At 68.5% G+C, this 112,834-nt stretch carries 103 protein-coding genes and 3 tRNA genes (2 of these 106 cut by a window edge); 38 read left to right on the top strand and 68 right to left on the bottom strand.

Annotation, left to right across the window (positions count from 1 at the left end; genetic code table 11):
- The 6 genes from glnA to C1M51_RS17400 all read right to left on the bottom strand — a co-directional run.
- Window positions 1-904: the 5' portion of a type I glutamate--ammonia ligase gene (glnA, locus tag C1M51_RS17425; protein WP_011829669.1), read on the bottom strand. Its footprint begins 515 nt before the window's first position; only the first 904 of its 1,419 coding nucleotides appear in the window; the start codon lies at window positions 902-904; its stop codon lies off the left edge, out of view.
- A gap of 222 nt (window positions 905-1,126) precedes the next feature.
- Entirely contained in the window at window positions 1,127-1,936 is an 810-nt protein-coding gene (locus C1M51_RS17420; RefSeq protein WP_129451771.1) for a molybdopterin-binding protein, read from the bottom strand.
- Between the two features lie 23 nt (window positions 1,937-1,959).
- Window positions 1,960-2,841 carry an EI24 domain-containing protein gene (locus tag C1M51_RS17415; RefSeq protein WP_129451770.1) on the bottom strand — a complete coding sequence of 294 codons (882 nt, stop codon included), beginning with the start codon at window positions 2,839-2,841 and terminating at the stop codon, window positions 1,960-1,962.
- Between the two features lie 39 nt (window positions 2,842-2,880).
- Entirely contained in the window at window positions 2,881-3,855 is a 975-nt protein-coding gene (locus C1M51_RS17410; RefSeq protein WP_129451768.1) for a sterol desaturase family protein, read from the bottom strand.
- 7 nt (window positions 3,856-3,862) lie between these two features.
- On the bottom strand, window positions 3,863-4,657 hold the full coding sequence (locus C1M51_RS17405) for a polysaccharide deacetylase family protein (RefSeq protein WP_129451766.1): 795 nt from the start codon (window positions 4,655-4,657) through the stop codon (window positions 3,863-3,865).
- Window positions 4,641-5,615: a YncE family protein gene (locus C1M51_RS17400; RefSeq protein ID WP_129451765.1), complete on the bottom strand. Its 975-nt coding sequence runs from the start codon at window positions 5,613-5,615 to the stop codon at window positions 4,641-4,643. Before C1M51_RS17400 ends, C1M51_RS17405 begins: the two co-directional genes overlap by 17 nt.
- Window positions 5,616-5,864: 249 nt before the next feature.
- On the opposite strand from C1M51_RS17400, the gene C1M51_RS17395 reads away from it, so the two are divergent.
- The gene (locus C1M51_RS17395; RefSeq protein WP_207207773.1) at window positions 5,865-6,791 is read left to right on the top strand and encodes an ROK family protein; all 927 of its coding nucleotides are present in this window, start codon (window positions 5,865-5,867) and stop codon (window positions 6,789-6,791) included.
- Window positions 6,792-6,812: 21 nt separating this feature from the next.
- Here the strand turns inward: C1M51_RS17395 and C1M51_RS17390 are convergent, their stop codons facing one another.
- Together C1M51_RS17390 and ettA are read right to left on the bottom strand one after the other, a co-directional pair.
- A complete protein-coding gene (locus C1M51_RS17390; RefSeq protein WP_129451763.1) occupies window positions 6,813-9,470 on the bottom strand; it encodes a zinc-dependent metalloprotease in 2,658 nt (885 codons plus the stop codon).
- A gap of 55 nt (window positions 9,471-9,525) precedes the next feature.
- A complete protein-coding gene (ettA, locus tag C1M51_RS17385; RefSeq protein ID WP_011829677.1) occupies window positions 9,526-11,193 on the bottom strand; it encodes an energy-dependent translational throttle protein EttA in 1,668 nt (555 codons plus the stop codon).
- A 179-nt stretch (window positions 11,194-11,372) separates the two neighbouring features.
- Here ettA and C1M51_RS17380 point away from each other — a divergent pair, with 179 nt between their 5' ends.
- The 5 genes from C1M51_RS17380 (at window position 11,373) to C1M51_RS17360 (ending at window position 16,294) form a co-directional block, all read left to right on the top strand.
- Window positions 11,373-12,191 (top strand): quinoprotein dehydrogenase-associated SoxYZ-like carrier, encoded by an 819-nt coding sequence (locus tag C1M51_RS17380; protein ID WP_129451761.1) that lies wholly within the window; start codon window positions 11,373-11,375, stop codon window positions 12,189-12,191.
- Window positions 12,192-12,195: 4 nt separating this feature from the next.
- Window positions 12,196-13,491, top strand: coding sequence for a sulfite dehydrogenase (gene soxC / locus C1M51_RS17375; protein WP_207207772.1), 1,296 nt, complete (start codon window positions 12,196-12,198; stop codon window positions 13,489-13,491).
- Complete coding sequence (locus tag C1M51_RS17370; protein WP_129452252.1) at window positions 13,484-14,026, top strand: c-type cytochrome; 543 nt, start codon at window positions 13,484-13,486, stop codon at window positions 14,024-14,026. The genes soxC and C1M51_RS17370 overlap by 8 nt, the downstream gene beginning before the upstream one ends.
- A 204-nt stretch (window positions 14,027-14,230) precedes the next feature.
- Window positions 14,231-15,565 (top strand): DEAD/DEAH box helicase, encoded by a 1,335-nt coding sequence (locus tag C1M51_RS17365; protein ID WP_129451759.1) that lies wholly within the window; start codon window positions 14,231-14,233, stop codon window positions 15,563-15,565.
- Window positions 15,566-15,757: 192 nt separating this feature from the next.
- A complete protein-coding gene (locus tag C1M51_RS17360) occupies window positions 15,758-16,294 on the top strand; it encodes a hypothetical protein (RefSeq protein WP_129451757.1) in 537 nt (178 codons plus the stop codon).
- An 82-nt stretch (window positions 16,295-16,376) separates the two neighbouring features.
- On the opposite strand, the gene C1M51_RS17355 is transcribed toward C1M51_RS17360, so the two are convergent.
- The 3 genes from C1M51_RS17355 to yaaA form a co-directional block, all read right to left on the bottom strand.
- On the bottom strand, window positions 16,377-16,589 hold the full coding sequence (locus C1M51_RS17355; protein WP_129451755.1) for a hypothetical protein: 213 nt from the start codon (window positions 16,587-16,589) through the stop codon (window positions 16,377-16,379).
- A 121-nt stretch (window positions 16,590-16,710) separates the two neighbouring features.
- Window positions 16,711-17,580, bottom strand: coding sequence for a 2OG-Fe(II) oxygenase (locus tag C1M51_RS17350; RefSeq protein WP_129451753.1), 870 nt, complete (start codon window positions 17,578-17,580; stop codon window positions 16,711-16,713).
- 27 nt (window positions 17,581-17,607) lie between these two features.
- A complete protein-coding gene (gene yaaA, locus C1M51_RS17345) occupies window positions 17,608-18,381 on the bottom strand; it encodes a peroxide stress protein YaaA (RefSeq protein WP_129451751.1) in 774 nt (257 codons plus the stop codon).
- Window positions 18,382-18,454: 73 nt separating this feature from the next.
- Between yaaA and C1M51_RS17340 the strand changes: the two genes are divergently transcribed.
- A complete protein-coding gene (locus tag C1M51_RS17340) occupies window positions 18,455-18,871 on the top strand; it encodes a YchJ family protein (RefSeq protein WP_129451749.1) in 417 nt (138 codons plus the stop codon).
- 10 nt (window positions 18,872-18,881) lie between these two features.
- On the opposite strand, the gene ahpF is transcribed toward C1M51_RS17340, so the two are convergent.
- The 5 genes from ahpF to C1M51_RS17315 form a co-directional block, all read right to left on the bottom strand.
- Window positions 18,882-20,453: an alkyl hydroperoxide reductase subunit F gene (ahpF, locus tag C1M51_RS17335; protein WP_129451747.1), complete on the bottom strand. Its 1,572-nt coding sequence runs from the start codon at window positions 20,451-20,453 to the stop codon at window positions 18,882-18,884.
- Between the two features lie 152 nt (window positions 20,454-20,605).
- Complete coding sequence (gene ahpC, locus C1M51_RS17330) at window positions 20,606-21,169, bottom strand: alkyl hydroperoxide reductase subunit C (protein WP_129451745.1); 564 nt, start codon at window positions 21,167-21,169, stop codon at window positions 20,606-20,608.
- A 125-nt stretch (window positions 21,170-21,294) separates the two neighbouring features.
- The gene (locus tag C1M51_RS17325; protein WP_129451743.1) at window positions 21,295-21,876 is read right to left on the bottom strand and encodes a DUF3501 family protein; all 582 of its coding nucleotides are present in this window, start codon (window positions 21,874-21,876) and stop codon (window positions 21,295-21,297) included.
- A 25-nt stretch (window positions 21,877-21,901) separates the two neighbouring features.
- Window positions 21,902-23,251 carry a (Fe-S)-binding protein gene (locus tag C1M51_RS17320; RefSeq protein WP_129451741.1) on the bottom strand — a complete coding sequence of 450 codons (1,350 nt, stop codon included), beginning with the start codon at window positions 23,249-23,251 and terminating at the stop codon, window positions 21,902-21,904.
- Between the two features lie 147 nt (window positions 23,252-23,398).
- A complete protein-coding gene (locus tag C1M51_RS17315) occupies window positions 23,399-23,818 on the bottom strand; it encodes a rubrerythrin family protein (RefSeq protein ID WP_036231269.1) in 420 nt (139 codons plus the stop codon).
- Window positions 23,819-24,093: 275 nt separating this feature from the next.
- Here C1M51_RS17315 and C1M51_RS17310 point away from each other — a divergent pair, with 275 nt between their 5' ends.
- Window positions 24,094-24,819, top strand: coding sequence for an IclR family transcriptional regulator (locus C1M51_RS17310; RefSeq protein ID WP_375136155.1), 726 nt, complete (start codon window positions 24,094-24,096; stop codon window positions 24,817-24,819).
- A 34-nt stretch (window positions 24,820-24,853) separates the two neighbouring features.
- Here the strand turns inward: C1M51_RS17310 and pbpG are convergent, their stop codons facing one another.
- The 6 genes from pbpG to C1M51_RS17280 all read right to left on the bottom strand — a co-directional run bounded on the left by pbpG (window position 24,854) and on the right by C1M51_RS17280 (window position 32,239).
- Window positions 24,854-25,831 carry a D-alanyl-D-alanine endopeptidase gene (gene pbpG / locus C1M51_RS17305; RefSeq protein ID WP_129452250.1) on the bottom strand — a complete coding sequence of 326 codons (978 nt, stop codon included), beginning with the start codon at window positions 25,829-25,831 and terminating at the stop codon, window positions 24,854-24,856.
- A gap of 162 nt (window positions 25,832-25,993) precedes the next feature.
- A complete protein-coding gene (locus tag C1M51_RS17300; RefSeq protein ID WP_129451739.1) occupies window positions 25,994-27,535 on the bottom strand; it encodes a 2-isopropylmalate synthase in 1,542 nt (513 codons plus the stop codon).
- Between the two features lie 210 nt (window positions 27,536-27,745).
- Entirely contained in the window at window positions 27,746-28,591 is an 846-nt protein-coding gene (pssA, locus tag C1M51_RS17295) for a CDP-diacylglycerol--serine O-phosphatidyltransferase (protein WP_242500060.1), read from the bottom strand.
- Between the two features lie 157 nt (window positions 28,592-28,748).
- Window positions 28,749-29,765, bottom strand: coding sequence for a ketol-acid reductoisomerase (ilvC, locus tag C1M51_RS17290; protein ID WP_129451737.1), 1,017 nt, complete (start codon window positions 29,763-29,765; stop codon window positions 28,749-28,751).
- A 39-nt stretch (window positions 29,766-29,804) separates the two neighbouring features.
- A complete protein-coding gene (gene ilvN / locus C1M51_RS17285) occupies window positions 29,805-30,296 on the bottom strand; it encodes an acetolactate synthase small subunit (RefSeq protein ID WP_011829697.1) in 492 nt (163 codons plus the stop codon).
- Between the two features lie 167 nt (window positions 30,297-30,463).
- Entirely contained in the window at window positions 30,464-32,239 is a 1,776-nt protein-coding gene (locus C1M51_RS17280; RefSeq protein WP_129451735.1) for an acetolactate synthase 3 catalytic subunit, read from the bottom strand.
- Window positions 32,240-32,486: 247 nt separating this feature from the next.
- On the opposite strand from C1M51_RS17280, the gene C1M51_RS17275 reads away from it, so the two are divergent.
- The 6 genes from C1M51_RS17275 to C1M51_RS17250 are packed head-to-tail and all read left to right on the top strand — an operon-like array spanning window position 32,487 to window position 35,830.
- The gene (locus tag C1M51_RS17275; protein ID WP_129451733.1) at window positions 32,487-33,053 is read left to right on the top strand and encodes an RNA polymerase sigma factor; all 567 of its coding nucleotides are present in this window, start codon (window positions 32,487-32,489) and stop codon (window positions 33,051-33,053) included.
- Entirely contained in the window at window positions 33,050-33,502 is a 453-nt protein-coding gene (locus C1M51_RS17270; protein WP_129451731.1) for a DUF3619 family protein, read from the top strand. The genes C1M51_RS17275 and C1M51_RS17270 overlap by 4 nt, the downstream gene beginning before the upstream one ends.
- Before the next feature lie 14 nt (window positions 33,503-33,516).
- Window positions 33,517-34,254, top strand: coding sequence for a DUF3106 domain-containing protein (locus C1M51_RS17265; protein ID WP_165349716.1), 738 nt, complete (start codon window positions 33,517-33,519; stop codon window positions 34,252-34,254).
- 3 nt (window positions 34,255-34,257) lie between these two features.
- Complete coding sequence (locus tag C1M51_RS17260; protein WP_129451728.1) at window positions 34,258-34,806, top strand: RDD family protein; 549 nt, start codon at window positions 34,258-34,260, stop codon at window positions 34,804-34,806.
- 42 nt (window positions 34,807-34,848) lie between these two features.
- Window positions 34,849-35,229: a diacylglycerol kinase gene (locus C1M51_RS17255; RefSeq protein ID WP_129451726.1), complete on the top strand. Its 381-nt coding sequence runs from the start codon at window positions 34,849-34,851 to the stop codon at window positions 35,227-35,229.
- A 13-nt stretch (window positions 35,230-35,242) separates the two neighbouring features.
- Window positions 35,243-35,830: a TIGR00730 family Rossman fold protein gene (locus C1M51_RS17250; protein ID WP_129451724.1), complete on the top strand. Its 588-nt coding sequence runs from the start codon at window positions 35,243-35,245 to the stop codon at window positions 35,828-35,830.
- A 12-nt stretch (window positions 35,831-35,842) separates the two neighbouring features.
- On the opposite strand, the gene C1M51_RS17245 is transcribed toward C1M51_RS17250, so the two are convergent.
- Together C1M51_RS17245 and C1M51_RS17240 are read right to left on the bottom strand one after the other, a co-directional pair.
- Window positions 35,843-36,181: a P-II family nitrogen regulator gene (locus C1M51_RS17245; RefSeq protein WP_011829705.1), complete on the bottom strand. Its 339-nt coding sequence runs from the start codon at window positions 36,179-36,181 to the stop codon at window positions 35,843-35,845.
- A 33-nt stretch (window positions 36,182-36,214) separates the two neighbouring features.
- Window positions 36,215-37,894 carry an NAD+ synthase gene (locus C1M51_RS17240; protein WP_207207770.1) on the bottom strand — a complete coding sequence of 560 codons (1,680 nt, stop codon included), beginning with the start codon at window positions 37,892-37,894 and terminating at the stop codon, window positions 36,215-36,217.
- Between C1M51_RS17240 and C1M51_RS17235 the strand changes: the two genes are divergently transcribed.
- Complete coding sequence (locus C1M51_RS17235; RefSeq protein WP_129451722.1) at window positions 37,893-39,089, top strand: GNAT family N-acetyltransferase; 1,197 nt, start codon at window positions 37,893-37,895, stop codon at window positions 39,087-39,089. The two genes, C1M51_RS17240 and C1M51_RS17235, sit on opposite strands and share 2 nt — an antisense overlap.
- Window positions 39,090-39,120: 31 nt before the next feature.
- Here C1M51_RS17235 and rocD read toward each other — a convergent pair whose 3' ends face one another.
- On the bottom strand, window positions 39,121-40,356 hold the full coding sequence (rocD, locus tag C1M51_RS17230) for an ornithine--oxo-acid transaminase (RefSeq protein ID WP_129451720.1): 1,236 nt from the start codon (window positions 40,354-40,356) through the stop codon (window positions 39,121-39,123).
- 128 nt (window positions 40,357-40,484) lie between these two features.
- Between rocD and C1M51_RS17225 the strand changes: the two genes are divergently transcribed.
- Entirely contained in the window at window positions 40,485-40,955 is a 471-nt protein-coding gene (locus C1M51_RS17225) for an Lrp/AsnC family transcriptional regulator (protein WP_129451718.1), read from the top strand.
- A gap of 96 nt (window positions 40,956-41,051) precedes the next feature.
- Here C1M51_RS17225 and C1M51_RS17220 read toward each other — a convergent pair whose 3' ends face one another.
- Together C1M51_RS17220 and ppa are read right to left on the bottom strand one after the other, a co-directional pair.
- Complete coding sequence (locus tag C1M51_RS17220; protein ID WP_409072636.1) at window positions 41,052-43,775, bottom strand: M16 family metallopeptidase; 2,724 nt, start codon at window positions 43,773-43,775, stop codon at window positions 41,052-41,054.
- Between the two features lie 169 nt (window positions 43,776-43,944).
- On the bottom strand, window positions 43,945-44,484 hold the full coding sequence (gene ppa / locus C1M51_RS17215; protein ID WP_129451714.1) for an inorganic diphosphatase: 540 nt from the start codon (window positions 44,482-44,484) through the stop codon (window positions 43,945-43,947).
- A gap of 241 nt (window positions 44,485-44,725) precedes the next feature.
- Between ppa and C1M51_RS17210 the strand changes: the two genes are divergently transcribed.
- Window positions 44,726-47,197, top strand: a complete 2,472-nt coding sequence (locus C1M51_RS17210) for a sodium-translocating pyrophosphatase (protein ID WP_129451712.1) — start codon at window positions 44,726-44,728, stop codon at window positions 47,195-47,197.
- Window positions 47,198-47,310: 113 nt separating this feature from the next.
- Here the strand turns inward: C1M51_RS17210 and C1M51_RS17205 are convergent, their stop codons facing one another.
- Complete coding sequence (locus C1M51_RS17205; protein WP_129451710.1) at window positions 47,311-48,210, bottom strand: LysR family transcriptional regulator; 900 nt, start codon at window positions 48,208-48,210, stop codon at window positions 47,311-47,313.
- Window positions 48,211-48,352: 142 nt separating this feature from the next.
- Between C1M51_RS17205 and C1M51_RS17200 the strand changes: the two genes are divergently transcribed.
- The 3 genes from C1M51_RS17200 to C1M51_RS17190 all read left to right on the top strand — a co-directional run bounded on the left by C1M51_RS17200 (window position 48,353) and on the right by C1M51_RS17190 (window position 51,340).
- Window positions 48,353-49,165, top strand: coding sequence for a glutathione S-transferase family protein (locus tag C1M51_RS17200; RefSeq protein ID WP_129451708.1), 813 nt, complete (start codon window positions 48,353-48,355; stop codon window positions 49,163-49,165).
- On the top strand, window positions 49,162-50,541 hold the full coding sequence (gene gorA, locus C1M51_RS17195) for a glutathione-disulfide reductase (protein WP_129451706.1): 1,380 nt from the start codon (window positions 49,162-49,164) through the stop codon (window positions 50,539-50,541). Before C1M51_RS17200 ends, gorA begins: the two co-directional genes overlap by 4 nt.
- 97 nt (window positions 50,542-50,638) lie before the next feature.
- Window positions 50,639-51,340, top strand: a complete 702-nt coding sequence (locus C1M51_RS17190; protein WP_165349715.1) for a 2-keto-4-pentenoate hydratase — start codon at window positions 50,639-50,641, stop codon at window positions 51,338-51,340.
- Window positions 51,341-51,361: 21 nt separating this feature from the next.
- Here C1M51_RS17190 and lpdA read toward each other — a convergent pair whose 3' ends face one another.
- Genes lpdA through aceE form a run of 3 tightly spaced genes read right to left on the bottom strand, consistent with a single transcriptional unit; the run spans window position 51,362 to window position 57,533 of the window.
- Complete coding sequence (gene lpdA / locus C1M51_RS17185; RefSeq protein ID WP_129451702.1) at window positions 51,362-53,110, bottom strand: dihydrolipoyl dehydrogenase; 1,749 nt, start codon at window positions 53,108-53,110, stop codon at window positions 51,362-51,364.
- Window positions 53,111-53,120: 10 nt separating this feature from the next.
- Complete coding sequence (gene aceF / locus C1M51_RS17180) at window positions 53,121-54,749, bottom strand: dihydrolipoyllysine-residue acetyltransferase (protein WP_129451700.1); 1,629 nt, start codon at window positions 54,747-54,749, stop codon at window positions 53,121-53,123.
- 54 nt (window positions 54,750-54,803) lie between these two features.
- A complete protein-coding gene (aceE, locus tag C1M51_RS17175; protein WP_129451698.1) occupies window positions 54,804-57,533 on the bottom strand; it encodes a pyruvate dehydrogenase (acetyl-transferring), homodimeric type in 2,730 nt (909 codons plus the stop codon).
- A 197-nt stretch (window positions 57,534-57,730) separates the two neighbouring features.
- Here aceE and C1M51_RS17170 point away from each other — a divergent pair, with 197 nt between their 5' ends.
- The 5 genes from C1M51_RS17170 to C1M51_RS17150 all read left to right on the top strand — a co-directional run bounded on the left by C1M51_RS17170 (window position 57,731) and on the right by C1M51_RS17150 (window position 64,683).
- Window positions 57,731-60,319 (top strand): PAS domain-containing sensor histidine kinase, encoded by a 2,589-nt coding sequence (locus C1M51_RS17170; protein WP_129451696.1) that lies wholly within the window; start codon window positions 57,731-57,733, stop codon window positions 60,317-60,319.
- A gap of 9 nt (window positions 60,320-60,328) precedes the next feature.
- Complete coding sequence (locus C1M51_RS17165; RefSeq protein ID WP_011829723.1) at window positions 60,329-60,952, top strand: response regulator transcription factor; 624 nt, start codon at window positions 60,329-60,331, stop codon at window positions 60,950-60,952.
- Window positions 60,953-61,048: 96 nt separating this feature from the next.
- Window positions 61,049-61,900 carry a bifunctional methylenetetrahydrofolate dehydrogenase/methenyltetrahydrofolate cyclohydrolase FolD gene (gene folD, locus C1M51_RS17160; protein WP_011829724.1) on the top strand — a complete coding sequence of 284 codons (852 nt, stop codon included), beginning with the start codon at window positions 61,049-61,051 and terminating at the stop codon, window positions 61,898-61,900.
- Between the two features lie 98 nt (window positions 61,901-61,998).
- Complete coding sequence (locus C1M51_RS17155; RefSeq protein ID WP_129451694.1) at window positions 61,999-64,032, top strand: M3 family metallopeptidase; 2,034 nt, start codon at window positions 61,999-62,001, stop codon at window positions 64,030-64,032.
- A gap of 33 nt (window positions 64,033-64,065) precedes the next feature.
- The gene (locus C1M51_RS17150) at window positions 64,066-64,683 is read left to right on the top strand and encodes a glutaredoxin family protein (protein ID WP_129451692.1); all 618 of its coding nucleotides are present in this window, start codon (window positions 64,066-64,068) and stop codon (window positions 64,681-64,683) included.
- Between the two features lie 42 nt (window positions 64,684-64,725).
- On the opposite strand, the gene rpiA is transcribed toward C1M51_RS17150, so the two are convergent.
- Complete coding sequence (rpiA, locus tag C1M51_RS17145; protein WP_129451690.1) at window positions 64,726-65,385, bottom strand: ribose-5-phosphate isomerase RpiA; 660 nt, start codon at window positions 65,383-65,385, stop codon at window positions 64,726-64,728.
- A 267-nt stretch (window positions 65,386-65,652) separates the two neighbouring features.
- On the opposite strand from rpiA, the gene C1M51_RS17140 reads away from it, so the two are divergent.
- Genes C1M51_RS17140 through C1M51_RS17125 form a run of 4 tightly spaced genes read left to right on the top strand, consistent with a single transcriptional unit; the run spans window position 65,653 to window position 72,439 of the window.
- Window positions 65,653-67,104 carry an efflux transporter outer membrane subunit gene (locus C1M51_RS17140; RefSeq protein ID WP_129451688.1) on the top strand — a complete coding sequence of 484 codons (1,452 nt, stop codon included), beginning with the start codon at window positions 65,653-65,655 and terminating at the stop codon, window positions 67,102-67,104.
- 5 nt (window positions 67,105-67,109) lie between these two features.
- Window positions 67,110-68,285, top strand: coding sequence for an efflux RND transporter periplasmic adaptor subunit (locus tag C1M51_RS17135; protein ID WP_129451686.1), 1,176 nt, complete (start codon window positions 67,110-67,112; stop codon window positions 68,283-68,285).
- Between the two features lie 20 nt (window positions 68,286-68,305).
- Window positions 68,306-71,392, top strand: a complete 3,087-nt coding sequence (locus C1M51_RS17130; protein ID WP_129451684.1) for an efflux RND transporter permease subunit — start codon at window positions 68,306-68,308, stop codon at window positions 71,390-71,392.
- 12 nt (window positions 71,393-71,404) lie between these two features.
- A complete protein-coding gene (locus tag C1M51_RS17125; RefSeq protein WP_129451682.1) occupies window positions 71,405-72,439 on the top strand; it encodes a quinone-dependent dihydroorotate dehydrogenase in 1,035 nt (344 codons plus the stop codon).
- Window positions 72,440-72,455: 16 nt separating this feature from the next.
- Here C1M51_RS17125 and C1M51_RS17120 read toward each other — a convergent pair whose 3' ends face one another.
- From C1M51_RS17120 to C1M51_RS17110, 3 genes are all read right to left on the bottom strand, one after another.
- Window positions 72,456-72,800: a hypothetical protein gene (locus C1M51_RS17120; protein ID WP_129451680.1), complete on the bottom strand. Its 345-nt coding sequence runs from the start codon at window positions 72,798-72,800 to the stop codon at window positions 72,456-72,458.
- 74 nt (window positions 72,801-72,874) lie between these two features.
- Window positions 72,875-74,152, bottom strand: a complete 1,278-nt coding sequence (locus C1M51_RS17115; protein WP_129451678.1) for a 3-deoxy-D-manno-octulosonic acid transferase — start codon at window positions 74,150-74,152, stop codon at window positions 72,875-72,877.
- Window positions 74,153-74,177: 25 nt separating this feature from the next.
- On the bottom strand, window positions 74,178-75,569 hold the full coding sequence (locus C1M51_RS17110) for a phosphomannomutase/phosphoglucomutase (RefSeq protein ID WP_129451677.1): 1,392 nt from the start codon (window positions 75,567-75,569) through the stop codon (window positions 74,178-74,180).
- 187 nt (window positions 75,570-75,756) lie between these two features.
- Here C1M51_RS17110 and C1M51_RS17105 point away from each other — a divergent pair, with 187 nt between their 5' ends.
- Both C1M51_RS17105 and C1M51_RS17100 read left to right on the top strand, forming a co-directional pair.
- Entirely contained in the window at window positions 75,757-76,251 is a 495-nt protein-coding gene (locus tag C1M51_RS17105; RefSeq protein WP_129451675.1) for a methylated-DNA--[protein]-cysteine S-methyltransferase, read from the top strand.
- Complete coding sequence (locus C1M51_RS17100; RefSeq protein ID WP_129451673.1) at window positions 76,248-77,156, top strand: DMT family transporter; 909 nt, start codon at window positions 76,248-76,250, stop codon at window positions 77,154-77,156. Before C1M51_RS17105 ends, C1M51_RS17100 begins: the two co-directional genes overlap by 4 nt.
- A gap of 23 nt (window positions 77,157-77,179) precedes the next feature.
- Here the strand turns inward: C1M51_RS17100 and C1M51_RS17095 are convergent, their stop codons facing one another.
- Together C1M51_RS17095 and C1M51_RS17090 are read right to left on the bottom strand one after the other, a co-directional pair.
- Window positions 77,180-77,944 (bottom strand): metallophosphoesterase, encoded by a 765-nt coding sequence (locus C1M51_RS17095; protein ID WP_129451671.1) that lies wholly within the window; start codon window positions 77,942-77,944, stop codon window positions 77,180-77,182.
- The gene (locus tag C1M51_RS17090; protein ID WP_129451669.1) at window positions 77,941-78,966 is read right to left on the bottom strand and encodes an NADP-dependent oxidoreductase; all 1,026 of its coding nucleotides are present in this window, start codon (window positions 78,964-78,966) and stop codon (window positions 77,941-77,943) included. Before C1M51_RS17090 ends, C1M51_RS17095 begins: the two co-directional genes overlap by 4 nt.
- 283 nt (window positions 78,967-79,249) lie before the next feature.
- Between C1M51_RS17090 and C1M51_RS17085 the strand changes: the two genes are divergently transcribed.
- Complete coding sequence (locus tag C1M51_RS17085; RefSeq protein ID WP_129451667.1) at window positions 79,250-79,459, top strand: hypothetical protein; 210 nt, start codon at window positions 79,250-79,252, stop codon at window positions 79,457-79,459.
- A gap of 152 nt (window positions 79,460-79,611) precedes the next feature.
- Window positions 79,612-80,157 carry a GntR family transcriptional regulator gene (locus tag C1M51_RS19310; RefSeq protein WP_242499811.1) on the top strand — a complete coding sequence of 182 codons (546 nt, stop codon included), beginning with the start codon at window positions 79,612-79,614 and terminating at the stop codon, window positions 80,155-80,157.
- On the opposite strand, the gene C1M51_RS17075 is transcribed toward C1M51_RS19310, so the two are convergent.
- Entirely contained in the window at window positions 80,100-80,318 is a 219-nt protein-coding gene (locus C1M51_RS17075; protein ID WP_129451665.1) for a DUF3606 domain-containing protein, read from the bottom strand. The two genes, C1M51_RS19310 and C1M51_RS17075, sit on opposite strands and share 58 nt — an antisense overlap.
- A gap of 209 nt (window positions 80,319-80,527) precedes the next feature.
- On the opposite strand from C1M51_RS17075, the gene ssuE reads away from it, so the two are divergent.
- Window positions 80,528-81,157, top strand: coding sequence for an NADPH-dependent FMN reductase (gene ssuE / locus C1M51_RS17070; RefSeq protein WP_129451664.1), 630 nt, complete (start codon window positions 80,528-80,530; stop codon window positions 81,155-81,157).
- 58 nt (window positions 81,158-81,215) lie between these two features.
- Here the strand turns inward: ssuE and C1M51_RS17065 are convergent.
- The 26 genes from C1M51_RS17065 to C1M51_RS16940 all read right to left on the bottom strand — a co-directional run bounded on the left by C1M51_RS17065 (window position 81,216) and on the right by C1M51_RS16940 (window position 106,354).
- Window positions 81,216-81,292, bottom strand: a tRNA-Asp gene (locus C1M51_RS17065).
- A gap of 46 nt (window positions 81,293-81,338) precedes the next feature.
- Window positions 81,339-81,414, bottom strand: a tRNA-Glu gene (locus C1M51_RS17060).
- A gap of 58 nt (window positions 81,415-81,472) precedes the next feature.
- Window positions 81,473-81,548, bottom strand: a tRNA-Ala gene (locus C1M51_RS17055).
- A gap of 38 nt (window positions 81,549-81,586) precedes the next feature.
- On the bottom strand, window positions 81,587-82,993 hold the full coding sequence (gene gltX / locus C1M51_RS17050; RefSeq protein ID WP_129451662.1) for a glutamate--tRNA ligase: 1,407 nt from the start codon (window positions 82,991-82,993) through the stop codon (window positions 81,587-81,589).
- On the bottom strand, window positions 82,990-84,234 hold the full coding sequence (locus tag C1M51_RS17045; protein ID WP_207207769.1) for an O-succinylhomoserine sulfhydrylase: 1,245 nt from the start codon (window positions 84,232-84,234) through the stop codon (window positions 82,990-82,992). The genes gltX and C1M51_RS17045 overlap by 4 nt, the downstream gene beginning before the upstream one ends.
- Window positions 84,234-85,763, bottom strand: coding sequence for an amidophosphoribosyltransferase (purF, locus tag C1M51_RS17040; protein WP_129451660.1), 1,530 nt, complete (start codon window positions 85,761-85,763; stop codon window positions 84,234-84,236). The genes C1M51_RS17045 and purF overlap by 1 nt, the downstream gene beginning before the upstream one ends.
- 26 nt (window positions 85,764-85,789) lie before the next feature.
- Window positions 85,790-86,299, bottom strand: a complete 510-nt coding sequence (locus C1M51_RS17035) for a CvpA family protein (RefSeq protein WP_242499810.1) — start codon at window positions 86,297-86,299, stop codon at window positions 85,790-85,792.
- The gene (locus tag C1M51_RS17030; protein WP_242499809.1) at window positions 86,296-87,069 is read right to left on the bottom strand and encodes an SPOR domain-containing protein; all 774 of its coding nucleotides are present in this window, start codon (window positions 87,067-87,069) and stop codon (window positions 86,296-86,298) included. Before C1M51_RS17030 ends, C1M51_RS17035 begins: the two co-directional genes overlap by 4 nt.
- 102 nt (window positions 87,070-87,171) lie before the next feature.
- A complete protein-coding gene (folC, locus tag C1M51_RS17025) occupies window positions 87,172-88,494 on the bottom strand; it encodes a bifunctional tetrahydrofolate synthase/dihydrofolate synthase (protein WP_129451656.1) in 1,323 nt (440 codons plus the stop codon).
- A 134-nt stretch (window positions 88,495-88,628) separates the two neighbouring features.
- Entirely contained in the window at window positions 88,629-89,501 is an 873-nt protein-coding gene (accD, locus tag C1M51_RS17020; RefSeq protein ID WP_129451654.1) for an acetyl-CoA carboxylase, carboxyltransferase subunit beta, read from the bottom strand.
- Window positions 89,498-90,316, bottom strand: a complete 819-nt coding sequence (trpA, locus tag C1M51_RS17015) for a tryptophan synthase subunit alpha (protein WP_129451653.1) — start codon at window positions 90,314-90,316, stop codon at window positions 89,498-89,500. Before trpA ends, accD begins: the two co-directional genes overlap by 4 nt.
- Window positions 90,313-91,551, bottom strand: a complete 1,239-nt coding sequence (trpB, locus tag C1M51_RS17010) for a tryptophan synthase subunit beta (RefSeq protein WP_129451651.1) — start codon at window positions 91,549-91,551, stop codon at window positions 90,313-90,315. The genes trpA and trpB overlap by 4 nt, the downstream gene beginning before the upstream one ends.
- A 19-nt stretch (window positions 91,552-91,570) precedes the next feature.
- Window positions 91,571-92,212 carry a phosphoribosylanthranilate isomerase gene (locus C1M51_RS17005; RefSeq protein ID WP_129451649.1) on the bottom strand — a complete coding sequence of 214 codons (642 nt, stop codon included), beginning with the start codon at window positions 92,210-92,212 and terminating at the stop codon, window positions 91,571-91,573.
- A 6-nt stretch (window positions 92,213-92,218) separates the two neighbouring features.
- Window positions 92,219-93,001 carry a tRNA pseudouridine(38-40) synthase TruA gene (truA, locus tag C1M51_RS17000; RefSeq protein ID WP_129451647.1) on the bottom strand — a complete coding sequence of 261 codons (783 nt, stop codon included), beginning with the start codon at window positions 92,999-93,001 and terminating at the stop codon, window positions 92,219-92,221.
- A gap of 46 nt (window positions 93,002-93,047) precedes the next feature.
- Window positions 93,048-95,534, bottom strand: a complete 2,487-nt coding sequence (locus C1M51_RS16995) for a FimV/HubP family polar landmark protein (RefSeq protein ID WP_242499808.1) — start codon at window positions 95,532-95,534, stop codon at window positions 93,048-93,050.
- Window positions 95,535-95,862: 328 nt separating this feature from the next.
- On the bottom strand, window positions 95,863-96,990 hold the full coding sequence (asd, locus tag C1M51_RS16990; RefSeq protein WP_129451643.1) for an aspartate-semialdehyde dehydrogenase: 1,128 nt from the start codon (window positions 96,988-96,990) through the stop codon (window positions 95,863-95,865).
- Between the two features lie 93 nt (window positions 96,991-97,083).
- Window positions 97,084-98,175, bottom strand: a complete 1,092-nt coding sequence (leuB, locus tag C1M51_RS16985; RefSeq protein WP_129451641.1) for a 3-isopropylmalate dehydrogenase — start codon at window positions 98,173-98,175, stop codon at window positions 97,084-97,086.
- 21 nt (window positions 98,176-98,196) lie between these two features.
- Entirely contained in the window at window positions 98,197-98,847 is a 651-nt protein-coding gene (gene leuD / locus C1M51_RS16980; protein WP_129451639.1) for a 3-isopropylmalate dehydratase small subunit, read from the bottom strand.
- A 34-nt stretch (window positions 98,848-98,881) separates the two neighbouring features.
- Entirely contained in the window at window positions 98,882-100,294 is a 1,413-nt protein-coding gene (gene leuC / locus C1M51_RS16975; RefSeq protein WP_129451638.1) for a 3-isopropylmalate dehydratase large subunit, read from the bottom strand.
- A 75-nt stretch (window positions 100,295-100,369) separates the two neighbouring features.
- Window positions 100,370-101,683: a citrate synthase gene (locus tag C1M51_RS16970; RefSeq protein WP_036232183.1), complete on the bottom strand. Its 1,314-nt coding sequence runs from the start codon at window positions 101,681-101,683 to the stop codon at window positions 100,370-100,372.
- Window positions 101,684-101,775: 92 nt separating this feature from the next.
- Window positions 101,776-102,063 carry a succinate dehydrogenase assembly factor 2 gene (locus tag C1M51_RS16965; RefSeq protein ID WP_129451636.1) on the bottom strand — a complete coding sequence of 96 codons (288 nt, stop codon included), beginning with the start codon at window positions 102,061-102,063 and terminating at the stop codon, window positions 101,776-101,778.
- A 19-nt stretch (window positions 102,064-102,082) separates the two neighbouring features.
- Window positions 102,083-102,787, bottom strand: a complete 705-nt coding sequence (locus C1M51_RS16960) for a succinate dehydrogenase iron-sulfur subunit (protein WP_129451634.1) — start codon at window positions 102,785-102,787, stop codon at window positions 102,083-102,085.
- Between the two features lie 34 nt (window positions 102,788-102,821).
- A complete protein-coding gene (gene sdhA / locus C1M51_RS16955; protein WP_129451632.1) occupies window positions 102,822-104,612 on the bottom strand; it encodes a succinate dehydrogenase flavoprotein subunit in 1,791 nt (596 codons plus the stop codon).
- A gap of 4 nt (window positions 104,613-104,616) precedes the next feature.
- Window positions 104,617-104,979 (bottom strand): succinate dehydrogenase, hydrophobic membrane anchor protein, encoded by a 363-nt coding sequence (sdhD, locus tag C1M51_RS16950; RefSeq protein WP_036232185.1) that lies wholly within the window; start codon window positions 104,977-104,979, stop codon window positions 104,617-104,619.
- A 43-nt stretch (window positions 104,980-105,022) separates the two neighbouring features.
- A complete protein-coding gene (gene sdhC / locus C1M51_RS16945) occupies window positions 105,023-105,463 on the bottom strand; it encodes a succinate dehydrogenase, cytochrome b556 subunit (protein ID WP_129451630.1) in 441 nt (146 codons plus the stop codon).
- Between the two features lie 114 nt (window positions 105,464-105,577).
- Complete coding sequence (locus tag C1M51_RS16940; RefSeq protein WP_129451628.1) at window positions 105,578-106,354, bottom strand: GntR family transcriptional regulator; 777 nt, start codon at window positions 106,352-106,354, stop codon at window positions 105,578-105,580.
- A gap of 201 nt (window positions 106,355-106,555) precedes the next feature.
- Between C1M51_RS16940 and C1M51_RS16935 the strand changes: the two genes are divergently transcribed.
- Together C1M51_RS16935 and C1M51_RS16930 are read left to right on the top strand one after the other, a co-directional pair.
- Window positions 106,556-107,542 (top strand): malate dehydrogenase, encoded by a 987-nt coding sequence (locus C1M51_RS16935; RefSeq protein ID WP_129451627.1) that lies wholly within the window; start codon window positions 106,556-106,558, stop codon window positions 107,540-107,542.
- A 92-nt stretch (window positions 107,543-107,634) separates the two neighbouring features.
- Window positions 107,635-108,648, top strand: coding sequence for a CoA ester lyase (locus tag C1M51_RS16930; protein ID WP_207207768.1), 1,014 nt, complete (start codon window positions 107,635-107,637; stop codon window positions 108,646-108,648).
- Between the two features lie 31 nt (window positions 108,649-108,679).
- On the opposite strand, the gene C1M51_RS16925 is transcribed toward C1M51_RS16930, so the two are convergent.
- Window positions 108,680-108,886: a hypothetical protein gene (locus C1M51_RS16925; protein ID WP_036232189.1), complete on the bottom strand. Its 207-nt coding sequence runs from the start codon at window positions 108,884-108,886 to the stop codon at window positions 108,680-108,682.
- Window positions 108,887-109,102: 216 nt separating this feature from the next.
- On the bottom strand, window positions 109,103-109,597 hold the full coding sequence (locus C1M51_RS16920) for a BON domain-containing protein (protein WP_242499807.1): 495 nt from the start codon (window positions 109,595-109,597) through the stop codon (window positions 109,103-109,105).
- A 278-nt stretch (window positions 109,598-109,875) separates the two neighbouring features.
- Between C1M51_RS16920 and C1M51_RS16915 the strand changes: the two genes are divergently transcribed.
- Both C1M51_RS16915 and dbpA read left to right on the top strand, forming a co-directional pair.
- Entirely contained in the window at window positions 109,876-110,256 is a 381-nt protein-coding gene (locus C1M51_RS16915; RefSeq protein WP_129451625.1) for a hypothetical protein, read from the top strand.
- A gap of 62 nt (window positions 110,257-110,318) precedes the next feature.
- Entirely contained in the window at window positions 110,319-111,740 is a 1,422-nt protein-coding gene (gene dbpA, locus C1M51_RS16910; protein WP_129451623.1) for an ATP-dependent RNA helicase DbpA, read from the top strand.
- On the opposite strand, the gene C1M51_RS16905 is transcribed toward dbpA, so the two are convergent.
- Complete coding sequence (locus tag C1M51_RS16905) at window positions 111,731-112,285, bottom strand: pyridoxamine 5'-phosphate oxidase family protein (protein WP_242499806.1); 555 nt, start codon at window positions 112,283-112,285, stop codon at window positions 111,731-111,733. The genes dbpA and C1M51_RS16905 overlap by 10 nt on opposite strands.
- A 126-nt stretch (window positions 112,286-112,411) precedes the next feature.
- On the bottom strand, window positions 112,412-112,834 hold the 3' portion of the coding sequence (locus C1M51_RS16900; protein WP_129451619.1) for a DUF4397 domain-containing protein. The gene runs 339 nt beyond the window's last position; the window shows 423 of its 762 coding nt (coding positions 340-762); its start codon lies beyond the right edge, outside the window; its stop codon occupies window positions 112,412-112,414.

Genomic DNA, 112,834 nt, shown 5'->3' with positions numbered 1-112,834 from the left:
TGTAGAACAGCGCGAATTCGCTCAGGCCGGCATAGCCGTCACCGGCGAACAGGTTCTTGCCGTCCTTCCAGACCGACTGGTGCACGTGCATGCCCGAGCCGTTGTCGCCGACGATGGGCTTGGGCATGAAGGTCGCGGTCTTGCCGTAGGCGTGGGCCACGTTGTGGATCACGTACTTCTGCAGCTGCACCCAGTCGGCGCGCTGGATCAGCGTGCTGAACTTCGTGCCGATCTCCATCTGGCCGGCGTTCGCCACCTCGTGGTGGTGCACCTCGACCGGGATGCCCAGCGATTCGAGGATCAGGCACATCTCCGAGCGCAGGTCCTGGCCCGAATCGACCGGCGGCACCGGGAAGTAGCCGCCCTTGACGGCCGGGCGGAAGCCCGAGTTGCCGTGCTCGTATTCCTTGCCGGTGTTCCAGGCCGCTTCCTCGCTCTCGATCTTGGCGAAGCAGCCCGACATGTCGTTGCTCCAGCGCACGCTGTCGAACACGAAGAACTCGGGCTCAGGACCGAAGTAGGCGGCGTCGCCCAGGCCCGAGGCCTTCATGTAGGCCTCGGCACGCTTGGCGAGCGAACGCGGATCGCGCTCGTAGGCCTTGCCGTCGGCGGGATCGATGACGTCGCAGGTCAGGATCAGCGTGGGCTCTTCGAAGAACGGGTCGATGTTGGCCGTGTTCGGATCGGGCATCAGCTGCATGTCGGAGGCTTCGATGCCCTTCCAGCCGGCGATCGAAGAGCCATCGAAGGCGTGGCCCGACGTGAACTTGTCTTCGTCGAAATGCGAGACGGGCACGGAAACGTGCTGCTCTTTGCCGCGGGTGTCGGTGAAACGGAAATCAACGAACTTGATCTCGTTTTCCTTCACCATCTTCATCACGTCGGCGACGGTCTTGTTGGCCATCAGGTGCTCCTAGCGGGACGTTGGATCGGTGTGGGGGAATGGGGCTGAGAGGCCCCGGCAATGGCCGGAAAGGGCTCTCGGAAATTTAGCAGAAACCATGCCCAGGACAGGATCGTGAACGGTGCGCGCGTGCGCCTCGACGGCTCATCGACAGGCTGGATCGCACATCAGGCACTGATTCGAGGCAGATAACGCACCAAGAACGACCATTCCCGGGCGTCGTCAACGCACCATTTCAGGGCCAAGCTGGGCGCCGTAGCCGCTCAGTCCGGTCAGCAGCGCGGCATAGGCGCGGCCCAGCGTGTCGGCGTTGCCGCCCTTCACGCCGAGCTCGATGTGGCGACCATGCTCCGGGTGGTCGACGCTGGGCAGGCTGAAGACCTTGACGTCGGCGAACTCGGCCTCGATGGCCTCCATCAGCGGCGTGAGCGCGGCCTCCATCGCCCCGTAGACGATCACCGAACGCTCGGCCTGCCCGCCGCCGCGGAGATGCGCGTAATGGGTGTCGAGCACCCACGCCATCATCGGCCAGGCCATCACCGGAAAGCCGGGGACGAAATGCACGGCACCGCCCGCCGGGCCGTCGACCGTGAAGCCGGCGATCTTGTTGTAGGGGTTGGGGATGAGGCGCGCGCCTTCGGGAAACACGCCCATGTTGAGCCGATGGCGGTTGTCGTCGCGATCGGGTTCGTAGGGCACGCCCTGCTCCGCAGCCACGTCGCGCATGCGCTCGATGATGAGGTCGCGCGCCTGCGGATGCAGCGCCAGCGGCACGCCGAGCGCCGCTGCCGCGCACTGTCGCGTGTGATCGTCGGGTGTCGCGCCGATGCCGCCGCAGGAGAACACCGCCGCGCCGCTGGCGAAGGCGTCTCGCAGGTCGGCGGTGATGCGTGCACGGTCGTCGCCCGCATAGCGCGCCCACGCGAGCTGCAGGCCGCGTTCACCGAGCAGTTCGATGGTCTTGGCGAGGTGCTTGTCCTGGCGCTTGCCCGAGAGGATCTCGTCCCCGATGATCAGCAGCCCGAATTCCATTTCGTCCTTCCTTCGGCAGCGGTTCAGACCGGCGGCAGCGCGGGCGGCACGGCCGGCACCGTATCGATCACGATCGCATCGGGCGGCCCCGTCACCGCGCTCACCGGCTCGCTGCGTGCACGCAGCGCCTGCAGTTCGGCCAGGCAGTAGTGGCTGAACCACAGCGCCGAGAACGCGAACACCAGCGTGTACAGCCAGACCGACACCACGATCAGCACCGGCGCGAACACCAGCAGCGCCGCGCTCACCGCCCACACCAGCGCCGGCGCGGCACCGAGGTAGCCGGTGACGATGCCGATGCCCAGCAGCGGCAGGCGGTGCACGCGCATCAGCTCGCGCCGTTCGTCGCGCGTCGCGTGCTCGGCGAGCGCATCGAAGCTCATCACGCGGTAGCTGAGCCAGCCCCAGATCAGCGGCGGCAGCAACAGCACCAGCGGCGGCACGAGCCACAGCGGCATCGAGATCACCAGCGCACCCACCGCCAGCAGGGTGGCGCCCAGCGAGTACAGCACGCTGCGCCACACCGGCTCGCCATGCCGGCGTTCGAGCGCGGCGAAGCGCCGCTGCGCCACCAGGTCGACCAGCTTCGGCATCATCATCAGCGCCACCACCAGCAGCGACAGGATGACCAGCGCCGGCACCGCCAGCGCCAGCACGATGAGGGGGGCGACCAGGGTCCGCAGGCCACCCGCGCCCACCGATTCAAGCCAGCCGAGCGCACTGCCGGTCAGGGACCAGGCATCGAGCTGGGCGCGCACGGCGATCAGTGCGCTCTCCCAGAAGAAATAGCCCAGCACCGCGGCCAGCACGCCGGTCAGCAGCAGCGGCAGCACCGACAGCCAGATGACGCGCGGGTGCAGGCAGTAGGCGGCGGCACGCCAGAACGAATCGACCAGTTGCTTCATCCGACGAGCATACCCAAGGCCCGCCAGCCGCGCCGTCGCTCAGGCGCGCCCGAACAAGCGCTGCAGGCCCCGCCACTGCTGGGCCCAGAAGCCGCGGCCGTAGTCGCGCGCGCCCTCGCCGGGCAACTGGTCGCGCACGCCCGTCGGGTCGTAGCGGTTCTCGAAGTTGGCCGTGCCGAACAGCACGTCCCACAGTGGGAACAGCACCGCGAAGTTGTGGCCGCCGAGCGTGCCCTGCCCGTTCGACTCGTGGCCGAGCCCGATGCTGTGGTGCAGGCGATGGAAGCGCGGGCTGGCCAGCAGCCGCTCGCCGACGCGGCCGAAGCTCAGGCGCAGGTTCGCGTGCTGCAGGTTCTCCAGCAACTGCGTGACCGCGACGACCGCGATGAACTGGCCCGGCGGCACACCGATCGCCCGCGCCAGCAGCACCAGCAGCGCGTCGCGCAGCAGGTCGTCGAGCAGGTGGTTGCGGCTGTCGCTCCACATCGTCATCTGGCGCTGGCTGTGGTGCAGGGCGTGCAGCGCCCACCAGGCGTTCAGGCCGTGCTGGCCGCGGTGGATCCAGTAGTCGGCGAGGTCGAACACCAGCAGGTAGGCCACGAAGGCGAACACCGCCGTGTCGCTGACGCCCGGCCACGCGGGGGCCAGCCACTGGTCGAGCTGCCAGCCGCCGTAGCCCTGCAGGCTGAGCGCGCCGAACATCGCGTCCCACAGCGGATCGACGGCGAAGAACAGCGCCACGCGGAACAGCCCCAGGCGGTGCAGCAGCGTGTACAGCACGTCGATGCGCACGGCGCGCCGGTCCACCACCGGCTCCACCGGCCGCCAGCGTTCCAGCGGCGCGATGAGCACGAGCATCACCGCCAGCTGCAGCAGGCCGACCAGCAGCCAGCCGGTGGCGTCGAAACCGTCCTCGAGCAGGTTGCCGAAGCCCAGCGAGAAGAGCAAGGGCTGCACCACCGCCTCGAACAAGGCTTGCTGGGCCTGCGCGAACAGGTCGGTCAAGGCTTCCATCGCCAGCTCAGTGCATCGGATGGGCCGCGATCCAGGCGCGGTAGTCGGGATGATCGCGCAGGGTCGCGAAGCACAGGCCGCGGGCCTTCAGGCCCTCGATCAGCGGCTCCAGCACCACCGGCGCCCAGGCGTCCTGGCGCGACCAGATGCCCAGGTGGGCCAGCAGGATGTCGCCCACCCGGATGTCGCGCAGTGCCTTCGACAGCAGTTGCGCGTTCGGGTACTTGTCGCTCGGCAGCTCGTCGCCCAGGAAGCCGGCCGGCGACCACGGCACGTGCTTGAAGCCGCAGGTTCCGGCCGCCTTCAGCAAGGCCGGCGAGGTGCGTCCGGCCGGCGCGCGGAACAGCGGCAGCGCCGACTGACCACTGATCTGCTCGAAGCGCTGCAGCGGCCGCTTCAGCGCCGCACAGTAGTCGGCCGCGGTGACCGTCAGCGTCCGGCCGCTGTCGGGCCCGGCGGTGGGCCGGACACGGAAGCCTGCGCCACTGTCGGCGCGCCACACCCAGTGGTCCCAGGTGTGCGAACCGAAGGCATGGCCTTCAGCCGCCCTCGCCTTCCACCACGGCGCCCACTGGTCGTCGAGGCTGCTGCCGTCGGTCAGCGTGCGCTCGTTGGCAAGGAAGAACGTGACCCGGACCTGCTGACGCTGCAGCACCTCGGCCACCAGCGGGGCCACGCCCATGTGGCCGGTGTCGAAGCTCAGGTAGACCGGCTTGTCGCAGGCCGCGGCGAGCGCCGCGCCGCCGCACAGCGCAGTCGCGACGGCGGCTACTGCACGTCGCAGCTCAGCGGCGAGACGCATGGGCCAGGGTCCACACGCCGTGCGGCGAGCGGCCGACGGCGACCTGCCGCACCACTTGCCGCTTGACCGGGTCGATCACCGTGAGCTTGCGCGCCCAGCGCGAGGTGACCAGGATGGTCTTCGTGCCCTGCGCATCGACCATCACGTCGATGCAGTCCGGCCCGCCGGGCGCCGGATAGGTGTCGACCACGGTGAGCGTCTGCAGGTCGATGCGGCTGATGGTGTTGGCGACGCGGTTGCTCACGAGCACGTGGCGTCCGTCGCCCCAGGCGCGAAAGGCATGCGCGCCGGCGCCGGTCTTGATGCGCTTGACCAGCTTCGCCGGGACCGCCGTCACATCGTAGACCTCGACGAACTCGTCACCGGTCAGGCCGACGAGCAATTGCCTGTCGTCCGGCGTCAGGTAGACGTCGGCCGGCAGCTTGCCGGTCGGCACCGTCCAGCGCGGCGTCTGCGTGGCGAGCTCGATCGCCACCAGCTGGTCGCTGTCCTGCAGCGAGGCGTAGACGACGGAGCTCCGGCTGTCGATGAACAGGTGGCTCGGTGTCTTGGCGGCGGCCACCTTCTTCACCAGCTTGAAGTCGCCGCCGTCGGCGCCGGCGGTCCAGCGATAGATCGCCACATGGTCGAGCCGGTTCGCCGCGGTGACGAACCACTTCATGTCGGGCGAGAAGCGCAGCTGGTAGGGATCGTCGACACCGGCGATCGTGCGCTGCACCAGCCCGGTCTTCGGATCGACCAGCGTCAGGGTGTCCGACATGGCATTCGCGACAAGCAGCGAACGCTCGTCGGGCGACAGGTAGAGGTGGTGCGGCTCCTTGCCGGTGGGCAGACGGCGCAGTTCGGTGAAGCTCACGGGATCGATCACGCTGATCGTCGCGTCCAGCGAGTTGAGCACGAAGATCGGCTGCGGGCCCGTCGACTTCACCGCGCTCGCGGCAGACGCCGCCGGAGCCACTGAAACCGCCGGGGCCGAGGCGGGCTGCGATCGGGCCCCCAGACAGACTGCACAGAGCGTCGTCAGCACCACGGTCTGCAGTGCCCTGCCCACTTTCCCACGCCGGCACGGGCCGCGAGCCGCGCTCACTTCTTGATTCAATCGATCCCCCGACAGCAAACCCAAGATTCTACGGGCCGCCCCCTGACGGCCCGGGCTTCACTACAGTGCAGTCAACGCGATCACGGCCTTCGCCGCCGACCACCGACCATGAGCTCCAGCCCCCTGCCCGCCCTCGGCATCGACCTCGGCGGCACCAAGATCGAAGCCATGCTGCTCGACGACACCGGCGCCACGCGCTGGCGCGAGCGCATCCCGACGCCGCCCGACGATTACCGGGCCGCGCTGGCCGCCATCGGTGGCCTGGTCGAACGGGCGCGTGCGGCCGCCGGCGGCGCCATCAGCGTCGGCATCGGCACGCCGGGCACGCGGCGCGCCGACGGTGCCATGAAGAATGCCAACTCCACCTGCCTCAACGGCCAGCCGCTGCTGCGCGACCTGGAGGCGCTGCTGGGCCAGCCGATCGCGCTCGCCAACGACGCCAACTGCCTGGCGCTGTCGGAGGCCACCGACGGCGCCGGTGCCGGTGCCGCCGTGGTGTTCGCGGTGATCCTCGGTACCGGCTGCGGCGGCGGCGTGGCAGTGCACGGCCGGGTGCTGCAAGGCCCGAACGGCCTGGCCGGCGAATGGGGGCACAACCCCCTGCCCTGGGCGCGCGACGATGAACGGCCCGGGCCGGCCTGCTATTGCGGTACTGCCGGTTGCATCGAGGCCTGGCTCAGCGGTCCGGCGGTGGCCGCCGACCACCGCCGACACGGTGGCGCGGCCATCGACGCCGTCGCGATCGCCCAGGGAGCCCTGGCCGGCGATGCGGCCTGCCAGGCCAGCCTCGATCGGCACGCGCTGCGCGTTGCGCGCGCGCTGGCGTCGGTGGTCAACCTGCTCGACCCGGACGTCATCGTGTTCGGCGGCGGCGCCTCGCGCCTGCCTGGCCTGATCGACCGCCTGCCAAGCCTGTGGACACCCTGGGTGTTCGGCGCCCGTCACGACCCGCCGGTGCGGACCCGGCTCGCGCTCTCGCAGCATGGCGACGCCTCGGGCGTGCGCGGGGCGGCCTGGCTCGGCCGCGCCCTGTGAGCGCCGGCGTCGCCGCGCCGCTCAGGACGAAGCGCGCACCGGCCGCGCGCTGAGTGCCTGCGACAGGGTCTCGGCGCTGTCGGCCAGGTGGGCCCGCGCCTCGGCGCTGAGGCCCGGACGGCGGCGCGCCACCTCCATCTGCGCCAGCAGCGCGCGCGATTGCGCGCGCAGCAGGCTGCGGGCATCGGCCCGGCTGAGCGCGCCCGGCCGCAGCAGCAGTGCAGCGACGCGGTTCACATGCTCGCGTTGCAGTTCGCGGCGCGGCGGCGCGATGTCGCCACCGGCGCGCAACTCACTCCACACGTCGCGCGTCAGGCGCTGGTAAAGCTCGGCGAGCGGCAGGGCGTCGGCGGCGCTGCTGGCCTTGCCCTGGCTGTCGAGCAGGCGCGCGGCCACCGCGTCGCTCATCAGCTGGCTCAGCACGTTGCGCTGCAGTTCGAGCACCGCGCCGACCAGCGAGTAATCGGTGGCGATCTGCGTCTCGCCGCTGAAGACCGCGTCGGTGCGCTCGGCGAAATCGGGCGCCAGGCGGCGCTGCAGGGTCGGCGAAAGGCGGATGCTGTCGGCCGCCAGCAGGCCGCGCGACAGCGTGTCGAGCGCCAGGCGCTGCTGGGCGGCCGGCAGCGGCTGCAGCGGGTCTCGGCCGCTGCCCGGCGCGTCGCGCAGCGTGCGCACGCCGCCGATCTGGCGCGCGAGCACGGTCGCGGCACGGCCCAGATCGCGCAGCGCATAGCTGACCGAGCGTCGCAGCACCGGATAGTCGCTGCCCGGAGGCAGCGCGCGCCGCTCCTGGCGCGCCAGCAGGTCGCGCGCGATCGCGAAGCGCTTGCTGGCGAAGGCCACCGGGTCGTCGCCGAGGTCGAACTGCAGCGCCTCGGGGTCGATGCCCAGCGCGTTGTCCTCGTCGGTGCCGTAGGCCAGTTCGGGTTCGGCACTGCGGGCGGCGATGCGCGCCAGTTCGGCCGCCTCGTCGGCCGCGGCGAGCGGCTTGTAGCCGTACTCGATGGCCCAGTAGTCGTAGGGACCGAGCGTGGTCTGGAACGGCGTGCCGCCGGCCTGGCCGGGCGCCGGCAGGTTGACGGCAGCGTATTCCATCACCGAGCCGGTCAGTGCATGGTCGGCGGTGAAGGCCGGGTCGGACAGCTGCGCCTCGCCGTAGACCCGGGAGGCGCGGAAGTTGTGGCGCAGCCCCAGCGTGTGGCCGACCTCGTGCATCGTCACGTCCTTCAGGTAGGCCAGCACGTAGGCCTCGGTGTCGAGACTGCCGGGGTCGAGTTCGCCGCGCGCCTCCAGCACGTCGAGCGCGTAGCCGAGCTGCTCGGCGGCGCCATCGGCATGGGTGCATGCGGTGGCGTCATGCCCCGCATGCGCATCCGGGCCCTGAGCGATCGCGAGCACCTGGGTGCGCTCGGTGCGGCGGTTGCGCGAGGACAGGCTCTCGATGCCGATGTCGGCATCGACGATCTCGCCGCTGCGCGGATCGACGTGGCTCGGGCCGATGGCACCGAAGGACGGTGCCGCGTTGGTCATCCAGCGCACCGAGGCGCGGTTCACGTCCAGCGTGTCGAAGTCGGCATCCTCGGGCTGCACCTCGACGCGGATCGCGTCGCGGAAGCCGATGCGCGCGAACGCCTTGTTCCACTCCAGGATGCCGGCGCTGATGGCGCCGCGGTACTTGTCCGGGATGCTGCGGTCCAGCCAGTAGGTGATGGGCTTGACCGGCTCGGACAGCGCCGCCGCCGGGTCCTTCTTCTCCAGACGCCAACGGTTGACGAAGCGCTGGCGCGGCGAGCGCGCGAGGTCGTCGCTGAAGTCGCTGCGCACGCTCTGGAAGTAGCCGATGCGGGGATCGGAGGCACGCGGCGTCATCGGCTGCTCGGGCAACCGGGCCAGCGCGTAGTAGACGGTGACGAACAGGCTGCGGGCGTCGGGCACGGTGCTGGGCGTGCTCGGCACCACCGTCGCGCCCGGCTGGGCCTGGACGATGCGGGCGGTGGCGTAATGGCCCAGCACCTCGAAGCTCACCGCGTCGGGCAGCGCCCGCTCCTTGCCGATCGCGGAATTGCGCGCCTCGAAGGCATAGCCCTGGCGGAATGCACGATCCAGCGTCGAGGCGACGCCCAGCAGGTCGCCGAGAAACAGCGCGTTGAGTTCCACCAGCACCGACTTGCGTTGCGGGTGCGGCTGGCTGGCCACCGGCGCGCTGGTGACGAGACTGGGCGAGAACGCCGCCTGCACCGCGCGGCCGGTCGGGGTGCCCGTGGCCGCGGTGTAGGCAAGATTCGGCGCAATCAGCTGCACCTGGTTGTTGAGCCGGCGGAACTCGACGATCCGCGGGCTGCTGGCCATCAGGCCGCCGAACAGCCCTGCCTCCCCGATGCCGGTGGCCAGCTTGGGCGAAAAGAAGTAGGGCCGGTTCAGATCCTCGGGCTTCAGCTCGAGCCAGAGCTTGTCGTCCTTGCGCCACAGCGTGAACAGGCCTTCGCTGGCCTTGGCGTCCTTCACCACCGTCGCGAAGGCCGGCGGCGCACCGGGTGTCGGTGCAGGTGCCGAAGCGGCCCCCGCGGCGGCGGGCGCCGTCGCGGCCGCACCGGCCTGTGTCGCCGGCCGCAGCGATGCGCAGCCGGACAGCAGCAGTGCACCCGCCAGCAGCAGCACCGGAACGCGCAGGAACTTCATGCTCGACGGAATCGCGGAACCGCACCGCGCCCGTTGCGGGCGCGAGGCTTTGGGCTCAGACGCTCAGTGCCTTGAAACGGATGCGCTTGGGCTTGGCGCCCTCCTCACCCAGGCGCTTCTTCTTGTCGGCCTCGTACTCCTGGTAGTTGCCGTCAAAGAAGAACCACTTCGAATCGCCCTCGCAGGCCAGGATGTGGGTGGCGATGCGGTCGAGGAACCAGCGGTCGTGCGAGATCACCATCACGCAGCCGGCGAACTCGAGCAGCGCGTCTTCCAGCGCGCGCAGCGTCTCCACGTCGAGGTCGTTCGACGGTTCGTCGAGCATCAGCACGTTGCCGCCGGTCGCCAGCGTCTTGGCCAGGTGCAGGCGTCCGCGTTCACCGCCCGAGAGGTTGCCCACCAGCTTCTGCTGGTCGTTGCCCTTGAAGTTGAAGCGCCCGAGGTAGGCCCGCGACGGCACGACGAACTTGCCGATCACCAGGTTGTCGAGGCCGCCCGACATGTCCTGCCACACGGTCTTGTCGCCTTCCAGCGTCTCGCGGGTCTGCTCGACGAAGGCCATCTTGACGGTCGCGCCGACCTTCACGTTGCCCGAATCCGGCTTCTCCTTGCCGGCGATCATGCGGAACAGCGTGGACTTGCCCGCGCCGTTCGGGCCGATGATGCCGACGATCGCGCCGGCCGGGACCTTGAAGCTCAGGTTGTCGATCAGCACCCGGTCGCCGAAGCTCTTGGTGACGTTCTCGAACTCGATGACCTCGTTGCCCAGGCGGTCGGCCACCGGGATGAAGATCTCGTTGGTCTCGTTGCGCTTCTGGTACTCGACGTCGGAGAGCTCCTCGAAGCGCTGCAGGCGCGCCTTGCTCTTGGCCTGGCGCCCCTTGGCGTTCTTGCGGACCCACTCGAGCTCCTGCTTCATCGCCTTGGTGTGCGCATCCTCGGCCTTCTGCTCCTGCTCCAGGCGGGCTTCCTTCTGCTCCAGCCAGTCGCTGTAGTTGCCCTTCCACGGGATGCCGCGGCCGCGGTCCAGTTCCAGGATCCACTCGGCCGCGTTGTCGAGGAAGTAGCGATCGTGGGTGATGCCGACCACGGTGCCCGGGAAGCGCTTGAGGAACTGCTCCAGCCAGTCGACCGATTCGGCGTCCAGGTGGTTGGTGGGTTCGTCGAGCAGCAGCATGTCGGGCTGGCTCAGCAGCAGCCGGCACAGCGCGACGCGGCGCTTCTCGCCGCCCGAGAGCTTGCCGATCACGGCGTCCCAGGGCGGCAGACGCAGCGCGTCGGCGGCGATCTCGAGCTGCAGGTCGGTGTTCTCGCTGCCGGCGGCGGCGATCACGGCCTCCAGTTCGGCCTGCTCGGCAGCCAGCTTGTCGAAGTCGGCGTCCGGTTCGGCGTACTCGGCATACACCTCGTCCAGGCGCTTCTTGGCGGCCAGCACGCCGCCGATGCCCTCCTCGACCGCCTGGCGCACGGTCTGCTCCGGGTTGAGCTGCGGTTCCTGCGGCAGGTAGCCGATCTTGATGCCGGGCATGGGCACGGCCTCGCCCTCGATCTCGTTGTCGAGGCCGGCCATGATCTTCAGCAAGGTCGACTTGCCCGAGCCGTTCAAGCCCAGCACGCCGATCTTGGCGCCGGGGAAGAAACTCAGGGAAATGTCCTTGAGGATCTGTCGTTTCGGGGGAACCGTCTTGCTGACGCGGTTCATCGTGTACACGTACTGGGCCATGTTCGGAGCGCTCTTTTCAGTCAAATTCTGTAAGGCGCAGCGTTTGCCGCGCGACGACGGTATTGTCGCCGACGGCCCCTGCGGCAGCGGGGATCAGGGATCAAACCACTGACAAGCGCCGCTCCTGGGCGCATGATCCGACGATCGAACAGCCCTCGATGGCGCTCCTGGAGACACGCATGACGACCCTCACCCGAAGGACGCTCCTCGGCTTGGCAGCCCTGGGCCTTTACGCCGGCCCGGCCTCGTCGGCCAACGACAACGCCGACAACGAGCGCTGGCAGGCGGTGCGCAAGTCGCTGTTCGCGGACCGCCCGATCTCCGAGGACGCGCGCGGCATCGTCGAACTCGACACCCCGGTCCGGGCGGCCGACGCGGCGGTGGTGCCGATCGCCATCCGGACCCAGCTGGTGCAGAGCCCGGCGCGCTACATCCGCAAGCTCTGGCTGGTGATCGACGGCAACCCGTCGCCGGTCGGCGCGGTGTTCAGCTTCACACCCGACAGCGGCCGGGCCGACCTGGAAACCCGGGTGCGCATCGAGGAGTACACCCACGTCCGGGCCATCGCCGAGCTGAACGACGGCCAGCTGGTGATGGACAAGCGCTTCGTCAAGGCATCCGGCGGCTGCTCGGCACCGGCCGGCAAGGACCTCGCCGAGGCGATGGCCTCGATCGGCCGGATGAAGCTGCGCGTCGAGGGCGAACCGGTCACCGGCCAGCCGGCGCTGGCGCAGCTGATGGTGAGCCACCCCAATGTGTCCGGCCTGGCGATCGACCAGCTCACGCGCCTGGCGCCGCGGCCACACTATGTGCGCAGCATCAGCGTCACCTATGCCGGCCGGCCGGTGATGAGCGCCGACGTCGATTTCACGATCAGCGAGAACCCCTCGCTGCGCTTCTACTTCGTGCCACGCGGCGACGGCGAACTGAAGGCCCAGGTCGTCGACAGCAGCGAGCGCACGTTCGAAAGCGTGCTCCCCGTCCACTCGAAGTCCTGAGGCCGTGGCGGACACGCCCGGCCCGCCCGGCGATGCGCTGCAACCGGTGGCCGGCGGCGGCCTGCTGGGCCGGCGCGCACTGCTGACGCGCGGGCTGGTGCTGGCCACGGCCGGCAGCGCGGCCGCACCGCTGCAGGCGGCCGCTCCGGCGGGCAGCGCCGGCGATCCTTCCCCCCCATGGATGCACACGCCGGGCCGCCCGTTCACGGTCTACGGCCAGCCCTCGAAGCACGAGCAGCAGGTGATCCGCCGCATCAGCGGCAACCGCCTGCTGCCGGGCAACGGCGTGTCGCTCACGCCGCTGGAGGAGCTCGAAGGCATCATCACGCCGACCGGCCTGCATTTCGAGCGCCACCACAACGGCGTGCCCGACATCGATCCGGCACGGCACCGCCTGCTGATCCACGGCCGTGTGAAGCGTGCGCTGAGCTTCGGTGTCGACGACCTGCTGCGCTACCCGATGCGCTCGCAGCTGCTTGTGCTGGAGTGCGGCGGCAACAGCAACGCGGGCTGGCATCCCGAGCCGATCCAGCGCCCGGTCGGCTCCTTCCACGGCCTGGTCTCGTGCAGCGAGTGGACCGGCGTGCCGCTCTCGCTGCTGCTCGACGAGGCCGGGATCGAGCTGCGCACCGCCTGGGCCGTGGCCGAGGGTGCCGATGCCTTCGCGATGAACGTGAGCCTGCCGGTCGCCAAGCTGATGGACGACGCGATCGTCGCGCTCTACCAGAACGGCGAGCGCCTGCGGCCCGAGCACGGCTACCCGCTGCGGCTCATCGTCCCCGGCTGGGAAGGCGTGCTGAACGTCAAGTGGCTCAGGCGGCTGCAGTTGAGCGAGCAACCGCTGATGGCGCGCAACGAGACCGCGAAGTACACCGAGCTGCTGCCCGACGGCAAGGCGCGCATGTTCACCTTCGTGATGGAGGCCAAGTCGCTGATCACCTCGCCCTCGCACGGCCAGCACCTGCGCGGGCCCGACGTCTACGCGATCAGCGGACTGGCCTGGAGCGGGCGCGGCCGCATCCGGCGCGTGGAGGTGTCGGCCGACGGCGGCCGCAGCTGGGCCGACGCGGCCCTGCAGGATCCGGTGCTGCCGCGCTGCATGACGCGCTTTCGGGCCGCCTGGCAGTGGGACGGCCGACCGACCGTGCTGAAGAGCCGCGCAACCGACGAGACCGGCTATGTGCAGCCCGAGCGCAGCGCCCTGGTGGCGCAGCGCGGCACCAACGGCTACTTCCACTACAACGCCATCGTGTCCTGGGCTGTCGACGAGGAAGGCAGCGTGCGCCATGTCTATGCGTGAGCCGCGTGCGCTGGCCGTCGGGCTGCTGCTGGCGTGGGGCGGCGGCGCTGTGGCGGCCGAGGCTCTGCAGGTACCGCGGCTGGGCCGGCCGGTCGACGCGCAGGAAGTCGCCCGCTGGGACCTCAGCGTCTTTCCCGACGGCCGCGGGCTGCCGGCCGGCCGCGGCAATGCCGTCGAGGGCGCCGTCCTGTTCCGCCAGCACTGCGCCGCCTGCCATGGCGCCAGTGGCCGCGGCGCGAGCGCCGAGGAACTGGCCGGCGGCACCGAGCCGCTGACCAGCGCCACGCCCGACAAGACCATCGGCCTCTACTGGCCCTACGCGACGACGGTCTTCGACTTCGTGCGCCGCGCCAAGCCGATGACGGCGCCCGGCAGCCTGAGCGCCGACGAGGTCTACGCGCTCACTGCCTACCTGCTGTACGCCAACGGCCTGCTCGGCGAGACGGACGAGATGGACGCAAGGTCCCTGCCGAAGCTGCGCATGCCCAACCGCGACGGCTTCATCGGCATCGACGCGGCGCTGCCGCCGCGCTGACGGCCGCCGTCGGCGCGGGCCGTGCCCAACCTCGCGGAACCCAGGGCTTCCACGCTGTCCCCTACAATGGTGGCCGCAGCGCGCAGTTCCAGTCCTTGCGCTGCAGTCGATTCCGACCTCTTCCCCCTTCAGGCCTCCGACTGGCGCACGTGCTTCGCACGCCGCGGCAGGCCGACTCGATGCCCGCATCCGGGCACCTCATTCATGTCCTTCAAAGAACTGGGGCTCGCCGAGCCCCTGCTGCAAGCCATCGTCGACGCCGGCTACGAGACGCCCACGCCGATCCAGAAGCAGGCCATTCCGGCCGTCATGCTGGGTGGCGACCTGCTCGCCGGCGCCCAGACCGGCACCGGCAAGACCGCCGGCTTCGTGCTGCCGATGCTGCACCGCCTGATGGCCAGGCCGGCCGTCAAGGACGCCCGCGGCAAGATCCCGGTGCGGGCGCTGATCCTCACACCGACCCGCGAACTGGCGGCGCAGGTGGAGGAAAGCGTGCGCATCTACGGCAAGCACGCCAAGCTCAGCTCGATGGTGATGTTCGGCGGCGTCGGCATGCAGCCGCAGATCGACCGCCTCAAGCGCGGCGTCGACATCCTCGTGGCCACGCCCGGCCGCCTGCTCGACCACCACCAGCAGCGCACGCTGGACCTGAGCCACGTCGAGATCTTCGTGCTCGATGAGGCCGACCGCATGCTCGACATGGGCTTCATCCACGACATCAAGAAGGTGCTGGCGATCGTGCCGAAGCAGAAGCAGAGCCTGCTGTTCAGCGCGACCTTCAGCGACGAGATCAAGACCCTGGCCGACCGCCTGCTGAACAGCCCGCAAGTGATCGAGGTGGCGCGCCGCAACAGCACCGTCGAGACCATCGCTCAGAAGATCCATCCGGTCGACCGCGACAAGAAGAAGGAACTGCTGGCCCACCTGATCAAGAGCCAGGACTGGCACCAGGTGCTGGTGTTCTGCCGCATGAAGCACGGCGCCAACCGCCTCACCGAATACCTGAACGACCAGCGCATTACCGCGATGGCGATCCACGGCAACAAGAGCCAGACCGCGCGCACCAAGGCGCTGGCCGACTTCAAGAGCGGCGCGCTCCAGGTGCTGGTGGCGACCGACATCGCCGCGCGCGGCATCGACATCGACCAGTTGCCCCACGTCGTCAATTTCGAGTTGCCCAACGTGTCCGAGGACTACGTGCACCGCATCGGCCGCACCGGCCGCGCCGGCGCCCTGGGCGAGGCCGTGTCGCTGGTCTGCGTCGACGAGGACGGGTTCCTGCGCGACATCGAGAAGCTGATCAAGCGCAGCATCCCGCGCGAGGTCGTGCCCGGCTTCGAGCCCGATCCGCGCGCCGTGGCCCAGCCGATCCAGATCGGACGGCAGACGCTCAACGGCGGCCTGCGCTCTGGTGGCGGCGGCCGGAGCGGCGCGGGTCGTCCGGCGGGCGGCGGCGGCCGAGGCGGTCCGCGCAGCGGCGGCGGTGGCGGCGGCGCTCCGCGTGGTGGCCACGGCGGAGGCGGCGGCCGCAGTCGCTGATTTGCGACAGGGCGCGATGGCGCCCACGGCCGGCTCCGGAGCGGGTGCTTCGGTCTCGGCCCAGCGAAACCGGGGCCGGGAGAACGGCGGCCCGAGAAACAACGCCGACGCGTCCATCGATTGCACACAGCGATTGCATTTGGACGCGCCTCGTCACAGCGTGCCGGCGCGCGCGGACCTAGAGTCCGCGCGATGAAAACCAACTTCGACCTCTCGCCGCGCTGGAGCACCGCGTGGTCCGGCACCGACATCGTGGTGCGGCGCAACGCCAGTGAGGTCGATCGGCTGCACGCGCCTGACATCCGGCGCATCGTCTTCGTGCAGGCCGCCGGTGCACAGGGCTCGGCCGATCCCGCTTTTGCGCTGGTCGAACTGGAAGCCGAGTTCGTGGTCTTCCCGACCGAGACCGGCTTCGCCGGGCGCGTCCATTTCGAGCGTCAGGCCTTCTGGGCCGCCAAGGCGTGCACGTACTGGACCAACACCGTCACCGCACGGCTGCCGACGCATTGCCTGCGCCGCCGCGGCTTCATGCTCGCGCGGCGCAGCCCGCGCTATGGCCGCGTTCCACGCGCCGAACTCGATGCACTGGTGGACCAGTGGCTCATCGAGGGGCCGTGCAGCTGGGACGAGCGCCGCTGGCAGCGCTTCGAGCGCTCGATGCCGTTCGCCCACATCGACACACGGCGCGACACGATGCCCTCGCGCCTGCAGGAACCGCAGCAGGGCTGAGGGAGGGCCGCGGTCGGCCGCGACCGGTACGCCTCAAGAGAAGAGGCCCGCAAGCGCGGGCCTTCATTCTTTGTGCCGACGTTCAGGCCGTGGGCTTGGTGGCCGCCGCCTTCTTGTGCTTCTTCTTTGCCGCGGTCTTCTTCGCGACCGCCTTCTTTTCCGTCTTCGCCGGCGCGGCCGTCACCGCAGCGGATGGCGTCGCGGCAGGCGCTGCGGGTGCAGCGGGCGCCGCGGTCTGGGCCTGGGCGCCCAGGACGATCAGTGAAGCAGCGAGACCAGCAATCAGCTTGTTCATTTGGGGCAACTCCTCGAAGGGTGAATGAGCGACAGGCTCCTTCACTCAACGGCCCGCCCGGCGGCAACGGCGACGCCCGGCGGCGGCGTTCAGGCCGGCGTCAACCGCCGCAAGCCCGGCGTCAATCGAAGCGTCCGACGCGCAGCCACTTGGTCGCCACCCACTTGTCGCCTTCCAGCACCGGCGCGCCACCGTGCAGGCTGCGGGTCGAGGGGTGCGGCCGGTCATAGCTGAAGAACACGGCATGCCCCTTGAGCGGCGTGATCTCGAGCCCGATGTCCGGGAAGGTGGTGCCACCGCCCCGCGTTGGGGTATTGAGGTAGGTCACCAGCGTCGCCACCCGCTGGCCGCCGCGCTGCAAAACAGCCGGGGTGCCGGGCTGGTCGGGGTCGAAGTAGTCGTAGTGCGGCTTGTACTCGGCGCCCGGCCGGTAGTGCAGCACCTGCAGGCCCTCGCCGTTCTCGACCGGCCAGTTCAGCAGCGCCGCGATGCGGGCCTCGAAGCGCGCGCACACCGGGTGTTCGCCGCGCGTGAAGAACATGCCATCGCTGGTGCGGGCGGCGTTGACCTCGCTGGCGCCGGTGGCGGTGTCGACCGTGTGCGACCGCGCCAGCCGTGCGCCTGCGAGTGCCACGATCTCGTCGCATTCCGCGTCCGACAGCAGGCCGGAGAAGACGATCACGCGCGGATCGCGCATCGCCATCACCACGCGCACCTCGCGATCGTGTGCCCACAGGGTGGCCGGCGCACCGTCGAGGAAAGGCTCGGGCACCCGCGCGGGCGGTGGCAGAACGTGCTGCCGGCTACCCGCCTCGACGATATCGCGCAGCACGATCTCGAGCACGTCCAGCGCGGCATCCTCCTCCCAGCCGCTGGCCTTCATGGACGCCAGCAAGGCTTCGGGCGTGTGCCCGGCGCGTGCCTGGTCGGTGACCCAGTCACGCATCTCGCGGGTGATGTGGGGCGCGCTACGGGTGGGAGTTGCACTCATCGGGCCGTCGATAGCGTTGCGGGGACGTCAGGGCAGGCGGCGACGGAACACCATCCGGTCGGGTTCGCTTGCCGAAGCATCGAAAGCATAGCCCTCGAGATCGAATCCGGCCAGCGCCCGCGGCGATCGCGCGCGGTGCTGGGCCGCGTAGCGCACCATGAGTCCGCGCGCCCGCTTGGCGTGGAAGCTGATGATCTTGTAGGCGCCGCCCTTCCAGTCCTGGAACACGCAGTGCACCACGCGCGCGCGCAGCGCGGTGCGATCGACCGCCTTGAAGTACTCCTCCGACGCGAGGTTCACGACCACCGGCGCGCGCTGCCCGGCGAGGCGCTCGTTCAGGTGCTCGGCGATGCGCGCGCGCCAGAAGGCATAGAGATCCTTGCCCAGCGGGTTGGCAAGCCGCGTCCCCATCTCGAGCCGGTAGGGCTGCAGGCGGTCCAGCGGTCGCAGTACGCCGTACAGGCCGCTCAGGATGGCCACGTGCTCCTGCACCCAGCGGACCTGGGGCCGGCTCAGTTCGTGTGCGCCCAACCCACCGTAGACGTCACCGTCGAAGGCGAACAGCGCGGGCTTGCTGTTGGCCGAGGTGGGACGCGGACTGAAAGCGGCATAGCGGGCGACGTTGAGCGCGGCCAGCGGCTCGCTCAGGTCCATCAGCTCGGCGATGCCGCGCTCGTCATGCTGGCGCAGCAGCCCGATGAGTTCGCCGGCCGCGGCCGAGAAATGCGGCACACCGGCATCGGGCACCGGCGCGGGGCGTTCATAGTCGAGCGACTTGGCGGGAGACAGGAGGAACAGCATGGTGGATGCGGTGCGGCGAAGCGCGAAGGGTAGCAGCGCCGGTGAAGCGGCCGGCCGCGTTAGGCTCGGCACCATGACCGCCGACGCGAAGCAAGCCGACGCCGCCTCACGCTGCCCCTGCGGCGGCGGCGCCTACGACCGCTGCTGCGGGCGCTATGTCGAAACGGCGCTCCCCGCGCCCGACGCCGAGGCCTTGATGCGCTCGCGCTACAGCGCCTTCGTGCTCGACCGCCGCGAGCACCTGCTGGCGACCTGGCACGCTTCCACCCAGCCGACGGCGATCGAGCCGCCCGAACCAGGACTGCGCTGGCTGGGGCTCGAAGTGCGCCGGCACCGGCTCACCGGACCCGACGCCGCCGAGGTGGAGTTCGTCGCCCGCAGCAAGCTGGCGGGCCGCGCCCACCGGCTGCACGAGCGCAGCCGCTTCGTCCGCGAAAACGGCCGGTGGTTCTACGTGGACGGCGAACTCGATCCGCCGTCCCCGGGCTGAAGCCGGCGCGTCAGGCGAGCGCCGGCGCTGTCGAGCGGATCAGGTGGTCGAAGGCGCTCAGCGCCGCTTTCGAGCCCTCGCCGAGCGCGATCACGATCTGCTTGTAGGGCACGGTCGTCACGTCACCCGCCGCGAACACACCAGGCACCGAGGTCTGGCCGCGGGCATCGACGATCACCTCGCCGTGCTTGGACAGTTCCACCGTGCCCTTGAGCCAGTCGGTGTTGGGCAGCAGGCCGATCTGCACGAACACGCCCTCGAGCGCCAGCTGGTGCACCTCGCCGGAGGCGCGATCGGTGTACGTCAGGCCATTGACCTTGTGCCCATCACCGGTGACCTCGGTCGTCTGCGCCTGGGTGATGACTTTCACGTTGGGCAGGCTGTGCAGCTTGCGCTGCAGCACCGCATCGGCGCGCAATTCCGCGGCAAACTCGAGCAGCGTGACATGCGCCACCACGCCGGCCAGGTCGATCGCGGCCTCGACGCCGGAATTGCCACCGCCGATCACCGCCACGCGCTTGCCCTTGAACAGCGGCCCGTCGCAGTGCGGACAGTAGGTCACGCCCTTGGTGCGGTACTGCTGCTCGCCGGGCACGTTCATGTCGCGCCAGCGCGCGCCGGTGGCGATGATCACCGTGCTCGCCTTCAGCACCGCACCTCCCGCGAAATGCACTTCGCTCGGTTCGCCCGGCTGACCGGGAACCAGCGCCTCGGCACGCTGCAGGTTCATGATGTCCACGTCGTAGGCCTTGACGTGCTCCTCCAGCGCGACCGCGAACTTCGGGCCGTCGGTCTCCTTGACCGAGATGAAGTTCTCGATCGCCAGCGTGTCCAGCACCTGGCCCCCGAAGCGCTCGGCCGCGAGTCCGGTGCGGATGCCCTTGCGTGCCGCGTAGATGGCCGCGGCCGCGCCGGCCGGGCCGCCGCCGACGATCAGGACGTCGTACGGCGCCTTGGCGCTGAGCTTCGCGGCCTCGCGCTTCACGGCGCCGGTGTCGAGCTTCGCGACGATCTCTTCCAGGCCCATGCGGCCCTGGCCGAAGCTCTGCCCGTTGAGGAAGATCGTCGGCACGGCCATCACCTGGCGCTGTTCGACCTCGGCCTGGAACAGCGCGCCGTCGATCGCCACGTGGCGGATGTTCGGGTTCAGCACCGCCATCAGGTTGAGCGCCTGCACGACGTCAGGGCAGTTCTGGCAGCTCAGGGAGAAGAAGGTCTCGAACAGGTAGTCGCCTTCGAGTCCCTTGACCTGCTCGATCACCTCCGCCGCCGCCTTCGAAGGGTGGCCGCCGACCTGCAGCAGGGCCAGCACCAGCGACGTGAATTCATGGCCCATCGGCAGGCCGGCGAAACGCAGGCCGATCTGCGCGCCCGGACGGTTCAGGGAGAACGAAGGCTTGCGCTCGGCGTCGTCGCGGCGCACCGAGAGCGTGATGCGGGCCGAGAGTTCGGCGATGTCGTTCAGCAAGGCCAGCAGTTCCTGCGACTTCTCGCCTTCGTCGACCGAGGCCACGATGTCGATCGGGTGTTCGACCTTGTCGAGATAGCTCTTCAGTTGGGTCTTGAGGGCAGTGTCCAGCATGGTGGCTCGTCCTTGCAAAATTCTTGGGAAAGGCCGTCCCGACGCCCGGGCCTCGTGCGCCCGGGCGTGCGGTCCGGCGCTCGGCCGGGGTCAGGGGTTCCGGCTCCGCGGACCGGCTTCGATCGGAAGCGGACCGCGGCGAACGCGGTCGCTCAGATCTTGCCGACGAGATCCAGCGAGGGCTTCAGCGTCTCGGCGCCTTCGGTCCACTTGGCCGGGCAGACTTCACCCGGGTGCGCGGCGACGTACTGCGCGGCCTTGACCTTGCGCAGCAGTTCCGCGGCATCGCGGCCGATGCCGTTGTCGTGCACTTCGATGATCTTGATCTTGCCTTCGGGGTTGATCACGAATGTGCCGCGATAGGCCAGGCCTTCCTCTTCGATCAGCACCTCGAAGTTGCGCGCCAGCGCGGCGGTCGGGTCACCGACCAGCGGGTACTGCACCTTGGAGATGGTGTCCGAGGTGTCGTGCCAGGCCTTGTGCGCGAAATGCGTGTCGGTGGAGATGCCGTAGATCTCGACGCCGAGCTTCTTGAACTCCGCGTAGTGGTCGGCCAGGTCGCCCAGTTCGGTCGGGCAGACGAAGGTGAAGTCGGCCGGGTAGAACACGAACACGGACCACTTGCCCAGCAGGTTCTCGTTGCTGACCGGCACGAACTTGCCGTTGTGGTATGCGGTGGCCTTGAAGGGCTTGACTTCGGTGTTGATCAGGGACATCGGGAGCTTCCTTATCGGGACAGGGTTGAGAGATACCGCGCCCAAATAGTAATGCGACCCCGTTATCCACTTTATTCATAGACTAAATCAAGCCCATCTGAAATTGCTATCAAACCGACCGCAGCTCAGCGCAGGTCGCCCGCCAGGCTGGCCAGGGTTTCCGGCGGGATGCCGGTGTGCGCAGGGTAATTTCGGTGGTCGCACCCCAGCTTCACAGCGGCGCCGGCCCGGATGGCCTCGATCGCGACCCGGGTGAACTCGAAGCGCAGGAAGTGCACCGAGGAGGTTTTCTCCTCGGTCTCCCGGTCCAGGTCCTCGTCGGCGATCGCATAGACGCGTTGCAGCCCTTCCGGCTCGACGAACATCCGATCCTCGATGCCGATCAGGCGCGCCAGTTCTCGCTTGCGCTCGTGCGCGTCAGGGTATTCGATCAGCATCGTCGCCTTCCAGTTGCCACCGTCCGGCACGAGCGGCGCATAGGCGTCGATCTCGGCCTGGATGCCCGCCTCGTCGAAGATCTTCTCGATGTGCAGCATCTCCTGGATTTGACGGCGGACGGTGCGCTCGTCCTCGAACTGCACGCTGAGGTGCTCGCCGAGGCGCACCGTGCGCAATCGACGGTGCGCGATCGAGCCAAGCTTGCCGGTCTGGCGGACCTTGGCATAGGCCTCGAGCGACATCAGGCTGTCTCTGGGAATGGTCGTCATGGCGATCTGTCCTCGCTGCGCGGGGTCACAGCCCGTAGGCGGTTCGCACCAGGCTGAGCGGATGCAGGAGCCTGGCCGCAGGGAACCCGCCCGCCGCCATACCCTGCGCGATGTGGTGTCCGGCCAGCTGGCAGTCGGAGCTGATGTAGTCCGGCTCGTCCTTGGCCATGCTCTTGAAGACCGGCCGCCCGATCTTCATCGCGATCGGGTGGTAGGGGGTCTTCACGCCATACGTGCCCGCGTGGCCCGAGCAGCGCTCGACCGTGTTGAGCTGCACGGCCACCGTCTGGCCGATGAGCTTGAACATCTCCTCGGTCTTCTTGCCGATGTTCTGCACGCGGCCGTGGCAAGGAATGTGATAACTGACCTTGCCGAGCGCCTGCTTGAAGTCGGTCTTCAGCAGGCCGTCGCGGTGCCGGGCGATCAGGTACTCGAAGGGATCGAACATCGCCTCCTTGACGAGTTGCGTGTCCGCGCACGCGGGGAACATCAGCGGCAGTTCCTGCTTGAACATCAGGGTGCAGCTGGGAATGGCGCTGAGGATCGCGTAGCCCTCCTTCGCATACCTCGCGAGAACCGGCATGTTCGCGGCCTTGTGCGCCGCCACGGCATCGAGGTCGCCGAGTTCCAGCTTGGGCATGCCGCAGCACTTCTCCTTCTCGACCAGCACATAGGGAATGTCGTTGTGCTCGAGCAGCTTGACCAGGTCGTGACCGATGCCGGGTTCGTTGTAGTTCACGTAGCAAGTAGAGAAGATCGCCACCTTGCCCGGCGTGCGTTCCCCGTTCGTGACCACGGTGGCACGGCCCTGCCGGCTCGCCGACCAGCGGAAGCGGCTGCTCGCGAGCTCCGGCAGCCAGGCGTCGGGATGCACCTGCAGCGCCGAATCGAGCAGCTTGCGCATCGGCTTCGTCTTGTTCAGCGCGTTGGCCACCTGGACCACCACCGGGATGCCGGCGAACTGGCCGTGCACGTCGGTCGAGGCGAGCAGCTTCTCGCCCGCGCCGACACCGCCCTTCTTGAACTTGATCGCCTTCGCCCGCAACATGGTGTGCGGGAAGTCCAGGCCCCACGGATGCGGCGGCACGTAGGGACATTTGGTCATGTAGCAGAGGTCGCACAGGTAGCACTGATCGACGACCTTCGCGTAGTCCTGCTTCGCGATGCCGTGCACCTCGCCATCGTCGGTGGCATCGACCAGATCGAACAGGCTCGGAAAGGCCTGACACAGGCTCACACAGCGGCGGCAGCCGTGGCAGATGTCGAAGACGCGCTCGAGCTCCTTCTCGCAGGCCGCCTCGTCGTAGTACTCGGGGTTCGTCCAGTCGATCGCGTGCCGGGTGGGGGCCTCGAGATTGCCCTCGCGTGTGCTCATCCGGGGTTCTCCTGTGGACCAAGGGCTTCCCGCGAGGGAAGGAACGTCGAATCGCGAGCGCAAGGCACGCACACGAGCGCCGAGCGGGGCGCGGCGCTCCGCTCGACGCTCGCTGCGGCGGCGACGCTACGCGCCACCGCCGGCTGCTCAATCGACCAGTGCGTCCAGCGCCTTCTGGTAGCGGTTCGCGTGTGAGCGCTCGGCCTTCGCCAGGGTCTCGAACCAGTCGGCGACCTCGTCGAATCCCTCGTCGCGCGCCTGCTTGGCCATGCCCGGATACATGTCGGTGTACTCGTGCGTCTCGCCGGCGACGGCGGCCATCAGGTTCTGGCGGCTCGAACCGATCGGCAGCCCGGTAGCGGGGTCGCCCACGGCCTCGAGGAACTCGAGGTGGCCATGCGCGTGGCCGGTCTCGCCTTCGGCGGTGGAGCGGAACAGCGCCGCCACGTCGTTCTGGCCCTCGATGTCGGCCTTGTTCGCGAAGTAAAGGTAGCGACGGTTCGCCTGCGATTCCCCGGCGAACGCGTCCTTCAGGTTCTGCTCGGTCTTGGAGCCCTTCAGTTGCATGTCGATCTCCTTGTCGTGCGTGTGCGATGGTGACCACGGAGCCTGGGGGCCCAGTGCGCGTCGACGGTAGAGGAGACCGGAGGCAACGTCCAATAGCGCGCGTCAATGCAGAGAATTGTGCGGGTTTACCTGAGGTCCCATGCCCCGTTGACATCGGAGTCGGCGCGTCGCTCCGCAGCGACGGCCCCCGAAACAGGAATCCGCCACGCTGAGCGACAATCCACGCTATGAAACGCACCGAAGCCCAGGCGCCGACCATCCAGGTGATGGAGCGCATGTTCTCGCTGCTCAACGTACTGGCGGCGCATCCGGATCCGGTCTCGCTGAAACACATCAGCGAACAGACCGGTTTGCACCCCTCCACGGCCCATCGCATCCTCAACGATCTCGCGATCGGTCGCTTCGTCGACCGGCCCGAGGCGGGCAGCTACCGGCTGGGCATGCGCCTGCTCGAGCTCGGCAACCTGGTCAAGGCGCGGCTGGACGTCCGGGAGGCTGCGATCGCGCCGATGCGCGAGCTTCACAAGCTCACGCACCAACCCGTGAATCTCTCGATGCGTCAGGGCGACGAGATCGTCTACATCGAGCGAACCTACAGCGAGCGCTCCGGCATGCAGGTCGTTCGCGCCGTCGGTGGCCGCGCCCCGCTGCACCTGACTTCCGTGGGCAAGCTGTTCCTCGCGCACGACGACGCCCAGCGGGTCCGGGCTTATGCCGCCCGCACCGGGCTCGCCGGCCACACGCGCAACAGCATCACCGAGTTACCGGCTCTGGAGCGCGAACTGGCGAAGGTGCTGCAGTACGGCAGTGCCCGTGACAACGAGGAACTGGAACTGGGCGTGCGCTGCATGGCCGCCGGCATCTTCGACGACCAGGACAAGCTGATCGCCGGGCTGTCGATCTCGGCCCCCGCCGATCGCCTGGAAGACAGCTGGATGGAACGGCTGAAAGCCACGGCGGCGCAGATCTCGGCGGCCCTCGGCCACCACGCCAAACCCTGAAAGGCTGATCGCCGGTGCGCCCCGCTGCAGCGCGTCAGGAGGTCGTCTTCGGCCCTTCGGCCCGCGGCACTTCCGGCGTCACGGCAGGCGGCGGGCTTGCCTCGATCCAATGGCGCACGCGCTCGGCATCGCCCTGCCGCGAGTACTTGCCGGCCGAATCGAGGAAGACCATGATCAGCTTGCGTCCCGCCAACTGCGCCTGCATGACCAGGCAGCGACCGGCCTCGGAGATGTAGCCGGTCTTCTGCAACCCGATGTCCCAGGCCGGATTGCGCACCAGGCCGTTGGTGTTGCGGTACTGGAGCGTGCGGCGCCCGACCGCCACGCTGTATTCCTGCGAAGTCGACAACTCGCGGATCAGAGGATGCTGGTAGGCCGCCGACACCAACGCCGCCAGGTCGCGCGCGCTCGATTGATTGCGGCTCGACAGTCCCGTGGGCTCGACATAGCGTGTGTCGGTCATGCCGAGCAGGCTGGCGCGCGCGTTCATTGCCGAGACGAAAGCCACCAAGCCGCCCGGGTAGTGCCGGCCCAGCGCATGGGCCGCACGGTTTTCCGACGACATCAGGGCCAGATGCAGCATCTCGCCGCGCGTCAGCTGGGTACCGACGGCGAGCCGCGACCCGCTGCCCTTCTCGGTGTCCACATCATCCTGGCTGATCGTGAGCATCTCGTCGAGCGACTGTCCGGCTTCGACGACGACCACCGAGGTCATCAGCTTCGTCAACGACGCGATCGGCAACACAGCCTGGGCGTTCTTGTCGATCAGCACCTCGTGGGTGTCCTGATCCATCACGAGCGCCACACTCGAGCGCAGATCGAGCGGGTCATCGGTGGCGCGCAGACCGCTGAGCTCACCGAACGAGGGGCGTGCCACCACCGTACGGACCGACTTGCGCGTCGCGGCACGAACGCTCTTTACCTTGGCCTTCGACTTGGCGCTCGCCTTGCTGGCGCTGCTCTGACGTTTGGTGGCGGCATCGGCGCCCGTGCTCAGGCCGAGGGACAGCATGGCAAACAGGGTCAACAGGGCCACACGCCAACGAAACACAGGCAACGAAATCAACACGGGCACTCCCTCCGACACGCGCACGAGTCTAGGATAAAGAAAAAAAGCGCGCAAGATCAAAAGCTTACGCGCCCTTCCTCCATTCCACGTGAAGAATGCCTCCCGTTACCCCTGGGCGGCGACGCGCTCGTTCTTGCTGTGCAGCTTGTTCAGGGCCGACAGGTAGGCCTTGGCCGAGGCCACCACGATGTCCGGGTCCGCCCCCACGCCATTCACCACCCGCCCGCCGTGCTGCAGCCGCACAGTCACCTCGCCCTGGGATTCTGTGCTGCCCGAGGTGATGGCATTGACTGAATAGAGCAGCATTTCAGCGCCGCTTTTCAGCTTCGACTCGATGGCCTTGAGACTCGCGTCGACCGGCCCGTTGCCCTCGCTCTCGGCGTGGAACTCGGTCTCTCCGACCGCGAAAGCCACCTTCGCATGCGGACGCTCCCCGGTCGCCGATTGCTGCTCCAGGGAGAGCAGCCGGTACGTCTCCTGCTCGTGGGTCACGCTCTCATCGCCGACCAGCGCGATGATGTCTTCGTCGAAGATGTCGCTCTTGCGATCGGCCAGATCCTTGAAGCGCGCAAAGGCCGCGTTGACGTCGGTCTCGGATTCGAGCTCGATGCCGAGCTCCTGCAGGCGCTGCTTGAAAGCGTTGCGGCCGCTGAGCTTGCCGAGCACGATCTTGTTGGCACTCCAGCCCACGTCCTCGGCGCGCATGATCTCGTAGGTGTCGCGCGCCTTCAGGATGCCGTCCTGGTGGATGCCCGAGGCGTGCGCGAAGGCATTTGCGCCGACGACCGCCTTGTTTGGCTGCACGATGAAGCCGGTCGTCTGCGACACCAGCCGCGAAGCCGGCACGATCTGCGTGGTGTCGACGCCCACGTCGAGCCCGAAGTGGTCGCGCCGCGTGCGAACCGCCATCACGACTTCCTCGAGCGAGCAGTTGCCTGCGCGCTCGCCGAGCCCATTGATCGTGCATTCGATCTGGCGGGCACCGCCGATCTTCACGCCAGCCAGCGAGTTCGCCACCGCCATACCGAGGTCGTTGTGGCAGTGAACCGACCAGACCGCCTTGTCCGAGTTCGGCACCCGCTCCCGCAAGGTCCTGATGAAATTGCCGTACAGCTCGGGGATGCCGTATCCGACCGTGTCGGGCACGTTGATGGTAGTCGCGCCTTCGTTGATCACGGCCTCGATCACACGGCACAGGAAGTCCGGGTCGGACCGGTAGCCATCCTCCGGCGAAAACTCGATGTCCTCGCACAGGTTGCGGGCGAAACGGATCGACAGCCTGGCTTGCTCCAGCACCTGCTCGCGCGTCATCCGCAACTTCTTCTCCATGTGCAGTTCACTGGTCGCGATGAAGGTATGGATGCGAGAACGCGCAGCGCTCTTCAGCGCCTCGGCCGCCCGCGCGATGTCACGGTCATTGGCGCGCGCCAGCGAGCACACGGTCGATTCCTTGATCACGTCGGCGATTGCCCGGACGGCCTCGAAGTCGCCGTTGCTCGACGCTGCGAAACCCGCCTCGATCACGTCGACCCGCAACCGCTCCAGCTGGCGCGCGATGCGCAGCTTCTCGTCCTTGGTCATGGAGGCGCCGGGCGACTGTTCGCCGTCGCGCAAGGTGGTGTCGAAGATGATGAGCTTGTCGGCCATGGAAGTCTCCAGCGGAAGATGCGAATGACGAGAACCAAACAAAACGGCCCGCGAGCAGGAAGCGCGCGGGCCGTGGATGCAGAAACGAAGGGACGTGTGCAATCAGCGCGCGCAGGGCACTCCTAGCAGTAGCAGCAGCGAAAAGCGGGCGCGAAACGTCATGAGCACAATATAGCACGCGCCTGCTCACAGCACGCACCGCAGTGGCTATCAGCGGTGCAGCCCCTCTTCATCGGGCTCGTGAGTGGACGTGGCGATGACGCTGACAGGTTTGCCCTTGGTCTTGCGCCACACGTAGACCGCGTAACCTGAGAAGCCGTAGCAGACGAACAGGCTGAACAGCACCAGCGGCGGGTGAAGGTTGATCACTGCGATGAAGAGCGCGATCGCGACGATCACGATGAACGGCACCGTGCGCTTGAAGCTCACGTCCTTGAAACTGTAGAACGGCACGTTCGTGACCATCGTCAGCCCTGCGTAGAGCGTGAATGCGAACGCCATCCAGGACAGCCAGTCGATGCTTCCGGCCCCCTTGAACCCCGCGTCGTCCATCAGCCAGATGAACCCGACCACCAGCGCTGCGGCTGCCGGACTCGGCAGCCCCTGGAAGAAGCGCTTGTCGACGACGCCGATGTTGGTATTGAAGCGGGCCAGCCGCAGCGCGGCCCCGGCGCAGTAGACGAACGCCGCCACCCAGCCGAGCTTGCCCAGCCCCCGCAGCGCCCACTCATAGACGATCAACGCCGGCGCAGCGCCGAAGGACACCATGTCCGACAGGCTGTCCATTTGTTCGCCGAAGGCGCTCTGGGTGTTGGTCATGCGCGCGACGCGACCGTCGAGGCTGTCGAGCACCATCGCGCAGAACACGCCGATCGCCGCCTGCTCGAAGCGGTCATTCATGGCCATCACGATCGCGTAGAACCCGCCGAACAGTGCCGCGAGCGTGAAGAGATTGGGCAGGATGTAGATGCCTTTGCGGCGAGGCCGGCGCGGCGCCTCGTCGTCGACGTCTTCGAACGCGTCTGGCGTCTTCGGATCCTGCGTACCGTCGTGCATGCTCATGCTCGGCCGGTCCGTGGCAACGAATCCGGCCCCCTCGGCGCACCATGAAGATCGATCATGGGCGGGAGGATACCGCAGCGCCCGTCGCAAGAAGGGCCGCGCACCCTTCGGTGTCGCGGCCCTAGACGGAGCATGGAGCGACAAGTCGCGATCAGTTGCGGCTCTTGTCCACCAGCTTGTTTGCCTTGATCCACGGCATCATCGCGCGCAGCTTCTCGCCCACCACCTCGATGTCGTGCTCTGCGGTCAGGCGGCGACGCGACAGCAGCGTCGGCGCACCGGCACGGTTCTCGAGGATGAAGCTCTTGGCGTACTCGCCGGTCTGGATGTCCTTGAGGCACTGGCGCATCGCCGCCTTGGTGTCCTCGGTCACGACCTTCGGCCCGGTCACGTACTCGCCGTACTCGGCGTTGTTCGAGATCGAGTAGTTCATGTTGGCGATGCCGCCTTCATAGATCAGGTCGACGATCAGCTTGAGCTCGTGAAGGCATTCGAAGTAGGCCATCTCGGGCGCGTAGCCGGCTTCCACCAGCGTCTCGAAGCCGGCCTTGATCAGCTCCACGGTGCCGCCGCACAGCACGGCCTGCTCGCCGAACAGGTCGGTCTCGGTCTCCTCGCGGAAATTGGTCTCGATGATGCCGGCCTTGCCGCCGCCGTTGGCTGCCGCATAGCTCAGAGCCAGGTCGCGCGCCTTGCCGGTCTTGTCAGCGTGGACGGCGATCAGGTGCGGCACGCCGCCGCCCTGGGTGTAGGTGTTGCGCACCGTGTGGCCGGGGGCCTTCGGGGCAACCATCCACACGTCGAGGTCTTCGCGCGGCACGACTTGGCCGTAGTGCACGTTGAAGCCGTGCGCGAAGGCCAGCGAGGCGCCCTGCTTGATGTTCGGGGCCACTTCGGCGTTGTAGACGGCGGCAATCTGCTCGTCGGGCAGCAGGATCATCACGACGTCGGCGCTCTTGACCGCCTCGGCGACCTCGGCCACCTTGAGCCCGGCCTTCTCGACCTTGTTCCACGACGCGCCGCCGCGGCGCAGGCCGACAGTGACCTTCACGCCGCTGTCGTTCAGGTTCTGGGCGTGCGCATGGCCTTGCGAGCCGTAGCCGATGATCGCCACGCTCTTGCCCTTGATGAGGCTGAGGTCGGCGTCCTTGTCGTAATAGACCTTCATGGGGTTCTCTCCTGTCGAAATTCAGTAATGGAACGGGGTTCAGACGCGCAGGATGCGCTCGCCGCGACCGATCCCGCTGGTGCCGGTGCGCACGGTTTCCAGAATCGCGGTGCGGTCCACCGCCTCGATGAACGCGTCGAGCTTGGGTGCATCGCCGGTGAGCTCGATCGTGTAGGTCTTCTCGGTGACGTCGACGATGCGACCCCGGAAGATGTCGGCCATGCGCTTCATCTCGTCGCGCTCCTTGCCGACGGCGCGCACCTTGATGAGCATCAGCTCGCGCTCGGTGTACTGCCCCTCGGTCAGGTCGACCACCTTCACCACCTCGATGAGCCGGTTGAGGTGCTTGGTGATCTGCTCGATCACGTCCTCGCTACCGGTGGTGGTGATGGTCATGCGCGACAGCGACGGGTCCTCGGTGGCCGCAACGGTCAGGCTCTCGATGTTGTAGCCGCGCGCCGAAAACAGCGCCACGACGCGCGACAGGGCGCCCGGCTCGTTCTCGAGCAACAGGGCAATGATGTGTTTCATGGGTAGATCGTCCTTCGCGCTCTTCAGGACTGCGGCGGTAACCGCAGCCCCTTGGCCACGCGCTTCGATGAAGTGAATAGTGGTTCCGACCTCGGCCGCTGCACTCGCTGCGCTCCTGGCGACGGACCGGCAAGCCCGCCGCCCTCGCGCCGCGCGTGCTGCAGGCCTTACAGGTCTTCCGAACCCAGCAGCATCTCCGAGATGCCTTTTCCGGCCTGGACCATTGGCCAGACGTTCTCGGTTGGGTCGGTACGGATGTCGAGAAAGACCGTGCGGTCCTTCAGCCGGATCGCTTCGCGCAGCGCGGGTTCCACCTCGCTGGGCTTCTCGATCTTCAGTCCGATGTGACCGTAGGCTTCGGCCAGCTTCACGAAGTCGGGCAAGGCCTCCATGTAGCTGTGCGAATAGCGGCCGCCGTAATCGAGCTCCTGCCACTGCCGCACCATGCCCAGATAGCGGTTGTTCAACGAGATCACCTTGACCGGCGTCTTGTACTGCAGGCAGGTCGACAACTCCTGGATGCACATCTGGATCGAGCCTTCGCCGGTAATGCAGAAGACATCGGAGTCGGGCTTCGCGAGCTTGATGCCCATGGCGTACGGCAGGCCCACCCCCATCGTGCCCAGACCGCCCGAGTTGATCCAGCGCCGCGGCTCGTCGAAGCGGTAGTACTGCGCCGCCCACATCTGGTGCTGGCCGACGTCGGAGGTGATGTAGGCGTCGCGCTCGCGGGTCAACTCCCAGAGCTTCTCGACCACGAACTGCGGCTTGATGACCTCGTCGGAGTTCTTGTACTTCAGGCACTCGCGACCGCGCCATTCGGCGATCTGCTTCCACCAGGCCGACAGGGCCTGCGAATCCGGCTTGGCCTGCGCTTCCTTGATCTGCGAGATCAGTTCCTGCAGCACTTCCTTCACGTCGCCGACGATCGGAATGTCGACCTTCACGCGCTTGGAGATGCTCGACGGATCGATGTCGACGTGCACGATCTTGCGCTCCACCGAAGCGAAATGCTTCGGGTTGCCGATCACGCGGTCGTCGAAGCGCGCCCCCACGGCCAGCAGGACATCGCAGTTCTGCATCGTCATGTTGGCTTCGTAGGTGCCGTGCATACCCAGCATGCCCAGGAAGCGTGGGTCGGTTGACGGGAAGGCGCCCAGGCCCATCAGCGTATTGGTGCACGGGTAGCCGAGCAGGTCGACCAGTTGGCGCAGTTGCGCCGAGGCATTGCCGAGGATCACGCCGCCGCCGGTGTAGATGTAAGGCCGCTTGGCCTGCAGCAGCAGCTGCACGGCCTTGCGGATCTGGCCGCTGTGGCCCTTCTTCGCCGGGCTGTACGAGCGCATCTCGACCGTGGCAGGGTACTGAAAGGGCGCGGTCTTCAGCGACACGTCCTTCGGCACGTCGACCACCACCGGGCCAGGACGGCCGGTGCGGGCGATGTGGAAGGCCTTCTTCATCGTCAGCGCCAGCTCGCGCACGTCCTTCACCAGGAAGTTGTGCTTGACGATCGGCCGGGTAATGCCAACGGTGTCGCACTCCTGGAAGGCATCAAGGCCGATCGCCGGCGTCGGGACCTGTCCGGTGATGATCACCATCGGAATCGAGTCCATGTAGGCGGTGGCAATGCCGGTAATGGCATTCGTCACGCCCGGACCCGAGGTCACCAGCGCAACGCCCACGTCGCCGGTCGCGCGAGCATAGCCATCGGCCGCATGGATGGCTGCCTGTTCATGGCGCACCAGCACATGTTCGATGGTCTCCTGCTTGTACAACGCGTCGTAGATGTACAGCACGGCGCCGCCCGGGTAGCCCCAAAGGTACTTGACACCTTCGGCCTGCAGGCAGCGAACGAGGATTTCCGAACCGTTGGGCTCGGCAGTTTGGGTGGGATGCGGTTGGGCCGTGGCGGCCCGCTTGATTTCCGCGGCAGACATGTCCATTTCGAACCTTTGTGAATTTCTCTGACGAAAAACCATCGGTGCCCCTCTTCGCACCCTGGTGGGGTGGATGTGGGACCTGCGCGGTCTGGCAAAGCCACCCGGGTCGGATGGTGTTGAAGACCAATGAGCGTTTTGCGAACGCACATTATGGCACCCACCCGGCACCAGCCCGGCGCAGGCTGCCGCATCGAGGTGCGGTGACATAATTCGCGGCCTCCCCAAAGCCACGGCCAACCGGCCGCGCCTCTTGGCTTCCGACAAAGAACTCAGCGATTTCCTCAAGAGCGTCGAAAAGCGCGCCTTCAAGCGCGCCGTCTATGCCGTTCGCGACGACGACGCTGCACTCGACATCGTGCAGGACTCGATGATCCGGCTGGCCGAGAAGTACGCCGACCGGCCGCCGGCCGAGTTGCCGCTGCTGTTCCAGCGCATCCTGTCGAACGCCATGATGGACTGGTTCCGCCGGCAGAAGGTGCGCAATGCAGTCGTGCGCAATTTCTCGGATTTCGAGCCAGCGGACGCCGATGGCGACTTCGACCTGCTCGAGACTCTGGCGGCCGCCGGGGGGGCTACCACGGTCGAAACGGCAGCCGACAGCGTATCGCGGGCCCAGATCCTGCTCGCGATCGAGACCGAAGTTGCACGGTTGCCGGGGCGTCAACGGGAGGCCTTCCTGCTGCGTTACTGGGAGGAACTCGATGTCGCCGAGACCGCTCAATCGATGGGCTGCTCGGAGGGCAGCGTCAAGACCCATTGCTCCCGGGCAGTGCACAGCTTGGCGCAGGCCTTGAAGGCCAGAGGGGTGCTGCCATGAATCATTCCAACGTCGTCACGGGACCAACCCGGCTGGATCACCAGTCGCTCGAAGACCGCTTTGCGCTGCGTGTGGCGGCGGCTCTCAGCACGCACGTCGACAGCCTGCCTGGCGACGTGACGGAGCGCCTTCGTTTCGCGCGCGAGCAAGCGCTGGCGCGAGCCAGACAGGCTGCGACACGCACCGCCCCGAGCACCGCTCGGCTCGGCGGAGGTGTGCTGGCCTGGGGTGGAGAGCCCGGCTGGGGCTGGCGCCTCGCGACGCTGGCGCCGTTGTTCGCGCTGGTGGCCGGCCTGGTGCTGATCCAGATCCAGCACGACGACGACCAGATCAGCGCCGCAGCCGAGGTCGACGCCGCCCTGCTGGCCGACGACCTGCCGCCGGCGGCTTACACCGATGCCGGTTTCGCCGAGTTCCTGCGCCTGCCCGGATCGGCGGGCAGCAACTGAGGATGACGGGCTCCGTGTCCCTGCGGCGAGCCGCTGCGCGGCATCCGGCGTTTGCCCGGGTCGCGGCCGGTGCGTTGCTGAGCATGTTGCTGGCGCTGGCCGCGCCACTCGCCGGTGCCGCGGGCGCCGACGCCGGTGGCCCCGGCTGGAACAGCCTCGGCCCGGCGCAACGCCAGGCGCTGGCACCGCTCCAGAGCGAATGGTCCTCGATCGATCCCCAGCGCAAGCAGAAATGGCTGGAGCTGGCATCGCGCTTCGATCGCATGTCGCCCGACGAGCGCAGCCGCGTTCAGCGACGCATGTCCGACTGGGTCAATCTCAGCGCCAAGCAACGCACCGAGGCGCGCATGAACTACCAGGGTGCGAAGGACCTGAGCCCGCAGGAACGCCAGCGCCGCTGGGAGGCCTACCAGTCCCTGCCGGAAAGCCAGCGGCGCGACCTCGCCGCCCGCGCCAAGACCGGCGCCGGCAAGGTCAATGCGCGGCCCATCCCGCCAGCCGCCGAGGCCAAGGTCAACACCGTCCCCAACCCGCTGCTGGAGGCCCGCAAGCCACGCGCAGTGACGCCGGGGCTGACGCAGGCCAAGCCTGGGGCCACGACCAACCTGATGTCGACGCGCCCCGCGCCCCCTCTGCACCAGCAGACCGGCCTGCCGAAGGTCGCGGCGACCCCCGAGTTCGTCGACTCGACGACGCTGCTGCCGCGCCGCGGCCCTCAGGGCGCAGCGACCGAGCCACGCCGCAAGCCCTGACAAGTGCCGACCCCGAACGTGCAAGCCGGCCTCGCGCCGCCGCCCGGGACACTGGCACCGCCGTTGCGTCGCCGGCTGGCGTGTTTCCTCTATGAGGGCGTGCTGCTGTTCGGCGTGGTGTTCTTCTGTGCGCTGATCTATTCCGTGCTCACCGACCAGCGCCATGCGATGGTCGGACGCCTGGGCCTGTTGCTGACCGCCTTCGTGCTGGCGCCCGGTGTTTACTTCACGTGGTACTGGTCAGGGAGCGGACAGACGCTGCCGATGCAGACCTGGCGCATCCACCTGCAGACGGCCGACGGCCGGCGGCTCACGCGCGCACGCGCGCTGGGGCGCTATCTCGCCGCCTGGATATGGTTCCTGCCGGCCCTGGCCCTGGCCTGGCTGGCCGGCTGGCATGACAGCGGCACGCACTTGGCCGCGATGCTCGCAGCCGGGGTCGCGCTCTATGCCCTGGCATCGAGGCTGCATCCGGAGCGCCAGTTCTGGCACGACGCGCTGTGCGGCACCCGGCTCGTCGACACGCGTGACGCTCCGCCCGCCCGCGGCTGAATTTCGCGGCGGCGCCATACGCCGCAGTTACCATCGCGCGCCATGAGCAACCCCTACAAAGGCCGCACCGGCCTCGACCGCGTGATCCGCGCGGCCGGCTACTCGATGGATGGGCTGCAGATCGCCTACCGCGGCGAGAGCGCGTTCCGGCAGGAAGTCTGGGCGGCCGTGCTGCTGGTGCCCGCAGCCTTCTGGCTGGGCGGCAGTTGGATCGAGGTCTCGCTGCTGGTCGGCTCGGTGCTGTTGGTGTTGATCGTCGAACTGCTCAATTCCGGCATCGAAGCGGCGATCGATCGCGTCAGCTACGAGCTCCACGACCTGTCCAAGCGCGCGAAGGACCTCGCCAGTGCCGCCGTGCTGCTGTCGCTGCTGCTGTGCATGGGCATCTGGGTGGCTGCGCTCTGGCATCGTTTCGGCACCTGACGCGGCGCGAGCCATGACGAGGCGCTTCACGCTGTGTGTCTACTGCGGCTCGCGCCCTGGCGACGATCCAGCCCATGCCCACGCAGCCCGGGCCGTTGGCCGGGAGATCGCGCAACGCGGCTGGCAGCTGGTCTACGGCGGCGGCAACGTCGGACTGATGGGCATCGTCGCCGACGCCGCGCTGGCGGGTGGCGCCCCGGTGATCGGCGTGATCCCGCGGTCGCTGATGGAGCGCGAGGTCGGACATCCCGGCCTCAGCGAACTGCACGTGGTCGAGACCATGCACCAGCGCAAGCAAGGCATGGCCGAGCGGGCAGACGCTTTCCTGGCGCTGCCCGGCGGCATCGGCACCTTCGAGGAACTGTTCGAGGTGTGGACCTGGCGGCAGCTCGGATACCACGACCAGCCGATCGGGCTGCTCAATGTCGGCGGCTACTACGACGCCCTGGTCGCGTTCATGCAGCAGACGGTAGACGCCGGCTTCGTCTCGGATGGCACACGCGCGATGCTGGAGATCGGTGACGAGCCGTCAGCCCTGCTCGATCGGCTCGCAGCCCAAGCTGCGCTGAGCGGCGGCCGCGACGATTACAGCCGAACCTGAACTTCCGTTCGATCAGACCGCCGCTTCGTCCGTTTCGCCGGTGCGGATGCGAACCACCTGCTCGACCGAGCTGACGAAGATCTTGCCGTCGCCGATCTTGCCGGTCTTGGCCGCCTTGACGATGGCTTCCAGGCAACGATCGACGTCGACGTCCTTCACCACCACCTCGAGCTTCACCTTCGGCAGGAAGTCGACCACGTACTCGGCACCGCGATACAGCTCGGTGTGCCCCTTCTGACGCCCGAAGCCCTTGACCTCGGTCACGGTCAGGCCCGACACACCCACCTCGGCAAGCGCCTCGCGCACTTCCTCGAGCTTGAAGGGCTTGATGACGGCAGTGATCTGTTTCATGGCGCGCTCCGGTGATAGGTGACTGGCTGGAATTTAAGCACGGAATTTCGAGGTGATGGGATAGCGCCAGTCCTTGCCGAACGAGCGGTGCGTGATGCGAATCCCCACCGGCGCCTGTCGCCGCTTGTACTCGTTGATCTTGATCAGCCGCGTCACGCGCTCCACATCGGTGCGTGGGTAGCCCGCAGCGACAATCTCCTCGACGCCCTGGTCGTCTTCCATGTAGCGCGCCAGGATCGCGTCGAGCACGTCGTAGGGCGGCAGGCTGTCCTGGTCGGTCTGGTCCGGTCGCAGTTCCGCAGAAGGTGGCCGCGTGATGATGCGTTCGGGGATCACCGGTGCGGCGCCCTGCGCATTGCGCCAGGCCGCAAGGCGGTAGACCAGGGTCTTGGCCACGTCCTTGATCACCGCGAAGCCGCCCGCCATGTCGCCGTAGAGCGTGCAGTAGCCGGTCGCCATCTCGCTCTTGTTGCCGGTGGTCAGCACGATGCGACCCGACTTGTTCGACAGGGCCATCAGCAACGTGCCGCGGATGCGCGCCTGGATGTTCTCCTCGGTCGCATCCTCGGCGAGGCCGGCGAACTCCAGCGCCAGCGCCGCCTTGAAGGACTCGAACATCGGCACGATGGAGATCTCGTCGTACTGCACCCCGAGGCGCCGCGCCATGTCGCGGGCGTCGATCCACGAGATGTCGGCGGTGAAGGGCGAAGGCATCATCACCGCCCTCACCCGGTCGGCGCCCAGCGCATCGACCGCGATCGCCAGCACCAGCGCCGAATCGATGCCGCCGCTCAGGCCGATGATGGCGCCGGGGAAGCCGTTCTTGCCGAGGTAGTCGCGCACGCCCGTCACGAGCGCCGCCCAGGCCTGCGATTCGAGCGACGGTGCCGGCGACAGCGGGCCGCTCACATCGCCGTCGGCACTCACCTCGACCGGCAGCACCTCCTCCGCAAAGCTGGCGGCCCGCGCCCGCACGATGCCCTGCGCGTCGACGGCAAACGAGGCCCCGTCGAACACCACCTCATCCTGTCCGCCGACCAGGTGCGAGTACAGCAGCGGCAGGCCGCTCTCCACCGCGCGCCGTGCCATGCGTTCCTCGCGCTCCTCGGCCTTGCCGAGGTGAAAGGGCGAGGCATTGATCACCGCCAGCACCTGCGCGCCCGCCGCCTTCGCCGCCGCCGCCGGCTCGTCGAACCAGGCGTCCTCGCAGATCAGCAGCCCGACGCGCAACCCGCCCGCTTCCACCACCACCGGGCCGAAGCCGGCGTCGCGGCCCGACACGAAGTACCGGCGCTCGTCGAACACCTGGTAGTTGGGCAGTTCCCGCTTCGCATAGGTGGCCGTGACACGCCCCCCAGCCAGCACCGATGCCGCATTCACCCGCCGCTGCACCGCCAGCGAGCGCGTGCGAAGATCGCCGAGCGAGTCGATGGCCTGCGGGTGGCCGACCACCACCTGCAGGTCTGGCAGATCGGCCAGCGACGCCGCGCAAGCGGCCAGCGCTTCGTCGCAGGCGCGCATGAAGGCCGGCCGCAGCAACAGGTCTTCCGGCGGATATCCGGTCAGCGACAGTTCCGGCGTGATCACCAGCCGCGCGCCCTGCGCGTAGGCCTGGCGGGACCACTGGGCGATGCGCTGAGCGTTGCCTGCGAGGTCGCCGACGGTGGCGTTGAACTGGACGAGGGCGATCGAGGCGGACACAGTGGCAGGCATGGATCAGGAAGAAGACGCGTTGTCGATCGATGGTACCCGCGACCCCGAGGCGTGGGCGGTCCAGGTGCACGCCGATCCGGCCCTCATCGACGCCCGCGCCTGGGATGCGCTGGTCGACGCCAGCCCGGCGCCGACGCCCTTCATGCGGCACGCCTACCTGTGCGCGCTGCATGCGTCGGCCAGCGCCGCTGCAGGCACCGGCTGGGCACCGCAGTTCCTGGCGATCGAGCGCGACGGGACGCTGGTCGCGGCCTGCCCGCTCTACTTCAAGAGCCACTCGTACGGCGAGTACGTGTTCGACTGGGCCTGGGCCCAGGCGTACGAAGAGGCCGGCCTGCGCTACTACCCCAAGCTGCTGTCGGCGGTGCCGTTCACGCCGGTGCCGGGCTCGCGACTGCTGGCGCGCGACCCGGCCGCGCGCAGCGTGCTGCTGCGGGCGATGGAAAGCTTCGCGCGGCAACACGGCCTGTCGTCGGCGCACGTGCTCTTTCTCGACGAGGCCGATCGCAGCGCCGCAGAGGAGGCCGGCTGGATGCTGCGCAGCACGGTGCAGTTCCACTGGACCAACCGGGCTCCCGCGGGCTATGCCGACTTCGCCGACTTCCTCGCCAGCCTGCAGCGCGACAAGCGCAAGAAGATCCAGCAAGAGCGCCGCTACGTGCGTGAGGCCGGCGTCGAGTTCGAAGCCCGCGTCGGCACGCAGATCCGGGCCGCAGACTGGGACTTCTTCTACCGCTGCTATCGCAACACCTACCGCGAGCACCGCTCGACGCCTTACCTGACGCGCGACTTCTTCACCCGCATGGCCGAGTCCCTGCCGCTGCACTGGCTGCTGTTCACCGCCCGGCGCGAGGGGGAGCCGATCGCCGCCTCGCTGATCGCCCTCGACCCCGAACACGGCCACGCCTATGGCCGCTACTGGGGCGCGCTCACTTCGGTGAGTTGCCTGCACTTCGAGGCCTGCTATTACCAGCCGCTGCAGTGGTGCATCGAGAACGGCTACCGTCGCTTCGAAGGTGGCGCGCAGGGCGAGCACAAGATGGCTCGCGGGCTGATGCCGGTGCGCACGCATTCCGCGCACTGGCTCAGCGATGCGCGCTTTGCCGATGCCGTGGCGCGCTATCTGGTGCGCGAAGGCGCCGGCATCGAGGCCTACGTCGACGAGCTCGACGAGCGCAACCCGTTCAAGCGATAGGGCCTCTTGCGCGACCGAAGGGCGCCGGGCCTCACAGCGCCTTGCCCAGACGCTCGAGCGCCCGCCCCAGCGCCGCCACGGCGTCACCGATCTCGCGTGCACCGATCACCAACGGCGGCGCGAAGCGCACCACCGTGCCATGGGTGTCCTTGCTCAGCACGCCTTCCTGCAACAGTCCCTCGCACACGGTGCGCGCCGAGGCGAAACCCGGATCGATCTCCACGCCGACCAGCAGCCCCTTGCCGCGGACGTCGCGGATCGCGGGATGCCGCAACGCGTGCAGACGCTCGAGCAGCACAGCGCCCTGCTCGGCCGCCCGCTCCGACAGCTTCTCATCCACCAGTACCTGCAGCGCCGTGTCGCCGACGGCCGCCGCCAGCGGATTGCCGCCGAAGGTGGAGCCGTGGTCGCCGGGCGTGAACACCGCCATCACCTCCTCGCGCGCCAGGAAGGCGCTGACCGGCAGGAGCCCGCCGCCCAGCGCCTTGCCCAGCGTGAGGCCGTCGGGACGCACGCCTTCGTGGTCGCAGGCGAGCACCCGCCCGGTGCGGCCCAGGCCGGTCTGCACCTCGTCGCAGATCATCAGGATGCCGCGGCGCGAGCAGATCTCGCGCACCGCCTTCAGGTAGCCGGCCGGCGGCACGACGATGCCGGCCTCGCCTTGCACCGGCTCGACCAGGAAGGCGCAGGTGTCGTCGGTGATGGCGGCTTCCAAGGCCGCCGCATCGCCGTAGGGCACGGTCACGAAGCCGGGCGCGAACGGCCCGAAGCCGCTGCGGTATTGAGCCTCGCTCGAGAAGCCCACGATGGTCGTCGTGCGTCCGGCGAAGTTGTGGGCCGCGACGATGATTTGCGCGTGGCCTTCCGCGATGCCCTTGACCGTGTAGCCCCACTTGCGGGCTGCCTTCAGCGCCGTCTCCACGGCTTCGGCGCCGGTGTTCATCGGCAGCGCCCGGTCCATGCCGGTCAGGCGGCACAGGCGTTCGAGGAAGGGGCCGAGGCGGTCGGTGTGGAAGGCGCGCGAGGTCACGGCCAGTTGCCGGGCCTGCGCGACCAACGCCTCCACCAGCCGCGGGTGACCGTGGCCGAAGCTGACGGCCGAGTAGGCCGACATCATGTCGAGATAGCGCCGACCGTCCTGGCCCCACAGGTAGACACCCTCGCCGCGCGTCAGCACGACCGGCAAGGGGGCGTAGTTTGCGGCACCGTAGCGCTCTTCCAGCGCGATGGGGCTGGCCGACAAGGGGAAGCCGGGGTGAATGGTCATGGCGATCTCCTGAGCACCGGGGTCGGTTCCCCCGGCTCCTCACTGTAGAGACGGCCGAACGCAATGTGCGTTCCATTCATTGTGAATATTCATCTTTTGGCGCATGCTTCGTGCATAAAATGCCGAATATGAGCACACTGGATACGCTGGATCGCCGTTTGCTAGTCGAACTTCAGGCCCGCGGCCGCGCCTCGAATGTCGAGTTGTCCGCGGCGGTGCACCTGTCGGCGCCTCAGTGCTTCCGGCGCGTCAGGTCGCTCGAGGAGCGTGGCGTGATCCGCGGCTATGCGGCGCACGTCGATCGCGAGGCGCTGGGGCTGGGCGTGATGGCCTACGTCAGCGTGGACATCGCCGCCGAGCAGTTCGGGCATGTGCGCGAGTTCGAGCAGACGATTCGCGACTTCCCGCAGATCCTGGAATGCCACACCGTCTCGGGTGACTCGGACTACCTGCTCAAGGTCGTGGCGCGCGACCTGAAGTCGCTCAGCCAGTTCCTGACCGACCGACTGATGCAGATCTCCGGCGTCGCCAACGTGCGCTCGATGATCTGCATGGAAGAGATCAAGCCGCCCTCGCCCCTGCCAACGACGACCGAATGAAGCAGGCGTCCCACGCGCGGTAGAGCGCCGGCCCGCCCCAAGCCGACCGCACACCCGCTCGGCGGGTGGCGCCGGTAACCCGGCGCCGCGTGCCCACTACTCCTTGAAGTCGCCGCCGAAGCCGTAGACGAAGGCCTCGGGCCGGATGTACTTGCGCAGCGCCGCGTTCACCTGCTCCAGGGTCGCCGCGGCGATCGCGTCGTCGACCTGCTGCGAGATCGCGAAGGTTCGGTCCAGCCGCAGGTTGCCGGCCAGCCCGGCCGCCAGCCGCGCGTCCTGCGCACGCGACAGCCGGCGCGCACTGATCAGGCCCCGCTGCGCCTCCTGCAGTTCGGTGGCAGTGAAGCCGTCCTGCAGGGCACGCGCCACCTCCTCCCTGAACGCCGCCTCGACCTTGGCGCGGTTCTGCGGCGCGAAGATGGCCTGCGCCTGCCACGGCGAATTGCGCTCGTCCTGGTTCCACGCCAGGTAGCTGTAGACGCCATAGGACAGGCCCTCCTTCTCGCGGATGCGCACCCACAGCCTCGAGCTGCCGCCGCCGCCCAGCAGGTGGTTGGCGAGCGTGAGCGGTGCGTAGTCCGGATCGCTGTCCATCAACGGCACCGGCAGGAACACTGCCATGTGGGCGTTCTGCTTGTCGGGCGTCGGCAGCATCAGGCGAGCCGGTGCCACGGGCGCCAGCGGATCGGACACCCGCGCGTAGGGTTCACTGCTCTTCCAGTCGCCGAAGGCCGCCTCGAGCGCCTGCCTCACCGCCGGCACATCGAGGTCGCCGCTGGCGCCGAACTCGGCATGCGACGCGCCGTAGAAGCGACGATGGAAGACACGCAACTGATCCGGCGTGGCCGCACGGATGTCAGCCACCAGTTCGTCGAAGCTCTTCGCATGGCGGACGTCGCCGCGTGGGTACCGGTTCACATGGCGGTCGATCGCGTTGGCCACCACCGCCTCGGGTTCCTTGCGCTGCTGCTCCACGCCCGTCAGCGCCTGGCTGCGCTGCTCCTCCAGCACCGCAGGCGGGAAGGAAGGCTCGCGGAGCAGTTCGCCGACCAGCGCGATCACGGCCGGCAGGTTCTCGCGCTTGGTGGCGATCGTCGCGCTCACGCTGCCGGTGCCGCTGGAAAAAGCCACCTCGGCCTGCAGTGCGTCGAGCCGGTCGCGGATCTGCTGGCGCGAGAGCTTCGCCGTGCCCTCGTCGAGCATCGCGGCCGTCAATGCAGGCACCTCGCCCTGATCGGCCAGGCTTTTCTCGTCGCCGAAGTGCAGCGAGAGCACCGCATTCACCGCGCCGCCGCGGGTCGGTTTGGGCAGCAGCGCGACCTTCATGCCACTCGCCAGTGCAAAGCGCTGCGTCTGCGCGTCGATGTGGGCCGGGGTCGTGTCGAATGCGGCCACGGCACTGGCCCCCGCCTGCGGCTTGAAGTCCCTGAATTGCGCCGCCACGTCCACCGCCTTCGGCGCCGGTGCGCGCTGCGGCTTGTCAGTGGGTACGTAGGTCGCGAGCGTGCGGTTCGACGGCAGCAGCCGCTCGACGGCGGCCTGCTGCACGTCCGCCAGCGTGGTTGTCCGGATGCGATCGCGGATCAGGAAGAACAATCGCCAGTCCCCCTGCGCCACCGATTCCGACAAGGACACGCCTACCGTCTCCGGGTTGGTGAAGGCCAGCTCCCAGCCCTTGAGCCACTTGGCACGCGCCCGCTCGAGCTCCTCGGCCGTGATCGGTTCCGCCGCGACCGACTCCAGCACCGCGATCAGCTCGGCCCGGGCCCGGTCGATGTCCTGCCCGGGCGCCAGCTGCGCGACGAACAGCGCCGCACCCGGATCGTGAAGGCCGAACGGTTCCGCCCCCACGCTCGCGGCCAGTTGCTTCTCGACCAGCCGCCGGTGCAGCCGGCCTGACGGTGCATCCCCGAGCACCAGCGCCAGCAGCTCGATGGCGGCGAACCCGGGATCGGCCGCCGCTGGCACGTGATAGCCCGCGTAGAGCAGCGGCGCACCGCCGACGCGGCGCAGCGTCAGCGCGCGCTCGCCGTCCTGGGCCGCATCGAGGGTGTACAGCGTGGGCAGCACGCGCCGGGGTTTCGGGATCTTGCCGAAATACTGCTGCACCCAGGCCAGCACCCGGGCCGTGTCGAACTGGCCGCTGACGACCAGCGTGGCGTTGTCGGGCTGGTAGTACAGGCGGTAGAAAGCCTGCAACCGTGCGATGTCGACGTTCTCGACGTCACTGCGCGCACCGATCGTGTCCTTGCCGTAGTTGTGCCAGTCGTACATCGCGGCCAGCGTCTTCTGGTACAGGATGCGGCCCGGATTGTTCTCCCCCATCTCCATCTCGTTGCGCACGACCGTCATCTCGGAATCGAGATCCTTGCGCGCGATGAAGCTGTGGACCATGGCGTCCGCATGCCAGGACAGGAACCACTTCAGGTTGTCATCGTTGGCCGCGAAGCTGGCGAAGTAGTTGGTACGGTCGAACCAGGTGCTGCCGTTGGCCCGCAAGCCGCGCTTGGTGAACTCGCCCCACACGTTGGGCGTGGTCGGCGTGCCCTTGAACATCAGGTGTTCGAGCAGGTGCGCCATGCCCGTCTCGCCGTAGTTCTCGTGGCGAGAACCGACGTGGTACGTCAGGTTGACCGTCGTCGTGGGTTTGGAGGCATCGGGCACCAGCAGCACCTGCAGCCCGTTGGCCAGCCGGTACTCGGCGATCCCCTCGACCTGAGTGACCGCGGTCACGCCGCGCGGCGGGGCCGCGGAAGCGGCGGGAGCGGGAACCGAGGTGGGGGACGACTTGCCGGCCGCCGCCTGCGGCGACAACTGCATCAAGGCCAGCGTCAGCGCGCCGGCCACCCAGTACTTCGAGAACATGCTGCGGGCCTCGCAACCACCGAGGCGGTGCCATGGAGGCCCGCAGTGTAGCCAGCCGGTTTCGCACCCTGCCGTGCCGGGGGCATACCCGAGCGACGCGCTGGCGACGCCAGCCCCTCGTCAGTCAGGCCGACTGGGCCTTGAGGTAGTTCTCCATGCCGGAACGCACTTCGGCCTGCGCCGCCTCCGGGCCTTCCCAGCCCTGCACCTTGACCCACTTCCCGGTCTCGAGGTCCTTGTAGTGCTCGAAGAAGTGCTGGATCGCCTTCAGGCGCATCTGGTTGATGTCCTCCGGCTTCTTCCAGTGGTCATAGATCGGCAGGATCTTGGTGGTGGGCACGGCCAGCACCTTGGCGTCTCCGCCCGCCTCGTCTTCCATCTTCAGCACGCCGATGGCGCGGCAGGTCACCACCACGCCCGGGGTCAGCGCGAACGGCGTGATCACCAGCACATCGACCGGGTCGCCGTCGTCGGACAGCGTCTGCGGCACGTAGCCGTAGTTGCAGGGGTAGTGCATCGCGGTCGTCATGAAGCGATCGACAAACAGGGCACCGCTTTCCTTGTCGACCTCGTACTTGATCGGGTCGGCGTTCATCGGAATCTCGATGATCACGTTGAACTGTTCGGGCGCCTTGGCGCCGGGGGTCACTTTGTCCAGACTCATGGGTCCTGTCTCCGGAATCGCGGGGAAACCCGAATTCTAAGCAGCGGCCTGTCGTGGGCCTGACCAAGGCCCGGTACCACCGTGGCGGACCGCACGGGCCAATTCCATTGCGGCTTCGAGGGGCTTCCCTTAGCATGCGCCGGCAACCCGACCGGGATGCCACGCGCGTGGTGTCGACAGTGAAGAGTCGCGGTGCAAGCCCTTTCACCGAGGACCTCTAACGAGGAAGGAGACTCTTTCCATGTCCAGTTCCCTGGCGCTCACCTTTGCGCTGCTTTGCGGTTTCGCGGCCGTCGTCTACGGTTTTGTCCAGCGAAGCTGGATCCTCAAACAGGACGCGGGCAACGCCCGCATGCAGGAGATCGCGGCGGCCATCCAGCAGGGTGCGGCCGCCTACCTCGCGCGGCAGTACCGCACCATCGCCCTGGTCGGCGTCATCCTCACCGTGCTGATCGGCATCTTCATCGGGCTGCCCACGGCGGTGGCCTTCGTGATCGGCGCGGTGTTGTCGGGAGCCTGCGGCTTCATCGGCATGAACGTGTCGGTCAAGGCGAACGTGCGCACCGCACAGGCGGCCACGCGTGGCATGAAGGAGGCGCTCGACGTGGCCTTCAAGGGCGGCGCCATCACCGGCATGCTGGTGGTCGGCCTCGGGCTGCTGGGCGTGGGCATCGTGTTCTGGTTCCTGACCAGCAACGGCCAGATCACACCGACCAGCGGCCTGGCACCGGCGCTGAAGCCGCTGCTTGGCTTCGCGTTCGGCTCCAGCCTGATCTCGATCTTCGCGAGACTGGGCGGCGGCATCTTCACCAAGGGCGCCGATGTCGGCGCCGACCTGGTGGGCAAGGTCGAGGCCGGCATCCCGGAAGACGACCCGCGCAACCCGGCGGTGATCGCCGACAACGTGGGCGACAACGTCGGTGACTGCGCGGGCATGGCCGCCGACCTGTTCGAGACCTACGCGGTCACGCTGATCGCGACCATGGTGCTGGGCGCGCTGATGGTCACCGCGGCACCGATGCAGGCGGCGCTCTACCCGCTGGCGCTGGGCGGCTTCTCGATCATCGCGTCCATCATCGGATGCAGCGCGGTGAAGGCCACGCCGGGCATGAAGAACGTGATGCCGGCGCTCTACAAGGGTCTGATCGTCGCCGGCGTGATCTCGCTGGTGGGCTTCTTCTTCATCACCAAGTGGGTGATGCCGGACAACGCGATCTACGAGAGCGGCACGCAGTGGCGCCTGTTCGGCGCGGCAGTCATCGGCCTCGTGCTGACGGCCCTGCTGGTGTGGATCACCGAGTACTACACCGGCACCGACTACGCGCCGGTGAAGCACGTGGCGCAAGCCTCGACCACCGGCCATGGCACCAACGTGATCGCCGGCCTGGGCGTGTCGATGCGCTCGACGGCCTGGCCGGTCGTGTTCGTGTGCGGCGCCATCCTGGCGTCCTACCAGCTCGGTGGCCTGTACGGCATCGCGGTGGCGGCCACCTCGATGCTCAGCCTGGCCGGCATCGTGGTCGCGCTCGACGCCTACGGTCCGATCACCGACAACGCTGGCGGCATCGCCGAGATGGCCGAGCTGCCGTCGAGCGTGCGCGACATCACCGACCCGCTGGACGCCGTCGGCAACACGACCAAGGCGGTGACCAAGGGCTACGCCATCGGCTCGGCCGGCCTGGCCGCGCTGGTGCTGTTCGCCGACTACACCCACACGCTCGAGGCCGCCGGCAAGCTGGTGAGCTTCGATCTCAGCAACCCGTCGGTGATCGTCGGCCTCTTCATCGGCGGCCTGATCCCCTACCTGTTCGGTGCGATGGCGATGGAGGCCGTGGGGCGTGCCGCCGGTTCCGTGGTGGTCGAGGTGCGTCGCCAGTTCCAGGATGGCCAGATCATGGCCGGCAAGCGCAAGCCCGACTACAGCGCAGCGGTCGACATGCTGACCTCGGCGGCGATCAAGGAAATGATCATCCCCAGCCTGCTGCCGGTGGTGGTGCCCATCGTCGTCGGGCTGCTGCTCGGCCCGGCGGCGCTCGGCGGTCTGCTGATGGGCACCATCGTCACGGGCCTGTTCGTCGCGATCTCGATGTGCACCGGCGGCGGCGCCTGGGACAACGCCAAGAAGTACATCGAGGAAGGTCACTTCGGCGGCAAGGGCAGCGACGCCCACAAGGCGGCCGTCACCGGCGACACCGTGGGCGATCCCTACAAAGACACCGCCGGCCCCGCGGTCAACCCGCTGATCAAGATCATCAACATCGTGGCGCTGCTGATCGTGCCGCTGCTGCCGGCTGCCAGCGGTGGTGCGGGAGCGCATGCGCCGGCCGCCCCCGCGGCGCCGGTCGAGAGCGCCGCGCCAGTTGCCGCCACGCCGGCACCCACCGCCGACGGCGCCAGCATCAAGGTCGAGAACGGCGTGGTGAAGTTCTACTTCGCCAGCGCCTCATCGGCCCTGGCGGGTGGCGCGGCCGAGGCATTGGCCGACGTGGTGAAGGGCGTCGCGGCGGGCAAGAAGGCCGTGATCAGCGGTTACCACGACGCCACCGGGGACCCGGACAAGAACGTCGAGCTCGCCAAGCAGCGTGCCCTCGCGGTGCGCGATGCCCTGAAGGCGGCGGGCGTGGCCGAGGACAAGATCGAGCTGAAGAAGCCCGAACAGCTCAATGCCGGCGACGCAGCCGAGGCCCGGCGCGTCGAGGTGAAGCTCGAGTAATCCGCCCGCGAGATCGACAAGGAACAAGGGCCCGCCTCGGCGGGCCCTTTCTTCTTGGGACAACGCGGGATGGTCCGGACGGGCAACGACGCGTGTGGGAGAGACCGCCGCTCTCAACTCCAAGGCGGTTTCGGCGAAAACTTCTCGGTCAGGTACTCCAGCAGCACCCTCACCTTCGCCGGCAAGTGCCTTCGGTGAGGATAGACCGCGTAGATCAACTGCCTTTCGATGTGGTAATCCGTCAGCAGCGGCTCCAGGCGTCCCGCCGCAATGTCCTTGGCCACCATGAACGCAGACAGACGGACGATACCTCCGCCCAGCCGTGCGTATTCATGCAGCACATCGACGTTGTCGGTCACGAAATGCCCCTGGACATTGACCAGCTCCGGTCCCGTCGCGCTGCTGAAATGCCATTGATTGAAAAGATCGCTGGTGGACAGGCGAAGGCAATCGTGATCCAACAGGTCCGATGGCCGGGTCGGTCGTCCTCTGGCTTTCAGATACTGGGGGCTGGCACAAACCAGGCGCCGGCTCTCACCCAGCTTGCGGCCGACAAGGCTGGTATCCCTCAATTCGCCCAGTCGGATCGCCAGATCCACGCCCTCGTCGATCAGGTCCACCGCCTGCCCCGTGATCTGGAGTTCCAGCGTCAAACGCGGATAGCGCTCCTGAAATTCAGCCATGACCTCCAGCAGCTGGTGCTTGGCGAAGCCCTGAGTGCTGTTGATGCGCAGGGTCCCCGTCGGCTCACGCACGAAGCTGGTCAGCGAATCTTCGGCGCTCTCGATGTCGGTCAGGATCTCCAGGCATCGCTTGAAATAGCGCTCACCTCCCTCGGTCAGGCTGAGGCTGCGCGTGGTGCGATTGATCAGACGCACGCCCAGCCTGGATTCCAAACGCGATAGGAGCTTGCTGATCGCCGATGGCGACAGATTCAGCTGGCGTCCCGCCGCGGAAAAACTGCCGCGCTTGACCGACTCCGCGAATACCTGCATCTCGGTCCACTTGTCCAAGCGACCTCCTAATTTGTGAATTTCATTCACAGAACATGTTCCGCTTGTGATGATTATCACCAGACAACCGGGACGATAGGCTTGCGAATCGTCGAATTCAGCGCCCGGTCACCTGACCTCCACAACCGTCACGGGAGTTTCCATGCTCGAGCTGTACACGCACCCGATGTCGCCCTGTGCCCAGAAGGTTCGTATCGTCCTGGCCGAAAAGAAACTGGCGTGGATCAAGCACCATGTCGATCTTTCGCGGAAGGAGAACCTGCGACCGGAATACCTGAAACTCAATCCATTGGGCGTCGTGCCCACCCTGGTCCACGACGGTCGCCCGGTGATTGAATCGAGCGTCATCTGCGAGTATCTGGACGACGCGTATCCCGTTATCCGCCTCAAACCCACCTCGGCATACGCGTTGGCGGACATGCGCCTGTGGATGAAGCATGTGGACAACAAGCTGCACCCGTCCTGCGGCGCCTTGCAGTGGCCGCTGGTGATGCGTCCGGCATTGATGGAGAAAAGCGAGGCGGAGCGTGAGGCACTGCTCGCGCGGATTCCCGAAAAGCCACGCCGCGAGCGACAGAGACGCCTGGTCAAGTTCGGACTCGAGGCTCCGGATGTCGTCGACGCCGTCCATGTCTACCGCCGGACGATCCTCGATATGGAAGCGGCGCTCGCCCAGCACCGCTGGATGGTTGGTGACGTCTTCAGCCTCGCCGACGTGTGCCTGGCGCCCTACTTCCAGACCGTCCTGCAGTTCGGCTGGACCTCGATGTACGAGGATTGCCCGCGCGTGGCCGATTGGTTTTCGCGCTGCCGCGAGCGCGAATCCTACGAAGATTCTGTGACACGCGATTTCCCACCCGAAATCCGGGTCGACCTGCTGGCCAAGGGGGAATCGGCCCGGCGGACGATCCGTACGCACCTGGCCTCGTTCGACGACTCGAGAGCGACTGCGTGAAGCCCTACGAGTTCGACCTGTTCGTCATCGGAGCCGGCTCCGGCGGCGTGCGGACGGCGCGCATGGCGAGTGAACGGGGGCTTCGCGTCGCCGTTGCCGAGGTGTCGCGCCTGGGCGGGACCTGCGTGAACGTCGGCTGCATCCCGAAGAAGCTCTTCGCCTATGCCGCCCAGTTCACCGAGGCGTTCCAGCAGGCACGCGGCTACGGGTGGCGCGTGCCCGAAGCCGCGTTCAATTGGTCGACCTTGCGCGACAACAAGGATGCCGAGATCGAACGCCTGAACGGCGTCTACCGCGCGCTGCTGGTCGATTCCGGTTGCCAGTTGATCGAGGGGCACGCGACGATCAAGGGGGCACACACGGTCGACGTGGGTGGACGCAGTTGGAGCACCGAACGCATGGTGATTGCCACCGGAGGCTGGCCGTTCGTGCCGAACGTGCCAGGGCGCGAGCACGCGATCACCTCCAATGACTTCTTTTCCCTCGAGCATTTCCCGAAGCGGGCGGTCATCGTCGGTGGAGGCTACATTGCCCTTGAACTCGCCAGTATCGCCGCCGGTCTCGGCACGCAGACTCGACTCGTGTATCGCGGCGCGTTGTTCCTGCGCGGCTTTGACGAGGACATACGCCGCGTCGCAGCCGAGGAGATGATGAGGCGGGGCGTCTTCCTGAACTTCGACTGCGAAATCAGCGCCATCGAAAAACAGGCGGACGGTAGCTTGCTCGTAACGTTCAGCGATGGCCGTCGCGAATCGACGGATTGCGTCCTCTATGCAACAGGGCGACGCCCCAATGTTGCTGGGCTCGGTCTGGAAAATACGCGCATCCGGCAGCAGACGCATGGCGCCATTGTCGTCAACGAACACCTGCAGACTGACGAGCCCTCGATCTATGCGATCGGTGACGTGGTCGGACGCACCCCATTGACGCCAGTTGCCCTGGCCGAAGGAATGCAACTGGTCCAACATCTCCTCGGCGACGAAGGTCCGCAGCTGGACTACGAAATGATCCCGAGCGCCGTCTTCAGCCAGCCGGCCATCGGGACCGTCGGGCTGACCGAAGCGCAGGCGCGGCTCCGTTATGACGACGTGGTGGTCTACAAGTCCAGCTTTCGCGCCCTCAAGCAGACGCTCGCCGGAGGTAACGCGCAGACTTTCGTGAAGCTTCTGGTGGACCATGCCAGCGACCGTGTCGTGGGCGTCCACATGGTGGGAGCCGACGCTGCCGAAATCATTCAGGGCATGGCCATCGCCTTGAGAGCCGGGGCGACCAAGCGAGTGTTCGATACCACCCTCGGCGTTCATCCTACCTCGGCGGAAGAGTTCGTCACCTTGCGCAAACCGAGCCATGAACCCTTCATCACGACAGGCCCCTAAGGCGATGAATCCTTCTGTACCGACCTCAGATCAGATCCTTGAAGAGTGTTCCGCACGCCTGTGGGCGGCCGAGGTCGCCTGTACGCCGACGGCACTGTTGAGCTCGTCCCACCCCGAACTCGACGTGAGCGACGCCTACGCGATCCAGGCCGCGACGTTGCGCCGCCGCGGCATGCCGGCCGTCGGCTTCAAGCTCGGCTACACCAGTGCGGCGATGCGCGCCCAGATGAACATCGACCAGCCGAACTTCGGTGTGCTGACCGAGGCGCACCGTCTCGGCGCCGACGGTCGCCCGATCGACCGCGGGCGCCTGATCCATCCGCGCGTCGAGCCGGAGATCGCCCTGAGGCTGGGGCGTGACCTCGCCGGCGCGGGGCACGACCGGGCGAGCGTCTCGCGGCACCTCGATGCGGTGATGCCGGCGCTGGAGGTGGTGGACACGCGCTACCCGGACTACCGCTTCACGCTCGTCGACAACATCGCCGACAACAGCTCCAGCGCCGGCTTCGTGACGGGCCCGGCCCTCCCCTGGCAGGACCGCTTCGACCTCGGCGCCGTCGAGGTCGAACTGCAGATCGATGGGCAGGCGGTGGACCGCGGCCGCGGCGCCGACGCGATGGGCGACCCGCTGCTCGCGCTGGCCTGGCTGGCCGGCTTCCTGGCCGAGCGCGGGCTGGTCGTGCCGGCCGGCGCGGTGGTGCTGACCGGCGGGCTCACGCGCGCCCAGCCGGCCGAGCGCGGGCAGTTCGTCGAGGCCGGCTTCGGCTGGCTGGGTCGCGTACAGGCGCGCTTCGGCTGACGCGCCGGCCGCGGCGAGGCCTCAGCGCTTCGCCGGCGGCAGATCGGTGCAGGAGCCGTGTGCCACTTCCGCGGCCATGCCGATGCTCTCGCCCAGCGTCGGGTGCGGATGGATGGTCTTGCCGATGTCCACCGCGTCGGCGCCCATCTCGATCGCCAGCGCGATCTCGCCGATCATGTCGCCCGCGTGCGTGCCGATGATGCCGCCGCCGACGATGCGGTGCGTGGCCTCGTCGAACAGCAGCTTGGTGAAGCCCTCGTCGCGGCCGTTGGCGATCGCGCGGCCCGAGGCCGTCCACGGGAACAGGCCCTTGGTGACCTTGACGCCGCGCGCCTTGGCCTCGTCCTCGGTCAGGCCGACCCAGGCGACCTCGGGGTCGGTGTAGGCCACGCTCGGGATCACGCGGGCGTCGAAGGCCGCCTTCTGGCCGGCCGCGACCTCGGCCGCCACGTGGGCCTCATGCACCGCCTTGTGCGCCAGCATCGGCTGGCCGACGATGTCGCCGATCGCGAAGATGTGCGGCACGTTCGTGCGCATCTGGATGTCGACCGGGATGAAGCCGCGCTCGCCGACCACCACGCCGGCCTTCTCGGCGCCGATCTTCTTGCCGTTGGGCGTGCGGCCCACCGCCTGCAGCACGAGGTCGTAGACGCCCTCGCTCTTGGTACCGTCGAGCCCTTCGAACATGACGCGCACGCCGTCCTTCGTCGCCTCCGCCCCGACCGTCTTGGTCTTCAGCATCAGCTTGTCGAAGCGCTTGGCATTCATCTTCTGCCAGACCTTGACGAGGTCGCGGTCGGCGCCCTGCATCAGGCCGTCGAGCATCTCGACGACGTCGAGCTTCGCGCCCAGCGTCGAGTAGACCGTGCCCATCTCCAGGCCGATGATGCCGCCGCCGATCACCAGCATCTTCTTCGGCTGCTGACGCAGCTCGAGCGCGCCGGTGGACGTGACGATGCGCGGATCGTCCTTCGGCAGGAAGGGCAGCTTCACCGCCTCGGAGCCGGCCGCGATGATCGCGTTCTTGAACCGGATCGTCTGCGCCTTGCCGTCGGCCGCGGTGACCTTCAGGTGATGCGGATCGGCGAATTCGCCGACGCCCTGTACCACCGTCACCTTGCGCATCTTGGCCATCGCAGCCAGGCCGCCGGTCAGCTTGCCGACCACCTTGTTCTTGTGCGCGAGCAGCTTGCCGAGATCGACCTGCGGCTTGCCGAAGGACACGCCGAGCGCATCGAAGTGCGAGACCTCGTCCATCACCGCCGCGACGTGCAGCAGCGCCTTCGACGGGATGCAGCCGACGTTCAGGCACACGCCGCCGAGCGTCGGGAAGCGCTCGACCAGCACCGTCTTCAGGCCGAGGTCGGCGGCGCGGAAGGCGGCCGAATAACCGCCCGGGCCCGCGCCCAGCACGAGCATGTCGCATTCGAGGTCGGCACCGCCGGCATGGCTGGCCGCCACCGGCGCGGGCGCCATCGGCGCCGCGGCGGGTGCCGCTGCAGGCGCGGTAGCCGGAGCCGCAGCCGCCGCGCCGTCGGCCTCGAGCGACAGGATCACCGAGCCTTCGTTGACGGTGTCGCCGACCTTGAGCTTGAGCGCCTTCACGACGCCGGCATGCGAGGACGGGATCTCCATCGAGGCCTTGTCGCTCTCGACGGTGATCAGGCTCTGGTCGGCCGCGACGCTGTCGCCCGGCTTCACCAGCAGTTCGATCACCGCCACGTCCTTGAAGTCGCCGATGTCCGGGACCTTGATATCGATGAGGGCCATGTTCAGCTCCTCACAGCAGCACGCGGCGGAAGTCCGCCAGCACGGCGCCGAGGTAGGCGTTGAAGCGTGCCGCCGCCGCGCCGTCGATCACGCGGTGGTCCCAGCTCAGGCTCAGCGGCAGGATCAGGCGCGGCTGGAAGGCCTTGCCGTCCCAGCGCGGCTCGGTGCTGCTCTTGCAGACGCCGAGGATGGAGACCTCGGGCGCATTGATGATCGGCGTGAAGTAGCGCCCGCCGATGCCGCCGAGCGAGCTGATGCTGAAGCAGCCGCCGCTCATATCGGCCGGCCCCAGCTTGCCGTCGCGCGCCTTCTTGGCCAGCTCGCTCATCTCCTGGCTGATCTGCAGCACGCCCTTCTTGTCGGCGTCCTTGATCACCGGCACGACCAGCCCGTTGGGCGTGTCGGCGGCGAAGCCGATGTGGAAGTACTGCTTCAGCACGATCTGCTCGCCGTCCAGGCTGGCGTTGAACTCCGGGAACTTCTTCAGCGCCGCCACGCAGGCCTTGATCAGGAAGGCCAGCATCGTGACCTTGATGCCGGACTTCTCGTTCTCCTTGTTGAGCTGGACGCGGAAGGCCTCGAGCTCGGTGATGTCGGCATCGTCGTGGTTGGTAACGTGCGGGATCACGACCCAGTTGCGGTGCAGGTTGGCGCCGCTGATCTTCTTGATGCGCGACAGGTCCTTGCGCTCCACCGCGCCGAATTTCGCGAAGTCGACCTTGGGCCACGGCAGCAGGTCGAGCCCGGCGCCGCCGCCCGCGGCGGGCGCCTTGGCGGCCTGCGCCGTGCGCGTCTCGCCGGACATCACGCCCTTGACGAAGCCCTGCACGTCCTCCAGCGTGATGCGGCCCTTCAGGCCGCTGCCCTTCACCTCGGCCAGCGGCACGCCCAGCTCACGGGCGAAGCGGCGCACCGACGGCGAGGCGTGCGGCAGATGCGCCTGCGGCGCGGTCGGCTCATGGGCCGGCAGCGCGGCCGTCGGCGCGGTGCGCTCGACTGGCTGGCTGGCCAGCGGCGAGGCCGCAGCGGCCGGGGCGGCGTCGGCTGCCTTGGCCGCGGCCGGCGCGGGCGCCGCGCCGGCACCCTGCAGCAGCACCACCGGCGTGCCCTTGGACACCTTGTCGCCCAGCTTCACCAGCAGCCGCTCCACGGTGCCGGCGTGCGAGGACGGGATCTCCATCGAGGCCTTGTCGCTCTCGACCGTGATCAGGCTCTGCTCGGCCTTCACCGCATCGCCGGGCTTGACCAGCAGCTCGATCACCTCGACGGCATCGAAGTCGCCGATGTCGGGCACCACCACCTCCACCGGACCGCTGGCCGCCGGAGCCGCCGTGGGCGCCGCAGGCGGCGCGGCCGCCACGGCCGGTGCCGGCGCCGGAGCGGGCGCCGGGGCCGCGGCATCGGCCGACTCGATCACCAGCACCACGGTGCCCTCGCTCACCTTGTCGCCCAGCTTGACCTTCAGCTCCTTCACCACGCCGGCGTGCGACGAGGGGATTTCCATCGAGGCCTTGTCGCTCTCCACCGTGACCAGGCTTTGCTCGGCCTTGATCGCGTCACCGGGCTTGACCAGCACCTCGATGACCTCGACCGCCTCGAAATCCCCGATGTCAGGGACCTTCACTTCCATCAGCGCCATGTTGTCTCCGTTCTAAGGCAGCTCGGCGGGAGGCCCCGCCGCCGCGTTCTTCGCTCACGCGTACAAGGGGTTGATCTTGTCAGCGTTGATGCCGTATTTCTTGATCGCCTCGGCCACCTTCGCAGCCGGCACCGTGCCCTCGTCGGCCAGGGCCTTGAGCGCGGCGACCACGACGTAGTGGCGGTTCACCTCGAAGTGCTCGCGCAGCTTGGTACGGAAGTCGCTGCGGCCGAAACCGTCGGTCCCCAGCACCTTGTAGCTGCGGCCCTTCGGGATGAAGGCACGGATCTGCTCCGCATAGGCCTTCATGTAGTCAGTCGACGCCACCACCGGGCCGGCGTGCGGCTCGAGTTGCTGCGTCACGAAGGGCACGCGCGGCTTCTTGTCGGCCGGGTGCAGCAGGTTCCAGCGGTCGGCATCCTGGCCGTCGCGCGCCAGTTCGTTGAAGCTCGGGCAGCTCCACACATTGGCGGCCACGCCCCAGTCCTTCTCGAGCAACTCCTTCGCGGCGATCGACTCGCGCAGGATGGTGCCGCTGCCCAGCAGGTTGACCTGCGGCGCATCCTTCTTCTTGGCCGCGCCCTCGAGCAGCAGGTACATGCCCTTGACGATCTGCGCCTCGGTGCCCGGCTTCAGGCCCGGCTGCGCGTAGTTCTCGTTGAGCAGCGTGAGATAGAAGTAGACGTTGTCCTGCTGCTCGACCATGCGCTTCAGGCCATGGTGGATGATCACCGCCACCTCGTGGGCGAAGGTGGGGTCGTAGCTGATGCAGTTGGGGATCGTGCTCGCGAGGATGTGGCTGTGGCCGTCCTCGTGCTGCAGGCCCTCGCCGTTGAGCGTGGTGCGGCCCGACGTGCCGCCGAGCAGGAAGCCGCGCGCCTGCATGTCGCCCGCCGCCCAGCACAGGTCGCCCACGCGCTGCAGCCCGAACATCGAGTAGTAGATGTAGAAAGGGATCATGATGCGGTTGTTCGTCGAGTACGACGTCGCCGCAGCGATCCACGAACTCATGCCGCCCGCCTCGTTGATGCCTTCCTGCAGGATCTGGCCGGCCTTGTCTTCCTTGTAGTACATGACCTGGTCCTTGTCGACCGGCGTGTACTGCTGCCCCGCAGGGTTGTAGATGCCGATCTGGCGGAACAGGCCCTCCATGCCGAAGGTGCGCGCCTCGTCCACGAGGATCGGCACGGTGCGCGGGCCCAGGGCCTTGTCGCGCAGCAGCGCGTTCAGGCAGCGCACATAGGCCTGCGTGGTGCTGATCTCGCGGCCTTCGGCGGTCGGCTCCATCACCGCCTGGAACACCGACAGATCGGGCACCGGCAACTGCTCGTCGGCCTTAGGACGGCGCTTGGGCAGGTAGCCGCCGAGGGCCTTGCGGCGCTCATGCAGGTACTGCATCTCCGGCGTGTCGTCGGCCGGCTTGTAGAACGGGATGTCGTGCAGCTTGTCGTCGGGGATGGGGATGTTGAAGCGGTCGCGGAAAGCCTTCACGTCCTCGTCGACCAGCTTCTTGGTCTGGTGGGCGGTGTTCTTGCCCTCGCCGATCTTGCCCATGCCATAGCCCTTGACCGTCTTGATCAGCAGCACGGTGGGCTGGCCCTTGTGGTTCACGGCCTCGTGGTAGGCGGCATGCACCTTGTGCGGGTCGTGACCGCCGCGGTTCAGGCGCCAGATGTCGTCGTCGCTCAGCTTGGACACCATCTCCAGCAGCTTGGGGTGCTGGCCGAAGAAGTGCTTGCGCACGAAAGCGCCGTCGTTGGCCTTCATCGCCTGGTAGTCGCCGTCGACCGTCTCCATCATCACCTTGCGCAGCAGGCCCTCCTTGTCGCGCGCCAGCAGCGGGTCCCAGTAGCTGCCCCAGATCAGCTTGATGACATTCCAGCCCGAGCCGCGGAACTCGCCCTCGAGCTCCTGGATGATCTTGCCGTTGCCGCGCACCGGGCCGTCCAGGCGCTGCAGGTTGCAGTTGATGACGAAGATCAGGTTGTCGAGCTTCTCGCGCGCCGCCAGGCCGATGGCGCCCAGCGACTCGGGCTCGTCCATCTCGCCATCTCCGCAGAACACCCAGACCTTGCGCTTCGATGTGTCGGCAATGCCGCGCGCATGCAGGTATTTCAGGAAGCGCGCCTGGTAGATCGCCATCAGTGGGCCCAGGCCCATCGAGACAGTGGGGAACTGCCAGAACTCCGGCATCAGCTTCGGGTGCGGGTAGCTGGAGAGGCCCTTGCCGTCGACCTCCTGGCGGAAGTTGAGCAGTTGCTCCTCGGTGATGCGGCCTTCCATGAAGGCGCGGGCATAGATGCCAGGCGAAGAATGGCCCTGGATGTAGAGCAGGTCGCCGCCATGCTGGCCGCCCTGGTCGGTGTCGTCGGCGTGCCAGAAGTGGTTGAAGCCGGCGCCGAACATCGTGGCCAGCGAGGCGAAGCTGGAGATGTGGCCGCCGAGGTCACCGCCGTCGGCCGGGTCGAGCCGGTTGGCCTTGACCACCATCGCCATCGCGTTCCAGCGCATGTAGGCGCGCAGCCGCTCCTCGATGTCGATCTGCCCCGGACTGTGCAGTTCCTGCCCGGCCGGGATGGTGTTGACGTAGGGCGTGGTGGCCGAGAACGGCATGTCGATGCCGGCCTGGCGCGCCTCGTCGATGAGGCGCTCGAGGAGGAAGTGCGCGCGCTGCGGCCCCTCGCTGTCGATCACGGCGGCCAGCGCCTCCAGCCACTCGCGCGTTTCCTGCGCGTCGCTGTCGTTGGCGGCCGAACGGCCAAAGGATTCCGGCAATGCAGACATGTCTTGTCTCCTTGGATCGGGTGCTGTGGCGCGCCCTGGGCTGATGCTCGATTTCAGTATTGCATAGTCGTCTTATTTTTTCAAATGGTGCCAGTTGATTTCTTATTGTGGAATTTACTTAGCCATTCGCCAACCAACATCTACCGGATGGGAGCTTCCTGCGACGCCGAATTCACTCTGGCACCGATAATCCGTCGATGACGCCCCATCCACCCGACTCGTCCCTCGATCCGCCGCCCAAGGCGCATCCGCGGCGACTGTTCTGGGCCTGGTGGAAACGGCAGTCACCGGCCCACCAGGATCGCTTCGCCACGTTCGCGCCCCTGTTGTCGGTACTGCTGTTCCTCGCGGCGATCATCACGGCCTTCTGGTACCTGCGCAACGAGGAATTCGAGCGGGAGCAGGAGTCGGTCAAGCGCGACACCGAGATCGCCCAGCAGCAGATCCGCCTGCGGCTGATCGAGAACCAGGAACAGCTGGTGCGCATGGCCCGCGAGGTCGCCACCCGCGCCATCGACCTCGATGAATTCCTGGGCCAGGCGGTGAGCTTCGCGCGCGAGCGCCCCGAGGTCGTGAGCCTGAGCTGGATCGATGCCGACCAGAGCGTCAAGGCGCGCCACCTGTCCCCCAACCATCCGGCGGACCTGATGCGCTGGACGGAGCCTTCCGCGGCGGCGGCCTCCGCAGCCGAGCCGCAGCCGCCGGCCGGTACCGCTGCTGCGGCCACCCTTCGCGGCGAGCCGGCCTGGGCCTTCGCCGCGGCGCGCGACCTGCGTCAGCCGGTCTATTCGCGCCCCTACGAAGGCACCGGCTCGCTCTCGGTGTTCCAGGTGCATGTGCCGCTGCTCGACCGCAGCGCCTTCTCCGGCACGCTGGTGGCGGAGTATTCGGTCGAGTCGCTGCTGCGCTATTTCGTGCCTGCCGAGGTCACGCGGCGCCACGCCATCAGCCTGCTCGACAGCAACGACCGCGTGCTGGCCAGCAGCGTCTCGCGAGAGCCGGCCAACAGCGTGCGCAGCAGCAGCGGCATCGTGCAGGACGTGGCGCTCGCGCCGTCGGGCAACGGCCTGGTCGTGCGCGGCCAGGGCTGGCGCACCTCGATCGGCCTGATCGGCAACACGCTGTTCTGGATGGTGGTCGCGCTGTCCGCGCTGACGGTGTGGATGCTGCTGGGCACCTGGCGCCACATGCGCCGGCGTTCGCAGATGCAGAGCACGCTGATCACCGAGACGAACTTCCGGCGCGCGATGGAGAACTCCATGCTGACCGGCATGCGCGCGATGGATCTCGAGGGGCGCATCAGCTATGTCAACCCGGCGTTCTGCGCGATGACCGGTTTCGCCGAGGACGAGCTGATCGGCCGCCTGCCGCCCTTCCCGCACTGGCCGCCCGACCGCATGGAAGAGAACACGCGGCTGCTGCAGCAGGAGCTGCAGGGCCGCAGCCCGGCCGGCGGCATCGAAGTGAAGATCATGCGCAAGGACGGCACGCTGTTCGACTCGCGGATGTACGTGTCGCCGCTGATCGATGCCAAGGGTCACCAGACCGGCTGGATGACCTCGATGACCAACATCACCGAGGCCAAGCGCATCCGCGACCAGTTGTCGGCTTCGCACGAGCGTTTCACCACGGTGCTCGAAGGCCTGGAGGCCGCGGTGTCGGTGCTGTCGGTGGCGCAGGGCGAACTGCTGTTCGCCAACCGTTCCTACCGGCTGTGGTTCGGTGCCGATTCCCAGGGCCATGCGCGCCTGGCCGGCGCAGACGAGCTGCAGGCCGGCCGGCGCGACGCCGATGAATCGGTCGACAGCTTCGGCGGCCTGCCTGCACAGGAGCTCACCGAAGCCAGCGGCGACGTGCACGAGGTGTTCGTCGAGTCGCTGCAGAAGTGGTTCGACGTGCGCGCGCGCTACGTGCAGTGGACCGACGGCCGGCTGGCGCAGATGCTGATCGCGACCGACATCACCGCCCGGCGCCGCGCCGAGGAGCAGGCCTCGCACCAGGCGGAGAAGGCCCAGGTCACCAGCCGCCTCGTGACGATGGGAGAGATGGCCTCCAGCGTCGCCCACGAGCTGAACCAGCCGCTCACCGCGATCACCAACTACTGCAACGGCATGGTCTCGCGGGTCAAGTCCGACGCCATCGAGAAGGACGACCTGATCGCCGCGCTGGAGAAGACCGCGCGCCAGGCTCACCGGGCCGGACAGATCATCCACCGCATCCGTGCCTTCGTGAAGCGCAGCGAGCCACAGCGCCAGACCGCCAAGGCGCGCGACATCGTGGAGGATGCGGTCGAACTCGCCGGCATCGAGCTGAAGCGCCGCAACGTGCACATCCGCACCTATGTGGCGCAGCGCCTGCCCGACCTGCAGGTGGACCCGATCCTGATCGAGCAGGTGCTGCTGAACCTGCTGAAGAACTCGGCCGAGGCGATCGACAACGCGAAGCTGCCGTCCTCGCGTCGCCACATTGAACTGCGCGTGGTGCCCAAGCACACGCCGGAGGAAGGCGGCGTGATCGAGTTCAGCGTGCGCGACAACGGCCCGGGCGTGAAGGAAGAGATGATGGCTCGGCTCTACGAGGCGTTCTTCTCCACCAAGCCCGACGGGCTGGGCATCGGCCTGTCGTTGTGCCGATCCATCGTCGAGTCTCACCGCGGCCGTATCCGTGCGGAGAACCTCTACAATGGAAGCGTGATCAGCGGTTGCAGCTTTGCCTTCACCCTGCCAGTGGAGCTCCCGGTCCCGGCGACCGAGCCTCCCGGCGTCACCTTGACCGAAACCTCGTAAAGAGCGCGCATGAGCCTCATCCCCAAGAAAGGCACGGTCTATGTCGTCGACGACGACGAAGCCGTGCGCGACTCTCTTCAGTGGCTGCTCGAGGGCAAGGACTACCGGGTCAAGTGCTTCGACTCGGCCGAGTCCTTCCTGTCGCGCTTCGACTCCCGCGAGGTCGCCTGCCTGATCGCCGACATCCGCATGGACGGCATGAGCGGGCTGGAACTGCAGGATCGTCTGGTCGAGCGCAAGAGCCCGCTGCCCGTGGTCTTCATCACCGGCCACGGCGACGTGCCGATGGCGGTCACCACGATGAAGAAGGGCGCGATGGATTTCATCGAGAAGCCCTTCAAGGAAGAGGAACTGCTGAGCCTGGTCGAGCGCATGCTCGACAGCGCCCGTGCCGCCTTCAGCCAGCACCAGGAAGCCGCCAGCCGCGATGCGCTGCTGTCGCGGTTGACCACCCGCGAGGCCCAGGTGCTTGAGCGCATCGTTGCCGGCCGGCTGAACAAGCAGATCGCCGACGACCTGGGCATCAGCATCAAGACGGTGGAGGCCCACCGCGCCAACATCATGGAGAAGCTCAACGCCAACACCGTGGCCGATCTGCTGAAGATCGCGCTCGGCGCTCAGGCCAAGGCCTGACGCACCCCCTCGTCGCCAGGGCCGCCTTCGTGCGGCCCTTGTCGTTTCTACTTCCGGCGCCGCTGACGCGGTGCCCACCGCTGAAGGAGCCTCCGCATGAGCGCCCGTGCCATCGACGGCAATGCCCTGTCCCGCCACCTCCGCCACGAAGTCGCGCAGCGCGCCGCCACGCTGCGCGAGCACGGCATCACGCCGGGACTCGCCGTCATCCTGGTGGGCGAGAACCCGGCCTCTCAGGTCTACGTGCGCAACAAGGTCAAGGCCTGCCACGACAGCGGCCTGCACTCGGTGCTGGAGCACTACCCGGCAGCGATGACCGAGGCTGAACTGCTGGCCCGCGTGCAGGCGCTCAACGCCGATCCGGCGATCCACGGCATCCTGGTGCAGTTGCCGCTGCCGCCGCACATCGACGCGCACCGCGTCATCGAGACCATCGCGCCACACAAGGACGTGGACGGCTTCCACGTCGCCAGCGCCGGCGCGCTGATGGTCGGCCAGCCCGGTTTCAAGCCCTGCACGCCCTACGGCTGCATGAAGATGCTCGAGTCGATCGGCTACGACCCCAAGGGCAAGCACGCCGTGGTGATCGGCCGCAGCAACATCGTCGGCAAGCCGATGGCGATGCTGCTGCTGCAGGCCAACGCCACCGTCACGGTCTGCCACAGCGCGACCCCTGACCTCGCACTGCACACCCGCCAGGCCGACATCGTGGTCGCCGCGGTCGGCAAGCGCAAGGTGCTGACCGCCGACATGGTGAAGCCCGGCGCCGTGGTGATCGACGTGGGCATGAACCGCGACGACCATGGCAAGCTGTGCGGCGATGTCGACTACGCCGGGGTCGCCAAGGTCGCCGGATGGATCACGCCGGTGCCTGGCGGCGTGGGGCCGATGACGATCACGATGCTGCTGATGAACACCCTGGAATCGGCCGAGCGGCTGGTGGGCTGAGCCCACGGGCTCGCTATCCTGCCGATGAACAGGATTGAAACCGCACCACCCGACACCAGCTGACACTGACATCGAGCCCCGAACCGACACGCCGACCCATGAGCAATCCTCTACTCGATACCGCCGCCCTGCCGCGCTTCGGCGAGATCCGCCCCGAGCATGTGGCGCCGGCGGTCGAGGCCCTGCTGGCCGAAGCGAACGCGGCGCTGGAACGCGCCACCGGCGCGGACGTGCCGGCCGACTACGACGCCCTCTCCGCGGTGCTCGACGTCGCGACCGAGCGGCTCGGGCGCGCCTGGGGTGCAGTCAGCCACCTCAACGCCGTCGCCGACACCCCCGAGCTGCGCGCCGCCTACACCGAGGCCCTGCCCCGCGTGACCGAGTTCTACACGAACCTGGGCGCCGACGAGCGGCTCTACGCGAAGTACAAGGCCGTGGCCGGCAGCCCTGCGGCGGCCGCACTCAACGCGGCACGGCGCAAGGCGCTGTCGAACGCGATGCGCGATTTCGTGCTGTCCGGCGCGGAGCTGCAAGGTGCCGCCAAGGAGCGCTTCGCGGCCATCCAGGCCCGCCAGGCCGAGCTCGGCCAGGCCTTCTCCGAGCACGTGCTCGACGCGACCGACGGCTGGAGCTTCATCGCGAACGAGTCCGAGCTTGCCGGCGTGCCCGAGGACGTCAAGGCCGCCACGCGTGCTGCCGCCCAGGCCGACGGCCAGGACGGCCACAAGCTCGGCCTGCACATGCCGGTCTATCTGCCGGTGCTGCAGTACGCGCAGGACCGCTCGCTGCGCGAACGCGTCTACCGCGCCCATGTCACGCGCGCCTCGGAGGCCGGTCCGGCCGAGCGCGACAACAGCGCCGTGATGGGCGAGATCCTCACGCTGCGGCAGGAAGAGGCCGCGCTGCTGGGCTATCGCAATTTCGCCGAGGTCTCGCTGGTCGCCAAGATGGCCGACTCGCCGGCGCAGGTGCAGGGCTTCCTGCGCGACCTGGCCCGGCGCGCACGGCCCCACGCCGAGCGCGACCTGGCCGAGCTGCGCGAGTTCGCCCGCACCGAGCTCGGCCTGGCCGATCTGCATGCCTGGGACATGGCCTACGCGGCCGAGCGCCTGAAGGAAGCCCGCTACGCCTTCAGCGACACCGAGGTGAAGCAGTACTTCACCGAACCCAAGGTGCTGGCCGGCCTGTTCCGCATCATCGAGACGCTGTTCGAGGTGGCGATCCGCCCGGACACGGCGCCGGTCTGGAACGAGCACGTGCGCTTCTTCCGCATCGAGCGCGGCACCCAGCTGGTCGGCCAGTTCTACCTCGACCCCTACGCACGCCCCGGCAAGCGCCCGGGCGCCTGGATGGACGACGTGCGGGGTCGCTGGGCCCGCCCCGAGGGCAGGGTGCAGACGCCGGTGGCCCATCTGGTGTGCAACTTCGCCGCGCCCGTCGGCGACCGGCCCGCGCTGCTGTCGCACGATGACGTGACCACGCTGTTCCACGAGTTCGGCCACGGCCTGCACCACATGCTCACACAGGTCGACGAGATCGGCGTGGCCGGCATCTCCGGCGTCGAGTGGGACGCGGTCGAACTGCCCAGCCAGTTCATGGAGAACTTCTGCTGGGAATGGGAGGTGGTGAAGCACATGACGGCGCACGTCGACAGCGGCGAGCCGCTGCCGCGGGCGCTGTTCGACAAGATGCTCGCCGCAAAGAACTTCCAGAGTGGCTTGCAGACGCTGCGCCAAGTGGAGTTCTCGCTGTTCGACATGCTGATCCACGACGGCGCGTCGGCCGCGCCCTACGGCGCCGACGCCATTCAGCGGGTGCTCGACGGCGTGCGCCGCGAGATCGCGGTCACCGTGCCGCCGGCCTTCAACCGCTTCCAGCACAGCTTCTCGCACATCTTCGCCGGCGGTTACGCGGCCGGCTACTACAGCTACAAGTGGGCCGAGGTCCTGAGCGCCGACGCCTACGCCGCCTTCGAGGAGGAAGGGGTGTTCAACCCCGCCGTCGGCCGCCGTTACCGCGAGGCCATCCTCGAAGCCGGTGGCAGCCGTCCAGCGATGGAGAGCTTCAAGGCCTTCCGCGGCCGCGAGCCGCGCATCGACGCCCTGCTGCGCCACCAGGGCATGGCGGACTAAGATCGAAGCCCCGCCGAACCCGAGAACCTTGTCATGAGCCGTTCCGCTGCCGTCCTGCTGTTCAGCCTCGTCGCACTGGGCTCCGGTCCGGCCCTGGCGCAGTACAAGATCGTCGAGCCCGACGGGCGCATCACCTACACCGACCGCCCCGCGCCCTCGGCCGCGGCCAAGGTACAACCGATCCGCGGCGGGGCAGCGGTCTCCGGCACCACCAGCGGTCTGCCGTACGAGCTGGCACAGATCGCCGAACGCTACCCGGTGACGCTGTACAGCGGCAGCGACTGCTCGGGCTGCGTGGCCGGCCGCGACATGCTGCGCCAGCGCGGCATCCCCTACACCGAGAAGACCATCACCGGCGAAGCCGACATCGCTGCCTTCCGGCAGATCGAATCGAGCGCCGAACTGCCGGTACTGCGCATCGGCGGCCAGCAGTTGCGCGGCTATTCGGAGGCCGAATGGCGCGGCTACCTCGACGCCGCCGGCTACCCCAAGCAGTCGCGCCTGCCGCCCACCTACCGCGGCTGGGAGCCGACCCCGCTGGTGGGTCAGACCACGGCACCGAAAGCCGCGCCCGCACCGCGCGCTGCACCGGAAGCTCCGGCCGCGCTGCCGCCGGCGCTGGAAGCGGCGCCCAACGGCATCCGGTTCTGAGGCGTCGCGCGGGCGCCCGCGCGACACCGTTTCAGCGCAGCGTCAGAACCTCAGCGTCTTCACGCCTTCGGGCGTGCCCAGCAGGCAGACGCTGGCCTTGTGCCGCGCGAACACGCCCACGGTCACCACGCCGGGCCACTGGTTGACCTCGGTCTCGAAGGCCAGCGGGTCGCTGATGCGCAGGCCCTGCACATCGAGGATCAGCTGGCCGTTGTCGGTGATCACACCCTCGCGCACGGTCGCGGTCGCGCCGAGCTTCGCGAAGCGCCGCTGGATCTGGCTCACCGCCATCGGCAGCACCTCGACCGGCAGCGGAAAGCGCCCCAGCACGTCCACCCGCTTGGAGGCATCCGCGATGCAGACGAAGCGCTCGGCCAGATCGGCCACGATCTTCTCTCGCGTGAGCGCCGCGCCACCGCCCTTGATCATGCAGCCCTGGGGGTCGATCTCGTCAGCGCCGTCGATGTAGACCGGCAGCGATTCGACCGCGGCGGCCTCGAACACACGGATGCCATGCTCGCGCAGCCGCTCGGTGCTCTTGACCGAGCTCGACACGGCCCCGGCGATACGCTCCTTGATACCCGCCAGCGCGTCGATGAAGCAGTTGACGGTCGAGCCGGTGCCGACGCCGACGATGCTGCCCTCGGGCACGTACTCGAGTGCAGCGCGGCCGACGAGGGTCTTCAGTTCATCCTGGTTCATGGTGGGTGGCCGGGGCGGAACCGGCAGGAAGGTCGTGGAAAGTCAGTGCGAACGCAGCGATCGCGGCCGCGATTATCCAAGCCTTGAAGCAAGATGCGTGTCATGCGCCCGCCACGGCGACGGCGGCCACCGCGGTATGCTCGCCCCGCAGCAGGGCCGACCCGCCCTGACCTGCCCTGACAGGCCTCCGGCTGCAGCCCGACTCGCGAGTCCTCGCCGAGCGGCCGGTCCCGAAGGCGAGGCTTCCGGCCCGCCGACTCCCGACGCATGACCGAGACCCTTTCCCCTCGTTCCTCCCGACCGCCCGCGTCCCGCGGATTGCCCGAACGGTTGATCGCCGCGGCCCTGTGCCTCCTGCTGGGTGCCTGCGCCGCGCCGCCGGCCACCACCCCACCGGCCGGCGCGCTGGCCACGGCCTGGTCGGCGCCACTGCCGCACGGCGGCCAGCGCGCGGCCTTGCGCGACTGGTGGGCAGGCTTCGACGATCCGCAGGTGGCAGCGCTGATCGACGCGGCCCAGCGTGCCAACCCGACGCTGGCGCAGGCCGCGGCGCGTGTCGCCGAGTCGCGCGCGCTGGCGCAGGCAGCCGGCTCGTCCCGCTGGCCCACGCTCGACGCGAATGTGAGCACCGTGCGCAGCCGCAGCGTGCTGCCGCCCGCGGGAGCCATCCAGACGACGAGCGGTGCCACGCTCGACACGCTGTGGGAGATCGACCTGTTCGGCGCCGTGCGCCAGGGCGTCGCGGCGGCCGAGGCTCGGGCCGACGCGAGCCGCGCGCAATGGCACGACGCCCGCGTCAGCCTGGCGGCCGAGGTGGCCGCCACCTACGTCGGCCTGCGCAGTTGCGAGGCCGTGCTGGCGATCTACGAGGAGGACGCGGCATCGCTGCAGCAGACCGCCGACCTCGTGGGACAGAAGGTCCGCGCCGGCTTCGACGCGCCGGCAAACGGCGCGCTCGCACGGGCCAGTGCGGCGGAGGCGGTCAACCGCGTGGCAGCCCAGCAGACCGAGTGCGAGCTCGCCGTCAGGCAGCTGGTGCAGTTGACCGCGACGACCGAACCAGCGCTGCGCGAACAGTTGCTGCCGCAGCGCGCCCGGCTGCCGCAGCCGTCCAGCTTCGAGGTCGCCGCGGTACCCGCGGCCGTGCTGTCGCAGCGTCCCGATCTCGCTGCGGCCGAACGCAACATCGTCGCGGCGGCGGCCGAGGTCGGTGCGGCCCAGGCGGATCGCTATCCGCGCCTGAGCCTGTCGGGCTCGATCGGCCGCGCATCCATCCGCAGCAGCGGCCAGACGTTCGACGGCACGACCTGGTCCTTCGGTCCCGGCCTGCTGATGCCTCTGTTCGATGGCGGCCGGCGACGCGCCAACGTCGATGCCGCGCAGGCGCGATACGACGGCGCGGTGGCCGCCTACCGCGAGCGCGCTCTGGCCGCCGTGCGTGAGGTGGAGGAAGCCCTGCTGCGGCTGGACGCGGCTGGCCGCCGCGAAGCCGACGCCGAGCGGGCGGCTCAGGGCTATGGCGAGTTCCTGGCCGCCGCGCAGACCCAGTGGCAGGTCGGCGTGGGCAGTCTGCTCGACCTGGAACAGGCGCGGCGTGCCGCGCTGGCGGCCGACGCCGGGCTGATCCAGGTGCGGCGGGAGCGTGTGAGTGCCTGGGTCCAGCTCTACAAGACGGTCGGTGGCGCCTGGCAGGCCGACGACGACACGACGACGAGGTAAGGGGCATGCAGGAGAACAAGAGATCGCGCAAGCGGATCGCCATAGCCCTTGCCGTGGCCGGCGTGGTTGCCGCCGCGGTGTGGCTGGCCATCGGACGCGGCGCGCCCGATGGCGTGTCAGCTGCCGCCCCCACCGCGCCGGCAGCGGCCTCGGCCGCCAAGCCGGCCCTCACCGTGACCACCACCCGCGCCGAGACGCTCGACTGGCCGCGTACGCTGGAAGCCCACGGCAGCGTGGCGGCCTGGCAGGAAGCGTCGATCGGCGCCGAGATCGGCGGCTTCCGCCTCACCGAGGTGCGGGTCAACGTGGGCGATCGTGTCCGGCGCGGCCAGGTGCTGGCACTGATGTCGCCCGACACGGTGCAGGCCGACCTGGCACAGACCCGCGCCGCCCTCGCCGAGGCCGAGGCCACGCTGGCCGAGGCGCAGGCGAACGCCGAGCGCGCTCGCCAGCTGCAGACCACCGGCGCCATCAGCAGCCAGCAGATCAACCAGTACCTGACCTCGGAGCAGACGGCACGCGCCCGCCTCGAGGCGCAGCGGGCCCGGCTGGAGGCCGAGGCACTGCGACTGCGCCAGACCCGCGTGCTCGCGCCCGACGATGGCGTGATCTCGGCACGTACCGCCGCCGTCGGTGCGGTGGCCCAGCCGGGCGCCGAGATGTTCCGGCTGATCCGCGGCGGCCGGCTCGAATGGCGCGCCGAAGTCACCGCGTCCGAGTTGCCCCGCCTCCGCGCCGGCATGCCGGTGCGGCTGCTGCACGGCGACGGCAGCAGCACGCCCGGCCGCGTGCGCATGGTCGCGCCGACCATCGACCCGCAGACGCGCAACGGTCTGGTCTACGTCGACCTGCCGGCCAACGGCGACGATCGCACGCAGGTGCGCGCCGGCCTGTTCGCGCGCGGCGAGTTCGAACTGGGCCGCTCGCCCGCGCTGACCCTGCCGCAATCGGCGGTGGTGCTGCGCGATGGCTTCAGCTACGCGCTGCGCGTGGGGCCGGACGCGCGGCTCGCGCAGGTCAAGCTGGCCACCGGGCGGCGCCTGGGCGAACGCATCGAAGTACTCGACGGCCTGAAGGCCGGCGATCTGGTGGTGGCCTCGGGCGCCGGCTTCCTCGGCGACGGCGACCTCGTTCGCGTGGTGCCGGCCGGCCCGCGCGCCGACGCCGCGTCCGCCCCCTGAGACCGACCCGCGAGCCGCCGATGGACATCAACGTCTCCGCCTGGTCGATCCGCAATCCGATTCCGGCCATCCTGCTGTTCGCGCTGTTGACGGTGCTGGGGCTGATGTCGTTCCGGGCGATGAAGATCCAGAACTTCCCGGACATCGACCTGCCGATGGTCACCGTGACGGCCGCGCTGCCGGGGGCCTCGCCGTCCCAGCTGGAGACCGAGGTGGCGCGCAAGATCGAGAACTCGGTCGCCTCGGTGCAGGGCGTCAAGCACCTGTACACCAAGGTGCAGGACGGCGTGGCCACGATCACCGTGGAGTTCCGCCTCGAGAAGCCCATCCAGGAGGCGGTGGACGACGTGCGCGACGCCGTCTCGCGGGTGCGCTCCGACCTGCCCGTCGACCTGCGCGACCCGGTCATCGCCAAGGTCGACCTGGCGGGCATGCCGATCCTCACCTACACGGTCGCCTCGGGTCGCATGGACGACGAGGCGCTGTCCTGGTTCGTCGACAACACGGTGGCCAAGACGCTGCTCAATGTGCAAGGCGTGGGCGCGGTGGCGCGGGTCGGCGGCGTCACGCGCGAGATCACGGTCGAGCTCGATCCCGGCCGCCTGCTGGCGCTGAACGCCAGCGCGGCCGACATCTCGCGCCAGCTGCGCCAGGTGCAGCAGGAAGCGGCGGGCGGCCGCACCGACGTCGGCGGGGCCGAACAGTCGGTGCGCACGCTGGGCACGGTGCAGTCGGCCGAGGAACTGGGGCGTGTGCAGATCGTGCTGGGCGACGGCCGCCGCATCCGCCTCGACGAGGTGGCGAGCGTGCGCGACACGGTGGCCGAGCGGCGTTCGGCCGCCCTGCTCGACGGCCGGCCGGTGGTCGGCTTCGAGATCACGCGCAGCCGCGGCGCCGGCGAGGTGGACGTCGATGCCGGCGTGAAGCGGGCGCTCGAGCGGCTGCTGGCCGCCCACCCCGAGATCACCGTCAGCGAGGCCTTCAACTTCGTCGACCCGGTGGTCGACAACTACGAAGGCTCGATGAAGCTGCTGCTCGAGGGCGCGCTGCTGGCCGTCGTGGTGGTGTGGTTCTTCCTGCGCGACTGGCGCAGCACGCTGGTCTCGGCGACGGCGCTGCCGCTGTCCATCCTGCCGGCCTTCGTCGGCATGCACCTGCTGGGCTTCACGATCAACGGCGTGACGCTGCTGGCGCTGTCGCTGGTGGTCGGCATCCTGGTCGACGACGCGATCGTCGAGATCGAGAACATCATGCGCCACCTGCGCATGGGCAAGACGCCCTACCAGGCCGCCATGGAGGCGGCCGACGAGATCGGCCTCGCGGTCATCGCCACGACCTTCACGCTGGTCGCCGTGTTCCTGCCCACCGCCTTCATGAGCGGCGTGGCCGGCAAGTTCTTCGTGCAGTTCGGCTGGACCGCGGCCATCGCGGTGTTCGCCTCGCTGGTGGTGGCGCGCATGCTGACGCCGATGATGGCCGCCTACCTGCTGCGCGCCGACGGCCAGGCCCACCACGACGGCCGCCTGATGCGGGGCTACCTGGCCGCGGCCGCCTGGTGCCTGCGGCACCGCGTGCTCACCTCGCTGGCGGCCGTGCTGTTCTTCTTCGGCTCGCTGGCGCTGGCGCCGCTGCTGCCGACCGGTTTCATCCCGCCCGACGACCTGTCGCAGACGCAGGTCTACCTGGAGCTGCCGCCCGGCTCGACCTTCGAGGAGACGCGCGCCGCGGCCGAACAGGCACGCGAGATCGTGCAGCGCCATCCGCACGTGAAGCGGGTCTACACCGCGATCGGCGGTGGCAGCGCCGGCGGCGACCCGTTCGCCGGTGCCGGCGTTGCGGAAGCGCGCAAGGCCACCCTCACCATCAACCTCACGCCGCGCGGCGAGCGCGGCGGCCTGAAGAAGCAGGCGGTCGAGCGCGAGTTGCGCGACTCGCTCGAGGCACTGCCCGGCGTGCGGCTGAAGATCGGGCTGGGCGGCTCGAGCGAGAAATACGTGCTGGTGCTGGCCGGCGAGGACGGCCCGACGCTGGCCGCGCACGCGAGCCGCGTCGAGCGCGAACTGCGCACCCTGCCCGGCATCGGCAACGTGACCTCCACCTCCAGCCTGGTGCGGCCGGAGCTCATCGTGCGGCCCGACTTCGCCCGCGCCGCCGACTTGGGCGTGACCTCGGCCGCGATCGCCGACACGCTGCGCATCGCGACCGCGGGCGACTACGACCAGGCGCTGGCCAAGCTCAACCTGTCGCAGCGCCAGGTGCCGATGCTGGTGCGGCTGAAGGCCGACGCGCGCCAGGACCTCGCGCTGCTGGCGCGGCTGCCGGTGCCCGGCGCGCACGGCCCGGTGATGCTGGGCAACGTGGCCACGCTCACGCTCGAGAGCGGTCCGGCGCAGATCGACCGCTACGACCGGCTGCGCAACATCAACTTCGAGATCGAGCTGAACCAGCAGCCGCTCGGCGCGGTGGAGAAGGCCGCACTGGCCCTGCCCAGCCTGAAGACCCTGCCGCCCGGCGTGAGCCAGACGACCGTGGGCGATGCCGAGGCGATGGCCGAACTGTTCGAGAGCTTCGGCCTCGCGATGCTGACCGGCGTGATGTGCATCTACATCGTGCTGGTGCTGCTGTTCAAGGACTTCGTGCAGCCGGTCACCATCCTCGCGGCGCTGGTGCTGTCGGTGCCGGGCGCCTTCCTGGCGCTGTTTATCACGCACACCGCGCTGTCGATGCCGTCGATGATCGGCCTGATCATGTTGATGGGCATCGCGACCAAGAACTCCATCCTGCTGGTGGAGTACGCCATCGTCGCGCGGCGCGACCGCGGTCTGTCGCGCTGGGACGCGCTGATCGACGCCTGCAGCAAGCGCGCCCGCCCGATCGTCATGACGACGGTCGCGATGGGCGCCGGCATGATGCCGATCGCGATCGGCCTGGGCGTGGACCCGAGTTTCCGCGCACCGATGGCCATCGTGGTGATCGGCGGCCTGATCACCTCGACCTTCCTGAGCCTGCTGGTGATCCCGGTGGTGTTCACCTACGTCGACGACCTCGTGGCCTGGCTCAAGCGCCATACCTTCAAGGGTGCGCACCGGGTGAACGCCGGCCTCTAGCAAAATGCGCCGATGTCCCTCATTCCCTACGCGCTGACGCGCCCCTTCCTGTTCGGCCTGGACGCCGAGCACGCCCACGAACTGACGCTGGCCTCGATCGCGCGGCTGCAGAACACGCCGCTGCAGTGCCTGTGGCAGCAGCCGCGCATCGACGATCCCGTCACGCTGGCGGGCCTGCGCTTTCCCAACCGCGTCGGCCTGGCGGCCGGCCTCGACAAGAACGGCCGCTGCATCGACGGCTTCGGTGCCATGGGCTTCGGCTTCATCGAGGTGGGCACCGTCACGCCCAAGGGCCAGCCCGGCAATCCGAAGCCGCGCATCTTCCGCCTGCCGCAGGCCGAGGCGCTGATCAACCGCCTGGGCTTCAACAACGACGGCCTCGACGCCTTTCTCGCCAACGTGCGGCGCGCCGGCTTCCGTCAGGGCGGTGGCCTGCTCGGCCTGAACATCGGCAAGAACGCCGCCACGCCGATCGAGGACGCGGTCGACGACTACCTGCTCGGTCTGGAGGGTGTGTATCCGCACGCCGACTACGTGACGGTCAACATCTCCAGCCCGAACACGCAGAACCTGCGCAGCCTGCAGAGCGACGCAGCCCTCGATGCGCTGCTCGGCCGCCTGCAGGAACGCCGCCAGCAGCTCATCGCGCGGCACGGCCGCAGCGTGCCGATGTTCGTGAAGATCGCGCCCGACCTCGACGAGGCCCAGGTCGGCGTGATCGCCGCCACCCTGCAGAAGAACGCCGTCGACGGCGTGATCGCCACCAACACCACGTTGTCGCGCGATGCCGTGCAGGGCCAGGCCCACGCCACGGAGGTGGGCGGCCTGAGCGGCCGGCCGGTGTTCGAGGCCAGCAATCGCGTGGTCGGCCAGCTGCGTGCCGCACTCGGTGCCAGCTATCCGATCATCGGCGTGGGCGGCGTGATGAGCGGTGCCGATGCGCGCGCCAAGCGCGACGCGGGGGCCGACGTGGTGCAGATCTACACCGGCCTCATCTACCGCGGCCCGGCCCTGGTGAGCGAGGCGGCGCGCGCGCTGCGGGGCTGAGCCGCGGCGCCGCGGCTCAGTACGGCTTGCGGCCGACGGCGCTCACGCCCTTGGGCGGCACCGACGCGAACAGCCGCGCCGCGCGGCCCTTGAGTTCGAGCAGCTCGCTCGGCGTGACCGAGTAGGTCCCGGCGACGACATTCACCTCGACCCGGAATTCCACGTCGCGGTCACCGTTCGACAGCATCCCCGAGGTGAACTCGTAGTCCTCCTGCTCGGCCGGCAGGCCCTGGGTGCCGATGTCGTAGTCCTCGTAGTCGACGCGCGTGATCTCGCCGCTGGCCATGTCGAGCAGCCCGGAGGAACGGATCACCGTCTCGGACAGCTCGTCGAAAAGAACCACGGGCAACTTCAGATCCACGTCGAGCCTCCTGTACCTTGCATCGGCAAGGCCGCGATTCTAGGCCGGGGCCCGCGGACGGTGCTGCGCCGCGCTCACAGCGTGGCGACGACCGCCGCTGCCATGCGCTGCGCGGCGCCGCGGTGCGCCGCCGAGAACGCCAGTGCCGCCTGCGCCATGCACGCACGCAGCGGCTCGTCGGCAGTGAGCGCGATGGCGCGCAGCACGCCGGCGTCGATGTCGGCCACCCGCTCGGCGGCACCTGCCGCGAGCGAGCGCTGCGCCGCATCGGCAAAGTTGAAGGTGTGCGGCCCCATCAGCACCGGGCACCCGCAGGCGGCCGCCTCGATCAGGTTCTGCCCGCCCAGCGGCTCGAAGCTGCCACCGAGCAGCGCGACGCGCGCGGCCGCATAGTAGGCCGGCATCTCGCGCAGCGTATCGCCCAGCCACACGTCGGCGGCCTGCGCCGCGTCACCGGGCCCGCCGTCGGGCCAGGCGCTGCGGCGCGACAGCGACCAGCCGCCGCGCTCGACCAGCGCAGCCACCTCGTCGAAGCGCTGTGGATGGCGCGGCACCAGCAGCAGCCGCGGGCGCGGCGCGGGCCGGGCCTGCCAGGCGGCCAGCAGCGCGGCCTCCTCGCCCTCGCGCGTGCTGGCCGCCAGCACCAGCGGCCGGCCGCTCGCCTGGGCCCAGCGTTCGCCGAGCCGGCACAGGCCGGCGTCGGGATCCACATCGAACTTCAGGTTGCCCATCACGTCGACACGACGGGCGCCGGCACTGCGCAGGCGTGCGGCATCGGCGTCGGTCTGCGCCAGCACGCGGCCCAGCGCCGCGAAGGCCGGACGCAGCAGCAGCGCGAAGCGCGCGCCGCGCCGCAGGCTCTTCTCGCTGAGGCGCGCATTGGCCAGCAGCACGGGCACGCCGGCCGCGGCGGCGCTGCGCATCAGGTTCGGCCACACCTCGGTTTCCATCAGCACGCCGACCGCCGGTTGCCAGTGGGCCAGGAAGCGGCGCGTCGCGCCCGGCGTGTCGTAGGGCAGCCAGGTCTGGGCGTCACCGGCGCGCAGCAAGGCGGCGCCGGCCTCGCGTCCGGTCGCCGTGCCGTGGGTGAGCAGCAGGCGCAGCGACGGCTGTTCGGCGCGCAGCGCATCGACCAGCGCCTGGGCGGCCCGGGTCTCGCCGAGCGACACGGCATGGATCCACACCGCGCCGGGCACCGCGGTCCCGGCATAGCGGCCGAAGCGCTCGCCGATGGCCTGGCGGTACGGCGGTTCGGCGCGCCCGCGCCACCACAGCCGCAGCGCGTAGACCGGGCTCAGCACGCGCAGCAGGCTGCCGTAGACGAAGCGCGCGAGGCCGGCCTTCAGGTCCATGGCGGCCGCGTGGCGACGGCGCCGCTCAGTGCGCCGCCGCGGCGACCTGCGCGTCCGGCTTCACGGCCCGCAAGGCGGCCATGAACTGCGCCTGGATGCGCTCCAGCGCCGATGCCGTGTGGCCCTCGAAGCGCAGCACCAGCACCGGCGTGGTGTTGGACGCGCGCACCAGGCCGAAGCCATCCTCGAACTCGGCGCGCAGGCCGTCGATGGTGATCACCTCGCTCGCGCCGGGGAACTTGGCCACCTCGCGCAGCCGGGCCACCACCTCGTGGTGCTCGCCTTCGGCGCAGGGCACGTTCAGCTCGGGCGTGCTGTAGCTGGTGGGCAGGGCATTGAGCAGCTTGCTCGGGTCCTTGTGGCGCGACACGATCTCCAGCAGCCGCGCCGCGGTGTAGGTGGCATCGTCGAAGCCGTACCAGCGCTCGCCGAAGAAGATGTGACCACTCATCTCGCCGGCCAGCGGTGCGCCACTCTCCTTGAGCTTGGCCTTGATCAGCGAGTGGCCGGTCTTCCACATCACCGGCTCGCCGCCGGCCTTGCGGATCGCCGCGACGAGGCGCTGTGAGCACTTGACGTCGAAGATGATCGGTGCGCCCGGGTGGCGCTGCAGGATGTCCTGCGCGTACAGCATCAGCTGCCGGTCGGGGAAGATGTTCTGGCCATCGGCGGTCACGACGCCCAGGCGGTCGCCGTCGCCGTCGAAGGCCAGGCCGAGTTCGGCACCGGTCTCCTTCACGGTGCGGATCAGGTCCACCAGGTTCTCCGGCTTGGAAGGATCGGGGTGGTGGTTCGGGAAGTCGCCATCGACCTCGGAGTACAGCTCGATCACCTCGCACCCCAGCGCGCGCAGGATGCCGGGTGCCGAAGCGCCGGGGATGCCGTTGCCGGAATCGACCACGATCTTCATCGGCCGGGCCAGCTTGCAGTCGCCGGTGATGCGGTGCCGGTACTCCGCTCCGATGTCCATCGCCGCCGAGCGGCCCCGGCCCTTCACGTAGTCCTCGGCCTCGATGCGCCGGCGCAGGCCCTGGATGTCCTCGCCGTAGATCGCGCGGCCGGCCAGCACCATCTTGAAGCCGTTGTAGTCCTTCGGGTTGTGGCTGCCGGTGACCTGGATGCCGCTGCGGCAGCCGTACTTTGCGCGCGTGGCGGCCACGTAATACAGCATCGGCGTGGTGACCGGCCCCAGGTCCACCACGTCGAGACCGGTCGAGGCCAGGCCACGGATCAGCGCGGCGGACAACCCCGGCCCGGAAAGGCGCCCGTCCCTTCCGACCGCGACGGCCTTCTCGCCCAGCTTGCGCGCCTCGCTGCCGAACGCGCGGCCGAGGTGCTCGGCGAACTGCTCGTCGATCGTCTTGCCGACGATGCCACGGATGTCATAGGCCTTGAAGATCGAAGCTGCAACTTGCATGCGGGGGTCCGTCCTGATTGAGAAGACTGAGAAGACCGGCGGATTGTAGGGACGCCCCTTGCTCCGGCCCGCCCGATGCCGGGTTCGCCTGCGCCCAGTGCGTCACGCCGACCCGGCCTAAGATCGAGGGCCCGTCACCGTCCGGTCGCTCCGCAGCATCCCGGGCGGCCTTTCCATCCAAGCCCCCATGCCACCTCGTTCCTTCGCCGCCCAGGCCCAGGCCGACACACCGCTCGGTCCGATCACGCTCGCAGCCACCGAGCGCGGCCTCGCGGGCCTCTGGTTCGACGGTCAGAAGCACCATCCGGGCGCGATCGAGGCGCCGGTCGACGCCGGCCAACGCTGGATCGTCCAGGCCCTCGACGAACTCGCCGACTACTGGCGCGACGGTTCGGCACCCTTCAAGGTTGCGCTGGATCCGCAGGGCACGCCGTTCCAGCAATCGGTGTGGCAGGCGCTTCGCGGCATCGCCGCGGGCCGCACGCTCAGCTACGGTGGCCTCGCACAGCAGCTCGGCCGCGCGTCCGCGGTGCGGGCGGTGGGTACAGCGATCGGCCGCAACCCGGTCGCGGTGATCGTGCCCTGCCACCGCGTGCTGGGCACGAGCGGCTCCCTGACCGGCTATGCCGGCGGCCTGGAGCGCAAGGCAGCGTTGCTGCAGCTCGAGGGCAGCCTGCCGTGAAGCCGGCCGACGTGCTCGAGCTGTGCCTGCTGGCGGCGCTCTGGGGCGCCTCCTTCCTGTTCATGCGACTGGGGGCCGGCGAATTCGGCCCGGTGGCGCTGGCCGGGCTGCGCGTGCTGGGGGCCACGCTCTTCCTGCTGCCGCTGCTGGCCGCCCGCGGCCAGCTGGGCGTGCTGCGTGCACACTGGCGCGACATCTTCCTGGTGGGACTCGCCAACTCGGCGCTGCCTTTCCTGGCCTACAGCTATGCGGCGCTCGCCATCACGGCCGGCCTGTCGTCGATCTTCAACGCCACCACGCCGCTGTGGGGCGCGCTGATCGCCTGGCTGTGGCTCAAGGACCGCCTGACGCCATCGCGCGTGCTGGGCCTGCTGATCGGCTTCGGCGGCGTGCTCTGGCTGGCCTGGGACAAGGCCAGCTTCAAGCCGGGCGCCGATGGCACGAGCACCGGCTGGGCCATCGTGGCCTGCCTGGGAGCGACCCTGCTCTACGGCTGGTCGGCCAGCTTCACCAAGAAGCGGCTCACCGGCGTGGCGCCGCTCGCCGTGGCCACCGGCAGCCAGCTGTCGGCGGCGCTCGTCCTCACGCTGCCGATGCTGTGGTTCTGGCCCGCGCGGGCGCCGTCGGCCACCGCTTGGCTGGCGGTCGGCCTGCTGGCGCTGGCCTGCACCGGCGTGGCCTACGTGCTGTTCTTCCGCCTGATCGCGCGCATCGGCCCGTCCAACACGATCGCGGTGACCTTCCTGATCCCGGCGTTCGCTGTGCTGTGGGGCTGGATCTTCCTGGCCGAGGGCATCACCACGGCGATGGTGATCGGCTGCGCGGTCATCCTGGTCGGCACGGCGCTCACGACCGGGTTGGTCACGTTGCCGGTTGGCCGACGCAAGACCGCCGCGGACGCCTGAGGGTCCGGGCCGGCGGGCCCGGCTCAGTCGACCTCGATCAGCAGCGCCGGATCGAACGCCGGGTTCTCCACCTGACCGCGCGGCGCATAGCCGCGCGGATTGGCGACCACGCGGGTCCGGCCGATCCGGTAGTCGAAGCTGTCGTGCACGTGACCGTGCAGCCAGAGCTGCGGCTGCCAGCGCAGGATGCGGTCCTCCAGGTCGGAGACGAAGCAGGCGTTCAGCGGCGAGCCGGCGAACTTGTCCGCGATGCTGCCGCGCGAGGGCGCATGGTGGGTCACCACCACCGTCGGGCCGTCGTGCGGCTCGGCGAAGCGCGCTTCCAGCCAGTCGACGGCCATGTCGAACAGCAGCTGCGACAGCGCGGGCGTGAACAGCGCATCGAAATCCGGCGCCGCGCGGATGCGCGAGAAGTCGCGCACCAGCCCGGTCGCCTGCTGCACGCCGGCGTCGCGCGCCGGCACGCTGTCGAACAGGCGGTAGTCGGACCACAGCGTGCAGCCGAGGAAGCGCACGCCGCCGTGATGCCATGAGTCGCGCTCGAGCACCTGCACGCCGCTGCCCTGCGCCAGTTCACGCAGCTGCCGCAGCGTGCTCACGAGATCGCCACCGTAGAACTCGTGGTTGCCGGCCACGAACAGCGTCGGCTGCGAGAACTGGCGGGCCCAGGCGATCGCGCCGGCCGGCCGCGACACGTCACCCGCCACCACCACCACGTCGGCCGGCGTCGACGGCACGGCCAGCGGCTGCACCGAGAGGTGCAGGTCCGAGTACAGCGCGAGCCTCATGCCCCGGCCGGTTCGTCCGACAGGCGCACCATCAGCTTGCCCTGGTTGCGGCCGTCGAGCAGCATGTTGATGGCGTCGGGCACCCGCTCGAGGCCGTCGACCACGTGCGCGCGATGCAGCAGCCGCCCTTCTCCGGCCCACTGCAGCAGGTGCGCGTAGGCCTCCTTCGGGTCGTGCTCGGGGTCGAGGATCACGAAGCCCTGCATGCGCAGCCGCTTCAGCACCACCTGCACGATGTTGCGCGGACCCGGCACATCGTAGTCGTTGTAGGTCGAGATCATGCCGCAGCAGACGATGCGGCCGAAGTCGTTCATCAGCCCCAGCGCGAGCTCGAGGGTGTGCCCGCCGACGTTGTCGAAGTACACGTCGATGCCCTTCGGGCAGGCCGCGGCCAGCGCCGCGTCGAAGTCGGCCGCGCGGTAGTCCACCGCGGCATCGAAGCCCAGCACCTCGGTCAGGTAGCGGCACTTCTCGGCGCCGCCCGCCACGCCGACGACGCGGCAGCCGAGGATGCGGCCGATCTGTCCGACCAGTGCGCCCACGGCACCGGCGGCGCCGGACACCAGCAAGGTCTCTCCGGCCTTCGCCGCGCCCACCTTGACCAGGCCGCAGTAGGCCGTCATGCCGATATGACCGAGCAGGCTGAAATGGGCCGTGACCGGCAGCGGTGCGATGTCCGGCAAGACAAGCAGGTCCGAGCCATCGCTGATCACGCGCTGCTGGCAGCCGAACAGGCCCTGCACCAGGGTGCCCTGTGCGAATCCAGTGTGCCGCGTGGCCTCGACCACGCCGATGCCGATACCGCGGAACACCTCGCCGGGCTGGATCATCGGCAGGTAGTTGTCGGTCGGGTGCAGCCAGACGCGCATCGTCGGGTCGATCGACAGGTAGATCGTGCGCACCTGCACCTGCCCGTCCGCCAGTGGCGCGAGCGACGCATCGACGAGGCGGAAGTCTTCGTCGCGGATGCGGCCTTCGGGATGGCGGGCGAGCAGCAGTTGGCGGTTGCCGGCGGTGGTCACGGTTGAGTCTCCTGTGGATGGGCCGCTCCTGCGGCGCGGTTGTGGCGAGCAGATCACAAGTCCCCGGGAAACGGAAGCCGTGTAAAGCCTCGGGCCGGCGCCGCGGGGCGCGCGCGCTCGGCGGCGAGCCGTGCACCGGAATTGCAAGGATTTCACACGCCCCCGTCGCGTCGCCCTCGTTTCGGGGGGCCTGCGAAGCCCCATGAACGGCCGCGCCCGCCTACGCTTGCGCAACAGGCAGCAAACCCGAGCGCGGCGCCCCGCGCCATCCTGGAGGGCAGGCATGACGACGGTACAGAAGATCATCTGGGCGGAGACCTTTGCACAGCAATGCCAGGCCCTTTCCGAAGGCCGCGGCAACTTCCACGGCTATCTCGACCTGGCCTACGAGCTGCAACCCAGTGACGGCGCCCTCGATCCGGCCCAGGTGGCCCGGCGCGAGTTCGACCGCCTGAGCCACGCCGAATCCCACCGGCAGGCCGCGCCGACCTGACGCGCTGACCCCGCGGCCGCAGCGAGCGGCCCCAAGCCTCCCACCTCGCCCCGGCCGGCGCCTGCCGGGCGAGTTTCGATATGCGATCCGCTTCGTTGGCCGCGCCAGCGGGCGCCGCTACGCTCCCGGCAACTCGTCATGACAAGTTGCCGATGAACACCTCCCGCGCCGCCCGATCCCCCGCGCCTCCGGTCCGCCTGCCCGGCACGCCGCTGCATGCGCAGATCGAGCGCGAACTCCGCGCGCGCATCCTCGACGGGCGCTATGCGCCGATGAGCCGCATCACTGTGCGCCGAGCGCTGGGCAACCTGCAGAAGGAAAGCCTGATCCTCACGTTGCAAGGCAAGGGCAGCTTCGTCGCCAAGCCCAAAGCCCGGCCGAATCGCTGTCGGCCATGGGTTACGAGGTGCTCAACCAACTGCAGGCGCTGCGATTTCGGCGCGCCGACGCCAGCGTCGCCGAGCGCCTGGATTTGCCTGCGAAGGCGCCAGTGTGCGGCGCATTCGGCGGGCTGGCTCGGCACGGTCGCGCATGCGGCGCTGCCGGCCATGGAACAGACCACTCATGACCCCAACCCCGACGTGCGCAAGCTCGCGCGACTGGCGATCACGCAGATCGGCGCGGCCGACCGGTCGACCGCTCAACCGCCGGGCGGGTCGTACTCGGGGCCGGAGGCCGGCAGCTTGCGCTTCAGGTAGCGCACCACCGACTCGGCGCGCGGACCGACTTGCTGGACGGCTCGACGCAACTGCGCGTGGTCGACGTCCAGCAAGCGACACCAATAGGCGACGTCGACGTCGCGCAAGAGGTCGATGCGCGCGGACGATGCGATCGAAGACGGGTTCGTTTCGACGGCCATGCCAATCTCCTTCGGAGCGATGACGAATCCATTATGGGACGACCCGGCTGACAGCAGGCGCGCTTGCCCCTCGTCTCGCCGTGGTGCGGCCGGACGGCTCGGCATATGCAAAGCCGCAAAGCGTCCTTGCCTACCGGATCGCACCGGCTTAGGGTCAAGGGTTGTTCCGCGACCGCACCACTCCCTCTCGCATGTCAGACCAGAACCCCATGAAAGTCACCAGCATTCTCGGCAGCCCCTCGCTGCGTTCGCGCTCCGGCGCCCTGCTGCAGTTGGCGCAGGCCAGGCTGCAGCCTCACGCGACCACTGCCGAGGCGATCACGGTCCGCGACCTGCCGGGCCAGGCGCTGCTGCAGGCCGAGTTCGCCAACACCGAGATCCAGGCGGCCATCCGCAAGGTGCTGGAGGCGCAGGTCATCCTGGTCGCCACGCCGATCTACAAGGCCGCCTACAGCGGTCTGCTGAAGAGCTTTCTCGACCTGCTGCCGCAGGACGGGCTGCGCGACAAGACCGTGCTGCCGCTCGCCACGGGCGGCAGCGCGGCGCACCTGCTGGCGCTCGACTACGCGCTCAAGCCGGTGCTGTCGGCGCTGGGCGCGCGCGACATCCTCGACGCGGTCTACGCCAGCGATGCGCAGATCCCCACCATGGACGGCCGCTACGAGGTCGACGCGGAGATCGGCACGCGCGTGGACCAGTCCCTGCGCAGCGTCATCGAGCGCGCCGCGCAGTACCGCGCGCAAGCCGAAGCCGCACGCGAGCGCGATGCCGTGCTGGCGCGCGCACGCGGCACGCCCCAGCCGCCGTGGGTGGGCCACAGCGTGCGCTGGGCGGTGTGATCGAGCGCCCCCAAAGCACAACGGGTTGCAACATCGCTGTTGCAACCCGTTGATTTTTTGGCGGAGTGGACGGGGCTCGAACCCGCGACCCCCGGCGTGACAGGCCGGTATTCTAACCAACTGAACTACCACTCCATGTGGTTGGCAGGTTTCACATTGCTGTGCAAGTCCTGCGCTGACTTGGCGTCCCCTAGGGGATTCGAACCCCTGTAATCACCGTGAAAGGGTGGTGTCCTAGGCCTCTAGACGAAGGGGACTGAAACCTTCTGGCAAATCACTTCTCTTTTGAACAGCGCCACCGCAGCTTCAAGCCTTTGGTGGAGGTAAGCGGGATCGAACCGCTGACCTCTTGCATGCCATGCAAGCGCTCTCCCAGCTGAGCTATACCCCCGGCGCTGTTCAAGCGAGACTGAAATTATATGACGATTTTCAGGCTGCTCGCAAGCGAGCCAGCACGGCGTCGCGGGCAAACAGGGCGAGCACGGCATCGACCGACGGCGTCTGCGCGCGGCCGCACACCAGCACGCGCACCGCATGCGCCAGTTGCGGCATCTTCAGGCCATGCTCGGCAAGCGTTGCCTTGAAGGCTTGCTGGATCGATGCGGCATCCCACGCGATCTCGGCGAATCGGACCGCGAGCGATGACAGCGCGGGCTGCACCGCGTCGGTCACGTGGGCCGCAAGGTCCTCGGCGCTCGGCGTCACGTCGCCGAAGTACATCGCCAGCCACTGCGCCAGCTCCACGGTGGTGGCGCAGCGGTCCTTGAACAAGCCGCACAGCTTCGCGAGCCGCTCGTCGGTGGGAGCAGCAAGGTCCAGACGATGCAACTGCAGCGCCACCAGCGGCGCCAACACGGCATCGTCGGTGCGCTTGAGGTGCTGGGCACCGACCCAGCGCAGCTTGGCCTCGTCGAACTGCGCAGCGCTCTTGCCGAGGTGATCGAGGTTGAACCATTCGACCAGTTGCTCGCGCGAGAAGATCTCGTCGTCGCCATGGCTCCAGCCCAGGCGGGCCAGGTAGTTCACCACCGCATCGGCGAGGTAGCCCTCGTCGCGATACTGCGTGACGGGCTTGGCGCCATGGCGCTTGCTCATCTTCTCGCCCTGCTCGTTCAGCACGGTCGGCAGGTGGGCATAGACCGGCGGCTCGTGACCGAGCGCACGCAGGATGTGGATCTGCCGCGGCGTGTTGTTCACGTGGTCGTCGCCGCGGATCACGTGCGTGATCTTCATGTCGGCGTCGTCGACGACGACGCAGAAGTTGTAGGTCGGCGTGCCGTCGGGCCGCGCGATCACCAGGTCGTCGAGCTCGTCGTTGCTGAACTCGATGCGACCCTTGACCTTGTCGTCCCAGGCCACACTGCCACCGATCGGCGACCTGAAGCGGATCACCGGCGGCACGCCCGCCGGCACCGGCGGCAGCGTCTTGCCGGGTTCGGGACGCCAGGTGCCGTCGTAGCGCGGTTTCTGCTTGGCGGCCATCTGGCGCTCGCGCAACGCGTCGAGCTCGGACTGGCTCATGTAGCAGCGGTAGGCGAGCCCCTGCTCGAGCATCCCGGCCAGCACCTGCTTGTAGCGGTCCATGCGCTGCATCTGGAAGAACGGGCCCTCGTCGGCATCCAGGCCCAGCCAGCGCATGCTCTCGAGGATGACGTCGACGGCCTCCTGCGACGAGCGTTCCACGTCGGTGTCTTCGATGCGCAGCACGAACACGCCGCCCGTCGCCCGTGCATAGGCCCAGGGGTAGAGCGCAGAGCGGATGTTGCCGAGGTGGATGAAGCCGGTGGGCGACGGCGCGAAGCGCGTGCGAACGGGGGCTGGGGAGGTGCTGCTCATGCCGTCAGGGTGTCGAGGCCGCGCGCGAGATCGGCCTTCAGGTCGTCCAGGTCGTCCAGGCCGGCCGCCACGCGGATCATGCCCTGCGTGATGCCGGCCGCCAGGCGCTGCGCCTCGGTCAGCCGGCCGTGCGAGGTGCTGGCCGGGTGCGTGATGGTGGTCTTGGTGTCGCCGAGGTTGGCGGTGATCGAGCAGATGCGCGTGCTGTCGATCACGTGGAAGGCGTTGCGGCGCGCGAGTTCGGCGCCCTCGCCCTTCACGATGAAGGACACCACGGCCCCGCCGCAGCCGTTCTGCTGCGCCATCGCCAGCGCGTGCTGCGGGTGCGACGGCAGGCCGGGGTGGTAGACGCGCTGCACCGCCGGGTGCGCCTCGAGCCATCGCGCCAGACCGAGCCCTCGCTCGCTCTGCGCGGCCATGCGGATCGCCAGCGTTTCCAGGCCCTTCAGCACCACCCAGGCGTTGAACGGCGACAGGCTCATGCCGGCGCTGCGCATCAGCGGCACCAGCTTGTCGTTGACGATGTGCGCCGGGCCGCACACCGCGCCGGCCAGCACGCGGCCCTGGCCGTCGAGGTACTTGGTGCCGGAATGGACGATCAGGTCGGCGCCCAGCTTCACCGGCTGCTGCAGCGCCGGCGAGCAGAAGCAGTTGTCGACCGCCAGCAAGGCGCCGGCCCGGTGCGCCACGTCGGCCAGCGCCGCGATGTCGCACACCTCGGTGAGCGGGTTGCTCGGCGTCTCGGCGAACAGCAGGCGGGTCGTCGGCCGCACGGCGGCCTGCCACGCGGCCACGTCGGTCTGCGACACGAAGCTGGTCTCGACGCCGAACCGGGCCAGTTCACCGCCCAGCAGCTTGATGGTCGAGCCGAACACGCTCTGCGAGCAGATCACGTGATCACCGGCCTTCAACAGGCCCAGGCACAGCAACAGGATTGCGCTCATGCCGCTCGACGACGCGATGCAGGCCTCGGTGCCTTCCATCGCCGCCAGGCGACGCTCCATCATCGTGACGGTCGGGTTGCTGAAGCGCGAGTAGACGAAGGCCTCTTCCTCGTTGGCGAAGCGCGCGGCCGCGGTGGCGGCATCGGGGTGCACGAAGCTGCTGGTCAGGTACAGCGCTTCGGAGTTCTCTCCGTACTGGCTGGGCGGCAGGCCCTCGCGCACGGCGAGCGTGTCCAGCCGCACGTCAGCCGGCAGGTCGACGCGCGGGAGCCGCTTGGTGTCGTCGGTGCCCGCCATCAGACCTCCGTGGCGCTCTGCAGCGCCAGCCGCGATGCCGACTCGGCATCTTCTTCCAGTTGCAGCGGCCGCTGCGCAGCCAGTGCCTCGAAGTCGGCGGCGCTCACGTCACCGGTGATGTAGACGCCATCGAAGCACGAGGCCTCGAAGCCGGCCAGGTTCGGGTTCAGCGAGCCGACGGCCTTCTTCATCGCCGCGACGTCCTGGTAGATCAGCGCATCGGCGCCGATGAACTCGCGGATTTCCTCGATGCTGCGGTCGTGCGCGATCAGCTCGCCCTTGGTCGGCATGTCGATGCCGTAGACGTTCGGGAAGCGCACCGGCGGCGCGGCCGAGGCCATGAAGACCTTGCGGGCGCCGGCCTCGCGCGCCATCTGCACGATCTCCTTGCTGGTGGTGCCGCGCACGATGGAGTCGTCGACCAGCAGCACGTTGCGGCCCTTGAACTCCGACACGATCGCGTTGAGCTTCTGGCGCACCGATTTCTTGCGCATGCCCTGCCCCGGCATGATGAAGGTGCGGCCAACGTAGCGGTTCTTCACGAAGCCCTCGCGGTAGGGCTTGCCGAGCTTCTGCGCCAGCTGCATGGCCGAAGGCCGGCTCGATTCCGGGATGGGGATCACCACGTCGATCTCGTTCGGCGGCATGGTCGACACCAGGCGCTGCGCCAGGGTCTCGCCCATGTTGAGCCGCGCCTGGTAGACCGAGATGCCGTCGATCACCGAGTCGGGACGGGCCAGGTAGACGAACTCGAACACGCAGGGATTGAGCGAGGCCTTCGCGGCGCACTGTCGCGCGTGGACACGGCCTTCGAGATCGATGAACACCGCCTCGCCCGGCGCCACGTCGCGCACCATGCGGTGGCCGGTGCCTTCGAGCGCGACCGATTCACTGGCCACCATGACGCTGCGTCCATCAGGGCCTTCCGCATCGCCCAGGCACAGCGGGCGGATGCCGAACGGGTCGCGGAACGCCAGCACGCCGTGCCCGGCAATCAGGCAGACCACCGCATAAGAGCCCTTGATGCGCCGATGCACCGCGCCGACGGCCTTGAAGATTTCGTTCGGCGTCAGTGGCAAGTCGCGGGCCGCGAGTTCGAGCTCGTGCGCCATCACGTTCAGCAGCACCTCGGTGTCGCTGTCGGTGTTGAGGTGGCGGCGATCGACCGCATACAGCTCCTGCTTCAGCGCATGGGCGTTGGTGAGGTTGCCGTTGTGCACCAGCACCAGGCCGAAGGGTGCGTTCACGTAGAACGGCTGCGCCTCCTCCTCGCTGTAGGCGTTGCCCGCGGTCGGGTAGCGCACCTGGCCGAGCCCCACGGTGCCGGGCAATCCGCGCATGTTGCGAGTGCGGAACACGTCTCGCACCATGCCACGCGCCTTGTGCATGAAGAACTTGCGGCCCTTGGCGTCCGGCCCCGCCGTCACGATGCCGGCTGCGTCCTGCCCGCGGTGCTGCAGCAGCAGCAATGCGTCATAGATCAGCTGATTGACCGGTGCCGTGGAGATCACACCGACGATGCCACACATGGACTACCCCTTGAAATGAATATCTCTCAGGCCCGCAGATGCCGCACCACCTCGTGCGGCAGCAGCGGCTTCAGGCCGGCCAGCACCGCCTGCAAGCCCGCCACGCTGTGGGCAGCTTGCCATGCCGGCGATGTCGCCAGCGGCGTCATGGTGACCGCCGTCGCGGCGACCAGCGCCACCAGCACACCGCGCAACAAACCGAACACCGCGCCCAACACCCGATCGAGCGGGCTCAGCGGCGAGGCCTGCACCAGCTTCTTGATCAGCCACGACAGGAAACCCCAGCCGATCAGCACGGCCACGAAGACGATCACGAACGACGCTGCGAGGTTGAGCCCCGAGCCCGGTGCCCCGACCGGAATGCTCGGCGCCATGACCACGCCGAAGGCTTGCGCAGCCACGTAGGCGACCACCCAGCCCAGCAGCGACATCACCTCGTACAGCAGGCCGCGCACCAGACCGACGACGACCGACAGGCCGACCACGGCGAGGAACACCCAGTCGACCCAGCTGACCTGCGCCACGGCGGCGCTCACAGCGTGAGCACGGCCGAATTGAGGCCGGACTGCTTGATCTTGGAGGCCACCTTGTCGGCCTCGCCGCGATCGGCGTAAGGGCCGATGCGCACGCGGATGCGCTTGCCCGATGGGGTCTCGACGACCTGCGTGTAGGTCTTGTAGCCCAGCTTCTCGACACGCGAGCGGGCCTCACGGGCCGATTCGGCCTCACTGTAGGCGCCGACCTGCACGACAAAGCGTGTACTGCCATCGGAGGGCTTGTCGGCAGCCTCGGTCTTGGCCGCGACGACCGCAGGCTTGCCTTCCAGCGCAGCTCTGGCTCGGGCAGCATCGGCGGTCACCGCCGGCTTGGCGGCGGCAGGCTTGCTGGCGGCCGGCTCAGGCTTCTTGTCGGCGGGTTTTGCGGCGGGCTTTTCCGGGGGCACAGCCGCGACACGCGGCGACACAGCCGACGCGGCGACCTCGCGTCCGGCCTCCTCGGCGCTCTCCGTCATGACCGCATCGTCCTTCGGTGCCGTCACAGCGGCCGACGGCAGACTCGCCGGCTTGGTGACCAGCGGCGCGGCAGCGTCCTTGCGAGGAATGTCGATCGGGATGTCGCCCGACAGCGGTCGCGGCGCCGTGTCGAACAGCAGGGGAAAGCCCAACACACCCAGCACCACCAGCACTGTCGCGCCGACCAGGCGGCGACGTGCACGGCCACGCGCGAGTTCGACGGAATCAGCGTCGGTCGGTGAGGCGCCCGACCCGGTGCCGGACTTGCGTTGAAAGAAGGACAGCAGACCCATGCGAGGAGGCTTCCGGGAGGTGATCGACGGCAAGCGCAACGCCCTGCGATGGTTCCGCGATGCAGGCCGTCGGACCTGCACATCGGGTCGGCAACCGCAATGTCAACCCAGGTGCTTGGCAGTGCGGCGTGGCAGCCCGTTCTCGAGCACGCCACCGACGGTGAAGAACGATCCGAACACCACGATTCTATCAGCGGGGTCTGCCGCTTCGAGGGCCGCGACGAGTGCGGCGCGGGGTGCCGGATGCTCGCTGGCCTGCACTTGCGGCGGCAGCGGCGTCACCCCCGGCGCGCGCGCGGCTACGGCCCGTGCGTGCAGGGCCCGGAGTTCCTGCGCCGTCGCAGCGCGGGGCGTCGGCAGATCGCTGAAGTACCAGCGATCGACCAGCGGCAGCAGGCGCGCGAACATGGCCTCGATGTCCTTGTCCTTCATCGCACCGAACACGACGTGGGTGCAGGGGTAGTAGCCCATCTGGTCGAGGTTCTCGGCCAGCGTGGCGACGGCGTGCGGGTTGTGCGCGACATCGAGCACCAGCGTCGGTTCGCCCGGCACGATCTGGAAACGGCCCGGAAGCTCGACCATCGCGAGGCCGTTGCGAACCGCCTGCGCCGTGATCGGCAGCCGGTCTCGCATCGCCTCCAGCGCCGCCAGCACGCCCGAGGCGTTGAGCAGCTGATTTGCGCCGCGCAGGGCCGGATAGGCCAGTCCGTTGTGGCGGCGCGACCGACCGGCCCAGCCCCACTGCTGCTTGTCGCCGCGGTAGTTGAAGTCGTGTCCGAAGCGCCACAGGTCGGCGCCGATCTCCCGCGCGTGGTCGAGCACGCTCTGCGGCGGCATCGGATCGCCGACGATGGCCGGCCGGCCGGTGCGCAGGATGCCCGCCTTCTCGCGCCCGATCGCCTCGCGGTCGGGCCCGAGATAGTCCATGTGGTCGAGGTCGATGCTGGTCAGGATGGCGCAGTCGGCATCGATCGAATTGACGGCGTCCAGTCGCCCTCCGAGGCCGACCTCCAGCACCACCGCGTCGAGCGAGGCCTCGCTGAGCAGCCGCAGGATCACCAGCGTGGTGAACTCGAAGTAAGTCAGCGTCTCGCCTTGGCGGGCCGTCTCGACGGCCGCGAAGTGCGGCAGCAGCGCAGCCGCCTCGACGACTTCGCCGCCGATGCGGCAGCGCTCCTCGAAATGCACCAGGTGCGGCGAGGTGTAGACACCGACCCGATAACCTGAATGCAGCAGGATCGCCTCGAGCATCGCGCAGGTCGAGCCCTTGCCGTTGGTGCCAGCCACCGTGAACACCGGACAGTCGAAGCCCAGCCCGAGCCGCATGCGCACGCGCTGCACGCGCTCCAGCGTGAGGTCGATCGTGCGGGGATGCAGGCGCTCGCAATGGGCCAGCCAGTCGGCGAGCGTGGACGGGGTCGTCATGGAGCGCGAAACGTGGCAAGAGAAGCGGATGGAGACAGGGGCCGCGCTTCATGCGCAAGGGCGGCCGAAGCCGCCCTTCGCCGTGCTGGCGGCTCACCGCCGCCAGCCGAATCGAGCGCGGGACAGGAGAAGGCTCAGGCCACCGCGTCGGCGCTCTGCCGCTGCAGCATCGCGAGCAGGTGGGCCACCGTGCCGCGCAGTTCGCGGCGGTCGACGATCATGTCGAGCGCCCCCTTGTTCAGCAGGAACTCGCTGCGCTGGAAGCCCTCGGGCAGCTTCTCCCGCACGGTGTTCTCGATCACGCGCGGTCCGGCAAAGCCGATCAGCGCCTTCGGTTCGGCGATCACCACGTCGCCCATGAAGGCGAAGCCGGCCGACACGCCGCCCATCGTCGGGTCGGTCAGCACGCTGATGTAGGGCAGCTTCGCCTTCGCCAGCCGCGTCAGGGCCGCATTGGTCTTGGCCATCTGCATCAGCGACAGCAGGCCTTCCTGCATGCGCGCGCCGCCGGTCGCGGTGAAGCAGATGAACGGCGTCTTCTGGTCGATCGCCGCCTCGACGCCGCGCACGAAGCGCTCACCGACCACCGAACCCATCGAGCCGCCCATGAATTCGAACTCGAAGGCGGCAGCGACGACCGGCAGCGTGTGGACCGCGCCGCCCATCACCACGAGGGCATCGGTCTCGCCGGTGGATTCCATCGCCTGCTTCAGGCGCTCGGGGTACTTCTTGCTGTCCTTGAACTTCAGCGGATCGACCGGCACGACCTCCTGGGCCAGCTCGTAACGGCCCTCCGGGTCGAGGAACTTGTCGAGGCGTTCGCGCGCACCGACGCGGTGGTGGTGGGTGCACTTGGGGCAGACGTAGGCGTTCTGCTCCAGGTCGGTCTTGTAGAGCACCGTCTCGCAGGCAGGGCACTTGATCCACAGCCCTTCCGGCACCGAGCGACGCTCGGTCGGATCGGTGGGCTGGATCTTGGGCGGCAGCAGTTTCTCGAGCCAGCTCATGCACGCACTCCTTCGGTTGAAGAATCTAGCGCCTCGCGGATCGAGGCAATGAAGGCGCCACCGACGGCAGCGACGCTCTCGCGCGGCTCGGCTTCCAGCAACTGGACGATGCGCGAGCCGATGACGACCGCGTCCGCCACCGCTGCAAGCGCCTTCGCGGTGGCCGCGTCGCGGATGCCGAAGCCCACGCCGACCGGCACCTTCACGTGCTCGCGGATGCGCGGCAGCATCGTCGCGACGGCGTCGGTGTCCAGGTGCCCTGCTCCGGTCACGCCCTTGAGCGACACGTAGTAGACGTAGCCGCGCGCGATGCGACCCACGTCCTTCATGCGCTGCTCGATGGAGGTCGGGGCGAGCAGGAAGATCGGGTCGAGGTCTGCGCCCAGCAGTTGCGCGGCGAAAGCCTCGCACTCCTCGGGCGGGTAGTCGACCACCAGCACGCCGTCGACGCCGGCCGCCTTGGCGTCGGCGACGAAGCGGTCGATGCCATAGCGCTCGACCGGGTTCGCGTAGCCCATCAGCACCACCGGCGTGGCGTCGTTGTGCGCACGGAAGCCCCGCACCATCGCCAGCACCTGGCCCATCCCGATACCTCGGGCCAGCGCCCGCTCCGAGGCCTTCTGGATCACCGGGCCGTCGGCCATCGGGTCGGAGAACGGCACGCCGAGTTCGATAACGTCGGCCCCGGCTCCGGCCATCGCCAGCATGATGTCGACGGTGGCGTCGGCGTAGGGATCGCCGGCGGTGATGTAGGGAATCAGCGCGGTGCGCCGCTGCGCACGGAGCCGCTCGAAAGTCGCAGCGATACGGCTCATTGCTTCACCTTCTCGCCGCGCGACGACGGCCGGTCGTAGAACTCGGCGCCGGACAGGTCGGCGACGGTGCCGATGTCCTTGTCGCCCCGACCGGACAGGTTGACCAGCAGACTCTGGTCGCTCCGCATCGTCGGCGCCAGTTTCATCGCGTAGGCCACCGCATGGCTGGATTCGAGCGCCGGGATGATGCCTTCGGTGCGGCACAGCCGGTGAAAGGCCTGCAGCGCCTCGTCGTCGGTGATGCCGACGTACTCGGCCCGGCCGATGTCCTTCAGGTAGGCGTGCTCGGGACCGACGCCGGGGTAATCGAGACCGGCGGAGATCGAGTGCGTCTCGATGATCTGGCCGTTCGCGTCCTGCAGCAGGTAGGTGCGGTTGCCGTGCAGCACGCCCGGCGAGCCGGCGCTGAGGCTGGCGGCATGCTTGCCGGTGTCGAGCCCGTGGCCGGCTGCCTCCACGCCGATCAGGCGCACGCCCTCGTGACGGATGTAGGGGTAGAAGATGCCCATCGCATTGCTGCCGCCGCCGACGCAGGCGATCACCGCGTCGGGCTGGCGACCCGCCATCTCCGGCATCTGCCGCAGGCATTCCTCTCCGATGACGCTCTGGAAGTCACGCACCATCTCCGGGTACGGCGCCGGGCCGGCCACGGTGCCGATGATGTAGAAGGTGTTCTCGACGTTGGTGACCCAGTCGCGCAGCGCCTCGTTCAGCGCGTCCTTCAGCGTCTTGCTGCCGCTGTCCACCGGCACCACCCGGGCGCCCAGCAGGTGCATGCGGTAGACGTTGGGCGACTGTCGCTTCACGTCCTCGCTGCCCATGTAGACCACGCATTCCATGCCGTAGCGGGCACAGATGGTGGCGGTGGCCACGCCGTGCTGGCCAGCACCGGTTTCGGCGATCACGCGCGGCTTGCCCATGCGCCGCGCCAGCAGCGCCTGGCCGATGGTGTTGTTGATCTTGTGGGCGCCGGTGTGGTTGAGGTCCTCGCGCTTCAGGTAGATCTGGGCGCCGCCGAGCTCGCGGCTCATGCGCGCGGCGTGGTATATCGGGCTGGGTCGGCCGACGAAATGCGCGAGTTCGCTCTTGAACTCGGCCACGAACTCGGGATCGTCGCGATAGCGCGCGTAGGCGGCCTTCAGTTCATCGAGCGCGTGAATCAGGGTTTCGGCAACGAAGCTGCCGCCATAGCGGCCGAAATGGCCGCTCGCATCGGGTTGCTGGTAGTTCAACATGGTGGGTGCAAAGAAGGTGTCAGATCGCGCTGGCGGCGACACGGGCATCGGCCTCGCGCACTGCCTCGCAAAACCGGCGGACGGCGTCGGCATCCTTGATGCCCTTCGCACTCTCCACGCCGGAACTCACGTCAACGGCCCAAGGCCGCACCTTCAGCACCCCATCGGTCACGTTGGCAGCACTCAACCCACCAGACAAAACGAGCGGAGGGGTGACGCCGGATGGAACGAGTGACCAATCGAAGACCTTTCCGCCGCCGCCGTAGCCCTCGACATGTGCATCGAGAAGCAGGGCCTGGGCGCTCGAGAACTGCTGCGCAAAGTTTAACAAATCGAAACCCGGTGCCATGCGGGCAGCGCGCAGGTAGGGCCTCCCCATCGCATCGCACTGCCCCGGCGTCTCGTCGCCGTGGAACTGCAGCATCAGCGTCGGGATGGCGGCACAGGCGGCGGCCAGTTCGTCCGGCGCAGCGTTGACGAACAGGCCGACCGGCGTCACGAACGGCGGCAGGCGACGCGCCAGCGCCGCAGCGTGCGCCACGGACACCGCGCGTGGGCTCTTCGCGTAGAAGACGAAGCCGATGGCGTCAGCCCCGGCCTCCACCGCCGCGTCGACATCGGCCTCGCGGGTCAGACCACAGATCTTGATGCGGGTGCGCATGGGCTTTCAGGGCAGCCAGTCGAACGCGGGCGTGCGTTCGGGCAGGTCGAGGTTCGCATCGTAGTGCGGACCGAGGAAATACAAGCCATCCGGAGCAAAGGTGGGCGCAGCCAAGCTGCGATCGCCCGCGGCCAGCACCTCGGCCAGCCACTGCGGCGTGCGCGTGCCCTGCCCCACGGCCAGCAGGCAGCCCATCAGATTGCGGACCATGTGGTGCAGGAAGGCGCTGGCCTCGAACTCGAAGCGCCAGTAGGCGCCGCGACGAACGATCTCGATGCGCCTCAGGGTCTTCACCGGGCTGGCCGCTTGGCACTCGGCTGAGCGGAAGGCGCTGAAATCGTGTTCGCCGATCAGGTGGGCCGCCGCCTCGCGCACAGGCGTCGCATCGAGTGGCCGGAACACCCAGCCGACCGCACCGGACTCGATGGCCGGCCGCACGGGCGACTCCAGCAGCAGGTAGGCATAGCGCCTTCCACGCGCGCTGTTGCGCGCGTGGAAGGCGGCATCGACTGGCCGGCACCATTGCACGGCGATATCAGGAGGCAGGTAGCGGTTGGTGCCGCGCACCCAGGAGAAGGGCTTGCGCTCGATCTCGGTGTCGAGGTGCACCACCTGGTTGAGCGCATGCACGCCCGCGTCGGTGCGCCCGGCGCACACAGTGCGCACCGGTCGATCGGCGAAGCGGGCCAGTGCCTCCTCGACCCGGTCCTGCACCGTGAGTCCGTCGGGTTGGCTCTGCCAGCCCCGGTAGGCGCCGCCGCGATAGCTCAGGCCCAGGGCCAATCGCATGGCCCGGAGCCCGGCTGGAGACGGTCAGCGACCGAACCGACCCGGTTCAGCCGATGTCCTTCAGCATGCTCTGGGCCTTGGCCTTGAGCGTGCCGCCGGACTGAGTCACGACTTCCTGCAACAGGTCGCGGGCGCCTTCGAGATCACCGATCTGGCGGAACTCCTCCGCCAGTTCGAGCTTGCGGGACAACGCCTCATCGGTCGCTTCGTCGCTCGGCAGATCGAAGTTGCCGAGGTCGGGCAGCGACTCATCGGCCACGGTGGTGGTCGTGGCCGACGCGCCGGGCTCGTCGAGTGAGAGCGACGGCAGGTCGAAGTCGAACCCAAGGTCCGGCGAGGCGGTCGGGGCCGCCGCGACCGGCAGCGGCTGGGTGCGCTCCGGTGCCGAAGGCCGCGGGGTCTCGTCGAGCGCGCCGGGCACCGACACGTCCAGGTCGAGGTCGACGCCGGGGTCCTCGAGGATCTCCGAACGCTGCGCATCGAAGCGCGAGGGCGACGGCAACACCGATTGCGGCATCGTGCTGGCGCCGAGCGCCTCAACCACGGCGCCGCCGTCGACCGGTGCACCGGGCGGGCGACCACCCGGCTGGAACAGCGGGTTCTCGGGGTCGATACCGGCGCCGAGTTGCTGCGCGCGCAGCCAGTCCTCGCCTTCACCACCGGTCAGCGCATAGAGCTGCGTGGCGAGCAGTTCGAAGCCCTTGGTGTCGCGGCGTTTCGCATAGACCTCGAGCAGCTTCAGCCGGATCGCCATGCGCTCCGGACTCGATCGCATCGCTTCCTTGAGGATCTCTTCGGCCTGAAGATCGCGGCCGTAGGCCAGGTAGACATCGGCCTCGGCCACAGGGTCCACGTCACCGATCGCATCGAGCTGGCTCAGAGAGTAGCTCATCGATGACGGCACGCCGGTCGCATCGCGGGTGTCGACGCGCTGCCCACCACTCGCACCGAAGAACGAATCCGGCTGCAGGCGACTTTCGAGGAACGAGGTCTCGCCGCTGTCGCGCTTGCCCTGGCGCATGCGGTAGAAGCCGAAGCCGGCGAGGAGCGCGACCAGCACGCCGATACCTGGTAGCAGCAACGGGTTCTCGAGCAAGCCATCGAGGAAGCTCGGGCTCGCGCTGGGTGCCGGTGCCGGAGCAGTTGCCGGCTCGCTGGCTGCCGTCGACGCCGGTGCAGCAGCGACCGGCGGCGCTTCGGCGGGTGCCGAGGCCACCACCGGAGGCACTTCCGGGCTGGGCGCCGGGGCGGGCGCGGGGGCAGGCGCCGGCGCGGGGGCAGGCTCGGGAGCCGGAGCCAGAGCCGGGACCGGCGCGGGAGGCGGGACCGGCGCGGGAGGCGGCGGAACGGGAACTGGTGCGGGTGCCGGAGCGGGCTTCGGCGGCGTCGGCGGGACGACCACAGGCGCGGGCACGCTGACCCCCGGCTTGGCCGCCGCAGCTGAAGCCGCCGAACCGGCCGCGGCCGCTCCCTGCAATTTCTTCAGTTCCTCGACGTTCTTGGCCAATTCGGCCACACGGGTGGAGCTGTCCTTCTGCTCGCGGCCTTTGGCCACCTGGTCTTCCGGCCCCGGCTTGCTGGCACCGACCGCACCCTTGCTCAAGGTCAGCTTGTCCGGCGTACCGCCGGCAGCCGTCTTGCGGTCCTGCACGTCCGCCTGCACCTTGCCCGCCGCAGAGCGGCTGCTGTCCGGCGCCGCCGCGGTGGGCACGCCACCGGCGAGCTTGGCACGGTAGGCACCGAAGTCGGCGCTCTGCGCCTGGATCACCTGCCGGGCATCGGACGGCGTGATGGCCTGAGTCTCTTCACCGGACGGAACATTGAGCACGGCGCCGGCCTTGAGCCGGTTCATGTTGTTGCCGAGGAAGGCGCCGGGGTTGCTGCGATAGAGCGCCACCAGCATCTGGTCCAGCGACACGCCGGGCTGCTGCGTGCGAGTGGCGATGCGGTACAGCGTGTCGCCCGCCTTGACGCGGTACTCGGACGCGGCACCTGTGCCAGCCGGCTCGGCCGCCGCGGCGCGCGGTGCCGGGGCCGGACGTGGAGCCGGAGCCGGCGCCGGTGCGGCGACGGTCGGGCTGGCGGGGGCCGCCGCACGGGGCGGCAGCGGTGCCGCGACGGCGGGCGCCGACGACGGAGCCGGTGAGATGACCGCCGGCGCGGACGCGGGCGCCGCAGCACGCGTGGCCGGCGGATCGAACAGCATGGTGAATTCGCGCACCAGGCGCCCCGACGACCAGTTCAATTCGAGGATGACGTCGACGAAGGGCTCGCCGACCGGGCGATCGCCGGTCAATCGCAGGTAGGGCCGGCCATCGGCGCGGCGCTGCAGCGTCACGTTCGCCGCCGACAGCGCGGCGTTGTAGTCGACCCCGGCCGCACGGTAGGCATCAGGCGACGCCACCTTCACCTTCAGGCTCGACGCCTCTTCCGGCGTGAGCGCGGTGACGTCGATCTCGGCCCGGAGCGCCTCCCCGAGTGCGGACTGAACCGACAGACGTCCCAAGCCCAGCGCCGCCGCGTCGATCGGCATCCAGGCGCAAACCGCCAGCGCTGCGACAGCGACGGCGTTCAGTGTTCTGGGTGCACGAGCCTGCCCGACGCGGTTCTTTCGTTCTTTCAAGGCGCCTCCCAAATACGAAATCCAAGCGTCGCGCGATGCGACTCGTTGTCCGCCGGTGCCGTGGCGAAACGCCGGGCACGCCGAGCTGAAATGACTGAAATCACAATAACATCAAGCAGATACGGTGACAAGCTCATGCTCCGCGTGACGTCTTCGTGACCGTGGCGACCTGCGCACCCGAGACGGCTTCGTTGTCACTCTGCAACGTCTCGGTCCCAGGCAGTGCACTGCGGGTCGCTCAAGCCTGCAGCAGGATGCGCAGCATACGCCGCAGCGGCTCGGCCGCACCCCACAACAACTGGTCGCCGATCGTGAACGCGCCCAGGTATTCCGGGCCCATCGCCAACTTGCGCACGCGCCCGACCGGAATGCCAAGTGTGCCGGTCACGGCCACCGGTGTCAGGTCGCGGATCGTCGCCTCGCGCGTGTTCGGCACCAGCTTGACCCAATCGTTGTCCTGGGCGATCAGGGCCTCCACATCCGCCAGCGGCACGTCCTTCTTCAGCTTGAAGGTCAGCGCCTGGCTGTGGCAGCGCATGGCGCCGACACGCACACAGAAGCCGTCGACCGGGATCGCCGGCGTGCCAAAGCCTTCGCCGATGCCGAGGATCTTGTTGGTCTCGGCGCCTGCCTTCCATTCCTCGCGGCTGACGCCGGCGCCGAGGTCCTTGTCGATCCACGGAATCAGCGAGCCGCCCAGCGGCACGCCGAATTGCTGGGTCGCCTCGGCCGACAGGCCACGCTGCGTGTCGATGACCTGGCGGTCGATCTCGAGGATCGCGCTCTTCGGGTCGTCGAGCAGCGCACGGACCGAGGCGTTCAGGGTGCCGAACTGCGTCAGCAGTTCCCGCATGTGCTGCGCGCCTCCGCCCGAGGCCGCCTGGTAGGTCATCGAGCTCATCCACTCGACGAGGCCCGCCTTGTACAGCGCGCCCACGCCCATCAGCATGCAGCTGACCGTGCAGTTGCCGCCCACCCAGTTGCGCCCCCCCTGGGCGAGCGCGTTCTCGATGACCGGCAGGTTCACCGGGTCGAGGATGATGACGGCATCGTCCTTCATGCGCAGCGTGGAAGCGGCATCGACCCAGTGGCCCTTCCAGCCCGCGGCGCGCAGCTTGGGGAAGACCTCGGTGGTGTAGTCGCCGCCCTGCGCCGTGATGATGATGTCGCAGCGCTTGAGCGCCGCGATGTCGTGCGCATCCTGCAGGCGCGTCTCGTTCTTCGCCATCGAGGGCGCGGCGCCGCCCGCGTTGCTGGTGCTGAAGAACAGCGGCTCGATGAGGTCGAAGTCGCGCTCCGCGACCATGCGGTCCATCAGCACGGAGCCGACCATGCCGCGCCAGCCGACCAATCCTACGAGTGCCATGTGATTGCCTTTCCAGTTCGAGAATCCGGACCCCACTTGCCCGGCTCGTGTCGCCGGGGTCCAGGAAGGTGGGGCGAGACGAACCGGAGCGTGCTAGCTCTTGGTAATGGTTTTGCCGGTGATCGCGGCCACGACCGCATCACCCATCTCGCGCGTGCCCACCTTGGTGGTGCCCTCGGACCAGATGTCGGCCGTGCGCAGGCCCGCCGCGAGCACGGCGTCCACGCCGCGCTCGATGCGAGCGGCGGCTTCGGGCTGGTCGAGGGAGAAGCGAAGCATCATGGCAGCGGACAGGATTGTAGCGAGCGGATTCGCCACGCCCTTGCCCGCGATGTCCGGCGCGCTGCCGTGGCTGGGCTCGTACAGGCCCTGGTTCTTCGCGTTCAGCGAGGCGCTCGGCAGCATGCCGATCGAACCGGTCAGCATCGCCGCCTCGTCGCTGAGGATGTCGCCGAACATGTTGCCGGTGACGATCACGTCGAAGGCCTTCGGCGCCTTGACCAGCTGCATCGCGGCGTTGTCCACGTAGAGGTGGTCGAGCTTCACGTCCGGGTACTGGGCGTGGACCTCGGTGACGATGTCCTTCCAGAACTGGAAGGTCTCCAGCACGTTGGCCTTGTCCACGCTGGTGAGCTTGCCACCGCGCTTGCGGGCCGCCTGAAAAGCCACGTGGGCGATGCGCTCGACCTCGGGGCGGCTGTAGCGCATCGTGTCGTACGCCTCCTCAGCCCCAGGGAAGTGCCCATCGGGTGCATTGCGCCGGCCGCGCGGCTGGCCGAAGTAGATGTCGCCGGTCAGTTCGCGGATGATGAGGATGTCCAGGCCCGCCACCAGTTCGGGCTTCAGGCTTGACGCGTGCGTGAGCTGCGGGTAGCAGATGGCCGGGCGGAAGTTGGCGAACAGCCCCAGGTGCTTGCGCAGCCCGAGGATGGCCTGCTCGGGCCGCAGCGGGCGGTCGAGCTTGTCGAACTTCCAGTCGCCGACGGCGCCGAACAGGATCGCGTCCGCGCTTTGGGCAAGCTTCAGCGTGCTCTCGGGCAGCGGATGGCCCGCGGCCTCGTAGGCAGCGCCGCCCACCGGCGCAGCTTCCAGCTCGAAGCGCAGGTCCAGCACCTCCAGGACCCGGACCGCCTCGTCGACGATCTCGGGACCGATGCCGTCACCCGGCAACACGGCGATCTTCATGCTCTGCAATTCCTCGTGGGTTCAGGAGGCCAGCGTGTTCGCCAGCCAGGGCTTGCGCAGCAGGCGCTCGGCCTCGTAGGCGCGGATCTTGTCCGCGTGGCGCAGCGTCAGGCCGATGTCGTCCAGTCCGCCGAGCAGGCAGTGCCGGCGGAAGGGCTCGACGTCGAACGCCAGCTCACCGCCGTCGGGCTTGACCACCACCTGGCGCTCCAGGTCGATGGTCAACTCGTAGCCCGGGAAGGCCGCCACCTCGTCGAACAGCCGCGCCACCTGCGCCTCGGGCAGCACGATGGGCAGCAGGCCGTTCTTGAAGCAGTTGTTGAAGAAGATGTCGGCGAAGCTCGGCGCGATCAGCGCGCGGAAGCCGTACTGGTCGATGGCCCAGGGCGCGTGCTCGCGGCTGGAGCCGCAGCCGAAGTTGCGGCGCGCCAGCAGCACCGAGGCGCCGCGGTAGCGCGGCTGGTTCAGCACGAAGTCGGGGTTGGGCCGGCGCGACGCCGGGTCCTGCCCCGGCTCGCCATGGTCGAGATAGCGCCACTCGTCGAACAGGTTCACGCCGAAGCCGCTGCGCTTGATCGACTTGAGGAATTGCTTGGGGATGATCGCGTCGGTGTCGACGTTCTCGCGATCGATCGGGGCGACCACCCCCTGGTGCAAACGGAAAGGCTGCATGGCTGTCGGTTTCAGGTGGAGGCGGGACGGACGCTCAGGCGGCAATGCGCCGGACGTCGACGAAGTGCCCTTCCATCGCGGCGGCGGCGGCCATCGCGGGACTCACGAGGTGCGTGCGGCCGCCGGCACCCTGGCGACCCTCGAAGTTGCGGTTGCTGGTGGACGCGCACCGTTCTCCGGGCTCGAGGCGGTCGGCATTCATCGCCAGGCACATCGAGCAGCCCGGCTCCCGCCATTCGAAGCCGGCCGCCTTGAACACCGCATCGAGCCCTTCGCGCTCGGCCTGCGCCTTGACCAGCCCGGAACCCGGCACAACCAGCGCCAGCTTCACGTTGCTGGCGATGCGCCCGCCGACGCGCCGCACCACCGCGGCGGCCTCGCGCAGGTCCTCGATGCGGGAATTGGTGCACGACCCGATGAACACCTTGTCGATGCGGATGTCGCCGATCGGCTTGTTCGGCTCGAGCGACATGTAGGTCAGCGCGCGCTCGATGGCGCCGCGCTTGCCAGCATCCTTCTCGCGGTCCGGATCGGGCACCCGGTCGTTGATCGACAGCACCATCTCGGGCGAGGTGCCCCAGGTGACCTGCGGTGCGATCTGCCCCGCATCGAGTTCGACGACGCGATCAAAGACGGCGTCCTCGTCGGAATGCAGCGTGCGCCAGTAGGCGACCGCGTGCTCCCATTCCACACCGGACGGCGAGAACGGCCGCCCCTTCACGTACTGGATCGTCGTGTCGTCCACCGCCACCAGGCCGGCGCGCGCGCCGGCCTCAATGGCCATGTTGCACACCGTCATGCGGCCTTCCATGCTCAGCGCACGGATCGCCGAGCCGCCGAACTCGATGGTATGGCCGTTGCCGCCGGCCGTGCCGATGCGACCGATGATCGCCAGCACGATGTCCTTGGCGCTGCAGCCGGCCGGCAGCACGCCGTCCACCCGCACCAGCAGGTTCTTCGCCTTCTTGGCGAGCAGCGTCTGCGTCGCAAGCACGTGCTCCACCTCGCTGGTGCCGATGCCATGCGCCAGCGCACCGAAGGCGCCGTGGGTGCTGGTGTGCGAATCACCGCACACCACCGTCATGCCCGGCAGCGTGGCGCCCTGCTCGGGCCCGATCACGTGCACGATGCCCTGACGGCGATCGTTCATCTTGAACTGCGTGATGCCAAAGCGGTCGCAGTTGGCGTCCAGCGTGTCGACCTGCAGGCGCGACACCGGATCGGCGATGCCTCGGGATCGGTCGGTGGTCGGCACGTTGTGGTCGCTCACCGCCAGATTGGCCGACAGTCGCCAGATCTTGCGGCCGGCGAGGTCCAGGCCTTCGAAGGCCTGCGGGCTCGTCACCTCGTGCACCAGGTGTCGGTCGATGTAGAGCACGGCGGTGCCGTCGTCCTCGGAGTGGACGACGTGCTCGTCCCACAGCTTGTCGTACAGAGTGCGTCCCATGGCCTCGATTTTAGGCGTCAACAACAAGAAACCCCGGCGCAGGGCCGGGGTTGCTCTGATCGGAGCGGTCCGGCGTCAGGCGCGCTCGGCAATCGGCGTGACGTCGCGGGCCGTTGCACCGACGAACAACTGGCGTGGGCGGCCGATCTTGTACTCGGGGTCGCCGATCATCTCGTTGAGTTGCGCGATCCAGCCAACCGTGCGGGCCAACGCGAAGATGGCGGTGAACAGGCTCACCGGGATGCCGATGGCACGCTGGACGATGCCGGAGTAGAAGTCGACGTTCGGGTAGAGCTTGCGCGACACGAAGTAATCGTCTTCCAGCGCGATCTTCTCCAGTTCCATCGCCAGCTTGAACAGCGGATCGTTCTGCAGGCCCATCTCGGCGAGCACCTCGTGACAGGTCTCGCGCATCAGCTTCGCGCGCGGGTCGTAGTTCTTGTAGACGCGGTGTCCGAAGCCCATCAGGCGCACGCCCGAGTTCTTGTCCTTCACCTGCTCGATGAACTTGCCGACCTTGGCCACGCCGCCCATCTTCTGGATGTCTTCCAGCATGTTCAGGCAGGCTTCGTTGGCCCCACCATGCGCCGGGCCCCACAGACAGGCCACGCCGGCTGCGATGGCGGCGAACGGGTTGGTGCCGGAGCTTCCGCACAAACGCACCGTCGATGTCGACGCGTTCTGCTCGTGGTCAGCGTGCAGGATGAAGATGCGGTCCATCGCGCGCACCAGCACATCGTTGGGAACGTACTCCTCACAGGGGGTACCGAACATCATCCGCATGAAGTTCGAGGTGTAGCTCAGATCGTTGCGCGGATAGATGTAGGGCTGGCCGATCGAATACTTGTAGGCCATCGCGACCAGCGTGGGCATCTTCGCGATCAAGCGGATCGCCGCGACCGCGCGGTGCTCCGGGTTCTGCACGTCGGTGCTGTCGTGATAGAAGGCCGACAGCCCCCCCACCAGACCGGTCAGCACGGCCATCGGGTGGGCGTCCCGGCGGAAACCGCGCAGGAAGAACTGCATCTGCTCGTTGACCATCGTGTGGCCGTTGACCGTCTTGACGAACTTCGCCTTCTCGGTGACGTTCGGCAATTCGCCGTTGAGCAGCAGATAGCAGGTCTCGAGGAAATCGCAGTTCTCGGCCAGCTGTTCGATCGGGTAGCCGCGGTACAGCAGCTCACCCTTGTCGCCGTCGATGTAGGTGATGGCCGATTGGCACGACGCCGTGCTCAGGAAGCCTGGGTCGTAGGTGAACTTGCCGGTCTGTGCATAGAGCTTGCGGATGTCGATCACGTCCGGGCCCACGCTGCCCTTGTAGATCGGCAAATCCATGCTGGGGCTGCCGTCGGAGAACGACAGGGTGGCTTTCACGTCGGACGGTGTCATGGCAGTTCCTTGGCTAGAGACTTCGAAGGGAGACGAAACGGAGCGGGACAAGGGGCAAAGAGCGAGGGACGAAAGCGAAACGGAGCGCAGCTTCAGGCGGGCCGCGGCGTGCGCAGTTGATCGAGCACCAGGCGAATCTCGGGGCGGTCGAGTTCAGCCTCGGGCTGCGTGCGCACCAGCAACAGGTCCAGCAGATCGTTGTCCGGCAGATCCATCAGCGCTTCCAGGCCCGCCGCCTGACGCTCGGTCAGCGTGGCCTCGTGCCGTGCGAAGAAGCGCTCGATGAACAGGTCGTTCTCGAGCAGGCCGCGGCGGCACCGCCAGCGCAGCTTGCTCAACGCAGCGGGGCTCAGCAGCGGATCGTCGAGCACGTGGGCCATGCGGGTCTGCCGGGTCGGGTCAGACGGCGCGGCGCACCATCAATTCCTTGATCTTGCCGATCGCCTTGGTCGGGTTCAGGCCCTTCGGGCAGACGTCGACGCAGTTCATGATCGTGTGGCAACGGAACAGGCGATAGGGATCCTCGAGGTTGTCGAGGCGCCCCGCGGTGTCCTGGTCGCGGCTGTCGGCGATGAAGCGGTAGGCCTGGAGCAATCCGGCCGGGCCGACGAACTTGTCGGGGTTCCACCAGAAGCTCGGGCAGCTGGTCGAGCAGCTCGCGCACAGGATGCATTCGTACAGGCCGTTGAGCTCGTCGCGCTCATCCGGCGACTGCAGACGCTCCTTCTCGGGCGGCACCTCGTCGTTGACGAGGTAGGGCTTGATCGAGTTGTACTGCTTGAAGAACTGCGTCATGTCCACGATCAGGTCGCGGATCACCGGCAACCCCGGCAGCGGCTTGAGCACCACGGTGCCCGGCAGCGTGCGCATGTTGGTCAGGCAGGCCAGGCCGTTCTTGCCGTTGATGTTCATCGCGTCCGAGCCGCACACGCCCTCGCGGCACGAACGACGGAAACTCAGGCTCGGATCGACCGCCTTGAGCTTGTTCAACGCGTCCAGCAGCATGCGCTCGGAACCGTCGAGCTCGACCTCGAGCGTCTGCATGTACGGCTTGGCGTCGGTGTCCGGGTCGTAGCGGTAGATCTGGAATGTGCGCTTGCTCATGTTCTTGCTTCCTGGGGCGCTTCGGTCTGGGGGATCAGAACGTGCGGACCTTGGGGGGGATCGACTCGACCGACATCGGCTGGAGGTTGACCGGCTTGTAGTCGAGCCGGTTGCCTTCGCTGTACCAGAGGGTGTGCTTCATCCACACGGCATCGTTGCGGCCGTTCGGATGCTCGGGCGTGTCGCCGTAGTCGTTGACCGTGTGCGCGCCCCGGCTTTCCTTGCGGGCCGCGGCCGACACGATGGTGGCCTGCGCCGCCTCGATCAGGTTCTCGACTTCCAGCGCCTCGATGCGGGCGGTGTTGAAGACCTTGGACTTGTCCTTCAGCGCGATGCTCCGCACGCGCTCGGCCACCGCGGCCATCTTGGTCACGCCCTCGTCGAGCATCGCCTGGGTGCGAAACACGCCGGCGTGCTGCTGCATCGTCGTGCGGATGTCGTTGGCCACGTCCTGGGCGTACTCGCCGCTGCTGCTGCCGTCGAGGCGCGCCAAGCGTGCCAGCGTGCGATCGGCAGCATCGGCGGGCAGGGGCTTGTGCAGCTTGTTCTTCTGATTGAACTCGACGATGTGGTTGCCCGCCGCGCGGCCGAACACCAGCAGGTCGAGCAGCGAGTTCGTGCCCAGCCGGTTGGCACCGTGCACGCTGACGCAGGCGCACTCGCCGACGGCATAGAGACCGTTGACGATGTCGTTGGGTCGGCCGTTGTTCGGCACCACCACCTGGCCGTGAACGTTGGTCGGGATGCCACCCATCTGGTAGTGGATGGTCGGCACCACGGGAATAGGCTCCTTGGTGATGTCGACGTTGGCGAAGTTGTGGCCGATCTCGAACACGCTGGGCAGGCGCTTCAGGATGGTCTCGCCGCCCAGGTGGGTCATGTCGAGCTGGATGTAGTCCTTGTTCGGACCGCAGCCGCGCCCTTCCTTGATCTCCTGATCCATGCAGCGCGACACGAAATCGCGAGGCGCCAGGTCCTTCAGCGTCGGCGCGTAGCGCTCCATGAAGCGCTCGCCGTTGCTGTTGCGCAGGATCGCGCCTTCGCCGCGGCAGCCTTCGGTCAGCAGCACGCCGGCGTTGTGCACGCCGGTCGGGTGGAACTGCCAGAACTCCATGTCCTCCAGCGGGATGCCGGCACGCGCCGCCATGCCCAGGCCGTCGCCGGTGTTGATGAAGGCGTTGGTGCTGGCCGCGAAGATGCGCCCCGCCCCACCGGTAGCGAGCAGCACGGTCTTGCCCTGCAGCACGTGGACGTCGCCGGTCTCCATCTCGAGCGCGGTGACGCCGACCACGTCGCCGTCGGCGTCGCGGACCAGGTCGAGCGCCATCCACTCGACGAAGAACTGCGTGCGCGCCTTGACGTTCTGCTGGTACAGCGTGTGCAGCATCGCGTGGCCGGTGCGGTCGGCCGCGGCGCAGGCGCGCTGCACCGGCTTCTCGCCGTAGTTCGCGGTGTGGCCGCCGAACGGGCGCTGGTAGATCGTGCCGTCGGGGTTGCGGTCGAACGGCATCCCGAAGTGCTCGAGTTCGTACACGACCTTCGGCGCCTCGCGGCACATGAACTCGATCGCGTCCTGGTCACCGAGCCAGTCGGAGCCCTTGACGGTGTCGAAGAAGTGGTAGTGCCAGTTGTCCTCGGACATGTTGCCGAGCGAGGCGCCGATGCCGCCCTGCGCGGCGACGGTGTGCGAGCGGGTCGGGAACACTTTGGAGAGCACGGCCACGTTCAGGCCGGCGCGGGCCAACTGCAGCGAGGCGCGCATGCCGGAACCGCCGGCGCCGACGATGACGACGTCGAACTTGCGGGTGGGAAGCTTGGTCGTCATGGTGTCACAGTCTCCACAGCACCTGGATCGCCCAGCCGGCACAGCCGACCAGCCACGAGATCGTCAGCACCTGCAGCAGCAGGCGCACGCCGACCGGCTTGACGTAGTCCATCCAGATGTCGCGCACGCCGACCCAGGCGTGCCAGGCCAGCGAGACGATGACGACGAAGGTCAGCACCTTCATCCACTGCGACGAGAAGATCCCGGCCCAGCGCTCGTAGCCCATCGGCGCGCCGAACAGCACCTGGGCGATCAGCACGATGGTGAAGACCGCCATCAGCGCGGCCGTGACGCGCTGGCTGAGCCAGTCGCGCAGGCCGTAGTGCGCACCGACGACGATGCGCTTGGATCCGTAGTTCTGTGTCATGTTGATCGATCCGCGTTGCCTCAGATTTCTCGTTCTTCTCTTGTCAGTACCAGCCGAACAGCTTGCCCATCAGCGCCAGCGTCAGCAGCGTGCTCAGGCCCAGGGTGATCAGGGCCGAGCGGTGCCCCGCCTCCTTGCTGACGGCATGCGTCATGTCCATCCACAGATGGCGCACGCCGGCGATGAAGTGCAGCAGGTAGGCCCAGATCAGGGCCAGCGCCACCAGCTTGACGAACCAGCCCGGCACGAAGCCGATGCCGGCCACGAAGGCGCTGGTGAAGGTCTCGTAGGAGATCTCGGAACTCAGGCTGGTGTCGAACAGCCAGACGATGAAGGGCAGCAGCAGGAACATGATTGCGCCACTGATGCGGTGCAGGATCGACACGATGCCGGCGGGCGGCAAGCGGTAGCCGACGATCTGGCTGACGTGGATGTTGCGGTACTCCGGACGCGGCCGGCCTGCTTTCACGGTGGTCTCTGCCATACCCATTCACCTTGTTCTGGTCTGTGTAACTTGATGAGTTTATTGCATTGTTGCATCGCAGCAGAAGGAGGCCCGCCGAGGCGCCTCCCATGCCGGATTCTGTTCCGTTCCGGTTCAGCTCAGCTCGTTCCTGTAGTGATGCAGCGTCGTGTCGTACAGGCCCCGGCGCAGTTCCACCGGCCGGTCGCCATAGGTCAGCGTGCGGCGCTCCACGCTCAGCAGCGCGGCGCCGAGCACCACCTGCAGCAGGTCGGCCTCGAGCGCGGTCGCGCTCACCGCCTTCAGCTTCTCCTCGGCGCGGATCATCCGCACGCCGAACTCCGTCTCGAAGGTGGCGTACAGCGCACCGCGCGACTCGGCCAGCCGCTCGGCCGTGAGGCCCTTGAACAGCGCGCCGTTGAGCCAGATATCGTCCAGCACCACCGGGCGGCCGCCGAACGACAGCAGGCGCCGCACCTGGATCACCGCCTCGCCGGCCTTCAGCTCCAGCGCGCGCGCCACCTCGGCGGTCGCCCGCACGCGCCGGCAGTCGAGGAAGCGGCGCTCCACCGTGCCGACCTTGCCTTCGGCGTCGGGCACGAGGCGCAGGAAGCGGTACTGCACCTGCTGTTCCGCATGGGTCGCGACGAAGGTGCCCTTGCCCTGGCGGCGCACCACGAGGTTCTCGGTCGCCAGCTCGTCGATCGCCTTGCGCACCGTCCCCTGGCTCACCTTGTAGCGCGCCGCGAGTTCGATCTCGCTCGGAATCGCCTCGCCGGGACGCCACTCGCCACCCTGCAGGCTGCGCGTGATCAGCGCCTTGATCTGCTGGTACAGCGGGCTGAAGGCCGGCCCCGCCGCCTCGAGCGAGGCGTCTTCCGCGGACAGGGAGGGAGGCAGGGCGTTGGCCATGCGGCGGATTGCATCACAGCGGGCCCCGGATCGTCCACAAAACCAATGAAAGATGTCTTATATAAGACATAAGATTTGGCGCATCCTGCGGCGACCACGTCGATTGCTTCTACACTCGCACTCCTGTGCCGGTCTTCGTCACGTCCTTGACGTACGCGACCCGACCTCCCCATCCCACGACCCTACCTCCGGAGCTTCGACATGAGCAAGAAACCCGTCCGCGTGGCCGTCACCGGTGCTGCTGGCCAGATCGGCTACGCCCTGCTGTTCCGCATTGCCTCCGGCGAGATGCTGGGCAAGGACCAGCCCGTGATCCTGCAATTGCTGGAGATCCCGGACGAGAAGGCCCAGAAGGCGCTGAAGGGCGTGATGATGGAACTGGAGGACTGCGCCTTCCCGCTGCTGGCCGGCATGGAGGCCCACGGCGACCCCATGACCGCCTTCAAGGATGCCGACTACGCGCTGCTCGTCGGCTCGCGTCCGCGCGGCCCGGGCATGGAGCGTGCCGAGCTGCTGTCGATCAACGGCGCCATCTTCACCGCGCAGGGCAAGGCCCTGAACGCCGTGGCCTCGCGCAACGTCAAGGTGCTGGTGGTCGGCAACCCGGCCAACACCAACGCCTTCATCGCGATGAAGGCCGCGCCCGACCTGCCGCGCAAGAACTTCACCGCGATGCTGCGCCTGGACCACAACCGCGCCGCCTCGCAGATCGCCGCCAAGACCGGCAAGCCGGTGTCGTCGATCAAGCAACTGGCGGTGTGGGGCAACCATTCGCCCACGATGTATGCCGACTACCGCTTCGCCACCATCGACGGCGCCTCGGTGAAGGACATGATCAACGACCAGGCCTGGAACAAGGACGTGTTCCTGCCGACGGTCGGCAAGCGCGGCGCAGCGATCATCGAGGCCCGCGGCCTGTCGTCGGCGGCGTCGGCGGCCAATGCGGCGATCGACCACATGCGCGACTGGGCCCTGGGCACCAATGGCGCCTGGGTCACGATGGGTGTCCCGTCGAACGGCGAATACGGCATCCCGAAGGACGTGATGTTCGGCTTCCCGGTCACCTGTGCCAACGGCGAGTACAAGATCGTCGACGGTCTCGCGATCGACGCGTTCTCGCAGGAATGCATCAACAAGACCCTGGCCGAGCTGCAGGGCGAACAGGACGGCGTCAAGCACCTGATCTGAGCCGGCCCGCAGCACCGCCCTCCGAGGCCGATCCCGCTGCGCGGATCGGCCTTTTTCATTCCGCCTCGCCGTTCCCGCATGGAGCCCTCGCGATGAGCCGCCCCCGCATCCACCCCCTGCAGGCGCTGTTCGGCGCCCACGAACACCGGCCGGATCTGCCGGTCTGCGACCACTACGCCGGCGTCGAGCCGCGCATGCGCAAGGCCCTGTCGCTGCAGGCGGACATGGCCGACACCGCACTGTTCGACGTGACGCTCGACCTCGAGGACGGCGCCCCGGTCGGCGGCGAGCCGGAGCACGCACGGCTCGCCGCGGAATTGGTGTCGAGCGCCGCCAACCGCCACGGCCGCGTCGGGGTGCGTGTCCACCCCTATCCTCACCCGAGCTTCGCGGACGACGTGCGCACCCTGCTGGCCGGCGCCGGCGAGCGGCTGGCCTACCTGATGATCCCGAAGGCGCAGGGCGTGGAAGAACTGCGCGACGCCATCGCCGCCATCGAAGCGACCCGCCGCGAGCAGGGCCTGGCGCGCGCGATCCCAGTGCATGCGCTGGTCGAAACGCACGGCGCGCTGCGCGACGTGCAGGCGATCGCGGCGCTGCCGGCGATCGAATCCCTGTCCTTCGGGTTGATGGACTTCGTCTCGGCGCACCACGGCGCGATCCCTGCCTTCGGCATGAGCCTGGCGGGGCAGTTCAGCCATCCGCTGGTGCTGCGCGCCAAGCTGGAGATCTCGGCGGCCTGCCACGCGGCCGGCAAGCTGCCCTCGCACTGCGTGGTCACCGAGTACAGCGACACGCAGGCCATCGCGCAGGCCGCCACACGTGCGTCGCGCGAGCTAGGCTACGCGCGCATGTGGAGCATCCACCCCAACCAGATCCGCCCCATCGTCGAGGCCTTCGCCCCGGTGCCAGCCGAGATCGAGGCGGCTCTCGACATCCTGCTGGCCGCCCAGGCCGCCGATTGGGCCCCGATCGCGCACCGCGGTCTGCTGCAGGACCGCGCGAGCTACCGCTACCACTGGCACGTGCTGGAGCGTGCCGCCCGCACCGGGCGCTCGCTGCCCGACGCGGCGCGCTCGGCGTTCTTCGCCACCGCCGCAGCCTGAGCCGCCCGTGGCCGCACGGCGCGCGCGGCACTCAGTGCGCGCAGAGCGCCAGCACCATCGGCGTGGCGTACTCGCGGCCGACCACGGCGCGCGCATAGAGGTAGTTGTGACGAGCCTGCTCGCTCAGCGCGTCGAGCTGCACGTGGCCCTGCGCATCGCAGGGAAAGCTCAGCGCCCGACCTTCCCTGAACAGCGACTGGAAGCGGATCTCGTAGCGGGTGACGGAGAGGGAGCTCATGCATCGGCCTCCTGCGGCTTCGACGCCCCGCGTCTCCCGGACCCTCCACCGCGTGGAGCCGACCGGCCTTGCGGACGCAGGACTTCGTGTCTCCTCAACGCGCTCGCAGGAACAACGTTGACCCTCTCCAGAACGTAACGCAGCCGCGGGCGCCCACCCTGTCGAGTAGACGCCCGCGACACTGTCGTGCCCGGCGGATGCCGGGTCCTTCGGGGATCAGCTCTTGGCCGGCTCGATGGTGAGCTGGTTGTCGACGCTCACCACCCCCTTGACCGCCATCGCGAGCTGGGTCGCACGCTCGCGAGAGGCGCTGTCCGGCGCCGTGCCGCGCAACGCCACCTTGCCGTCCGCGGTGTCGACATTGATCTTCAGCGCGCTCAGCTTGGGATCCTTCGCCAGTTCGGCGTTGACCGTCGTCGTGATCATGGCATCGCCGACCTTGTCGCCGACCTCGGCCGCCGCATTCTTGGTGGCCTGGGTGGCGTCCTGGGCGGCGCCCTTCACGGCGTTGGCAGCATTGTCCATGCCGCGCTCTGCGCTGGCCTGCGCCTGGTTGACCTTCTGCTCCATGCGCTGCTCGGACTGGGCCACGCCTGCGCCGCTGTCGGCCGGCGCCTGGGCCTGTTCGGTGTTGCGATTGCATCCGGCCAGCGCCAGGGCGGCCAGCAGCACGGTGGAAGCAGACATCGTGGTGAGGGTGCGTGAACTCATCTTCATCTCCATCTCCTTGAAAGGCGGGAGGGCATTGCCTGTAGCAGGGCCCGGACATCGCGAGGGGCCGAAGACACCGGCTCGCGTCGTTGAGATGTAGACAGCTTAGGAACCGCGGGGGGCCCTCACCATCGGCGTGCACCGCGCCGTGTTGTCGGACGATTCCCACGCCCCCACCGCGGCATCCCGCCACGGCGGCAGGGCGCCGCGCTAGCATCGCCGGCGGTCGCCCTGCCGGGGGCGCGACGCAGAAACTCTTCCCGGCCGAGGAGAAGCTGGTGGGCAAGACGCGAGACCGCGACCGATCGATCCGGCTGCTGCTCGCCGCGTGCGCGGCCGGCTGGGTGGGCAGTGCCGCTGCCGCCACCGAGGCGTGGCCGGTGGCCGGCCGGCAGGGAATCATCCGCTCGGTGATCGTGCCGGCCGACCTGGCGGGTCAGCGGGAGGCCTATCAGCCGCAGATCGACAGCCTGTGTGCCGGTGCCGAGACCTGCTTTCTCAACTTCTACACCAACACCACCGGCGCGCCTCTGGCGGTGCCGCTGCCGGATGCGATCGCCAACGAGCCCACCGCCATCCTGAGACGTTCGGCCAAGCAGGGGGTCGACGGCTTTCGCTGGAGCTGCCGCCTGAAGAAGCCCGAACCGGACTGCTACTAGGAAGAAAAGCAGGACCTGGCCCCTGCGGGCGGGGACGCAGGGCGCAGGCCCGACAATCGGGCATGTCCCCGTCCCCCTCGAAAGACGCCCCGTCCGGCGCACCTCCCCTGCCCTTCGGCCAGCTGCCGCTGGCGCCCGCCGTGCTGGCCAATCTGGAGCAGCTCGGCTACCACAGCATGACGCCGGTCCAGGCCGCCACACTGCCGATCGCACTGGCGGGCCGCGACCTGATCGCCCAGGCCAAGACCGGCAGCGGCAAGACGGCCGCCTTCGCCTTGGCCCTGCTGGCGCGGCTCGATCCGCGCCGCCTCGACGTGCAGAGTCTGGTACTGTGCCCGACGCGCGAGCTCGCCGACCAGGTGACTCAGGAACTGCGCCGCCTGGCTCGCAGTCAAGAGAACACCAAGATCCTCACGCTGTGCGGCGGCGCCACGATGCGCCCGCAACTGGCCAGCCTGCAGCACGGCGCGCACATCGTCGTCGGCACGCCGGGTCGCATCATCGACCACCTGGAGCGCGGCAGTCTCGCGCTCGCCTCGCTGAACACGCTGGTGCTCGACGAAGCCGACCGCATGCTCGACATGGGCTTCTTCGACGACATCGCCGCGGTCGCCCGCCATTGCCCACCGCAGCGCCAGACGCTGCTGTTCTCGGCCACCTACCCCGAAGGCATCGCCCGGCTGAGCGCGCAGTTCCTGCGCCAGCCCGAGCATGTCCGGCTCGAATCCCAGCACGACGCAGGCAAGATCCGCCAGCGTTTCTACGAGGTGAAGGAAGAGCAGCGCCTGCACGCGGTCGGACTGCTGCTCGACCACTTCCGTCCCGCCAGCACGCTGGCGTTCTGCAACACCAAACAGCAGTGCCGCGATCTGGTGGCCGTGCTGAGCGCGCAAGGCGTGCAGGCGCTGGCGCTGCACGGCGATCTGGAACAGCGCGACCGCGATCAGGTGCTGCTGCAGTTCGCGAACCGCAGCTGTTCGGTGCTGGTGGCGACCGACGTCGCCGCGCGCGGCCTCGACGTCGAGCAACTCGAAGCGGTCGTCAACGTCGACATCTCGCCCGACCCGGAAGTGCACATCCACCGCATCGGCCGTACCGGCCGCGCCGATCAGGCCGGGTGGGCGCTCAGCCTGGCCACGCTCGACGAAATGCCCAGCGTGGCGAAGATCGATCAGTTGCAGGACCGGGAATCGGACTGGCACCCGCTGAGCGAACTCACGCCGTCCGGCGGCGGGCCCCTGGTGCCTCCGATGGTCACGCTGCAGATTCTGGGCGGTCGCAAGGAGAAGATCCGTCCCGGCGACGTGCTGGGTGCGCTGACCGGCGACGCCGGCCTGGCCGCTGCCCAGATCGGCAAGATCAACGTCACCGAGTTCTCGACCTACGTGGCCGTCGAGCGCAGCATCGCCAAGGAGGCGCTGCGCAAGCTCGACGGCGGCCGGGTCAAGGGCAAGAAGATCAAGGCACGCAGCCTTCAGGCATGAGCCCGGCGGGCGGACGGCGTCCGGACCGCGTCTTCAAAGCGACGGGTCGGCCTGGGCACGGGGCGCAGCGCATTCGATTCGGGATCGGACCGCTCGGTGGCCGACGTCGGCGGGTTCATCGCGACCAGGCGCATCATCTTGCTGTGCGGTGCGTCCCAGTAATCGGCGGAGTGCGGGACGAACTTCAACAGCACGAGGTAGGGTGATTCGGGACCCTCGAGGAACCAGGGCTTCGCATAGGGCGTCCACAGGCGCTTCACGTGCTCCCGGTCGCGAACCACCTCGCCGTGACCGGAGATGGACACGTAGATCGAGTTCGCTTCGTTGGAGAAGCTGAGGTTCAGAGGGATCAGCCGCTCCGTCTTCTCCGAACGCACGTCGGTGAAGAACCACAGCGCGCCGTCACCGTCCATCTCCAGCGGCGTCATCGGCCGGCTCACCAGCGAACCGTCGCGTTCGACGCCACTGAGCATCGCGATCGACATGCCGTCGATCAGGCTCGCCAGTTGGTTCAGGTCGGCCGTTTCTTGTGTTTCGATGTTCATGGACCACTCCTTGCGTTGGGGTGCACTCATGGTCGCCCCGGGCCGGGGCGCGAACTATCGGCCAGGGCCGCTCCTGCGCGTCGGCCGCGTCCTACAGCGGCGGCCGACGGCAAGGGCCGCGTCACGTCAGGGCGTCGTCGTCAGCTCGGTAGCCGCCGGCGTGTCGTCGTCCGACTGCACCACGAGGGCCTTCACGTCGTCGGGTGTCGCGCTGGCCGGCAGGCTGAGCACCAGCCAGTCGGCGTTGACGTTCAGCGTCACCGGTGCATTGAAGATCACGTTCTTCGTGCCGGCGTTGGTGATGCGCATCTGGTAGGTGCCGCCGGGCAGGTCGACCGAGTCGGAGCCCGACGCCGGACTCGCCGCCTTGTAGGCCACAGCCGGGAACGTGGGCGACACGCCGGCCAGATCGGTGCCGGGTGCGTTGAGATAGACGTCGATGCTGCCGGCGTTGAACGAAGCATTGAACACGCGCACGCGGGCGTTGTCCGCGGTCAGGCCCTTGTTGTACGGATCGTCGATCAGCACCACCTCGGTCACAGAAGAACT

Origin of the sequence: Methylibium sp. Pch-M (assembly GCF_004136295.1) — a bacterium.
GTDB lineage: Bacteria > Pseudomonadota > Gammaproteobacteria > Burkholderiales > Burkholderiaceae_C > Methylibium > Methylibium petroleiphilum.
Note: the sequence above shows the minus strand (reverse complement) of the source record. Positions and strands in the feature narration are given on the sequence as shown.

Coding starts and splice junctions, on each gene's coding strand:
- C1M51_RS17420 (WP_129451771.1), bottom strand. CDS start 1,936: ATGGAATTCGGGCTGCTGATCATCGGGGACGAGATCCTCTCGGGCAAG.
- C1M51_RS17415 (WP_129451770.1), bottom strand. CDS start 2,841: ATGAAGCAACTGGTCGATTCGTTCTGGCGTGCCGCCGCCTACTGCCTG.
- C1M51_RS17410 (WP_129451768.1), bottom strand. CDS start 3,855: ATGGAAGCCTTGACCGACCTGTTCGCGCAGGCCCAGCAAGCCTTGTTC.
- C1M51_RS17405 (WP_129451766.1), bottom strand. CDS start 4,657: ATGCGTCTCGCCGCTGAGCTGCGACGTGCAGTAGCCGCCGTCGCGACT.
- C1M51_RS17395 (WP_207207773.1), top strand. CDS start 5,865: ATGAGCTCCAGCCCCCTGCCCGCCCTCGGCATCGACCTCGGCGGCACC.
- C1M51_RS17390 (WP_129451763.1), bottom strand. CDS start 9,470: ATGAAGTTCCTGCGCGTTCCGGTGCTGCTGCTGGCGGGTGCACTGCTG.
- ettA (WP_011829677.1), bottom strand. CDS start 11,193: ATGGCCCAGTACGTGTACACGATGAACCGCGTCAGCAAGACGGTTCCC.
- C1M51_RS17380 (WP_129451761.1), top strand. CDS start 11,373: ATGACGACCCTCACCCGAAGGACGCTCCTCGGCTTGGCAGCCCTGGGC.
- C1M51_RS17370 (WP_129452252.1), top strand. CDS start 13,484: ATGCGTGAGCCGCGTGCGCTGGCCGTCGGGCTGCTGCTGGCGTGGGGC.
- C1M51_RS17365 (WP_129451759.1), top strand. CDS start 14,231: ATGTCCTTCAAAGAACTGGGGCTCGCCGAGCCCCTGCTGCAAGCCATC.
- C1M51_RS17360 (WP_129451757.1), top strand. CDS start 15,758: ATGAAAACCAACTTCGACCTCTCGCCGCGCTGGAGCACCGCGTGGTCC.
- C1M51_RS17355 (WP_129451755.1), bottom strand. CDS start 16,589: ATGAACAAGCTGATTGCTGGTCTCGCTGCTTCACTGATCGTCCTGGGC.
- C1M51_RS17350 (WP_129451753.1), bottom strand. CDS start 17,580: ATGAGTGCAACTCCCACCCGTAGCGCGCCCCACATCACCCGCGAGATG.
- yaaA (WP_129451751.1), bottom strand. CDS start 18,381: ATGCTGTTCCTCCTGTCTCCCGCCAAGTCGCTCGACTATGAACGCCCC.
- C1M51_RS17340 (WP_129451749.1), top strand. CDS start 18,455: ATGACCGCCGACGCGAAGCAAGCCGACGCCGCCTCACGCTGCCCCTGC.
- ahpF (WP_129451747.1), bottom strand. CDS start 20,453: ATGCTGGACACTGCCCTCAAGACCCAACTGAAGAGCTATCTCGACAAG.
- ahpC (WP_129451745.1), bottom strand. CDS start 21,169: ATGTCCCTGATCAACACCGAAGTCAAGCCCTTCAAGGCCACCGCATAC.
- C1M51_RS17325 (WP_129451743.1), bottom strand. CDS start 21,876: ATGACGACCATTCCCAGAGACAGCCTGATGTCGCTCGAGGCCTATGCC.
- C1M51_RS17320 (WP_129451741.1), bottom strand. CDS start 23,251: ATGAGCACACGCGAGGGCAATCTCGAGGCCCCCACCCGGCACGCGATC.
- C1M51_RS17315 (WP_036231269.1), bottom strand. CDS start 23,818: ATGCAACTGAAGGGCTCCAAGACCGAGCAGAACCTGAAGGACGCGTTC.
- C1M51_RS17310 (WP_375136155.1), top strand. CDS start 24,094: ATGTTCTCGCTGCTCAACGTACTGGCGGCGCATCCGGATCCGGTCTCG.
- pbpG (WP_129452250.1), bottom strand. CDS start 25,831: ATGCTGTCCCTCGGCCTGAGCACGGGCGCCGATGCCGCCACCAAACGT.
- C1M51_RS17300 (WP_129451739.1), bottom strand. CDS start 27,535: ATGGCCGACAAGCTCATCATCTTCGACACCACCTTGCGCGACGGCGAA.
- pssA (WP_242500060.1), bottom strand. CDS start 28,591: ATGCACGACGGTACGCAGGATCCGAAGACGCCAGACGCGTTCGAAGAC.
- ilvC (WP_129451737.1), bottom strand. CDS start 29,765: ATGAAGGTCTATTACGACAAGGACGCCGACCTCAGCCTCATCAAGGGC.
- ilvN (WP_011829697.1), bottom strand. CDS start 30,296: ATGAAACACATCATTGCCCTGTTGCTCGAGAACGAGCCGGGCGCCCTG.
- C1M51_RS17280 (WP_129451735.1), bottom strand. CDS start 32,239: ATGGACATGTCTGCCGCGGAAATCAAGCGGGCCGCCACGGCCCAACCG.
- C1M51_RS17270 (WP_129451731.1), top strand. CDS start 33,050: ATGAATCATTCCAACGTCGTCACGGGACCAACCCGGCTGGATCACCAG.
- C1M51_RS17255 (WP_129451726.1), top strand. CDS start 34,849: ATGAGCAACCCCTACAAAGGCCGCACCGGCCTCGACCGCGTGATCCGC.
- C1M51_RS17250 (WP_129451724.1), top strand. CDS start 35,243: ATGACGAGGCGCTTCACGCTGTGTGTCTACTGCGGCTCGCGCCCTGGC.
- C1M51_RS17245 (WP_011829705.1), bottom strand. CDS start 36,181: ATGAAACAGATCACTGCCGTCATCAAGCCCTTCAAGCTCGAGGAAGTG.
- C1M51_RS17235 (WP_129451722.1), top strand. CDS start 37,893: ATGGATCAGGAAGAAGACGCGTTGTCGATCGATGGTACCCGCGACCCC.
- C1M51_RS17240 (WP_207207770.1), bottom strand. CDS start 37,894: ATGCCTGCCACTGTGTCCGCCTCGATCGCCCTCGTCCAGTTCAACGCC.
- rocD (WP_129451720.1), bottom strand. CDS start 40,356: ATGACCATTCACCCCGGCTTCCCCTTGTCGGCCAGCCCCATCGCGCTG.
- C1M51_RS17225 (WP_129451718.1), top strand. CDS start 40,485: ATGAGCACACTGGATACGCTGGATCGCCGTTTGCTAGTCGAACTTCAG.
- C1M51_RS17220 (WP_409072636.1), bottom strand. CDS start 43,775: ATGCAGTTGTCGCCGCAGGCGGCGGCCGGCAAGTCGTCCCCCACCTCG.
- ppa (WP_129451714.1), bottom strand. CDS start 44,484: ATGAGTCTGGACAAAGTGACCCCCGGCGCCAAGGCGCCCGAACAGTTC.
- C1M51_RS17210 (WP_129451712.1), top strand. CDS start 44,726: ATGTCCAGTTCCCTGGCGCTCACCTTTGCGCTGCTTTGCGGTTTCGCG.
- C1M51_RS17200 (WP_129451708.1), top strand. CDS start 48,353: ATGCTCGAGCTGTACACGCACCCGATGTCGCCCTGTGCCCAGAAGGTT.
- lpdA (WP_129451702.1), bottom strand. CDS start 53,110: ATGGCCCTCATCGATATCAAGGTCCCGGACATCGGCGACTTCAAGGAC.
- aceF (WP_129451700.1), bottom strand. CDS start 54,749: ATGGCGCTGATGGAAGTGAAGGTCCCTGACATCGGGGATTTCGAGGCG.
- aceE (WP_129451698.1), bottom strand. CDS start 57,533: ATGTCTGCATTGCCGGAATCCTTTGGCCGTTCGGCCGCCAACGACAGC.
- C1M51_RS17170 (WP_129451696.1), top strand. CDS start 57,731: ATGACGCCCCATCCACCCGACTCGTCCCTCGATCCGCCGCCCAAGGCG.
- C1M51_RS17165 (WP_011829723.1), top strand. CDS start 60,329: ATGAGCCTCATCCCCAAGAAAGGCACGGTCTATGTCGTCGACGACGAC.
- folD (WP_011829724.1), top strand. CDS start 61,049: ATGAGCGCCCGTGCCATCGACGGCAATGCCCTGTCCCGCCACCTCCGC.
- C1M51_RS17155 (WP_129451694.1), top strand. CDS start 61,999: ATGAGCAATCCTCTACTCGATACCGCCGCCCTGCCGCGCTTCGGCGAG.
- C1M51_RS17150 (WP_129451692.1), top strand. CDS start 64,066: ATGAGCCGTTCCGCTGCCGTCCTGCTGTTCAGCCTCGTCGCACTGGGC.
- rpiA (WP_129451690.1), bottom strand. CDS start 65,385: ATGAACCAGGATGAACTGAAGACCCTCGTCGGCCGCGCTGCACTCGAG.
- C1M51_RS17140 (WP_129451688.1), top strand. CDS start 65,653: ATGACCGAGACCCTTTCCCCTCGTTCCTCCCGACCGCCCGCGTCCCGC.
- C1M51_RS17135 (WP_129451686.1), top strand. CDS start 67,110: ATGCAGGAGAACAAGAGATCGCGCAAGCGGATCGCCATAGCCCTTGCC.
- C1M51_RS17130 (WP_129451684.1), top strand. CDS start 68,306: ATGGACATCAACGTCTCCGCCTGGTCGATCCGCAATCCGATTCCGGCC.
- C1M51_RS17125 (WP_129451682.1), top strand. CDS start 71,405: ATGTCCCTCATTCCCTACGCGCTGACGCGCCCCTTCCTGTTCGGCCTG.
- C1M51_RS17115 (WP_129451678.1), bottom strand. CDS start 74,152: ATGGACCTGAAGGCCGGCCTCGCGCGCTTCGTCTACGGCAGCCTGCTG.
- C1M51_RS17110 (WP_129451677.1), bottom strand. CDS start 75,569: ATGCAAGTTGCAGCTTCGATCTTCAAGGCCTATGACATCCGTGGCATC.
- C1M51_RS17105 (WP_129451675.1), top strand. CDS start 75,757: ATGCCACCTCGTTCCTTCGCCGCCCAGGCCCAGGCCGACACACCGCTC.
- C1M51_RS17095 (WP_129451671.1), bottom strand. CDS start 77,944: ATGAGGCTCGCGCTGTACTCGGACCTGCACCTCTCGGTGCAGCCGCTG.
- C1M51_RS17085 (WP_129451667.1), top strand. CDS start 79,250: ATGACGACGGTACAGAAGATCATCTGGGCGGAGACCTTTGCACAGCAA.
- C1M51_RS19310 (WP_242499811.1), top strand. CDS start 79,612: ATGAACACCTCCCGCGCCGCCCGATCCCCCGCGCCTCCGGTCCGCCTG.
- C1M51_RS17075 (WP_129451665.1), bottom strand. CDS start 80,318: ATGGCCGTCGAAACGAACCCGTCTTCGATCGCATCGTCCGCGCGCATC.
- ssuE (WP_129451664.1), top strand. CDS start 80,528: ATGAAAGTCACCAGCATTCTCGGCAGCCCCTCGCTGCGTTCGCGCTCC.
- gltX (WP_129451662.1), bottom strand. CDS start 82,993: ATGAGCAGCACCTCCCCAGCCCCCGTTCGCACGCGCTTCGCGCCGTCG.
- C1M51_RS17045 (WP_207207769.1), bottom strand. CDS start 84,234: ATGGCGGGCACCGACGACACCAAGCGGCTCCCGCGCGTCGACCTGCCG.
- purF (WP_129451660.1), bottom strand. CDS start 85,763: ATGTGTGGCATCGTCGGTGTGATCTCCACGGCACCGGTCAATCAGCTG.
- C1M51_RS17030 (WP_242499809.1), bottom strand. CDS start 87,069: ATGGGTCTGCTGTCCTTCTTTCAACGCAAGTCCGGCACCGGGTCGGGC.
- folC (WP_129451656.1), bottom strand. CDS start 88,494: ATGACGACCCCGTCCACGCTCGCCGACTGGCTGGCCCATTGCGAGCGC.
- accD (WP_129451654.1), bottom strand. CDS start 89,501: ATGAGCTGGCTCGAGAAACTGCTGCCGCCCAAGATCCAGCCCACCGAT.
- trpA (WP_129451653.1), bottom strand. CDS start 90,316: ATGAGCCGTATCGCTGCGACTTTCGAGCGGCTCCGTGCGCAGCGGCGC.
- trpB (WP_129451651.1), bottom strand. CDS start 91,551: ATGTTGAACTACCAGCAACCCGATGCGAGCGGCCATTTCGGCCGCTAT.
- C1M51_RS17005 (WP_129451649.1), bottom strand. CDS start 92,212: ATGCGCACCCGCATCAAGATCTGTGGTCTGACCCGCGAGGCCGATGTC.
- truA (WP_129451647.1), bottom strand. CDS start 93,001: ATGCGATTGGCCCTGGGCCTGAGCTATCGCGGCGGCGCCTACCGGGGC.
- C1M51_RS16995 (WP_242499808.1), bottom strand. CDS start 95,534: ATGCCGATCGACGCGGCGGCGCTGGGCTTGGGACGTCTGTCGGTTCAG.
- asd (WP_129451643.1), bottom strand. CDS start 96,990: ATGGCACTCGTAGGATTGGTCGGCTGGCGCGGCATGGTCGGCTCCGTG.
- leuB (WP_129451641.1), bottom strand. CDS start 98,175: ATGAAGATCGCCGTGTTGCCGGGTGACGGCATCGGTCCCGAGATCGTC.
- leuD (WP_129451639.1), bottom strand. CDS start 98,847: ATGCAGCCTTTCCGTTTGCACCAGGGGGTGGTCGCCCCGATCGATCGC.
- leuC (WP_129451638.1), bottom strand. CDS start 100,294: ATGGGACGCACTCTGTACGACAAGCTGTGGGACGAGCACGTCGTCCAC.
- C1M51_RS16970 (WP_036232183.1), bottom strand. CDS start 101,683: ATGACACCGTCCGACGTGAAAGCCACCCTGTCGTTCTCCGACGGCAGC.
- C1M51_RS16965 (WP_129451636.1), bottom strand. CDS start 102,063: ATGGCCCACGTGCTCGACGATCCGCTGCTGAGCCCCGCTGCGTTGAGC.
- C1M51_RS16960 (WP_129451634.1), bottom strand. CDS start 102,787: ATGAGCAAGCGCACATTCCAGATCTACCGCTACGACCCGGACACCGAC.
- sdhA (WP_129451632.1), bottom strand. CDS start 104,612: ATGACGACCAAGCTTCCCACCCGCAAGTTCGACGTCGTCATCGTCGGC.
- sdhD (WP_036232185.1), bottom strand. CDS start 104,979: ATGACACAGAACTACGGATCCAAGCGCATCGTCGTCGGTGCGCACTAC.
- sdhC (WP_129451630.1), bottom strand. CDS start 105,463: ATGGCAGAGACCACCGTGAAAGCAGGCCGGCCGCGTCCGGAGTACCGC.
- C1M51_RS16940 (WP_129451628.1), bottom strand. CDS start 106,354: ATGGCCAACGCCCTGCCTCCCTCCCTGTCCGCGGAAGACGCCTCGCTC.
- C1M51_RS16935 (WP_129451627.1), top strand. CDS start 106,556: ATGAGCAAGAAACCCGTCCGCGTGGCCGTCACCGGTGCTGCTGGCCAG.
- C1M51_RS16930 (WP_207207768.1), top strand. CDS start 107,635: ATGAGCCGCCCCCGCATCCACCCCCTGCAGGCGCTGTTCGGCGCCCAC.
- C1M51_RS16925 (WP_036232189.1), bottom strand. CDS start 108,886: ATGAGCTCCCTCTCCGTCACCCGCTACGAGATCCGCTTCCAGTCGCTG.
- C1M51_RS16920 (WP_242499807.1), bottom strand. CDS start 109,597: ATGAGTTCACGCACCCTCACCACGATGTCTGCTTCCACCGTGCTGCTG.
- dbpA (WP_129451623.1), top strand. CDS start 110,319: ATGTCCCCGTCCCCCTCGAAAGACGCCCCGTCCGGCGCACCTCCCCTG.
- C1M51_RS16905 (WP_242499806.1), bottom strand. CDS start 112,285: ATGAACATCGAAACACAAGAAACGGCCGACCTGAACCAACTGGCGAGC.